This window comes from Sivoneniella epilithica UHCC 1019 (assembly GCF_040830845.1).
Taxonomy (GTDB): domain Bacteria; phylum Cyanobacteriota; class Cyanobacteriia; order Leptolyngbyales; family Leptolyngbyaceae; genus ULC077BIN1.
In genome coordinates, this window is record NZ_JBFPDP010000014.1 from 1 (window position 1) to 115,343 (window position 115,343).

Here is a 115,343-nt window from a genome sequence, read left to right on the forward strand (position 1 = left end):
GGCAATTTACGACTCAAGATGCCCGCATCAAACTCAAGCGTCTCTATCCATCAATTCTTTCTTGACAGACTACTAGGCCTGCGGCTGAATCTAACTGATCGAGTTTCCGTGCAGCGACTTTCCAAAGTGACTGGGGACAGGCGCGACGAGCAATTTTAGTATCTTGCCCATTAAAAATATCTTCGGTGCCAATGTTGCCGAATGATTGAATCATCCTCACTGTGCAATATGCAGCTATCCCCTGATGGTCTTCTCTATTGTCCTCCTATTTTTAGGAATATCCTCTTAACTTTTAGTTTTTCGCTTCTCTCTCGTAGGGTGCGTTGCTGTCCAGCAAATACACCATTAAATACCCGCAAGGTATCCTAGAAGATTAGCGATCACTTCACCCTAAATCTACTGCGTCCTCACTGGTTCCAGGTATCACAGAAGGCACCTGGAAAGTATTTATCGCAAATGGGAAGTACAAAGCCGTACTGAGGCGATCGCCCAGGCACTAGACAAACTAGGAGTTCTCAATTCACTATCGCTGAGTTGATGGTTCAGTGTACGATCGCAGCGCCCATCATGCTTGCAAATCTGACTTGGATACGCGATCGCCTCGTTCAATCACTCGACCCATTTTCAGCAGGCTGATTGCCCTACTGCTGTTTATTAGTCTAATAGTTCCATTCCCGCTGACTCCCAATTTCCTTTGTTCTGCGGCACAGGCGGCGATCGCGCAGCCTGATCGCGTGCCGCTGACGCTAGAAATTCTGCAAGATCGGCTCAAAACTTTAGTGCAAAGCGATGGGTTGCCCACGGTTAATTTGCATGGATTAATCATTGATTTGAGTCCAGAGAATAGCGACTTTCGCAACCAGTTTTATCGATTGGTGCAAGCCCAAATTCAGCGTCCCGGTACGCCAGTGGGATTGGATTTGAGCAATTCTGTGATCAAAGGTGATTTTCAAGTCAGTCAGCTTGGGCTACGAGCGCCGCTATATGGACAGGCACTCGCTCCCATTTTCTCTGCAACCGAGCAAGGGCAACTTCAGCGCGATCGCCGCCGCCTATCTCAATTAGGCAAGCTTTCCAAATCCTTGCTGACCACGCCCAATCTTGATCCTCAAGCGACCTCACTGCAAATCACGGCTTTTCGCGGTGCCCTTAAAATGATGCAAGCTCGATTTATGGGCAATGCAGATTTCACCAACACCTTTTTTCTGAATCGAGTTGAAGCGCAAGGCACGCAATTTTTGCAAACCGCTGACTGGTCGCAAGCCCGGTTTAGTCAGTCTACTAATTTTGCGGGAGCTTCCTTTAGCCGCGATGCCCGTTTTCGCAGCAGCATCTTCTTCACCAAAGTGGATTTTGATCAAGTGCAGTTTCAAGGCGCTGTCAATTTTCAGAACAGTGAGTTTCAGGCAACTGCAAATTTCAATCGGGCAGTTTTTCAGCAAACGGCAAATTTCTCCCGGATTCAGTGGCAAGGAAACGCCGATTTTGCTCAGACACTTTGGCACGATCAGGTACTTTTCACACGCAGCACCTTTAGCCAAGCTCTATTTCTTGCTGATGCGGTATTTGACAAAACGGTGTTGTTTCGGGAAGTGCGATTTAATCAGCCTGTGAATTTGCGGGGGGCGACTTTGCTAGGGCGGATGGACTTTGGCTATGCCGGATTTGCCAAAGGCGCTCATTTAAACGTGCCGGGATTGAGGTTTGATTCTGATCAGGCAAAAATTGTCGGGAATCCGGGGCAGATTGGCAAATATATTTCCGTGCCAACGCTGCAAGGCAATGAGAATTTACTACGGGAGTTGGTGCGGAACTTTCGGCGGTTGGAGCAAATTTCAGATGCAAATCAGTTGGAATATACGCGAGAGCGGTTACGGTGGGGAGAACTGCGGCAGCAAGTCTATGGCGTTAATATCAATACGGCAAAGATCGCACAGTTAACGCGGCTGGGATTCTCTGCTGACCAAGCCACCGCGATCGCTCAACGGCGCACCCAACTTCCCTTCCGCAACCCAACAGAATTGCTGTCGCTGGGAGCAGTCGATCTGGCAACCTACATCAATGTGCGAGATCGCGTGGTTGCCAGAGATGTCATGTCGCCTAGCCAAGAAGCGCTGAGTCGGATCGGCACGGGGCTAGCGTGTATCAGTCTAGGATTGCTGTTGTTGCTCAGTCGCTATGGCACCAACACTTGGCTGATTTTTGGAGTGGGGCTGGTGGCGATCGCCTATTTTGGCGTGTTGTTTTGGCTGGTCGATCGCTGGCGACGCATCACCCCCAACCCAATCGTGCCCTCGCCTACCGAAGCAATTTGGGTGATGAGTACTTACAGCCTGCTGTCTTTAGCAGGATTTAGCGCCATTTTTCGTAACGCCGAATATCCAGGTTGGACGCTGCTGAGCTTAGGCGCGATCGCGGTTCCCTTTCCGGCGCTGCTGCTGCTCCGGCTCTATCAAAAAGGGCGATATCATTCCTTAATGACTGTCAGCTACTTTAGCGAAGAAGGTTCTCTGCGCCAGTTACGCATTCTCATTGGGCGACTTCCCATCGTGCCTCGCTTCGAGATGTTTCGTGAACGCTATGTTCCCATCTTGTGGGATCGCCGCTGGAGTTGGCTCAACTACTTTGACTTCAGCTTTAACAACTTGCTGAAATTTGGCTTTAACGACATTCGCCTGCGCGATGAACATCTGCCCGGACTGATTACGACCCTGGTTTGGTATCAGTGGGCGCTCGGAATTCTCTACATTGCCCTCCTGCTCTGGACGCTCTCTCGCACCATTCCCGGACTCAATCTGTTAATTTACTTTAAGTGATGAACAGGGAGAGTATTGCTATCCTCTCAACTGAAGAAATTGAGGGATCATATTAACGAGCAGTCTCCCTAGTAGCCTCTCGCAGCCGCTCCACATCGCGCATGGGGGGTGCACCAAAGAGCCGCTTGTACTCCCGATTGAAATGCGAGGTATCGTCATAACCCACACGGTAGGCAGCACTGGTCGCGTCAAGGTTTTGCCCCAGCATCAGACGGCGAGCCTCTTGGAGCCGCAGTTGCTTTTGGAACTGCAACGGACTCATGGTAGTGACCGACTTGAAGTGGTGATGGAAGCCCGAAACACTCATTCCCATCTCTCGTGCGATGGTTTCCATCCGAAGTGGTTCGTTAAAGTCTTTACGCAGGCGATCGACAGCTTTGGCAATGTGGTGGGTGTAGCCACCGAGCACAGCAATCTGACGCAGCCGATTTCCTTGCGTTCCCATCAGCAGTCGATAAATGATTTCACGCTTAATCAAGGGGGCAAGCACAGGCGCTTCAGCCGGGGATTCGATTAGCCTGACGAGTCGCACGACAGCGTCTAATAGAGCTACATCTAATGGACTGACGTCGATCGCTTTTACATTGGCACCTTGTTGTGCTGAGGGGTAGCCTGCCTCAACCATGGCTGAGCCAACTAGGGTAGGGTCGAGATCGAGACGAAGACCCAAGTACGGTTTTTCCTGGGTTGCTTCTAAAATGCGGCTAGCAATCGGCAGTGCGACTGTCCCTAGCAAATAATGCATTGGGTCGTACTGATAGCGATCGCTGCCTAAAAGGACTTCTTTGCTGCCTTGAGCAATCACACAAAAGGCAGGAATAGAAACATTATGCATGCATTCCGAAGGAGAAGAAAGACGGTTGAAGTGCAATCCTTTCAGTGGCTCGATCGCTCCATCCTGACGAATCGCTTGGGTAATTCGCTCCGTTAGTTCCTCTCGGCTGGCTTCCGCTCGGTCTGCCTCGCGCTTAGTCTGAAGGTCATTCATCAACGCTCTACCGAATTTTTCACTTGTTCTTGCAGCGTTCATTTCTGATGCCCGTTCAAATAGATTTATGGACGCATCAACGTCTAGAAAGGATTTGGCAGCTAAGCCTATATAAGAATCTAGCGTGGCTTGCGTCGAAATCAGTGCAAGTTTACAGGATTGTACAACCATTCTAGACAATCATCCTATTGCTTGCCTTTCAGGGTTCCTAGAATGAGGTTAAAGCAATGAAACAGGGATTCCGGCTTCCCGCAAGCGTCTGGATTTTTATTCAAGAGAAAACTCATGAAGGGGGGCTTGATGCATCTGAAATGGTTTGTCATTCAGCGAAGAAACTGCGGCAGGAGAATGCTGATTTTGGTGGTCGCCCTAGCAATGTCCCTGAGTGGCTCAGCTTGCCGCGCCGATGACAGGATGCCTGACAGTGCCCCATCGAAGCAGCCGATTAAACGATCAACCCAACAAGCAAACAGTATGAAGATCAACATCAAAATTGGAGACAAAGCCGTTACAGCCACGTTAATCGACAACCCCACCACACGAGATTTTGTCTCCCTGCTGCCATTAACGCTGACGATGAACGATTTGTTTGGCAGAGAAAAGTTTGCTCACCTGCCAAGAGCGCTTTCGGAGGAGGGAGGGCGAACCAAAACCTATGACGTTGGAGACATCATTTACTGGTCTCCCAGTTCTGATGTGGCTATTTATTATCGCCATGATGGACAGGCTATCCCCGACCCCGGCATCATCACGATCGGCAAGATCGATGCTGCCCTAGAGACACTCAACGAAGCATTGAATGTTCCTGGTTCTGTCAACATGACGATAGAGCGAATTCACTAGAAAGGTCAAAGGAAATAGAAATGAAACTGCTTACGACCACGATCGCATCATCTTTTTTGCTGGCTTTGGGGTTCTTTCCTCTGGCACAAGCACAAGCCCCATCGGGTAATAACCCACAACCTGTAGAGGTGAGGCGAAACGGTTCGCAGCCTTCCACCAGAGGATCTGCCGAAAACTTTACAGGTTCCGTCCGCATTGACCCCCTATTCTCAGCAGAAAGCCCAGCCCGCGCAGGTGGTGCCAGTGTCACCTTTGAGCCTAGGGCACGCACTGCGTGGCATATGCATCCGTTGGGGCAAACCCTAATTGTGACGGCTGGATCTGGCTATGTCCAGCAATGGGGCGAACCAATTCAAGCAATCAAACCCGGTGATGTCGTCCGCATTCCACCCGGTGTAAAACACTGGCACGGTGCTACAGCCACTACAGCTATGACGCACATCGCCCTTCAGGAACAACTCGACGGCAAGGTTGTGGACTGGATGGAACAGGTCAGCGACGAGCAGTATCAGACACCAAACGTAACCCAGTAGGAGCATTTATTGATACACATATGGAGAACTTCATGACACACCGCATTCTCATACCAACCCTCTTGATGAGTGCGATCGGTGCGATGGCAGCAGTTGCACTTGACGAAACGCGCGCCTCTAAGATCTCCCAGGCACCCGCCCAGAGATCTACTGTGGTTGAGGGGGCGGACAACTTCTATAAGAGCGACAAGGTGACCATGCAGAAGGTCACGTTCAAGAACCAATACAACATGCAAGTTGCCGGGGCTCTCTTCATTCCCAAAACCTTGAATCAGACCGCCAAGAATGCCGCAATCATCGTCGGGCACCCAATGGGTGCAGTTAAAGAACAAAGCTCGAATCTGTACGCCCAAAAACTGGCTGAACAGGGATTCGTCACCTTGTCCCTCGATTTGTCCTTTTGGGGCGAGAGTGAGGGACGAACCCGCAACGCTGTTTTGCCGGATATGTATGCCGAGGATTTCAGTGCTGCGATCGATTTTCTAGGCACCCGACCATTCATTGACAGAAACCGGATTGGCGTTCTTGGGATTTGCGGCAGCGGCAGCTTTGTCATCAGTGCCGCCAAGATCGACCCGCGGATGAAAGCCATTGCGACGGTCAGCATGTATGACATGGGTGCGGCATACCGTAATGGGCTGAAGCATTCAACAACCCTCGAACAGAGGCAGAAAGCGATCGCGGAGGCGGCTGAGCAGCGCTATGTGGAGTTCACTGGCGGCGAGACCAAATACACAGGCGGCACAGTGCATGAGCTTAACGAGACCACCCACCCCATTCAGCGCGAGTTTTACGACTTCTACCGCACTCCCAGAGGCGAATACACCCCCACAAGTTCGTCGCCGCAACTGACAACGCACCCGACACTGACCAGCATCGTCAAGTTCGGAAACTTCTACCCATTCAACGACATTGAGACAATTTCACCTCGTCCCATGCTTTTCATCACGGGGGCAGAGGCGCACTCCAGAGAGTTCAGTGAAGATGCTTACAAGCGCGCAGCCGAGCCAAAAGAACTCTACATCGTTCCGAACGCGGGACACGTCGATTTGTACGATCGGGTGAACCTGATCCCGTTCGACAAGCTCACGTCCTTTTTCAATCAGCATCTCAGTCAGTAAGCGAGCAACACAAGGAGTAAAAAATGACAACGAATGAGAACGGCTTCACAGGAAAGGTTGCGTTTGTGACCGGAGCAGCGAGTGGCATCGGCAGAGCGACGGCGCTGGCGTTTGCCCGTGAGGGTGCCAGCGTGGTGGTTGCTGATGTTTCGGAACCGAGCAATCAAGAAACGGCACGCCTGATCGAGGAACTGGGCGGACAGGCGATCGCTGTTAATTGCGACGTGACACAAACCGAAGACGTGAAGGCGGCGCTGGACAAAACCATTGAGGCGTTCGGGCGGCTGGACTTTGCCTTCAACAATGCGGGCATCGAGCCGAAGCAGGCAGCCCCGGTTGCGGAGTACGACGAGGAGGAGTGGAACCGGATTATCGACATTGACCTGCGCGGCGTTTTCCTGTGCATGAAGCACGAGATCCCGCTGATCCTCAAGCAGGGACGCGGCGCGATCGTCAACACATCTTCCGGTGCGGGAGTCATCGGCATTAAGGGCAGCCCCGCATACACCGCCGCAAAACATGGCGTGATTGGACTGACCAAGGCAGCGGCGCTCGACTATGCGTCGCAGAACATCCGTGTCAACGCTGTCTGTCCCGGCTACATCGACACCCCCATGATGGGTCGCTTCACGGGTGGCACAGACAAAGGGCGCGCGAAGGTGATTTCAGAGGAGCCAGTCGGACGGATGGGTACGCCTGAAGAAATCGCGGCAGCCGTCCTCTGGCTTTGCTCGGACGCGACCGCCTTCGTCATTGGGCATGCCCTGGTCATCGATGGCGGTCAAACGGTGCAGTAATGAAGCATTGTCCGCCATCACCATCAACAAATGACTCATATCGCCACTAGCAGGCACTCGACGGCAAACCCGTGGAATGGCTGGAACAGCCGCATGAGACACTTCCAGTGCAAGGGGCGCGATATCCCGAAAAGCTGGAGCAAATGACGGGTCGCTAACGGCAAAAATGTGTTCTCTATCCGAACTCCCCACCCCGAACCTCGAACTCCATCAAGCCTCAATGAACGTCCCGATCGCCTGAGCCGTGATGTCGGGTTTTTCCAAATGAGGCACATGTCCACAGTTGGGCACCCACACAAGCTGGCTGTGGGGCAAGGCAGCGGTAAACTTTTCGACATCGGCGATTCCCAGAATGCGATCGCGATCGCCCCAAATAATCAGCGTGGGTTGGGTGATTTGGGCGATTTTGTTAGCCAGAAAGTTGTAGCCATTGCTTTTAGTGAAGGCAATTAGGGCTTGTTGCCAGCCGGAAAGCTGGAGATGTAGCGCGGCGCACAGTTCAGCATCGGCAGTGACAAAGCTGGGGTCAGTATAGGCTTGCAAGCTCACCCGACGACGAACGCCGGGACGACGCAAAAATTCGGTGGCGAGATATCCGAGGGGCGGAATCATAAATTTGCCCATTTCTGGACCGGCGGCAAAACCAGCGCTGTCGATTAAGATCAGTTGCTTGACGGCTTCAGGATAGGTTAGGGCAAAGTCGATCGCGGCGGCTCCGCCCATGGAAGCACCCACCAGCACCATCGGCTGATTAATCAGGGTTTTCCAGGTGCAGTAAAGATGGGTTTTAATGGCAGCAGGCGTGAAAGGTACATCGGCTGGGCGATCGGTGAAGCCAAACCCCAATAGATCTAAATTCCAAGTTGCATGATTGATCGCCAGAAGGGGCTGCAATCGCCGAAATTCAAATACAGAGCTATCAAAGCCATGTAGCAGCAAAATTGGCGGGTTGCCTACGCCTTGCTGTACAAATGCTGTGGCGATCGCGTCTGCTTTAAGCGGCGTCAAAATCGCTTGTCGCTGAATTTGCTTTGCCAACTCAATCGAGATGGGTTCAGTCAGTTGAACAACGGTGGCAGGTAGGAAATTTGGATACATTTCTTTAGTTTACAGGGCAACCGTTTACAGCTAGCCTTTAGCATGGCAGGCTAGAACTCACTCTTTTGCTGATTTTCTGATGACTCCTGACCAAGAGCAAGCCGTTTTAGACCTCCGCACTCGCAACGTCGCCCCAAAGCAAATTGCCCGTCAGCTTGGGCTGCGCCCAGCAGAAGTGAGCGCTCTCATTAGAGCATATGCCGAACAAGCGGCGACGACTCGGCTGGCAACTGGCGAGCTATACCCACTTTTTCAGTGCTTAATCAATCAAAATTGCTTAATTGAGTTGCTGCCGGAACGCCAAACGGAAAGCGCGATCGCCCCTTCAGCCGAATTAGAAGACGATGCTGATGCTGGATTAGCCGTGATTATTTTATCTCGCAAGGCGGGGTTTAATCGGCTCGAAGTTTGCACCTATTTAGTCGATTTGTGGTGTTTAGGCGTGAAAGATGTATCGGGTCCACGCCTATTGGATTCCAGCACCTACAAGGACTTTATGGAATTTGCTTATAAGCCTTTTCCGGCGGGAACCGAAGAAATCTCTTTGGAACTGGCTCAAGCGATCGTCTTTGGCGGTATTGAATATGCCAAAACTCTAGGCTTTCAAGCCCATCCAGATTTTGAACAGGTGCGATCGCAGTTAGGAAAGCCAGTGGAGACCTGGAGCGGCACACCCGTTTTAACCTTTGGGCGGCACGGCAAGCCCTGCTATATTAATGGTCCCTATGATGACCCGATCAAAACCCTGAGAACTCTGCGGGAAACGGTTGGCGAAGGAAATTTTGACTTTATCTTGGGCGATGGCAGCTAGCGATCGCAAACTTGCCTGAACCCAATTCATTCCTTAGCTTAAAGCTCAGGTTGCCTTGAACCCATTGCCATTTGAACGACAAATGACACGCCTCCCACTTGGTGATAGCGATCTGCCCAAGCTCGGATTACTTCATCAAGTTCTTCAATTGCCTGATCAATGCGATCGGTAGGAATATCTAACTCCTCCAAAATCCGCATCACTTGGGGATGACGATTTGCCCAGTCATTCATCAAGCGAAAATATTGAGCGGTATCTTCGACCATGATGAACGTGCGCTCCTCATCCGCCGCAGGAGAATAAGAAACGCGGGTGAGCGCATAAAAGGGCATCCCCCAAGGCGAGTCAATTCGAGTGACAGTGCCAGAATACAGAAGACGACGTTTAATATGCTCTGCCAGTGCTTCGCTGATGGGCATCCGCCGATCGCTCGGCAAATCTTCTTGCGATCGCCCATGTAAAAACTCAATCAGATCCAAAAATTGAAACGAGTTAATAATCTGAGCATCTGGCAAACTGCGATCGCCTAGTTTTTGTTCAAGCTGCCGCTTTTCTTCAGACGTTAAACTAGACCCTGCAATTCGCGATCGTCCCGGCTGCCACGGAAACTGCTCTATCCACACATAGGGAAACTGAATCAAGTAGCGAGGCTCCTGAGACCCAAGCATTTTGAGCAGTTTCCCTTCTGTTAAAGCTTCTCGAACTTCCTCGACGATCGCCTTAACGCGCTTCGGCTCAATGTGATGCAAGTGCCCCGTCATGCGGAGATTGTGTTCTTGCTCCAAATAAGTCATGTAAATGGCACACTTTGCCGCTGTTGCCGCCGCGTCTAAAAACGCTCCGTGTCGGTGCCCACCAGTCCGCATCGCGCTAAACGCTAAATAAAGCATGATTTGATCCATCGCACTTGGACTAAGGCGCTTGATCAAATCGATATCGTTGGTCATGTTTAAACTGCTATTCCTCTAAACCGTAATGCTACGAGTATTTTGGGTACAATACTCATGCTCCATAATAAGTCCACTTTTTATAGATAAGCGGTTTTTTATGAGCCAATAATGCTGTCACAACTCGCCCTACGAACTGCTATAGCTTAACCATGCTTAACAGACGCTTCAAAGCATCATTGTTGACAGTTAACATAAGTATTCCCTGAATTTACTTGTATGAAGCGGATGGCGCTTCAAAAATATCAGACTTCGCAGCTTTAACCAAATTCAGTTGCCTCCAATTCTCTCCTGTCTCTAAAGTTAGTTTGAGTGAAATTACGTAGCTTAACCGATGCAAAATGGTAAGTCAGCGCTGCGCGATCGCTTAAGCCTTACAATAGTGCGTATTCAAATATAATAAACTTTTGCAAAGCCCACTTTAGATTTTCAAAACAACCTTTACGAAGCAACACAAGCCAACTATCCCTTAACTTAGGAGAGCAGTTAGCCATTAATCTCAGTAAAAAACCTGATTTCTCTCATGCCTCGATTTATCATACTGAGAAGACAATATTTTTCAGAATCTAGTGGGGCAATCTCAGCTAAACGCTTTTGTACGTTCCCTAATTCCTATTGCAAGGTTTGCATCCCGTGAATTACCTCGATTCAGAACATCCAAAAGTTCTTGTAGTAGATGATCATCCCTCTAGCAGGATGACAGCAGTTGCACTGTTATCGGTTGAAGGCTACGACGTGATCGAAGCAGATAGCGGTCCAAGCGCTCTGGAAATAGTCAATTCTGGCAATCCAGATTTGATTTTACTAGATGTGATGATGCCAGGGATGGACGGGTTTGAAGTGTGTCGTCGCCTCAAACAAGATGAACATACTCGGCTGACCCCCATTATATTCATCACAGCATTGGACGATCGCCGCTCTCGGTTGCGCGGGATCGAAGCAGGGGGCGATGACTTTCTCACCAAACCCTTCGATCAGCTAGAGCTATCAGCACGGGTTAAATCACTAATCCGGCAAAAGCGGCTGAATGAAGACTTAGACCATGCCGAGAAAGTCTTATTTTCGATCGCACGCACCATCGAAAGCCGCGACCCCAACACAGGTGACCATTGTGAGCGCTTAGTCGCTCGTGGTAAAGAATTTGGCGAATTTTTGGGGCTGGCTCGTGGGGAAGTTCGCGATTTAATGTGGGGTGGCTATTTGCACGACATTGGCAAAGTGGGCATTCCAGATGCAGTTTTATTAAAACCAGGAAAACTTACCCCCGATGAATGGGAGATTATGCAGCAACATGTTTCCATCGGTGAGCAGATTTGCCAACCCTTGCGAACCATGCGTGGAGTGGTGCCCATTATTCGGTATCACCACGAACGCTGGGATGGTTCGGGTTATCCTGATGGATTAGCGGGTGAGCAAATTCCACTCTTGGCGCAGATCTTTCAACTCATTGATATTTATGATGCCCTTACCAGTGAGCGTCCTTACAAACGCGCCTTTACTCATACTGAAGCCCTGAATATTTTGGATGAAGAAACGGCAAAGGGCTGGCGTAATCCAGAATTAATGTCGAAGTTTAAGGCATTTATTCTATCAACCCTGCAAGAAGATACCATTCCGGCGAGTGCAATGATTCAACCTGCGTCTTCTGCTGCGTAAGTTTTATATGAAAGCCTTAGTTACTGGAGCCAGCGGATTTACAGGATCGCATTTGGTTAAAGCGCTCAATCAGCGAGGTGATTGCGTGGTTGGCTTTGTCCGCCAGTCTAGCAATTTACACCGCTTGGCAGACTGTCAGGTCGATTTGGTCTATGGGGAAATTAGCGATCGCGCTGCCATCCAAGCTGCCATGATCGGGATAGATGTAGTGTTTCATCTGGCTGCCTATGTAGAGCTAGGCATTGTCAACGAAGCAGAGATGCAGCGAGTAAACGTAGAAGGCACTCGTGCGATCGTGGAAGCCGCCCAAGCGACAGGAGCCAAACTGGTCTATTGCAGCACCATTGGCATTTTTGGCGATACCAACGGGCAAACGGTCGATGAAACTTTTGTGCGTCAACAGCAAGGGTTTTCCTCTGCCTACGATCGCACCAAGTATGAAGCCCAACAACTGGTTGATCATGCTGCCGCCCAAGGATTACAGACCGTTAGCGTCTTACCCTCTGGCATTTTTGGCGTAGACGATCCTCATTTCGGTCCCGTGCTTCAGTCTTTTTTGAAAGGACGCTTAAAACTGTGGGCAGGTGGGCAACGAGTCACCGGAATTGTGCAAGTAGATGATTTAGCGATCGCTCTGCTGTTAGCCGCCGAAAGAGGGGAATCAGGCGCACATTACATTATTTCTGCCGGTGACCTAACAACCCGCGAAATGTTTGAGATCCTAGGGCGCGAAGTAGGAATTGCGGCTCCTGCGGATGCTCCAGAATGGCTTGTTCGCTTGTTAGGCAATCTGCTTGATCCCGTAGGACGCTTGCTATCTTGGCAACCGCCCCTCAGCCGAGAGCGGGTTCACTATATCTACGATCGCTGTGTGCGAGTGGATGCCACAAAAGCACGAGAAGAACTCGGTTGGCAGCCGCGCTCCGTTGAACAAACCCTCAAAGAATTAGTCCTAGCTAGACGCTAACCTTCACCTATCAAGCTTTTGCCAAATCTAGTCGCGACTTCGACAGTGAAGTCTTCTCAATGAGTGGTCATACTTTATCGTTTATAATACCGTGCCAGAGCAGTTCGCTGCGACTCAAACCTACCCTTAAGCAAAGCGAACCCCTAGTCTTCTTTTTAGCTCGTAGCTTACAGTGGAGAAGCGCGGCACCCTAAAAACCTAGTACCGTTCGGTTGGAGCTTAGTTAAGCCCAAAACCTGACACCTAAAACCTGACATCTAATTTTTAAGAGGGGAGTGAACGATGAAAATTGGGTCTGAAGCTCACAAAGATCTGTTTTGCCAAAGCTTTATGAATAGCCATTTGCAGTATGAACCCGAAACACTGGCTTGGCCCGAACTCGACAGTGCCATGATTGAACGGCTCCAACGAATTCCCTTTTGGGATGAGGCGTTATATACCGAACGGAAAGCAGGTGTAATGTTGAAAGCTTATGCTGAAACGGTGGAAGACCCAGAGATTCGAGCGGCGATCGCGCTTCAAGCGGCAGAAGAAGCCCGTCATGGTCGGGTGATTGGCTATATGATTAATCACTACGGCATTCAAGTCGCTGAAAGAGCCGAAAAGCCGTTACCTGAAGACTTAGAGCCTGCTTTTATTAAATTTGGCTATGGCGAATGCTTTGATTCATTTTTTGCCTTTGGCTTGTTTGGTATTGCCCGTCAGGGTGGCTTTATTCCCGATGCGCTGTTCAATATTTTCAACACTCTCGTAGACGAAGAAGCTCGCCATATGGTGTTTTTCGTCAACTGGATTGCCCACAAGCAAATTGTTGAAGGTCGGGGAGCGCTGCGTCCATTTTCCTCAGTACAGCAATATACAGGGGCAGCATTTCGGCGATTGGATAACTTTATGAGTATGGGTAAAAAGGGCAAAAAGAAATCGACGAACCAAAAAGGGTTTACCGCAGCAGGAGCCAAAGCGGTGAAAGTCGATTTGACCCTAGAAGCCTTTTTGGAAATGTGCATTGCGGAAAATGCCAAGCGGATGCAGGCGTATCCTGAAGAACTGCTGCGCCCCGATTTCCTGCCTGCGATCGCGTCCCTTGCTTTTAATACAGTAAAACTCTTACCAAAACGGAAAGTTAGCCAGCCCGTGGGTGAAGTGGGAGCAAGAGGCTAGAAAAGCTTTGAATACTCTCATTCAAACTATTTTGGTGCCTCAAGGGGCAGAATATCGAGCAGTTTGTCGAGGGTTGCGGGGCGTTGTGGAGCCGCCGACCGTGTTGCCCACGCCTGCTGGAGCCGCGATCTCGCCTTACTTGCGATCGCTACAAACCGCAGATTATTTTTACAAAGGACAGCGAGTTTTATTGATGGGCTTATGCGGTGGATTAACTGCCAAATGGGCGATCGGTGATGCTGTGCTGTATGGCGATAGTTTTTCCCCCGCACTCCAAACTCCGAACTCCAAACTCTATGCGTGCGATCGTAACTTAACTGCCGAACTCCAGAGCCGACTGAACGTGCCGATTGTGCAAAGCGTGACGAGCGATCGCGTCATCTCCACGATTCACGACAAACAGCAGCTTGCGACTCAGTTCAACGCCGATGTAGTGGATATGGAAAGTGCCGCTGCGTTGGAAATCTTGAACGCGATCGGGGTTTCTGCTGCTATCCTGCGTGTCGTTAGTGATGACTGCCATCACAATATTCCCAATCTCAGCCATGCCTTTAATGCCGAGGGTTCCTTACAGCCTGTGGCTTTGGCGATCGCCCTGCTCCGCCAACCGATCGCAGCCACTCACTTAATCCGTGGTTCCCTACACGGGCTAAAAAATTTGCAAGCATTGACCCAACGGCTATTTACCTTTTAGGTAGGGGGTATTAATCGGACTCGCCAGCGGGATAAGTTCGTCCTTTCCAGGCTCCGCCTTGTCCGCGCCAGTGACGGATTGCCGAATCGATTGTCATTAAGTTATAGAGCAGGGCGATCGCGGGTAAACAGATCGCCCACACAGGAGACAATTGATACAGCCGCACGGTGGGCAAGTATGCGATCGTCATCAGCACCCAGCCTAATAAACCCGCCGCGCTCAGCATCCAGTTTTGGGTTAACGCTCCACTGAAAGCGGCGATCGGGGAAACCAAATAGACCAACATCATACCAAACACGGTGCCCACCAGCAACAGCGGCGAGTAGCCCAACTGGGTGTAGGCAGTGCGCGCCACCATATCCCAAATCGTTGCCAGGGTATCGTAAGGGCGGAGGCTGCGCGTACTTTGCGTCAATCCCAGCCAGATTTTGCCAGACGGGGCAGACGTGCTAAACGATGAGCGATCGCGTTCCTTTGCTGCCCTAGTTCCTTGCCCTTTCACCTGTTGCGCCAAGGAGCAATCATCAATTAAAGCTTGCCGCAAACTTTGCAGTCCGCCAATCCCGGTCAGTGCTTGCCGCCGCATTAGAATACAACCCCCAGCCGCAGCCGCAGTTGCACGATTAGGATCATTCACCCAAGGAAAGGGATACAGCTTTTGGAAGAAGAAGACAAACGTAGGAATCAGCAATTTTTCCCAAAAGCTTTGACAGCGGAGCAGCACCATCAGCGAAACGAGATCTAAGTCATTGTGCTGGGCTTTGGTCACCAGTTGCAGCAAATTTGCGCGATCGTGTTCAATATCGGCATCGGTCAACAAAAAATAGTCTGGCAACGGATCGAACGTTTGAGCCTGTTGAACGCCTTGCTCCATCGCCCACAGTTTGCCCGTCCAGCCAGCGGGTAGCGGTTTGGCACTCATGACCGTTAGCCGATCAGATTGATTCAGTTCCGCCGCGATCGCCACCGCAATCGCACCCGTCCCATCCGTACTTTGGTCATCGACTAAAACAATGTGAAACTGCCCCGGATAGTCTTGCAGCAACAGCGATCGCAGGGTCATCGGCAGCATATCCGCTTCATTTCGAGCCGGAATTATGGCGCAGACGAAAGGAAATAAATTTTGAGTTTTAAGTTTTAAGTTTTGAATTTTAGAATTTAACTCAACATTCAAAACTGAGAACTCGGAACTATTATCTAGCCGCTGATCACACCGCCAAAACTGTCCCCAAAACGCCAGCAGTCCCGCCCAAATTAGCGTAGACAGTAGCGCCATCATCAAACCTACTTCACCCATCCGCACGATTGCCAAACTCAACGTTACAAGGGCACAATACATCAACGGTGGGGAGGAGTGGAAATCAATGCAAACGCAGGATCAAGTTTCGCAGTCAAATATATCGCTAGAAAAACTGCATCAGGCAATCGATCGCAGCCAAAACTATCTGCTGTCGCTCCAAACCGCAGAAGGCTACTGGTGGGCAGCGCTAGAATCGAACGTGACGATGGCATCGGAAACGGTGCTGCTGCATAAAATTTGGGGCACCGATGCGACTCGTCCGTTGCACAAAGTTGAAAACTATCTGCGGCAACAACAGCGCGATCATGGCGGTTGGGAGCTTTTTTATGGCGATCGCGGCGAACTCAGCACCAGTGTTGAAGCGTATATGGCACTGCGGTTATTGGGCGTACCTGCCTCTGATCCAGCATTGCAACGGGCGCGCAAATTTATCTGCGATCGCGGCGGCATTAGCAAAACCCGTATTTTCACCAAGTTTCATCTGGCGTTGATCGGCTGCTATGACTGGAGCGGCTTGCCCTCTCTTCCCCCTTGGCTAATGCTGTTGCCCGACAGTTTCCCGATTTATGAAATGTCGAGTTGGGCGCGGGGCAGCACTGTTCCCCTGCTGATTGTGTTTAATCAAAAGCCCTTGTATGCAGTCAATCCCGCGATTAACTTGGATGAACTCTATGCCGAAGGTCGCAATCATGCCAAGTTTGAACTGCCCAGCAAAGGCGACTGGAGCGATGTCTTTTTGTGGCTCGATCAAGCCTTTAAGTTAGGAGAAACGCTGAATCTCGTGCCGTTTCGCCAAGAAGGAATTGCCGCAGCAGAAAAATGGGTACTGGAGCGCCAAGAACCTACAGGCGATTGGGGCGGCATTATTCCCGCCATGTTGAACTCGCTGCTGGCATTGAAGGCGCTGGGATACGATGCCAACGATCCGGCGGTGGTGCGGGGGATGCAGTCCGTCGATCGCTTTGCCATTGAAACAGAGGATTGTTATTGGATGCAGCCCTGCGTTTCGCCCGTGTGGGATACAGCGCTGGTCATCCGCGCCTTGGTCGATTCTGGCATTGCGCCCAATCATCCAGCGTTGGTCAAAGGTGCCCAATGGTTGCTGGATCACCAAATTTTGGAGTATGGCGACTGGGCGGTTAAAAATAAGGCTGGAAAGCCGGGAGCTTGGGCGTTTGAGTTTATTAATCGGTTTTATCCCGATGTGGATGATTCGGCAGTAGTCGTGATGGCGCTGAATGCGGTTCAGATGCCGAATGAACCGAGCAAACAACAGGCGATCGCCCGATGCGTGAATTGGATTGCCACCATGCAATGTCACGGCGGTGGTTGGGCAGCCTTTGACCTAAACAACGATGCCGACTGGCTGAACCAAGTGCCCTATGGCGATCTGAAAGCCATGATCGACCCTAATACCGCCGATGTGACGGCGCGGGTGCTGGAAATGGTGGGACGATTGGACAGCACCTCGCAGCGCTCGGTATCTTTGCCGCAAACTGCCATCGATCGCGCGATCGCCTATCTGCAACAAGAACAAGAACCCGAGGGCGGCTGGTTTGGGCGCTGGGGAGTCAACTACATCTATGGTACAAGCGGTGTTTTGTCAGCGCTCTCTTTATTAGCGACCAATCGCTGTCAGCAGGAAATCGATCGCGGTGCAAACTGGCTAGTTACCTGCCAAAACCAAGATGGAGGCTGGGGCGAAACTTGCTTTAGCTACAACGATCGCTCCTTAATGGGACAAGGTGATAGCACCGCCTCTCAAACTGCATGGGCGCTGACGGGATTGTTAGCCGCAGGCGACGCGACTGGTGCTTATGCAATGGCGGAGATCGAACGAGGCGTGCAATATTTGCTAGATACCCAACGCTCCAATGGCACCTGGGATGAAGATTACTTCACTGGAACGGGCTTTCCTGGGCACTTTTACCTCAAATACCACTTGTATTTACAGCACTTCCCCCTAACGGCGATCAGTCGCTATCGGGTGTTGCTTAATTCGTGATTTTTGCAGGAAAGGTTTTGGATAAATCTAAGATCAAATCAGGAAAGTGAGGCAGGGCGATCGCGTCATTGGGCAAAAACACTCTTTTAACTTGATAACCAAAATCTCCTTGCAATTTTTGATAAGGTTCGCTGTAAGTTTCTAAAACGTTTTCCAGCAGGTTAAAGATCCAGTAATCTTGAATGTTGTGTTCTGCATAAAGACTCAGCTTTGTTTCCTGGTCGTAGGTTAGAGAAGAGTCGGAAATTTCAATTAATAGCCATAGATCTTCCGAGTTTGGATGTGACTCTAAATAGTCATCAGAGCGATTCTTGACGATCGTCAAGTCGGGTTCTGGTTCACTATTAGTGAGAATGATTGGAGACTGGCATCGCACAGGGGCTTGATCAGCCAGCAATCTGGGAAACTCTCGAATCAACTTTGTTAAACAAACCTCGTGTGCGGTTCCTTTGGCTGCCATGTATACTAATTCTCCTCGAATCAATTCGATGCGATCGCTGGCTGTCAAAAAACCAAGCTCACCTAAGCGATGATATTCCTCTAGCGTGAAGCGTTTGATAGTAGGAGCTTGGGCGTGTTTACCTGTGGAAAGATTCATAGGAGTTTGAGTGAATTCATCTTATGTCTGGGATTATAACGATTCGCATTGTTCAACGCGATCGCGTGATCCAGATAAGCAGTACTATGAGGAGTGCAAAATTAGGGACTCTAACTCAGAAGCTATGCCTAAAGCCTGCGTAATCGGTCTAGGAAAATCAGGAATAGCCGCAGCCCGATTGCTCAAACGTGAAGGTTGGCAAGTAGTCGTCAATGATTCTGGCAACTCAGAAGTGCTGCAACAGCAACAACAGCAGTTAGAGCTTGAAGGAATTGGGGTCAACTTAGGCAATTTTTTTGATCCTGAAGCGCTAGCGCCTGGGTTGGTCGTCGTCAGTCCAGGGGTGCCTTGGGATGTACCAGGGCTATTGCGCTGCCGTGAGTTGGGCATTGAAACCATTGGCGAAATGGAATTAGCATGGCGTAATTTAAAAGATATTCCTTGGGTTGGCATTACGGGCACCAATGGCAAAACGACGACCACTGCATTAACGGCGGCTATTTTTGCAGCGGCTGGGCGATATGCTCCAGCATTTGGCAACATTGGCTATGCGGCGTGTGAAGTGGCTCTGGCGGCTAAAAAACCGGATTGGGCGATCGCGGAACTCAGCAGCTATCAAATTGAAGCGTCTTCCTCCATTGCTCCTCAAATTGGCATCTGGACGACCTTTACCCCCGATCACCTCAGTCGGCACAAAACCCTAGAGCAGTATTACACCATCAAGGCGCAACTATTGCAGCGATCGCAATTTCAAATCTTCAACGCCGATGATCCCTACCTTCGCAGCGTTGGCAAATTGATGGCAGAACCGATGCGATCAGATACCTGCTGGACGAGTGTGCAAGGTTTGGCAAATATCCCTGGTGATCCTAATTTGAGCGTCTACATTGAAGACGGGTGGGTGAGAACTCAAGCCGAATTAATTTTCCCAGCTAGTTTATTCAAAATGCCTGGAAGCCATAATCAGCAAAACCTATTGATGGCAGTAGCTGCCGCCCGATTAGCAGGAATTGACAAAAAGGCGATCGCCGAAGCCGTAGCAAGTTTTCCAGGAGTGCCCCACCGATTAGAATACATTTGCACTTGGCAAGGCATTGACTTTATCAACGACAGCAAAGCCACCAATTATGATGCGGCTCAAGTTGGGCTAGCTGCTGTCAAAAGTCCGGCAATCTTGATCGCAGGCGGCGAAGCCAAACAAGGAGACGACCACGCTTGGATTGCCACCATTCAACAAAAAGCAGCAGCCGTTCTGCTGATTGGCAACGCTGCCCCCACCTTTGCGAATCGATTGAACGAGGTAAACTATTCTAATCACGAAATCGTTGAAACCATGGAGCAGGCGATCGCGCGATCGCGGGAATTGGCTCCTCAGTTAGGTGCTGCCGTCGTGCTGCTCTCCCCCGCCTGTGCCAGCTTTGACCACTATCAAAACTTCGAGCAACGCGGCGATCATTTCCGCCAACTGTGTCAAGAAAACGAGTAGGAGTTACAAATTACGAGTTACAAGTTACGAATTAACGCAATGTGCGACTTTCCTAATAGCCCTCACCCTAAATCCCTCTCCCAGAGCGAGAGAGGGACTTTGAAACACTCTTGCGCCCCTTCTCCCAAGGCAGGAGAAGGGGCGGGGGGATGAGGGCTGGACTTTAGTTGCACATCAGGTGAATTAAATAAAAATTATCTTTGCCCTTCGCCATTCATCATTTGCCCTTCGTCATTCGCCCTTCGTCATTCGTCATTCAATTTGGCTTGCGCGTGCTTTCCTCAATCTCTGACAAGGTTTGCAGCAATAAGCGTTTTGCTTCAAGTTTCCAACCGTAGCGCTGAAGGGCGATCGCCAAGGCACCTCCAACCACCGTGACAATCAGGTCTAAGGGTTGCAGCATGGAGATGCCAAACAGCAAGCCCAAACCAGCAATACCCCAAAAAGGAAGAGCTACGGTTTGCCGCTGATCAACAATGATTTGACTAATGGGATCAGTGGGAATCTCGGCTACTAAGGTTTCTTTGATCTGCTGTTGCTCCCTCGCACTGACGGACAGACCAATTTTTTGGCGCAGTTTCTCTACTTTCCGGGCATCAGTACTATATTGCGTCAGTTCATCTTCAGCCATCATAATCAAGCGCTCATACTGTCCCACAGGTCATCCTCTTACCCTTACATCGCTGTTCCTAGCGTGATTCTGATTATCCCATTGAAGATCCCTTAAACAATACTTCGGATAATTTTTGTGAAAATGCTGAAAACCCTTGCCATGCCATCAATTTTGACCCTTACCTAAATCCTTCTTCCAGAGCGGGATTTAGGTGAGGCTATTGGGAAAGTTGCACATCCCGTAAAACCATTAGTTAGGACTATTAAACATCTTTCTTTCTGACGATAAGAACATTAGCTGTTCTCGTTAGAGTAAAGCAAGAAAATATGAAATTGATATAGCGAGTGGGATTCTGGGTCAAAATTCGATCGCAACTTGAATGCGTCCCTGTTTAGCGGCATCGGCTAAGCGATCGTAATCTTGCTCAGTTTGCTCGGCATAGGCAAAGGCAAATTTTACCAGTGCATCATCCAGTGCGGCGTTTTCGCCCATATAGCCTGCCAGCATCGCCGCATCGCCCGATTTCGCATGAGCCAGAGCCAGTGCCCAACCACAGATGTGGCAGTAGTCTGGCAGTCGCGCGACTTGAAACTTGCCCGGTTCAAGCTTAACGCCCCCTTTCATATCCCGCAGTTGACGGATGTAGTAGTGAATTCCATCTAGTTCACCCCAGCCCAGAAAAATATCGGGCGCACCCTGGATCAATCGCTGCCCCGTCACGATCCGGTGTCCTTGATGGTCATCCGGTAATCGATAGCTACAGAGGATCTCCGTATAGGGCGCTAATACTGAAGGCTGGGCTTCCTTAATTTGCAAGAATAGGGGGTCGCTCGCATCGGTTCCTTGCAAATAAGCGACCCAACAGCGAGTGCCAACACTGCCTACACCCACTACCTTACGGGCAACATCTAGGATGCGATATCGCGATGCCAAAAAACGGCGATCTGAGCTTAGAGAAGCAAGATAATTCTGGATTAGCTGCCTAATGGTTTCAACACTTGCTTCTTCGCCGCGAATCGTCTCTGCTCGAACGACCAGAGGAGAGGCTTCGACAATGTGTTGTTGATTGTCAATCAAATCCGTCATTTTTTCTAGCACTTGAAGATGGGTGCGTTGACGGGCTTTTGTCAGGATTTGGGTAGCTTTTTTGTGAGCTTCGGTGGGCAAGGCTTGGAGTAAATCGGCTTCGGTGATGTTGGCATACCACAGGTCGAGATAGCCCATTCCAGCGTACTCATGTAAGTGTTGACGATAGGATTGCACCACCGCTCGGACAGCGGCTTCGCAAACAACGCGATCGCCCCCCAAAAATCGCCCCGCCACCACAGCGCTAGCCACCAATCGTTTCAGATCCCATTCCCAAGCGCCAACATAGGTTTCATCAAAATCATTGATCGCAAACACCAAACTCCGCTCGGCGGAAGCAAACACGCCAAAATTAGACACATGCATATCGCCGCAAGCCTGCACGGTTAAGCCTGTGGTTGAGGCAGGGGCAATATCTTGAATCATCACGGCTGCCGAACCCCGCAGAAACGCAAACGGCGAGGTCAACATGCGGGCATAGCGGATAGGCACCAACTCTGCTACGCGAGTCTCGGCTTGAGCTTCCAGAATCGCGATCGGATCTTCGCGGTTTGGGGGCGGTTGATAGGCAGCATGATCAGAGCGTTTGACGGTTTGGCGCAGCGCTTTTCCAGCAGCGATGCGATCGACAATGGCAAGAGGCTTAGTCTGACGATTCAAGGAACGATCGTTCAATTGATTGTTCATAGATTAAAAAAGTATTTGATTCAATGATAATTTCGGATGGCATTACCAAGAACCCATGCGATCGAGAAACGGTGAAAATTCTGGGGCTGACCAGCGCAGGGGAAGGCTACCTTCAACCCGATAGCCGCGATCGAGATGAAAGCGGAGCAATCGCTCTGCTCCTTCATAAACAGAAACTTCAGCCCCTTCCCAAATGACTTCGGCAGTGCCCGTCAAGTAGAGTAAGTTGCCTCGATCGAAATTTATAAACAGCAATCCTGCACGGGGATTAAATTCCAGATTGCCAAAAGTGTTGAAGTGATGATTGCCGGAAAAATCAGGAATCGTTAGTGTGCGTGCTGCTTCGTAGCTACCATCAGGATCGTCATCGATCCTTACGAAACCCGGTTTGCCGCCGCGATGGGAAACATCAATACCACTGGCAGATGCCGCCGACTCAGCTTGATAAGCAGTCGCAATAAAGCAAGTGTCAGACGCTGCGATTATCGTTCGCTCTGGTTCCTCCAAGCATTCTACCAAATGGACAGATTTAGGTTCTGCTGGATTAAACGCAGTCAATTCGCATTGGCGGGCTTGGATATACTGGGGACAGTTGCCAAAGCATTGCTTTACCTGTAGCTCAAAGCCATCACTCCCTGTCGCAATCACACTTCCGTTTATCCGGTTTCGGCGGCGAGTCTGCAATTCGATGCCCAATAAACCAATGTCGATTCCATTGGCGATCGTGGTTGCTAATGGATCACCAAACAGAGGTTTCGCAGCAACGTGCAAAGTGCGATCGCTAGGAGTGGAGAGAAAGCCGGGATTCCCCATCAAGATGGAAGCCCAGGGATATCCTGCTGCATCGACTGTACCCACAATCACATAAGGCAATTGGGCAAAGAATTGTCGATGTTGATCGAGAAGAAACTCTCGAATCACTCGTCGTCCTTGTTTATCTATCTGTTCGTGTACTCCCAGGCGAGCTTGAATTGCCAATTCGCCTGCATGAAAGGGAGATTCGGTGCGAGTCCAGCCTGGGATTGTCATAATGCGTTCTCTCCATTTAATGTCTACAGTTCTTTCATGGAAACATAGCCTGGCAGGTGTTTCACTTGATCGACCCAGTTTTGCACATGAGGATAGGCACTCAGGCTGGTTTTCCCTTCGTGGGCAAACTCGATCGCCGGAAAGCAAGCAATGTCTGCAATCGTAGGCGCATTTCCCACTAGCCAGTGGTGGCTAGAAAGATAGTAATTGAGAACTTCTAAAGATTTCTCGCTTTGAGAAATGGCTTGGTCAATCTCAATGTTGAGGCGAGTCACAAAGTTGATTCCTTGTCCTCCCAAAAGATGATGTACTCTCGCTGCTGCCAACCCAAGCGCTAACTCTTTAGCAGCGAAAGATAACCAGGAAGTAATTTGTGCGTTTGCCTTCGCCGTGAGTGGCAACCACTGCTCGTTCTCAAACTTACGAGCCAAGTAGACTAAAATTGCCTGGGAGTCCCAAATGGAGAAATCACTGTCCACCAAGACAGGAACTTGACCCAGAGGATGCATTGCCAAAAAATCATCAGATTTCTGGCGATCTCTCACTAGGTCTACGTTTTCATAGTCGTATTCTTGATTGAGCAACGCTAGTAATAGCCGAACTTTGTAGCCGTTCAAGGATAAAGGATGGGAGTAGAGCTTCATGAAATTCTCCTTGTATTTTTTGTACCGTTCGTTCGGTCTAAAAAACTGTACCGTTCGTTCGGTATAATGTCAATAGGTCGTTTCAAAATTACTTTTCATGCCCAAAGACACTTACATTCCTTGCTTACTACAACTGTTTCGCCAATATGGCTACGACGGAGCGACGCTGGCGAGGATTTCTGAAGCGACGGGCTTAGGCAAGGCAAGTCTGTATCACCATTTCCCTAAGGGCAAGGATGAGATGGTACAGGCAGTGATGGATTATCTGGAGCAATGGCTGACAGAGAATGTCTTACCGAGTTTGCAAGGAAAGGGGACTGCCCTAGAAAAGCTCCATCGGATGTGCGATCGCCTGAGTGAACTCTATGAGGCGGGTCAACAGCCCTGCATATCAGCGACATTGCTTCTAGGGTCAGCACGAGATCTCTTCCACGATCGCGTTCAGGCTAGATATTGTGCTTGGATTACGGCGGTGGCACAAGTTTTAGTAGATGCAGGTCTCGATCGCACCACGGCTCAGCAGCGCGGAGAGGATATGGTCATTGCACTACAGGGCAGTTTAATTGTGTCGCAAGGATTGAATAATCCTAAAGTTTTTCAACGATCGCTTCAACAACTTCCCCAACAACTCTGCCGAGATTTGGATGCATGAGATTGCGATCGCCGATGGAAAGAGGTTCAGCTTGAGGTTGGAAGGCGCGATTAATCAATTGATTTTCCATAGCTCATGAGTTAGTTAGGTTACTTCGGCTATTGGTGGGGCGTAATCGTAAAGCTGCCGTTTGCGTTTGAAGTTGAAGAACCATCATAGGTTTGTCTGTAAAACAGTATCCTTCGCTAAGGTTCTAGGTCGTCACATAGCCCAAGGGTATGTTACCTTCTGCTCATAAGCGAAACAGCCAGTAGGGTCAATCGCTACTTAGGGTGCATCAAAAGCCTTTTCCCATTTCGCTAGAAAAGTCAGTTGAGTTATTTAGAATCGCTAGGTAGTTCTTGAATGGTAGCGAGGTTATCTAACTCCTTTTACAGTTGCCTTAACAAGGAAAGTCAATGGAAGCTTTTGGTCATCTCTATATCCCCATGCCTAAAGGAACGCTTTTTCGAGATAATTTTTACGTAATTGATGAGAAACTTTACACTTCTCACTACGCTGGACTTGGCATATCAAGCCCTGTAATTGCAGGATATGAAACCTTACAACAAGTTAATAGTAGAGATACAACTCAAATTCTAAAGGTATTACAAGCTCCCTCAGCACTTGCAAAAATTTTCTGCAACGTATGGGAACGCTTTGATAGGCAATTCAAGGATCCCAAAAAGATTGAGGATGTCTGGCCCTTAACTGTCGCCAATAGTCCTCAAGATTTTTCATCGGGGGAAACTACTAAAAGGATTGTGCTTAGAAGTGAAGAGAATAGCAGACAAAATAGACGCATTATTCAAGAAGCACAGTCTTCTTTTCGAATTATTAGGGCTGCATTTAGTGAAGACTTAACCCATTTATTAGCTTACTTAAACCTTCTCAAACGAAGTGATGGATTTTATCTAGAGATCGACTTACCTACACCTAATTCACTTCAAGAAGCCTGTGAGAGAGAATTATCTGAAATTCGTAATTTTGAAAGAGACTGGAACATTTTGAGCGAACTAGAAAGTCATTACGACTTTCAAGCACGTAGTAAGTATTTAAGTGATCGTCGAGCAAATTTTGCGCGAGCTACTGTTGATAGTCTTTGTGCAATTCGTGCAGTAGAAATGTTTTTCCAAGAGAGGCAAAATGAAGATGATCGAAGAAAGTTTAAACTAAAACTTTTTCAAGGTGCTCCAACATTTAGAGGTACGATTACTGACCAGGAAATTGCTTATGTAAACACTGTACCTTGGCAACCTGGAATGATGGGTGATCTCCATGTTCATAGATTGAAAGAGTCACCTCAGCCTTACTGGAATAAAATACGAAAGAAATTTGATCAAGAGTTAGAATCAATGCGCCCTATAGAATTCAATCTCTCTGATGCTATTGCACTATTAGAAGATGCAGCTATTGAGGCTATTTATAAATCGCAAATACGAAATAATAGAGACGTAACAGATGTTAATAATTTGAGAGATTTAATTCAGTCTGTTCGGATGGTAAAAGTTGGACATCAAGAAGAAATTGAGAAAGCTTTTGATAGGTTGAAGAGATTACGTGAGATTGCGAGAGAGATATTTAGAGATATCTTTTATGGATTAGATCAAAACATATCAAGAACAACAGTGTTCGCCTTAGATCCATCAGCTATTAAAGCAAGTATTAGAGATAAGCCTATTGATCCAGTTTCTAGTAGACTAGAGGAAATCCACGTTAGTATTCAAGCCATGCAGGATCAGCCGAAGTACAGCTTTCCCAACGCTCAAAAAGTCCAAATTTTTGAGCAAGTTAAAACATACATTGAGCAAGTTGAGACTTACATTGAGGATGACCGAGCTAAGGATACAGATCTCAAACAGGCTTTAGATGACTTGAAACAGGTGATTGCAGATTTACAGCAAAAACATCCTCAAGCAACGGAAGAGCAAGCTGCCACTATCATTGAAACGGAGTTTGAAGAGATCAAGCAGAACCAACCTCAACGCTGGGAAAATCTTCTGAGTCTCAAACGTCTTTGGAACGGTGTGAAACAAGGTTCTCTTAACGTTGGTGAGCATTTTGTTGAGGAAACATCCTGGGGTAAAGGAGTTCTCGGCTTTCTTGAGGGCGTGATGGATGAAGTGGAGTAGTCAAAATGGAACTTTCTGTATCTAAAAAGAGTTGGGCTATAGGGACAGTTCAGGAGCGTCAATATTGGGAGGAGAAGTTTGAGATTGCGAAAAGCTTTATGAAATTAAGATCCTCCATTCCTACTGTTTTGATCGAAATTGCTGCTCAACATCCTCTTGTAAATGGAGAAAAACCAAACGAAGAATTTGCTCACCGATTGCTCCTAGCCAAGGCTCTTTATGAGAAGGAGTGTATTTCAGGAAAATATGTAGAGATTTATGTTCCAGGTAGTAGACACGTCCACGAAGGGATTCCAGATAAAATTTCTTTGAGCGAAGCAGGTTGTATTTTTTTAGAGCAGCAAGGAATTTCTAGGGAATTTATTCATGGTAATAATTTAAACATTAAGTATAAAGGCGATAGAGGAGTTTATAATTCTGCAGATGAGTGTTTTGTCGCCTCTTCCTACTTTAAGGATGCTAACTTTGGATGCTTGTTTAGTGTTCTCTCCCCAGTTCAAGTTTTTAGAAAGACCATTCATTATGTTGAGTTTGGAGTGATCCCACTCAACTATACTGCTCCAACATTAAACACTTTCCACGACTATATTGATGAGATATTTGAAGCCGTGCCATATGCACTATTTGTTGATCCTGATATGCAAAGTGAAAACTCTGAGCGGGCTAGCGAGTTGAGGCGTTTAAGAATACCAAAAGATTTGTGATAGCTAATTAAAATTTGTTCTCTCACAGCATATCTTTAGATTCTCAACCAGCAACCTAACAACACGCTGCAACGGACGGCCGGGAGATATGGGTGGGGTTAAAAAGGCTAGCTGCCGCTGTTGAGCTTTGCCGGATGTATGGACTAAATAGAAGTGATTATTTCCTCAAACTCAGGCAGTGTCCCAAGTTTGCGAATTCCTACTTTTACATCCATGCCCAAGTAGTCCTGAGCATCCCCAAACCAAGAGCCGAGTAGGGGAATGACCTGTCCTGGATGACGGGCGATCGCCACCCGAATTAGATCGAAGCCTGCCGTAATTCGATTGGTCGGATCATACGTTCGCCAGCCAGCCCCCGGCAGATACACTTGTAGCCACGCATGGGTTGCCCCAGAACCCGTCATGCCAATCTCTCCACCATCCAATGCTGCATCGTAGAGATAGCCGCTGACAAAGCGACAGGCAAAGCCCAGCCGACGCAATGCTTCAATCATCAACCAGGCATAATCTCGACAAGTGCCCGACTGCAAGCGCAGAGTCTCGCTGGGAGATTGGGTGCCCTCTGCCTCTCGTGCTTGATAAGACAACGTGTTCCAGATCGTGTCCATCATCCGTTGCAGCACATCCAGCGTCTCGTCTTGGTCACCCGCTACAAAGCTTTTTGCCCACGCCGCAAGGCGACCATCCGGATCTTCGGCATGGGGGCGCATAAACACCGCGAGATCGATCCATTCATCGGGCGTATATTGTACGGGAACTTTTATCGCCCGGTCATCTAGGGAAAAGTCCGCGATCGCCTGAATACCAAAATGTTCTCCCCGAACTCGACAAGTGACGCTCAATTCTTTCGCAGGGTCGTTTAGGTGAATCACTGCCACACTATTAGAGAGCGTATCCATCACCCAGCGGACTTTAGATAGGATATTAGTTTCCAAAGAATAGCTCAAAATGCGTCCGCCAAACCCTGCACTGGGAAGGAAGATCGCGCGATGTTCACCAAATGTTACTGGATTCCGATATCGATAAGTAGTGATATGTTCAAGGTCATAAATGACTGTCATTTTTGGATCATTTCATTCCTACAGGGCTGAGTTTTCCGCTTCCCGAAAGATTACGGGTGCATTCTGCAATCGTTTATAGGTTTTGTAGCGATCGTAGAGTTCACGGTTCGTGAAAAAGAATAGCGAAACCGCTTCCCACAGAAAAACCCAGCCACTGATTGCCAGCCCTTCCAGCAAAATGGATGGCAAATCTGCTTCCGAAACTCGACCCGAAAGAACTTTTGCAACCCACAAACATAAGAGACCTACCAGGACAAACCAAACCATCCGAGTGTTAGTCTTCTTGATGTCTTTGCTAAGAAAATAGCGCTTTGAGATAAAGCTATTTTTAATGCCATTCCGAGATTCCTCCTCTAGGGGTTCATCTCGCCTTCCTGCGGGTAGGGTGAAACAGAGTTCGACATTATACTTAGCAGTAATTTCGTTAGAATTTGTTTCCAAATAGAGTTGCAGATCGGGATCGAGATCTCGACGTTTAAAGGGAGCCGCATCCCATTCGTTGAAAATATCGCTGTGCTGATCGATCGCAACCTCAATCATGTGCAGATTAGTCGCTTCATCAATTTTGTAAGTTTCGTTAAAGATGCGATCGCTTTTCTTCATGGTTTTGCCTAGATGATTTCTAAGAAATATCGCTAGGTTGGGGCAGATTTTGCCGAAGTTCTTGAGCTAAGCTAACTTTTTTGCTAAACCTGCCCTGACAGGAATTGGGGCTACGCAGCCATTACCTTCCGAATCGCTAGAGCCGAGGCTAACAAAGAGATGCCGCTCATCAATAGGCTAATTCCTACATACAAGCCAATCAGCCAAATTGCACTGAAGGGAAACCGATTCAGCACCATGATGCCCAGAATCAACGTAATGATTCCATTAAGCGCCACCAACCACGACATACTGTGACCCGCTTTGTTCGTAAACGCCATGATGATGGTGTAAACCCCTTCAACGACGAACAGAATGCCAAAGGCAAAGGTCAATGCCAGTATGGCGGCTCCTAGGTTAAACAGAATATAGACCCCAGCAATGGCGTAGAAAATTCCCACGATTAAATTCAGCCAAAATCCTCGCACTGGTTTTGACATAAACGATTGGACAATCATCACAATGCCGCTAATCAGCGCAATCCAACCAATAAAGGAGGTGAAAAATGCTGAGGCAAACGCTGGAAGTATGATTGACACAATGCCAAGAATGATCAAAGCAATGCTGAGGGCAATGACCCAACTTGTCGATTTCTTGATATCTATATCAGATTGAAAATCAGTAGTCATCGTATGAACCTCGCTTGGTGAAATGAGCTTGTTGATATGAATCTACCATCTGCACACAAAAAAATTAGTTGCAATCAATAAAGGGGCTGTGATGCGAATAAGTTTAGTCCCAGTTGTTCAGACAAAAATTGAGTCACAAGTTGACCTTTAACGCTGTTGCCAGCTTCATCAAGCGGGGGTGCAAAGGTTCCCAGTCCGCCCTTTCCTGGAGATACGGTGACCATGCCGCCACTGACCCCACTTTTGCCGGGTAATCCAGTTTCATAGAGCCAGTCGCCCGAATTCTCGTAAAGTCCGGCGGTGACCATGACAGCTAAGACATGCTGGCAGTGAACCGGATCAATAATGCGCTCTTGGGTCAGCGGATTCACGCCGCCGTTTGCCAAGGTTGCCGCCATAACTGCTAGATCTTTTGCAGTGACGTTGAGCGAACATTGTTTGGTGTAGATGTCGGTTGCTTCAGTTGAGTCGAAAAAGATGCGATCGTAGGCTTGAAGCAATTTGGCAATGCCTTGGTTGCGTTGATTGGTGGCGGCTTCAGATTGATAAACGGCTTCGTTTAAAGTGAGAGGTCTGCCTGCAAATCGTGACAGTTCGGTTTGAATGAACTGCCACTTATCTGCTGCGGTGTTGCCCGGTGCCAAACTGGTCGCCGCGATCGCCCCTGCATTCACCATCGGGTTACTGGTTCCTTGATTGATTTTCGTGATGGCAATCACCGAATCAAACGCCCGTCCAGTACTGTTCACTCCCAGTTTGGCGCGGGCTTCATCCTCACCTATTACCTGACAAATCAAAGCAAACACAAAAGGTTTAGAGACGCTTTGAATCGAGAACTGATAATCGGTGTCTCCAGCCGCATGAATCGAGCCATCTACCCCAACCACACAAACACCAAACAACTCACGGGACACCTGAGCCAGCGCCGGAATATAGTCTGCGACTTTCCCTTGATCAACCGAATGGAAGCGATCGCGTGCCTGCGCTACCAAGGTGGTTACGCGATCGCTAGAGGGTAAGTGCCCTGTTGATATCGGTGAGGATTGGGTTGTTTGATCAAGCATGAGCCGCAAGTCCGTTTAATAACGCAACGTTAAAGCAATGTGTTGATGATCCGCTAATGCGTCATCATCGACGATCGCAACCTCCCCTCCCATTGCCAACACGGCTTCAATAATTTCATCCACCGCATCATCCATCACATCTGAGCCGCCCACTTCTTCTACCAACTCAAACTTGCCGCTTTCATTTAAGATCGCTGGCACATGGTAATTTTTCTCAACCAAAAGCAGCTTGCCGCGACCTGCCTGCGCCATCTGCCACGCTTCTTCGATCGTCGAGACAACCAGTTGAGCGCTGATGGCATCATCCAACGCTTGCAGTGCAGCCACCCGTTGTTCCACCCTCACCGTCTGCACAATCTCCCACATTTGAGGAGACAGTTCAGAAACTGTTGCTTTATCAAAATTGCTGCTGATGGTGCCTGCGATCGCAGAAGTATGTTGCGAAACCTCCTGAAAAAAGGAGACTTGGCGAACCACCCCGCCGACAATTAACGGTAGCGCCTCATCTTGGGCATATTCGGTGAAAGCACTGTCTACCTGCTGAAAAAATCGGCGATGGCGATCATCTAAATAGCTAGAATCAGAGTCAAACGGCAGCGCAGTAGTGCCCCCAGGTCCGGTCATTTCCATGGGAAAATTCTTGTCTTCAACTTCCTCCAGCGTCTCTCCCGTTCCAGCCAGCAGGCGAGTAGATGCCTGACTTAACAGCAAGACCCAATAACGCTGCGCCCGATGCATTCCATAGACCAAATCGCGGGTCGCAAACGTTTGATCAATCACCACTCGTGCGGGGATGGGAAACGGCAGGTAATAAAGTTTGGCGAAGTCGTGGCTAACATACAAAGCCAACCCATCTAGGGTATGGGGGTAATCAATTTCGCTTACGAGCGTTTCGAGTTGCTGGAGTAGCGGACTCAACTCGCGGTCAGAAAATTCTTCGGCAAGCCGAGCCGTTGCTTCATCTACCAAGTTTTTGACCCGAATCGGATCTTGTTTGTTCTCAGGAAACGTTCGATGGGTAGGCAACAGAATGGAAAGGGCAGGAACTTGGGTTAAAGATTGCAATTGCTTCAGATCTTGACGAGTGATCATGAGGGTTTCCTATCGAGATGATGTTAAGTGGCTGTAGTAGTTTTCCCACAATGAGGTTCATTCACCGTTTAGCGATCGCGCTTTCAGTTTGGCTGCTGAACCTCATTTGATCAACCGCATTATTTGATCAACCGCATTATTTGATCAACCGCATTATTTGATCAACCGCATTATTTGATCATTAGGTTGATTAAGGGCAGCTTAAACCCGCTTTCATTGTGGCTTCAGCCGTTTGAACTGCTTTTACTTGCGGAGTCACTGATGTCACCGCTTGTTTGAGTGTTGCGGTATTTGGGACACTGGTAATTGCTTTATCCAAGTCCTGTTGCGCCCTATCTAAATCCTCAACTTTTGAGTCTTTAACGCCAGCAGCCGTGGTTTTAACAGTGGCAAACGTTGTTTTGACTTGATCACGCGCCGCTCTCAAATCACCAACGGTGGAACTAGGACTCATGCTTGCGAGGGTGGCAACTGCGGTATTAAATCGTGCCAAATCGGTACAGAGTTGAGCTTTTTGGTCTTGGGTAGTGGCGGCGGGTGGAGTGGATGGACTGCCGCAGCTTACGAGGAGAAACAAGGGCAATGCAGCCAGAAAAATTTTGGGCACACGGTTAGAAATCATCGGAAACCTCACTTCTAAAACAAAAGGGATAAACAGCGGATCTGTTAAAAGTAACGGTGTGAATCATAATCTATGGTTATATGAAACTCATAGGAAGTTTGTGGGTGTAACGAAATGTAGATTGGCTGGCAACCCCAAGGAGTCGGTGCGATCGCGGACACTGACTGAATGACACTAACGGATTAGTTTGGGCTGAAACTAGACTTTTCCTATAACTTTCATATATTTCTTTTGTAAGTTTTATATTAATATTTTGGGTTGCAGTTTAGTAGACCGTAGGGGATTTTCATGATCAAGCAACAGTATTTTTCAGATAGTGAATGGGCAACTCTGTTGCAAACTCCTAAGCAAGCTATTTTGACGGTGATTCTTGCAGACAAAACCGATGTGGTTTCCCTTTTAAAAGAAATGCAGGCAGCCGTTCAAATTTTGGCAACCGAACTGCAACGGCAGGATATTTCTAGTGATCTAGTCAAGTCGGTGATTGCTTCCCTAAATGAGGTTGTTGCTCAAGAGTCGCTTCAAGGTGAGCAGTTGTTATTAAAGCAACAATTTGAGTTGATCGGAACTATTCAAAATTTTAGTAGTACGTCTGATGGGCAAAAACAAGCGATCGCTCATTTCAATCAGGTGAGTTCTATTTTGATGTCTAAAGTTCCCGTAACGCAGGCAGAGGAATTTAAGCAATGGATTTTGGCGATCGCCACTCAGGTTGCCAAAGCGGTTAAAGAAGAGGGACGGTTTGGGATTGGCGGCGAACGGGTCAGCCGTCCAGAATCTGGGGCATTGTCATCAATTGATAAAGCGTTGCACTTTAAGCCCTAGTAGTGTTCAAAACTATTGGAGGAGTTAAATATCCTTAGTTGCCGCTTAATTGTTATTGAACTCTAAAGAAAGGAGTCAACGAATGCTAGGTTTTTTGATTGCTATCGTTGTGACCGCAATAAGTTTGTTGATTATCTCTAAGTTGCCCTTTGGTGTTGAGATTGATCATCCCATTAAGGCGCTGATTGCAGGCGCAATTATTGGTGCATTTGATGGACTGTATAATTTGATTCCTACGTGGTTGCGGGCAGTTCCGGCGATTCTGAGTTTGGGTCTAATTCCGCTGATCGGTAATATTCTGATTTTTGGGTTTGCGGCTTGGTTAGTTGAAGGGTTTCGGTTGAAGTGGGGGGTTGGTAGTGCGATTCTGGGGGCGATCGCGCTCACACTGGTTAACTTCACTCTATTCTTCGTATTGAATAAAACTGGCTTAGTCACCCTTTAAACCTATTCACTCGTTTGCGGCAGTTCAACCGGGTTAGATGTGCCAGAACCTTTCTCCACCATGATTTGTTGAGGAATCCCAATTTGAATCTGGTGGCGATCAAAGTCAATTTTGAGCCGACGACGCAATTCTCTAGCGATCGCCCACTGCATTGCTGGAACCGTTTTAATCCAGATGCGAATCACAATTCCAGTATGGGAAATTTGATCCACTCCAAATAGTTCATGAGTATCCAAGATCATAGATTGCCACTGTGAATCTTGTGCCATGCGATCGACCGTTTCCCGAACCACCGCAAGAGCATGATCAACATTAGTATGGTAGGCGACCTCAATCCGAAAATCGGCGCGTGCCCAAGTGCGTGATCGGTTTTCCACCTCAGCAATTAAGCTATTCGGCAGGGTGATCAAACCGCCTTCGTCACTGCGGATTTGGGTAACCCTCAAATTTAGATTTTCCACTATCCCAGAGATGCTGCCGACTCGGATGTTATCGCCAATCCGAAACTGATCTTCTAGTAAAATTAGAAATCCATTTACCAAATCTTTGAGCAAGCTTTGCGCCGCAAATGAAATCGCCAAGGCACCTAACGCCCCCAGCGTTAGGATCGATCCGGGTAATAAATTTAGCCATTGAAGCACCCCAAGAATCGCCACCGAGTAGAGTAACGCCACTTTTAGATCTTTAATCACGTTGGCGATCGTGGAAATTCGCTGAAGCGTTGCGGCAGGTAAGGATTGCTCTTGCTCTCGACCTTGAATGAAGCGATCTACGAGCAGATTGGTTAGCCGATTCGTTAACCCAGTCAAGAACCAGGTCATGAGCAATACAATCGGGGTAGCAATGACCTTTTTGGCAAACTGGCGCGTCTGAGGAAAGGTATGGAAACTGTAGGCAAGCCCAATCACCCAGACAAAGGCGATCGCCCAAAATAGCAACCATCGCATAAACCGAACCGTTTCTAGTCGTCGTTGCAAGCTGAAATGCTGACGCAGCGCCTGAAGCCATCGCAACTTTGGCTCTAAGTCCGATAGTTCAACATCCAATACCTCTACATCTAATGCCTCTACAAGCGCGAGTTCTTGAGTGCGAATCAATACAGATTCTGCTGCCTGTCGTTGTTCCAGCCGTTGTTTGCGTTGTTCAAAAAGCGCCCAAGCTGCCCCCAATATCAGCGTTAACAGTACATTTGTGCCTAAGACTTTGACCACGGTAGCAATTTGTTGCTGCAACGCTTCGGGTTTGCGTAATTCAAGTGCTTGCCGAAGTTCACTTTCTAAAGTTTCTTGCCATCGCGATGCCAATCGGGTCTTATTGACTGAAGCATATTGAGCATCCGCATCCGTTACGGTGAGCAATACTTTCGGTTCAGCTAGGGTGGCATCGTTGACAAACAGAACAGGCTGCCTGTTGACGGTCTCAATCACGACCTCCAGCGTTTTGGGATCGAGCACGGTTCCATCCGGCAATCCATTTCCAGTCACCAGTTGTTCCAAATTGGCTTCTATTTGCCTAGCACGGACTTCGACCGGAATCTGATCGCCAGGTTCGGTGCGATTCGCCACCGCCGGAGACGCAATCTTAAACAGTTCTTGCCCATCAAGCCGCACCCCAGTCGATTCTAATGAGCCTCGCCGCTCAACACCATTAGGAAGCGGCGGGGCTGCATTCGGCGCTGTGAGAGAGGGCAACTGTGCTAAAGCAATTGGGGGGGCGATCGCGAAGTTCATCATCTCGCCGATTAGCACCATTAGTATTGTGATGCACACAACAAGTTGGCGTAACAAATTGACTCTAGTACGGACGTTACGCAAAATGGATGTGATTGTCATAGTCATTCAAGCAGGGGTCTATCCCGTTAAATATTGCGATTATGGTGCAAAACTATTTAGAGTCAGCGATCGCAGGATTGGACACTGGGGCAACAGAATGACTCCAGGATGAATTCAAAAGTGGTCAATCAAAACATTTTCTTTTTCATATTGCTTTCTTCATATTGCTTTCATATAACTTCCCAGTTTAATCTTAGGCTGTTGCTCCAATTGACTGCTAAGGATTGTCTAGCCTTGACTTACTCCAGTAGGGCAGTGATGGCTCAATTTATACTTTAATATTGCCTAATCAATCTAATTTTTTATTAAGAGTGGCGATCATGAAAGGATTAGCTGGAAAGACCGCCCTGATCACGGGGGCAAGTTCAGGAATCGGGCAGGCGATCGCCATTCGGCTTGCCCAAGAAGGCTGCAACATTGTGATCAACTATCGCAAAGGAGCAGAGGAAGCCAAAGAAACCGAGCGCCTAGCCATGCAGAAAGCCCCTCGCTCAGAGGATGGCAGCGGCGTAAAAACACTGCTGATTCAAGGCGATGTTTCCAAGGAAGAAGACATCCTCAATATGGTTAATAAAACAATTGAGATGTTTGGTAGCCTCGATATTTTGGTGAATAATGCGGGGATTCAAAAAGAATGTCCTTCCCATGAAGTGACTGCCCAAGCGTTTGATCAGGTTTTATCGGTCAATCTACGGGGCGCGTTTCTGTGCGCTAGAGAACTGATCAAGCATTGCTTGGATCGCGATCGCCCTGGCATCATTATCAACGTTTCCAGTGTTCACGAGATCATTCCGCGCCCGTTGTATGCCAGCTATACCATTAGCAAGGGCGGTATGGAAAATCTGACAAAAACATTAGCGTTGGAATATGCAGCACGCGGCATTCGGGTGAACGCGATCGCCCCTGGTGCCACCATCACGCCGATCAATCAAGATTGGATCGACAATCCAGAAAAGAAAGCCGTTGTTGAAAGCCATATTCCTCTGGCACGAGCCGGCACCGTTGAAGAAGTGGCAGCAGGGGTAGCATTCCTCGCCTCGGATGAAGCCGCTTATATCACCGGACAAACCTTGTTCATTGATGGCGGGTTGACTCTCTATGCCGATTTTCGAGAAGCATGGTCTGCCTAGGATGTTTAGATTAGCGTAAATTCCTATTGGAGTGACGATGATGGAAGCTGAAGTGATTCGTAAAGTCCGGCAAAACTCAGGTTGGTTTATTGCCCTAGGTGTTGTGATGCTGCTGTTGGGACTTGCCGCGATCGTGGAACCCTTTATGGCAACAGTCGCTGTGGCGCGTGTTTTTTCCTGGATTTTCTTATTTGCAGGAATCATTCGCATTGTCTACGCGATTCAATCTCGACAAGATCGCGGCTTCTTGTTAAAGCTACTGATTGGAATTCTCTATGTGATTACTGGAATTTTGCTGCTGAGCAATGTTTTTGGGGCTGCGCTGACGCTCACTGTTGCTTTTGGGATTGCCATTGTGGGTCAGGGCATTCTGGAGGTGATTGCAGCATTCAAGGCGCGTCCAGAGGCAAACTGGGTTTGGACGTTGGTCAGCGGTTTGTTGGCGATCGTGTTGGGAATTTTGATTTTTTATCAATGGCCCTTTAGCGCAGCCTGGATACTGGGAGTGTTCGTTGGGATAAATTTGATGTTTACAGGCGTTTGGATGATTGTGATCCCTTGGGCGGTTCGGCACAATTATCGAGCAGATATGTAATACGATATTGACTAAATTGAGCTTTTAAAGATCAAAAGTCATCAGGAGATAGGGATGAGCGCAGAAGAGCAACGGTTGAAGCAAATCCGCACTGGCGAAGCCGATTGGTATAAATGGGGACCCTATTTAAGTGAACGGCAGTGGGGCACGGTGCGCGAAGACTATAGTTCTGATGGCAATGCCTGGGGTTATTTTCCCCATGATCATGCGCGATCGCGGACTTATCGCTGGGGCGAAGATGGGTTGGGCGGCATCACCGATAGCCATAATCTGCTCTGCTTTGCACTGGCGCTTTGGAACGGCAACGACCCGATTCTCAAAGAGCGGTTGTTTGGGTTGACCAACAGCGAAGGCAACCACGGCGAAGATGTGAAAGAGTACTACTTCTACCTGGATAGTACGCCGACTCATTCGTACATGAAGTATCTCTACAAATATCCCCAGGCAGAGTTTCCTTACAATGATCTCGTTGAGACGAACCGAAATCGCGATCGTTATCAACTGGAGTATGAACTACTCGATACGGGCATTTTTGAGGGCGATCGCTACTTTGATGTGTTTGTTGAATATGCCAAAGGCGATGTCGAGGATATTCTCATTCAAATTAGCATTGCCAATCGAGGACCAGAAGCGGCTCCAATTCATGTGCTGCCGACTCTGTGGTTTCGCAATACCTGGACTTGGGCGGTTGGCGGTGCCAAGCCAGTGTTCACTAAGATCGAGGGCACGGGCAACAGTGTGATCCATGCCCAGATTACGGATACCTTGCTCGATAAATATGTTAAAGACTATTACTTCTACTGTGATGGAGTCGCTCCTCTACTGTTCACGGAGAATGAAACGAACAATCAGCGGTTGTTTAATACTGCCAATGCCAGTCCCTATGTTAAAGACGGCATCAACAACGCGGTTGTGCAGGGTCAACAGAATGCTGTGAATCCGAGCGATGTGGGCACCAAAGTTTCGCCCCATTACGAAGTCACGGTTGGAGCCGGAGAAACGAAGGTTTTGCGCTTCCGTTTGACTAATCAAGCTCCGGCTCAAGTGGGGCAGCCATTTGGCACTTTTGATCAGCAGTTTGCGGCTCGTGTTCAAGAAGCCGATGAGTTCTATGCCACGGTGATTCCGCCAGCAGTTCAAGCCGATCGCGATCGCGCCAATGTGATGCGGCAAGCTTTGGCAGGGATGATGTGGACAAAGCAGTACTTCTACTACGACGTGGATCAATGGCTGCGAGAGCGCAATATTACACCTTGGACTTCTCCATCTAATCGTAAACATGTGCGGAACAACGATTGGTTTCACATGTATAACGACGATATTGTTTCCATGCCGGATAAGTGGGAATATCCCTGGTATGCCGCATGGGATCTCGCTTTCCACGTCATCCCCATTAGTTTGATCGATCCCGACTTTGCGAAAGATCAATTGATGTTGATGTTGCGGGAAGATTATCTACATCCCAATGGTCAAATTCCAGCGTATGAGTGGAACTTTGGTGATGTAAATCCGCCTGTTCATGCCTTTGCCACCTGGGAAATCTATACCCGCGATCGCGAACGCAACAATGGCGAGGGCGATCTAGAATTCCTTAAATATGCCTTTTCCAAATTGCTGATTAACTTCACCTGGTGGGTCAACCGCAAAGATGAAGGCGGCAACAATTTGTTTCAAGGTGGCTTTTTGGGTCTGGATAACATCAGTGTGTTCGATCGCAGTTCCCCCTTACCCACCGGGGGGCATCTAGAACAAGCCGACGGGACGTCTTGGATGGTGTTCTTCAGTCAGCGAATGTTCCAGATTGCGATCGAGTTAGCACTCCATGATTCCATCTATGAAGACCTTGCCATCAAGTTCTTTGAACATACAATGTGGATTTCGGGAGCCATGGATCGGATTGGTGACCACTGCGATGAACTGTGGGATGAGGCAGACGGCTTTTTCTACGATGTGTTGCGCTTGCCCGATGGCAACTCAACGCGCTTAAAGGTGCGATCGCTGGTAGGTTTATTGCCGCTGATGGCGGTTGCTGTTTTCCCCAGTGAAGCCTTTGAAAAGCTGCCCCGCTTCAAAGCACGGGCACGAGAGTTTATCATGCGTCATCCTGAGCTAACTCAAAATGTGCATCTGCCCTCTAAACCTGGCGAACAAAATCGGCTGATGCTATCGGTCTTGAACGAAGACAAACTGCGACGGGTTCTCTCTAGAATGCTGGATGAGTCTGAATTCCTCAGCGATTGCGGCATTCGTTCCCTTTCCCGCTATCACCTGGATAATCCCTATCGCTTCTACCATGGAGGACAAGAGTTTAAAGTCGGCTATGTTGCTGGTGACTCCACCTCTGGCATGTTTGGCGGGAATTCCAACTGGCGTGGTCCTATCTGGATGCCTGTTAACCTATTGCTCATTCGATCGCTGCTGCAACTCTATAGCTATTACGGCGATGCGTTTACTATTGAATACCCCACCGGATCAGGCAATCAGGTAACGCTGTTTACCGTGGCTCAGTGTATTAGTGAACGAATTGCGGGGATTTTCCTCAAGGATGAATCGGGTCGTCGCCCTGTCTATGGCACGGCTGCGGAGAAGTTCCAAACCGATCCTCACTGGCGTGATTTGATTCTGTTCTACGAATATTTCAATGGAGATAGCGGAGCCGGAATTGGCGCTAGTCATCAAACGGGATGGACGGGCTGCATTGCCCGAATTATCCAGGCATTAGGCTACTTTACCCCCGAAACCGTAATGAACACGGTCGCACCGGGCGAACTGGCAAAATATCCGGTTGAAGGGCTGGCAGAGTAAGTGACCCAGGCGATCGCACGGTTCATCATTGGTGTCAGTAGGGGCACCTCTTGTGGTTGAGGGCACCCACAAGAGGTGCCCCTACCAGTGATTTTTAAGTGATTCAATCATTCCAAAAATGTGTTCGCCCAAACATTGCCGGGGCACTAACATACTTAGAGGTTCCGAGTATGCCAACATCGACTTATCCCACACTTTATCAAGTCAACACCCGTGTTTGGATACAGTTGCTCTCTAAACAACTGAACCGTCCAGCAACCCTAGACGATATTCCCGATGCCGCCCTCGATGAAATCGCCAGTTTAGGGTTTGATTGGGTTTATTTCCTAGGAGTGTGGCAGATGGGAGAGGCAGGGCGCACCATCTCTCTATCCAATCGGGTGTGGCTAGAAGACTATCGGCAACTGCTGGTTGACTTGTGCGATGACGATGTGTGCGGCTCTTGTTTTTCCATCCAGGATTACGTTGTCAGCGATCGCATGGGGGGCAACGGGGCAATGGAACGGCTGCGCGATCGCCTGCATCAGCGCGGACTCAAACTGATGCTAGATTTTGTGCCAAATCATATGGCTCCTGATCATGACTGGGTACAAACTCATCCTGATTTTTTTGTCCAGGGAACCGAGGAATTGCTGGCGAAAGAACCGCAAAACTACTGCCGGATGCCCCTACCGACTGGTGAGACTATTTTTGCCTATGGACGCGATCCCTACTTTTCCGGTTGGTCTGACACGCTACAACTGAACTACGGAAATCCCGCGCTTCAAGCTGCCATGCTGGGCGAGTTGCTCACCATTGCCGGATTGTGCGACGGTGTGCGCTGCGATATGGCGATGCTGATGCTGCCAGAGATTTTTGAGGCAGTTTGGGGCATGGCAACCGAACCTTTCTGGCAACCTGCGATTCAAAAAGTGCAACACCAGCATCCCAGCTTTGTGTTCATGGCAGAAGTCTACTGGGATCTGGAGCGATCGCTGCAACAGTGCGGGTTCGACTACACCTATGACAAGCGGCTTTACGATCGCCTGCTCGAACAACACGCTCAGCCCGTGCGCGAACACTTCTGGGCAGACTTAGACTATCAGACCCAATCTGCTCGGTTTCTGGAAAACCACGACGAAGCCCGCGCCGCCGGAACCTTTCCAACCGAGGTACATCGTGCCGCCGCCATTCTCACCTTTCTCAGCCCCGGTTTGCGCTTTTTTCACCACGGGCAGCTTGAAGGCTGGAAGCATAAAATTTCAGTGCATCTCCAGCGCGGACCCACCGAACCGATTGACCCAGAACTCCACACCTTTTATCGCAAACTGTTAGCCTGTCTGCGGCTGCCAGCTTTGAGATCGGGCACCTGGCAACTGCTCACCTGCACTCCTGCCTGGAATGATAACCAAACCTCAAATGATTTTATTGGTTTCACCTGGGAAGGGGCTGAAAACCAACGATTGTTGATCCTCGTCAACTATGCGCCTCATCCGAGCCAGTGTTACATCACGTTGCCCTATCCTGATTTAGCCGACAAAATCTACTCTCTCAAAGATTTAATGAGTCCCATTGTTTATCAGCGTCCCGGCGATCGCCTGATTTCAGGTCTATATTTCGATCTGCCGAGATGGGGATACCACGTCTTTGATATCCAGCAATCTGTTTAAGTAATCTCTGAAAAATGGGGTAATGATCTTATGAATTCATCGGTTCAAAATGTGTTCACAGCCCGTGCCCGATTAGGTGAGGGACCTGTTTGGGATGTGGCTATTCAGCAACTTTTTTGGGTGGATATCCACAATCATCGCGTTCACCAGTTCGACCCTGCCACTGGGGATGATCGCTACTTTGATGTCGGTAATTTGGTGAGCGCGATCGCCCTAGCTGGACACGATCGCTTGCTGTTGGCGCTACGCGATCGTCTGGCATTTCTCAACACCGCCACAGGCGAAGTGACCACCATCCACTCCATTGAGTTTCCCTATGAAAATACTCGCTTCAATGATGGCAAATGTGATGCTCAAGGGCGCTTTTGGATTGGTTCTATTAGCGAGGAGCAAGGGCAAGCAGAACTCTATCGCTATGATCCAGACGGTTCCCTGCATACGATGGAAACGGGGCTAACTATTTCCAATGGATTAGGCTGGAGTCCCGATGGCGCAACGTTTTATTTAACCGACTCTGCCCAACGTAAAATTTATGCCTATGACTTTGAGGCAGAAACAGGAAGCATTCACGATCGCCGGGTATTGATTGACCTGAGTGATGAAATTGCCGAACCCGATGGGCTGGCGATCGACGGGCAAGGAAATATTTGGTCTGCCCTTTGGAATGGCTGGTGCATTGCTTGCTTTAATCCCAACGGTCAGGAAATTTCGCGAGTCAAAGTATCGGTTCAACGCCCAACCTGTGTTACTTTCGGAGGCACTCATCTGACGGATTTGTATATCACCTCGGCATCCGTGGGGTTGAGCCAGAAAGAAATTCAACAGGGTTTCTTTGCCGGAGATCTATTTTGTTTACCTACCCCAGCGATCGGGTTGCCAACCCACCATTTTTTGGGTTAATGGGTTGTGTAAGGACTCAATCTATTGAAATGCGACAATCTGATAAGGTATTTCTACACACAGATTATCTGACTGTTTCGCTTCAATAGATCGTGAAAATTAAGCGTTCTCTAACTTCTGGGTTGATCAATCAAGGCGATCGCCCTCCATCGCATTCAACACTAGGGCACAGCATCGGAGCCACACTTTTTCTGCTGTTGGTGCTAGCTGTATTCCCTGCCTACACGCAATCTCCGCCGACTTCTCTCTCAAGCCCTGCTCCACCGCTGCGAATTGCTACCCGCTTGATTCGCCCCGATGTCTTTAAAGAAAATGAGAAAATCGTTGGATTTAGTGTAGATATTGGACGGAATATTTTAGAACAATTGCAGCGCAAGGCAGATCTAAAAACCTATTCAGATATACCTGAAATTCTGAATGCGGTTCGGTTGGGGCAGGCTGATTTAGGCATTGCCGCGATCGCCATCACCAAACAACGAGAACAGGAATTCGATTTCTCCTATCCAGTTCTCTCCAGTGAGTTGCAAATTATGGTGCTGGCTGAGGGTGAACAATCTAGAAACGCAGAACGAGGAGTTTTGCAAAGACTGCTTGATCCAAGTCTTCTCCGGTTATTTGGTATTGTTGCCCTATTGATGCTGATTCCAGTACATATCCTCTGGTATTTTGAACGCAACAATCCAGAATTGATTGATAATCCATCTTACATACCCGGCATCTTCCAAGCGCTTTGGTGGACACTCTTGGCTCTAGTCGGGCAGGCGGAGGACATGCCGAAAGGAACTGTAGCAAGAATCGTAGCGTTATTTTGGGTGTTTGTTGGCATTATCTTCATCACCTATTTCACAGCGATCATTACTGCCGAATTAACGGTTCAAGAACTTCAAAGTAATATTCAAGGATTAGTCGATTTACAAGACCGTCCAGTTGCCGTGATTGCAGACCCCGAAGCGATCGATTATTTGCAGAGACAAAACCTTCAACAAGTGATTGAGTTCTCTCAGCCTGAATCTGCTTATGAAGCACTGCTGGCTAAAAAAGTGGATGCCGTCGTTGCGCCCGGCCCATTACTGCTTTACCACGCTGCCCATGAAGGGCAAGGCAAAGTTCAGATTGTAGGAATACCCTTTCGAGAACAGTTTTATTCGATCGTCATGCCGAAAAATAGCCCTTACCGTAAACCGATCAATCAAGCCATTTTGACCCTCAAGGAAAACGGCACCTATGGGAAGATTTACCGAAAGTGGTTTGGGGTTAGGTCTCAAGGTTAGAGTAGGATGTCTTGAGCGCAGCGTAACGCATCATTTTTAGATAGAACAAAGCGATCGCATGAGTTTAGATCCGCAAATGGAATCAGTCCTATAAGTTTCTTATTTTTATAGAGTAGCTTGATACAAGATCTGTTGTTTTGGTGTGTGGGATGAACTGGAAGTCTTTATTTCATCACCACCGAAGAGAGTCAATTAAGTATTGGTGCCCTTGCCTCTACTGGAAGGGCTTGCGAACAATCTATGGATCAAGAGTTCCAATATCTGAAAGTATTACAGGGCGCGCAGCGGTATGAAGTAGACAATCAGGGATTACAGATCTTTTATAAAACCGCTCAAGAGTCGGGGATTTTACGCTTTACCTCTCAAACCGTCAGAGGCTTATGGTAAAAGGCATTAAAAACATTTTACCTCTCAAACTGTCAGGCGCTTATGGTAAGAGATATTAGAAACATCAATCAGTTTGATTCAAAAAGTAGTAATTTCGGTACAAAAAATGAACCCTAAAATTTCGTTTAATCTACTCACTGGCTGCATCGTGACTCTCGTTGTTGGCTCAGTGGGAGTGGCGATCGCAAATCCTATACTAGCGCAGAACTCCGCAGCAAAACCCTCAGTCCTCGTTGCCCAATCCGGCGCAATTCAAGGCAGTTGGCGCTTAGCAAATATGACTCAGCCCGGCTCTCCTATGCCGATGTTGCCCTCAACTGAACAGACCGTAGAATTTTCAGCAGGTCGGATTACGGGTTCAGGAGGATGTAATCGTTTTAATGGAACTTACAGAACAGCCCAGGGAAATCAACTGAGCATCGGCACCCTTGCCACCACCTTTATGGCTTGTGAAGCGGGCGTTATGACGCAGGAATCTACATTCCTCACAGCCTTACAAGCAGCACAACGCTATCAAGTCAATCGCGACGGATTGCAAATTAACTATAGAACACCTCAAGGCACCGCCGTCCTCCGGTTTACTTCCCAAGCGACCCCCACGCCAACCCCCATTCCTACTCCTACTCCCACGCCTCCCCCCAGAGGACGCACCTATCAGAACAGAGGCATTGCATCAGGCTCCATCTTTACCCAAGGGCGGCAGACGAACGCAACCTTAACCCGTATGGGAAATAATTTTACGTTTAGGCTGGAAACGCCTTCCCTGCTTGGATTAAAAATGGAATATGGTGGCACTGAAACTCGGACACAAACCCTTCGTAATGGCTTTATCTTGACTGGCAGAGTCCGAAACCTTGCCTCTTCCGCCACCTTGAATAATGCATTGCCCGCAATTGGTAGTTGCCGGATTGAGGTTCTCGACTCGCGCGTCGTCTCCAGCTATTGTGATATGGCTATCAAGTCTACAACGACTCGATTTCAGGGTGTCAGATAGTTTTAGGAGAGTAAGAACCAGCCTGATAGCGGCGATCGCGTAGTTTTTAGCATTTGATTGGGGATGTAGATCATTTCTTGTATCGGTTCTACACACCCAATCAACAGACATATCAATGAGCTTAACCTAGAAAATAGTAATCTCAGGACATCAAATGAACTATAAAATTTCGTTCAACTCACTCACTAGTTGCATCGTGACTCTCATCATTGGTTCTATTGGAGTAACCACCACAAGCTCTGTAATGGCACAGGATTCATTAGAAAAAATGCCTCGGCAAATCGCTCAATCTTCAGCGCTAACTGGCAGTTGGCGATTGGCAAACATGACCGAGCCGCCGTTTCCAACTCCGATGTTACCCTCAACAGACATCACCGCAGACTTTTCGGGCGATCGCGTCACGGGTTCGGGTGGCTGCAACCGTTTTAATGGTGGGTTCAAAACTAAAGGCAATCAGTTGACTATCGATCCTCTTGCCAGCACTCGCAAAGCCTGTGAAGAGGGGGTGATGACTCAGGAAGCTAGGTTCCTGAAGGCATTACAAACCGCACAGCGCTATGAAGTGAATGATCAGGGACTACAGATCTTTTACAAAACCGAGCAGGGAATAGGCGTTTTGCGCTTTGTCTCTCAAACTGTCCGAGGATTATGGTAGAGGTACTATTAAAGTAGATAAAGGTTGAATGATATGTCTAGGCGTTTTTCTGTCATTGGGCTTCTCACCTTACCCTTTAGTTTTAGTGTCTTAGTTCAAGCACAACCCGCAGCAACGCAGACTAAAGCGCCTGCTACGGCTGAACAGAAAGATGCCCCTTTACCCCCTTTGCCAACTAACTGTAGACCGCTGCCGCTAGTGGGCGGAGAGGGCAGTACAGTCACAAAAACCGCCTCTGTGCCAGGGCTGAGAGTGCCGATACCGGGTCCACTTCCTAGTGTTGGGGTGCGGAATAATTGGAATACTGATTGGTTTGTTCCGAGCGGTCAAGCTTTCAGAACTTATCGGGTCGTTTTCATGCCTCATACCGACGCAGAATACAGTGTCAATATGACGTTGAAATATCCTGATGAATCGATTGATCAGTTTTATAGAGAGCGAGGGCGGCGATTTACCGCAAATAAGGTCGTAGTGGTTGACACGTCGCCTCGAAGCGATCTGCAACCCTTTCAAGTGAATACTAATATTGGTGGACTTCAATCCGTGGGTGCTAGATATACGGTAGCAGTGGCGGGTTGTCTTTAACGCATAGCCCTCACCCTAAATCCCTCTCCCAGAGTAGGAGAGGGACTTTAATCCGAATATACTTTTGTTGTGAGGATGGGTCTTGTGAACCAATCAATTTCGGCTGAATCGGCTACGGTCTACACGGGTGACACAATTCAGGGTACGGCAGTTATTAGCTATCTCAATGTCAATGATCTTGAACCGGGCAAGAAATATCGCTTTTTCTTCCAGGGTGTGCAGATGGGCACGGGTCAACATTGGTATGTGCCGATTGTGGTGGCGAAGGGCGATCGCGAGGGGAAGCGCATTTCATTAACCGCTGGTGTGCATGGCGATGAATTGAGTCCGGTGAACGCTGTACAGCGGATTATGGCGAATCTCGATCCCGCGAAAATGGCAGGGACGGCGATCGCGGTTTACGATCTCTCCCGCCCCGCAAAAGAGTATACCCAGCGGATGTGGCCCACGGCTCAAAGTGGCGGCAGCTTGATTGACTTAAATCGCGTGTGGCCCGGTGATGAAATGGGCACCAATGCACCCACTCGTCATGCTGGTATCCTGTGGAATCGGCTATTCAAGCACAATGTTGATGTGGCGCTCGATTATCACACAGGAGCAACAGGCGGCGATTTTACAATGTTTATTTTTGCTGACCTTCGCCAGCCGGAGATTCGGCAGATCGCGGAGCTATTTCCAATTGAGCAAATCAAGAACGATCCCGGCGAGAACGGAACGTTGGAAATGGCGTTCGTTAAAGCAAATGTCCCAGTGATGACGATTGAGATCGGCGGTGCGCGCAGCTATGATATGCAGAAAATCGCCATGGCAGTCGAAGGTAGTATGAATGTGTTCAAGCACTATAAGGTGATTGACGGAACGATAGATCGCACATCAAAGGAAGCTGGAACCTTCTTTGGTGATACGTTTGAAACGATTCGTTCGACATCTGGCGGTTACATCGAGTTGTTAGTTGACCTGAAAGACAAGGTAACATCGGGTCAAAAAGTCGCGATCCAGCGCAATTCCTTTGGCGATATCGTGGCTGAATATACGGCAACTGTGACAGGTGAAGTGGCGACGATCGCACGAGATGCATTGAGCGAACCCGGTTCACGAGTAATGCAGATTTTGTACGACAGTGCAGACTTGAAACCCGACCCTGAGACCTCTCATGAGCCTGGAGATGACTATTAAGATATTGATGTTGAGATATTCCGTCATTCAATCTATTTATTTTGAGTTATGGATGGCGCAGAAATCAATAGAGTGCGATCGCGCTTTGCGCTAGATTGAATCCACTAGATTGAATCTTGTTTTTAACTGAAACGTTCTGTAAGATGTGAGAAGTTGGAGAGAGTTAATCGAAAAAGATTCACCTTAAAATATTTCAAATACTGGAGGTAAAGGTTCAATGGTTGCTACTAGTAATTACTTTGCAGATAATCAAGCACAACTAAATGAGTCGCAGAAAAAGTTTACTGAACTCTGGAAGGAATCCCAAAAAGAGTTGGAGGAGTCGCAGAAGAAGCTAGCTGAAACTTGGACTCAAAGCCTTCCTCAAGGAATGACTCAGACAAATCCTACTGAAAGCTTTGAGAAAACGATGAATTTTCAGCGAGAACTGATCAACGCTGTGATCAACGCTCAACAGGTAACAGCCCGATTAACAATAGAAACTCAGAAGCAATTTTGGGATGACTATTTCAAAACAACGCAGAAAATGGCATCAAAGGTTACGGCTAGCTAAACAGTCGGCAAGATAATAAATCCAAAAGAGGATACTCTATATCAGCACCCTCTTTTTGTTACTGTCTTTATCTACGTCAATCTCTAAAATCAGTGATGTTTCTAGCCATGCGACATCATATCAATCGCAACCGTCACCGCTAGAATCAAGATATCATTTTGAGATGGCTCGATCTGCACACCATAGGTGTCGGTAATCCGAAACCACTTCTTCGATACCTCCGCAATCTTGCGATCGCCATCGCCAATCTCATATTCATAGTCCAGCAAATTGCCCTTTACCTCTAGATCGGGAGCGTCACCCACCTTTACTGTCCAGCGATCGCGCAGTGGTGCAATCAACGCCTTCTTAACGGTGGCTAAACTCTCGCCATCTTCCCCTTCAATCGTCATCGTGTCCCTAATGCGTAACAGTTTCTGCTGAAGTTTGCATACCTTATTCCCTTGCATATCTTCAAAGTAAAGAGTGTCGCGCACACGCAGCATTTTGCCATCTACTTTAAAGGTGCGCTCACCGCGCTCATTCTCAATCCAAAAATCATCGCCAATCGAGATTAAACTTTGCCGCATTCTATAACGGGTTGCTGTTCCACGAATGCCAAATACTTCACGTTCTTCACGCCGCTGATCACGCCGCTCTTTAGCTCGATCAAACATAACTTTAGTTCCTTTAAGTTCGGCAAGTTAAGCACTCTATAGTTAATTCACTACTTCACTGGATAAGAATCTGAAATGCCATTAGATTAGCGCTTTCTATTTTACCCTATCTATCTATTTTACCCTATCTAAAAAATATAATGGCTGTCAAGTTACTAAACTACTAACCTCAGTTTATATTTCAGTACGCTCCTGAAGCCATTCTGCGATCGCGGTTGGTAAATCTTTTTGTACCTTACTGCTCACATACATGCCAACATGCCCGACCGGAAAGGATCTCACCGTATAATCCGTTGTACCAATATACTGTTCCAACGCTAAAGAAGACGCAGGCGTGACTAAGTGATCTTTTTCTGCATATAGATTCAAAACAGGCGCACAGATATTTCTTAAATCAACTTGCCTATCTCCGATCATCACTTCACCCTTGATCAGCTTATTGCCTTGATAGAAATCCTTAAGAAACTGTCGGTAGGCTTCGCCCGTTTGATCTGGGCTGTCAAAGATCCACTTTTCCATCCGCAAAAAATTCAGCAGTTTATCTTCATTGTCCATGATTTCTGGAAAATCTAGATATTTCAAAACTCCTAGCTGCCAAGGCTTTAGCATCAAAAACTCAATATTGAGATAATCACCTGGAATATTACCCGATGCATCCACCATCAAATCGATATCGATCGCCTCTGCCCCAAGTGTGCAGCCTCCTTGCATATTCAACAGCGCATGGTTGCGTTGAAAATCGACCGGAGTTACCATCGTAATCAGGTTTTTCACTTTTTCGGGATAAATGGCGCTATAGCAAAGGCTAAAGGTGCCGCCCTGACAAATTCCGAGGAGGTTGATTTTGGCTAAACTGTGCTTCGTGCTAATGAAATCAACACAGTTATTGATATAGCCATTAATATAGTCGTCTAGACTAGTCCATCGGTCTGCACGAGTAGGGTAGCCCCAATCAATCAGGTAAACATCTAACCCTAACTTGAGTAAATTCGCAACGAGCGATCGCCCTGCCTGAAGATCAACCATGAAGGGACGATTGATCAACGCATAAACAATTAAAACAGGAGTATTTAAGGGTTGCTCTACTAACGGCTGAAAGCGATAGAGAACGATTTTGTCCTCGCGATAGACCGACTCCTTGGTGGTAACCCCAATTTTAATGTCATCTTCCCGCAAGTGGCTCAAATTTTCTATGCCATTGACCATCTTTTGGGCGATCGCAGCATACTTTTCAACCGCATCCTCAAACCGCATGGGCATCGTCAGAAATGGCAGCATAGTTTTCTAATGAGGGGGTAGTCCTTTTGACTCGGACAGGTAGGCTTGCGCTTGAACTTCGTGTTGAGTTAATGTCTTTTTCAGGGTTTTAACTTCTTTTCGCAACTCGTAGATATTCTTGTGGACTTCATCGACTTCGCTGCGGGTCGGCAGATTGAGGCTTTTCATCCACAGTTCCATCAGTTCTTGCTGACGAAGTTTATAGTAATTGGTCGCATTCAAGAGCCTGCCTCTGACCTTAAGGTTGTCTTCCAAACAGAATGCTTGCTCAAATACCCGGTCAGCAATACGACTCCACAATTGCTGGAACTGCTGCCAATCCTCAACTTTTTCGCCCTTTGCCGCTAGCGAGTTTAACTCTCGTATCAGTTCCGCCAAGGACTGCATGTGGATCTCAGCCATCACCAACTGATAGTCTGTGTTCGTTGGATAGAGTTTTGCCCAAGCATCAAATGCCTGCATCAACGTGTGATTAAACTCACGACTAGGACCCAACAGGGGCATTTGTGTTAACTGACCTAGAGTTTTCTCATATATCAAGTTCCAGTAGAGATGATTGAGTGTGATCCAGGGTTTGCTCGTGCTAATTGCCGTTTTGCTAAGTGAGTCAATTGATGCCTCCAGCGCCTTGCCCCATAGGTGGTTAAATGTTTGATTTAGGGCTTGTTGCCAATCCTCACCAGGTTCAAATTTCGGGAAAAAATCTTGCCAAGCATTTGCCATTTTTTGATCCTTTCAATACACCATAAAAAATGATAGATCAAATAAAATTGAACATAAATATTTAAATTTATCTATTAATTGTACGACGTTTAGAGTTGAGTTGCGATGATGCTCAACTTATAATTTGTGCCTATTGAGCATCACTAAAGCACTGACTACACGCTCACTATAAAGCCTTGAATCGCTGCATTTTTGGTAGCTTGGAATACACTTAAAACCTTGCTAATAGTTAAACTCTCATTATTCATAGATGAACTAAAGAAAGAGTAGGCAGTTTACTTATCACTTATCTAGTCTTCCTATAAGTTTCCTATGTTTATGCTTTAGATTAACGTTTAAGTTGCTGTATTGACTCTATAGGCTTTTCCGAATTATCACAGATGTCACTCAACTAAACCTAATTTAGCAATGAAAATGAAAGCTCAATGTAATCTTAGATGCTTTTGAATTCGTTCGGATTCACGTATAGTCAGCACTAACTCTGTCAAGGATTTTCATGAAAACCAAGATTGCGATCGCGTGTCAGGGAGGCGGCAGCCACGCTGCTTTTACCGCTGGTGCGTTGCAAGCCCTGTTTGAGAACAATGTTCAAGACAAGTACGAGATCGTCAGCTTAAGCGGAACTTCAGGCGGTGCGCTCGGCGCGGCTCTAGTCTGGTATGCCATGAAAAAAGGCGAGAATCCCGTTCGACGATTGCTTGAATTTTGGCAGGACAATACCGCCCAAACCACCCAAGAACGTTTGTTTAATAATTTCACCATCAAAACTCTGGAATATACCAGCAAAGGTATCTTGCCTCAGTTCAATACCAGTCCTGCATCCCCAAAGCTGAAGCAGTGGATGTCTTTTGCAACGATGGGTTTGCGGAGCCGATTTACCAACTTTCAGGAACTCCTAGAAGCTCACATTGATTTCCAAGAAACCGCCTCTTGGGGGGCGCAACCAGAGTCTCCAGTGCTGATTATGGGTGCGGTTAACATTCTCACCGGAAAGCTGTGGATGTTTGACTCTGCTCGTGAACCGATTAAGGTTGAACATATTCTGGCATCCTGTGCGATTCCCAATGTTTTTCCAGCGGTTGAAATTGGCGATGATGCTTATTGGGATGGGATATTTTCAGATAATCCCCCCATCACTGAATTGATCGACGCCGCATATGTGACTGCTGACAATATCCCTCAAGAGATTTGGGTGATCAAGTTGAATCCGACCCGCAGAGATTCAATTCCTGTAGCACCAGATGATATTTTGGATCGCCGTAATGAATTGGAAGGCAATGTTTCTCTATTCCAAAGCCTGCAAAGTATTGAACGGCTCAACGATTTGCTATTGAGAGGAGCCTATAAAGATGAGTTTCTTCAGGAAGTAGGGATTCACGAGCCAATCAAAATTCCCCGATCATTTATTGATAAACCAGACAAACCTTACTACATTCCCTTCATCGAAATGTCTCCTAACTTGCAGAAAAACCTCAACTATGAGAGCAAACTTGATCGCAGCCCTGACATTATCAATGAGTTGATTCAAGATGGTCAAGAACAAGCGAAAAAGTTTTTAGAAGATCGATTGAACGTATAGCTGTAACTTTCACATCAGATTAATACCAATAATTCCATAATCCATAACTAAAGAGGAGTGATTATGCAAGAAGCCTATATTATCGCAGCAGTCCGCACCCCTCTCGGTCGCTTTGGAGGAGTCCTGGCAGATATTTCTCCGGTTGATTTGGGTGCGATCGCCATGCGTGCTGCGCTGGAACGAGCCGGAATCCCTGGAGAATTGATCGACTTATACATTTTTGGCAATGTTCTCCGGGCAGGTCATGGGCAGCTATTACCCCGTCAGGCTGCATTGAAGGCGGGGATTCCAGAAACCGCTAATGGATATGCCGTGGATATGGTGTGTTCATCTGGGATGATGAGCGTGATCAGTGGTGCAACGGCGATCGCGGCGGGAGAAGCCGATATCGTGCTAGCAGGCGGCATGGAATCAATGTCTCAAAGCGGAATGCTGCTGTCTCATCGGATGAGATGGGGCTGTAAACTATTGCTGAATGCCCCAGAACAAATCATCGATCTTTTAGTCGCTGATGGTCTTTCCGATCCCACCACTAATGAAAAGATGGGAGATCAGGCAGAGCGATTAGCAGAAGCCTACGGAATTACCCGAAGCGACTTAGATGAAGTCGCTCTATATTCTCAGGAACGGGCAAGCGATGCGACTCAACAAGGGTTCTTAAACAAAGAAATTGTGCCGATTGAGATCCAGGGTAAGAAAGGAATGCAGTTAATCGAAAAGGATGAAGGCATCCGGTTTGATACCACTATTGATAAGCTGGCTGCGCTCAAAACTGCATTTAAGCCGGATGGAATATTCACGGCTGGCAATAGTAGCCAGATATCCGATGGAGCAGCGGCTCTAGTGTTGGCAAGCCCAAAGGCAGTTGCAGAACACGGGCTGAAGCCGATTGCTCGGATTATGAAAGGAGCATGGGCAGGTGGAGAAACCTGGCGTTATCCAGAAGTTCCGATCTACGCAGTCAAAAAACTGTTAGATAAGTTAAACATGAAAGTCGCTGATTTTGATCTGTTCGAGAATAATGAAGCTTTCGCGCTCAGCAGTGTTTTATTTAATCGCAACCTCGGTATTCCTTACGACAAACTGAATGTCTATGGAGGCGCGATCGCCTTGGGGCATCCAATTGGAGCTTCTGGGGCGCGAATTCTGGTGACATTGCTGAATGCGTTACAGGAAAGAAACGGACATCTAGGTCTGGCAGCGGTTTGTCATGGCACGGGTGGCGGCACGGCGATCGCGATCGAGCGGTTGCAGTAAAACAGACATTGATTTTGTCATATTCAATATCGATTACTTTATGAACCTTTTGGGATTAGAAAATAAAGTTGTTTTAGTGACGGGCGGCAATCGTGGAATTGGAGCCGCGATCGTCAGCCTGTTAAAAGAACTGGGAAATCAAGTTGCTTATACCTATCGTAGTGAGCGCACTGTACAGGATGAAACTCTAGCGATTCAAGCCGATGTCACTGATCCAAGCGCGATGGTAGCAGCCGTAGAAATCGTAGAACAGAAGCTCGGATCGATTTATGGCGTAGTCGCAAATGCTGGAATTACGCGCGATAACTTTTTTCCAAAGCTGGCGATCGAGGATTGGGATGCAGTCATCGACACGAACTTAAAGGGAATCTACAACACGCTAAAACCTGTGATTCCTGGGATGTATGAACGGCGAGAAGGCGCGATCGTCTGTATCAGTTCGATTTCGGGTGAACGCGGCAACATTGGACAGACGAGTTACGCCGCATCGAAGGCTGGGGCGATCGGGTTGACAAAATCATTGGCATTAGAAGGGGCACGATATGGTGTTCGGGCAAATGCTGTAGCACCGGGCTTTATTGAGACAGAGATGACAGGGGCAATTCCCGATAAAGTCAAAGAAAAGATCATTGCCGAGATTCCATTCCGACGCTTTGGCAAGCCTGAAGAAGTTGCCTGGGCAGTCGCATTTTTGCTATCTCCGATCGCAAGCAGCTTCGTCACGGGCACGGTTCTCCAAGTCAATGGTGGGCACAACACTTAGAAATCTTGCAAAAAAGAGCCACCCGAATTTTTTTGTTGATTTACAGATACCTGTAGGGACGAGGCATTCGGTAGTTCGTCTTCGATAAAGTCGTCAACGTATTACCCGAATGCCACGCCCTTACTTACGCAAGCTGCAAATTGATTTATGCCGCACTGACCATGAGTATCGGTTGTCCAACAGATTGCCCAATCAGTTGATCATAGGCATCCTCCACATCATGAAGCTGGGTCATCACATCGTTATCCAGTAGATTCAGGCGGCGCTCTTCCGCTTGTTGATTGATTTCATAGTCTTCCTTTTGACGCAGTAGCTCATCCAGTTCAGCCTTGCGAGATTGAATATCTTCATTCATCCGTTTGACTACTTCTTGTTGATAAGTGTCGAAACACTCTTTAACAGCTTGATAAACCTGGAATGATTGCTCCTGAGCGATTTGAGGCAGCAGCTTGATCAGTTCTTCCCGCATGGTTAGCACCACTTTCCGACGCGCCATTTCAGCCGAATAACTGCCCAATCCTAAACCCGCTAATGCCATACCGATAGGACCTAAGAAAATCCCTGTGACGGTATACACTAGGGTGGTCGCCAGCATCGCACCCCCAAAGTTCAGCAAAATCTGCTTCCAGTTAAACACGCCCGTTCCCGCCATGGCGATCGTACCCACATCGCCCGTGGTTAGCGCATACAGACCCACCGCCCATTTTGCCCAGCGGGGAGATTTATCTTCTGCGCTTAGGTTCGCGTTGGGCATGACCTTTTGCCCAGTCAGCTTTTCGGTCATGCGATCGGTGACTTGAGTATAGGTTTCGCCATACTGGGTGGCACTCTTGGCTAAACCGAGAAAGGCGACATCCATATCTTTTTGGGCGGTCAGGCTCCAAGCAGCGATTTTGTCGAGTAGATATTTCTCAAAGGCGATCCGCAGAGAGGCTTCAAACTCCTGGCGCTTGCCCTTTTGCAAAAAGTCAAAAAACTTTAGCTCTGGCTGATAGCGAACAAAATCAGCTTCAAAGGTGGTCGCCAGATCTGGCAGATAGGAGCGGAAAGAAGTCGCACTGGTGCTTGCCTGACGTTCCCCGACAATTCGGATTTCATCTTTAAACTGATCTCGAATGGTGACAAGTTGATCAAATTCGGGCTGAACCGATCGAATCTTTTGTCTCAGTTCTTGAATGTTTTCGCTTAATAGAGGAATCCGGCGATCGCAGGCTTCATGTACGGTTCGATAGGCTTGACGGGCGATTAACTTTGCTTGGCGCAATTCGGAAACTGCCCGTTCCTTGGTCAAAAAGTGGTTGAGTGCTTTGATGAATTCAGAGAAACCTGTGCCTTCGAGGGAACCATTCCGCAACCGTTGACGTAGGGCATTCAAAGAAGAGATTTCAAACACGCGATCGTCATAGCGATCTTCGCCTTCCACCTGGCAGTAGGGCGTTAGGTTGGTTCTAAACACTTGGCGCACCCGATCTTCTGCCTCGTGTAAAGCGGTTGTATCATCTGGATCAATCAACCGATTTTGAATTTCATCCCAATGATTGATCAGGAAGAAAACCGATAATCCCCGATCTTTGATGTAATTTTCGAGATAGCGCTGTTCGCCTAGGGTGAAAGGCTGCGTAGCGCTGAGGACAAACAAAATCGCATGACAGTTGTTGATGTAGCCCAAGGTCAACTGGTTGCGTTGTTCAGTATCATTTAGCCCCGGACTATCAATGATTTGTACGCCCTTTTCCAGCAAAGTCAGCGGGTACTGCACTTCTGCATACGCCACATTCGGAAAGGCAGATGTTCCTTCCTCTTGTAGTTTCTTTGCTTCTTCGGGCGGAATGGTGTACCGCTGTTTGAAGGTTTCAAAATCTAGCGGTTCTGGTTCTCGATCATCTTTAAAGTGAACGGTGACGCGCTTGTCTTGTCCATAGCCAAGGACGGTTAGCACAGCAGTACAGGGATTGACATCTGTGGGTAACACGTTCTCGCCGATCAGCGCATTCAAGAACGTACTTTTGCCCCGTTTCATGTCGCCCAGCACCAACAAGCGAAACACGCCCTCGCCCAGATTACGGCTGACCAATTCCAAATCATCTACAGTACTTTCTAGCCCTAACTTGCCGGAAGCAGTTTCTCCTACCTGCTCTGCTTGGGTTAAGGTGTCTGAGATCGCGCTCAAATATCCCGAAAACTCCTGACGCGCTTTGGCAACTTTGTCGAGGTCATGAATAAAACTTTCAGCTTTGTAAGCCATTGAAACTCCTTAAGGTGGAAATACGACATGCCAAAACAAGTGTCATGCAGTCTAAAAACTTGCACGATACCAGGGCAACTACCAGCCATTTCCAGGTGAATATTTCCGCAGTTCTTCAAGGTCAACCCTTGGAGCCAGAATGACCGGATCAGTTGCCATTCAAGACTTTCAACAGTTTGACCTCTACGCCATGCTTGTTTCTTATTATACAAAGCAAATTTGCGATCGACATCATCCATCTACACGATCCATTTATGCGCCCCGCCGTCCTCCACTGGGATGAAGTTGAAAATTTATCCGAAAATCTTCAGAGTGGTGATGAAGAAGATCAGTTAATCCGATCGCCAAACAATGCGAGGGCGCGATCGGGTTGGCGGACTGCAACTCGGCAATCAATCTGTTGATGCTGTAATTGCTGGACAACCGCTTCTCCCACGGTTCCAGTTGCTCCAGCAATTAAAATAGTAGATAACATGGCACTTAAAAACTATTTTCAATTTGACAAATTGGTTACAAAAAATGGTTGATGACTGTGGAGTTCCTCTTGCGAGACTAATTTTTCAATCCCCTTAGCATCCACTGAATCACTAGTGCAAAATCATATTTAACATTGGATTATTATAAGTTTTCTATTTTATGTAGTAGGTTAAAGCAAGATTATCTTTCCAGCGTAGTATTAGGATGATCTGTGAACCCCCATTCAGTTAACCTATGAAATGAGGATGCTGCCATGTCCAGTCAGGCTCCGACTTCGCGCCCTATTAAAGAACCCTCCTATTTAGACGCACTTATTCCACTTGTGGTGCTTATTTTCCTGATCGCAGGCTCCGTCCTGCTATTTGGGCTAGGCGCGATCGATGGTCCAACCCAAGTCGGCTTGATCCTTAGTACCATGGTTGCTGCGGTGATCATTCTGAAGAATGGGCACCCTTGGAGTGCGATCGCGGCTTCCGGCGGGAGAGCCGTTGCATCTATCGTCAGCGCAATTTTTATTTTATTAGCGGTGGGAGCGTTGATTGGCACCTGGAATATGTCTGGCACCATTCCAACCTTAGTGCATTACGGGATTCAACTCCTGCAACCGAGTTGGTTTTATCTCGCAACTGCGATGGTCTGTGCTGTTGTTTCTGTAGGCATTGGCAGTTCTTGGACGACGAGTGGAACGATTGGGGTTGGGCTGGTCGGCATTGCATCACTGGTTGGTGTTTCCCCTATCATCACTGCCGGGGCGGTCATTTCAGGTGCCTACTTTGGCGACAAGACCTCCCCTCTTTCTGAGACAACGCTTTTGAGTGCCCAATTAGCAGGGGCAGATATCTACACCCACATTCGCGCCCAGCTTTGGACATCGGTTCCGGCATTTATCATTGCCATGATCGTCTTTGCAATTTTGGGCTTCCAGGAAGACATTGTTGCGAATGTCGAGACTGCAACCGATCTGGCTAAGTTGGATCAACTCTTTTGGATTACCCCGCTGGCATTGATCCCCATGGTCTTTCTAGTCTTCCTGTCTGTTCGCAAAGTGCCAGCATCCCTAGCGATTATGAGTGCAGCACTAATAGGAGGCGTGATGGCGGTGATTTTGCAACCGCAGGCTGTTGTTCGCTTTGTGAACGATTCGACGCTGGCTACCCCATTGGTCTATATCAAAGGGGTTTGGGCGGCAATGGCAACGGGCTATCAAGAAAATTCCGGCATTGCTGATATCGATCGCCTCTTGTCACGCGGTGGCATGGACAGCATGTTGCTAACGCTGTGGATTATCATTGGTGCAGTCACTTTTGGCACCCTAATGGAAGAATTTGGGCTGCTTGCTAAACTGATTAATCCAGTACTTTATCGAGCAAAAACCACAGGGCTTTTGTATTTGACTATCGTATCAACAGCGATCGGGTTGAACATTGTTGCAGGGGATCAATATATTGCGCTGGTGTTGCCTGCCCGGATGTTTCGCCTTGAGTTTCAGAAGCGCGGTTTGCAACCCCAAAACCTGTCACGGGTCGCCGCCGATGCCGGAACTGTAACGTCGCCCTTAGTCCCATGGAACTCTTGCGGTGCCTTTATGTCTGCCACGCTGGGTATCTCGACCTTTCTGTATTTGCCCTATGCTGTCTTCAACATTGCCAGCCCCATTCTGTCGCTTGCTTACGGAATCACGGGCTTCAAAATCTCGCGGATGCCGCCCATAGAGCAATCAGAAGAGCAACCAGAAGCATCTCCCAACGCTTAAGAAAATTATATAGCAGGTGACAGGTGTCGGGTTCTAGGGATGAAGAGGTTTGGGCGTTGCTGAATGCAAGTATGATTTTTGACTGTAGGGGTGGTCTTGTGCCTACCCTGACGGATATGAAGGGCAATCCCTTGTGGTTGCCTCTACGAATTTCATATCTAGATTCAGCAGCACCAAGGTTTGTATTTCTAGATTTAGCCTAGTTTTTCCATTGCTCTACCTCGACGAGTGCCAAAAAGATGAGCATAAACATAGGACAATACACAGCCAAAGAGGAAGATTTGACACGTTAGATAAATCCACACCATCAAAATCATCACGCTCCCGATCGCGCCATAGGATAAAAAACGGCTGCCGATCGTAATCACGCTATTACTGACCAAGTATTGCAATCCCGTCAGCACCAAAGCCGTCACCAGAGCACTCAGCCAGACATCGCCCCAACCGACGTAAACCAACGGCAAAATCTTAAACAGAATACAGCCAGCGATCGCCAAGATCAAAAAAGATGAACTGAACTGAAGGGGTTTGGTTAAGTGTAGTTCGTCAATTTGGATCAAAGAGGTGCCTTGAAGGGCTGTAATCAATTGCAGGATAAAGTGGATAAAGATGTTGGAGAATAATGAAATCAACAATAATAGGGCATTGCCTAGCACTAATAAAACCGAAAAAAATTGATTAGCGATCGAGAACAGTAATCGCTGCCCAATTGAGCCAGTTTCGGTAGTTCGCTTGGGCGATCGCCAAATGAGATTGACTGCATTTCTGAGATTGGTAAAGAAAACGCTAGCCGTGACTAAGAGCAAGCTGAAACCAATTATTCCGGCTCCAGTACTGCTGGCACTAAGATTCATCAAGGTTCCCTCAACTAACTCATGCACCTCTGGAGGCAAATATCGCTCTACTGTTACCAGAATCGATTGATAGAGTTCTGTACTCGGTTCAACGAGTAAACCGATAATGCTTAAGAGGACTAGCAATAAGGGAAACAATGAGAACAAGGCATAGTACGCGAGGGCGGCAGCGATGTTAGGGCAATGATCTTGATTCCACTTTGACCCGCTTTGAATGAGCAGTTGGGCGGGCTTTGAGGGCAGGATAGTAGACCGGATATAGTGAATCATAAAACCTAAAATCTATCGGTTTCTGGTTATTGACATCAGCTTAAAAATTTCAGTCGTTATCGAGAACAACGCGCTTGTTGAAATGGTTGGATTGAAGATTTACTAAAATTGCCTGAGCTGCCGCTTCACCCGACAACAAGGCACCCTCAAAGAAACCAGACCAGCGCTCGGCGATTTCTGTGCCTGCCCAGTGAATGCGATCGACTGAAGCCGCTAACGCCTCGCCGAACCCTGTCCACACTCCCGGCGGCATGAAGGCAGCATAGGCACCGCCCGTCCAAGGATCAGATGTCCAATCAACCTCGTGGTAGGCGACTGGCGAGAGTGCCTTTTCGCCAAAGTAGATGGCGAGATCAGACAGCACTGCGGCTCGACGATCGCGTTCACTGAGAGATTGCCAACGCTTGTAGCGATCGCCCACAACAAACGTGGCGATTACCCCCGTGCCACTTTCTGGATCAGAACTATCGGCGCAGAGTTCGATCCAGGAACCATTGCCAATTCCAATGCCAGCTAACCCTTGTTCACGCCAGAATGGAGTGTGGTAGGAAATCATTACCTTCGCGCAGCATCCCATGGACATTCGCTGGGTTAGTTGTTGCCGTAACGGTGGCAGGGGAGGATCATAGCGAATTTTGCCGGAAAGATGGGGCGGCATCGCTACAATCGCAAACTGGGCTGCAAAGCGATTATGGGCAGTTTCAACTGCAACACCTGTCTCATGCTGATGAATGCAGAGGACGGGTTCATTGAGCCGAATGCGATCGCCCAACTCAGCCGCAATCTTCTCTGGAATTTGCCCCGCTCCGCCATGAATCAGGTCTGCCTCTGGATGTTCAGATTGGGGCGCGCAGTTTTGACCCCAAAGGACATGTAGCAGCGATACTTGATTTGGCTCCGCTGGTCCCAAAAAGCCAACGGCACGAGCCATGTAGGAGAAGTACCAGTGACCGAATTCCGTCTGAGTATTCTCCTCGATCCATCGGGCAAACGTATCACTATCCAGCCGTTTGTTTGGCTCATTCGACCGGGGATGTCCCGCAGGCAGGGCTGCCGACAGTGCTTGAAAACGATCCCAGGCTTCCGTTGCATCACGCCACTCTGCTTCAGAAACACCGGGTCTTTCCCCTTCATAAAAGCCCTGGAAAAACCCGTTAAACTCATAGCGATCGCCGTTGAACATCAACACCGTTCGTCCCTGAGTTGGTGAGGCAAACCGCCGCACTCCATATTCGTCAAGCAGTGCCCGAAAGCGATGATGAGTCGTTCCGACCCACTGCCCACCCCGATCAATCCATTGCCCGGATGCTAATTGTTGACTGTGCATTCGACCGCCAATGCGATCGCGTGCCTCAATCAGCAAAACACTGTGTCCGGCTCGATATAAATTACGAGCAGCAATCAGTCCAGAAAGCCCAGCACCAATTACAATGCAATCATAATCACAATCATCTATAGTCAGATTTGGTATCGACATTACTAGATCTCCAAAATTTACTTTAGGCTATCTATGACACAAGTTTGCAGTTTTCATATAGCAAACAAATATCAATCATTTTTAAGTTTTTCAATCAAGTTAGCGTGTTTAAGCTAAATAGTTTAAATCTTAATTTGTAGCTTATTTGACTTACTTAAGCAAATTAAAAAAGCTCTTTGCTAACTGATAAATCAACCTAATTTGAACTTTAAAGCTTACTCAATGCATGGCATAAAAATACAAAAATATATGAACAGTTGAGCCGATTTTATGTTTCTCTATTAGGAGAAGAAAGCTGTTTAGTACTTCTAAGGAACGTATGTCAAAGCAACATAAACAAAGCTCTGTTTCACGTAGATCTCTTTTGAAAAGTGGTGCAGGAGTCATTGGAGCCGGAACTCTAGCGGGTTGGGTTGGAGCAGGTGCAACGATTCCAGCACTCACGCAGCCGCTTGATGAGTCTGCCATGGCTGCTGAACTTGCTGGTAGTAAAGCTGATTTAACTCCAGATCAAGCGCTGCAAAAATTGGTGGAGGGGAACAATCGATTTGTTGCAAAAAAACAGCAGAATCCTCATCAAACTCTGGCAAGATTGACCGAAGTTGCCAAAGGTCAGCATCCCTTTGCTGCAATTCTCGGCTGTGCAGATTCACGAGTTCCCACAGAGGTGATTTTTGATCAAGGATTGGGTGATATTTTTGTGGTTCGTGTTGCTGGAAACATTGCAACGACAGAGGAAATTGCTAGTCATGAATTTGGAACATTGGTATTAGGTGCAAAAGTTCTGTTAGTGCTAGGACATGCCCGATGTGGTGCGGTCGATGCAGCCATCAAGGGAGGAGAGTTTCCGGGTTTAATTAGCAGCTTAGTCCATGCCATTAAACCCGCAGTGGATGATTCGCAAGGGAAACCCGGCGATCGCCTGGAAAATGCTATTAAGTCTAATGTGATGTTGCAGATGAGACGATTGAAAGTTTCTTCTGTAATCTCCAAGCTGGTTCAAGAAAATAAGTTGAAGCTCGTTGGTGGCTATTATGATTTGGACACAGGCAAAGTGAATCTCATTAGTTGAGATGTAACGGATTGGTCAGCACTAGCGATCGCGCCTCGCTCTCAACTAGTTTAAACATCAGAAAGACTCGCGATCTCATCAATTAAGGAGCGCGATCTTACTATTCAATAGATTGAAAAGTACCGCCTGATATTTCAGCGAACACATTAATCGTAATGATAGAAAAACGATGCTGACCTACAGAATTTTGGATTAGAACCTTTAAGATAATGAAGATCGGTATCCAAAAGAAAAATTGATTTATGTTTGCACAACTGCCTGAGCGACGGATGCATTGGGTTCGCTGGATATTAACAATTGGGTGGCTGCTGGTAATCGCCTCCCTGTTCTACGATCCGTGGACCGCCGCACTCACTGAGCCGGATCATCCCTGGAGTCCATTTCGGCTAACGGGCGAGTGTGTGCCAGTGCAGGGGCAATGTGTGGTTGAAACCCCTCAACCCTTGGGCGCTACCGTGTTTTGGGGCGCGATCGTGCCGTCTGGAATTTTGATTTTGCTCGTGTTTGGGCATGAACTTTGGCGGCGGATTTGCCCCTTATCGTTTCTATCCCAAATTCCTCGCGCTTTCGGCTGGCAGCGACAGTTTAAACGAGAAAATCAGAAAACTGGAACCGTGCGTTACGAGTTGGCAAAAGTTAAATCGGATTCGTGGCTGGGTAGAAATTATTCTTATGTGCAGTTTGGCTATTTATTTATAGGTTTATGCGGACGAATTTTATTTTTCAATGCCGATCGCCTGGTGTTAGGCAGTTGGCTACTGTTCACCATCGCGGCTGCGATCGCGGTTGGCTACTTTTATGGCGGTAAATCTTGGTGCCAATATTTCTGCCCCATGGCACCCGTGCAAACCATTTTTAGTGAACCACGGGGCTTGCTGGGCAGCAAGGCACACATGAGCGATCAACGAATTACGCAATCGATGTGCCGCACTGTTGAGCCAGATGGCACCGAAAAAAGCGCGTGTGTGGCGTGTCAAAGTCCTTGTTTTGATATCGACTCGGAGAGAACCTATTGGGATGAATTGAACCGACCTGAAGAATCACTGATTCGATATGGTTATGTCGGGTTAGTGATTGGCTATTTTGTTTATTACTATCTATATGCTGGTAACTGGAATTATTACTTTTCTGGAGTCTGGAATCGTGATCCCAACCAGCTTGCAGCCTTAATGAATCCTGGACTATATGTATTTGGGCAGGTGATTAATATCCCCAAATTATTTGCTGTGCCATTGGTGTTGGGTGGGTTTACCGCGATCGCCTATTGTGTTGGGCAATGGATCGAAAAGCGCGCAAAATCTCATAGTCAGCGGCATCATCCCAGTTTGAGTTCCGACATCATTCGCCATCGGATTTTTGCGATTTGCACCTTTGGAATTTTCAACTTTTTCTTCTTCTTTGCAGGTCGTCCTCTGCTCCAATTAACGCCCTTGTGGGTGCAGTTTGGCTTTGATGTTGGCATTGTGTTTTTAAGTACCCTGTGGCTCCAGCAAAGCTGGCGAAGAAGTCCAGATCTGTATTCGCGTGAGAATTTGGCAAGCCGATTCCGTAAACAGTTGGAGAAATTGCAGCTAGATGTTTCCCAGTTTTTAGACGGTCGTTCTTTAAATGATCTCCACGCCAACGAAGTGTATGTATTAGCAAAAGTGCTTCCGGGCTTTACCCGTGAGACACGACACGAAGTCTATAAAGGCGTGGTGCGTGAAGCCTTAGAAGAAGGCTATGTGAACTATTCCAGCAGCCTCGAAGTGTTGCAGCAAATGCGTCAAGAGTTGGATATTCCTGACGATGAACATCGCGAAGTATTGGAAGAATTGGGCGTTGAAGATCCAGAATTACTCGACCCAACCCGCCAACGAAGCTTGGAAAATCAGGTGCGGCTGAATGGTTACCAAAAATCTTTAGAACGGTTAATGCTGTTGCAAAATCAACAAGCTAGCAATGCCGCATTTAACCAACTCGTTGAGCAAAATTCAAGTCAAATGCGATCGCTACGGCAGCAATATTCCATTACCTCTGCGGATGAAGAATGGATTTTAAGTGGATTGTCTTCCGAAGTGGGAACTGCACGACGAATTGAATTTTTATTAGCACAATTACCACATTTGATTGCGGCTCATCGTGCCTTAAATCAACCAATATTGCGACCCTATCAGCCAGTGCTAACGCTGTTGCAGGAAAGCATTTATCATAAAAAAGAATTGATTGTGCGATCGCTGCTCGAACAACTGGTTCCTTTGCAAAACGACGAAATGGCGGTCAAACTAGCCCACTCGTTAAAGAAACTTTCATCATTGGTGTTAGTAGAATTATTGGAAGCTGGGCAGGTTGACGACCCCACTTCCTTCAAAAACCGCCTGCATCCCACTATTTTATTCAACCTAACCCAACCCGGCGAACAGGCAACTGAATGTTCATTGGATTCACTGCCAGCAGAGGTTTTGCCCTATCTGGAAGCATTGCTCGACGATCAAAATCCCCTGATTCAAACGGCTAGCCTTTACATCATTGCCCACCTTGATCCAGAATGCGGCAAAGCGTTTAGTCGCGATCGCGGCAATAAGACAAGTTCCCCACTTCTGCGAGAAACCGCTGAACTTCTCTTATCGTTGCCAGCACCCTATCCATCTTTGGCAGCATTTCCCATGCTCGAAAAAGTGGTCTATCTATTCAACAGCGATTTCTTCCATCGGGTGCAGTCTGAAACCTTAGTTGCCTTAGCTAATCGCGCTGAGGTGAGAACGTATACACCCAAGGAAGCCATCACTGAAGCAGGCGATACCTGCCGAGAATTGTTGCTGCTGATTGAAGGCGATGCCACCATCCACTACCAGCTTGGAGATAGAGTGCAAATTGAGCGGCTTCAGCCTGGGCAAATATTGGATGAGCTAGAGGTTTTGGCGCACAGCAAATCAGAAAATACCATCCTTGCAGCCAGCGACAAGACTCGAATTCTAGCCATTGCAGTCGATGCCTTTGATGATCTGCTCAACAAAGACTCTGATTTTGCCCGACGGGTTTTGGAACTCGAAAGTCGCCATCTCCAACGGCTCGTTAAATTGGGGCAAGCCACGCAGTTTACCTGAGTCAAAACACTTTGAAGAGCTTTTCACAAAATTTTTATTTTTAATAAAAAATACCTATTGTGGTGTGAAGAAAAGTGATATTGTTTGACTTGGATTTTCCAAGGTTAGAGGATCAAGTAGCGAGCCTTTCAATGCGCTTTAACTGCTGAAACGCTGGCAAAAACAGTCCCATATTGACTCTGCGATCGCCCACAGCACGGTTTACAGGGATGAAATGAATCATCATGAAAATTCTGTTGATAGAAGACGACCAACATACCACCGCCTTTCTGGTGGCAACGCTTTCTGCCCATCATTATGCAGTGGATTTAGTCGCCGATGGTTTGGTAGGACTTGATCTGGCAACTCAATGGAATTATGACCTGATCCTTTTAGATGTGCTGCTGCCAACGTTAAATGGAGTTGAAGTGTGTCGTCGCCTCCGCGCTCAGGGCTGCCAAACCCCCGTTTTAATGCTGACGGTGAAAGACTCCAACGAGGATATCATTGCTGGGCTAGATGCAGGCGCAGATGATTACGTCGCCAAGTCGTGTGATGCTTCCCAGTTGCTAGCGCGAGTGCGCGCCCTGATGCGGCGTGGTGTCAGTGTTTCATCATCTCCGATATTGACGTGGGGAAACTTGTGTTTTGATCCTGCTTCGGCGCAAGTGACTTACAATCACCAGCCGATCGCCCTGCGTCCCAAAGAATACACGCTACTAGAACTCTTTCTCCGCTATCCTCAGCGCATCTTTAGCCGCAGTATTATCATTGATCATCTGTGGTCAATGGAAGAAACGCCTGTGGAAGGATCGGTCACCAATTTGATCAAAGACTTGCGCCATCGGTTGAAGTTTGTTGGGATTGAAACTGACATGATTGAAACGGTGTATGGGTTGGGCTATCGGCTAAAAGCAGCCCCCGCACCAGAGAAAACACTGGCAAAGGGAGGCGGAGAGAAAGAGAGTCAAGGTAATGATGCGGCATCCGTTCCGGCAGGAAATTGGGACGAGGATTGGAACACGCGATCGCAGCGGGGAATCGCAGCCATTCAGCAGATTACAGAGCAATTTCAGCTATCGCTAGAGCAACGAATCGCCCTACTAGAAGCTTTAGCGCGATCGCTGCAATCAGGCACTATCAGTATGCAGCAACAGCAGTCCGCACACGCAGATCTCCACAAACTGGCAGGCGGTTTAGGCACCTTTGGCTATATCAAAGCATCCGCGATTGCCCAAACCATGGAACGTTTGCTGGAAAAAGATTTGAGCCAAGAACCGCGATTAGTGAATCAATTTACTCACTTGCTAGAGGAGTTAAAGCAAACACTGGTTAAACCACGATTGGGTAGGGAACAGGGAGCAGGGGTTCGGGAATAGGGAATAGGGAATAGGGAATAGGGAATTAGAATCTAAACCCTGGCAACCGGAACCTGAAGCCTGCTCTGAACCCCGAAACCTTCTGATATAAATGAGTAATCTTCTTAGCGCTAAGCGTTTTTTATGGCGATCGCCCTGCCGAAAACCATCCGCAATCTGATCACCAATGTCCCTTTGCGTGGCGTATTGGTCGTTCCGTTTGTGTTGCAAACCGTGGGAGCAGTGGCGCTGGTAGGATACTTGTCCTACCGCAGTGGTCGAGAGGCTGTGGCGGATCTAGGGCATCGCTTAGTCATCGAAACCAATGAGCGAGTCACGCAAGAACTCAAGACCTATCTACAAACGCCGATCTTGATTAATCGTTTGAACGTAGACGCTGTTAATCAAGAGCAGATTGATCTTCCGAATATTCCAGCCTTGGAAGCTGCATTGTTCAATCGATCGCAGCAATTTGATCAAGTATCAGCGATCTTATTTGCCAGTCCTCAAGGCACGTTTAGAGTTGTGGAACGGTTTCCAGGTTTGCATTTGGGCGTTGCCGATTCACTGCGCCCAGACCAAATCCGCATCTACCAACTAGATAGCCAAGGTAAACGGGGAAAACTCATCCATATTGACAATGGCTTGGATGTTCGCCGTGATCGCCCATGGTATCAACGAGCCGTTAAAACGGGCAAACTAGGCTGGAATCCGATTTCTCAGTATGGGGCTGCTCAAGAACTGACCTTAGATACTTCTCAGCCTGTTTATGATCGTGCTACAAAGCGCCTACTGGGAGTTTTTGCCGTCCATATTCGCCTAAATTATTTGAGTGAGTTTCTACATCGCTTAGATATTAGTCGCTTTGGTCGAGTCCTGATCACGGATCAAAGCGGTGCCATGATTGCCACCTCAACTGGAGAACAACCTTATCAAGTCATCGCTGGCGCAGGCTCTCGGAGACAGTTTAAGCAACTCAACATGGATCAAAGTCAAGATGGTTTGACGCGATCGCTGGGTGAATACTTGCGCGATTCCCGTAGGGATCGTTTCACGAATCGCCCAGGCACATTAGCTCTAAATCAACCTCAATATCTAGAATTTCGCTATAAGGATGAACTACAAGACGTAAAAATTACGCCCTTTCAAGATGACTTTGGGCTGAGTTGGCACATTGTGACGGTGATTCCCAAGTCCCATTTCATGGCAGCCATTCAGGACAATACTCGCACCACAATTTTGCTATGTTTGTTGACTCTCGGCGGAGCGATCGCCCTAGGACTGTTTGCCGCCAACCGGATCATAGACAGATTTGCCCAATTCAATCAGGTGAGCCGCGAACTAGCAGCAGGCAATCTCGATCAACGTTTGCCAACCGACAGCCCAATCTCTGAGCTAAACAGTTTGGCACAGACGTTTAACCAAATGGCAGACCAACTGCAACAGTCTTTTGAGCGTATCAAAACGGCTTTAGCAGAGTCAGAAGAAAAATTTACGATTATTTTTCGGTCTAGCCCCGATCTGATTACTCTGACAACCCTCGCAGAAGGTCGGTGTGTAGAAGCCAATGACAACTTTCTAAATTCAATGGGCTATTTGCCTGAAGAATTAATTGGTCAACGGATACAGGATCTCGGAATTTGGGTCGATCTGGACAAGCGCGCCTATTTCCTTGAAACCTTACAGCAGAATGGTTCTATTCACAATTTAGAAGTCCTAAGCTGCACTCAAACAGGACAAAGAAAAACACTGTTGCTCTCTGCTGAACTCATTGATATTAGCGGTGAAACCTATGTGCTGGGCATTGGCAGGGATATTAGCGATCGGGCGCAGCTAGAAGCCGAACGCAAACACGCAGAAGAGGCACTTAGACAAAGCGAAGCCCTAAATCGAGCGATTTTCAATGCGTTACCCGATCTGATTATTCGGATGGATCGAGATGGCACCTACTTAGATTTCAAGCCTACCGCTGATTTTCCGATCGCGTTTCCGAATTTAAAGGTAGGGGAAAATATTGGGAATATTTTGCCGCCAGAAGCAGCCCGACAGCGTTTAGCCGCCGCAACCGCCGCATTGCAAACCGGAGAAATTCAGGTGTATGAATTTCCACTCTGGGTACAAGAACAGCACCTTTGGCAAGAAGCCAGGGTCGTGCCGCTCAACACAGATGAGGTGCTGGTTGTGGTTCGAGATTTAACCCAACGTCACCAGTTTGAAGCAGCGTTGCAAATCAGCGAAGCTCGCTATCGTGGCATTGTTGATGATCAAACTGAACTGATCTGCCGATATCAACTAGATGGCACCCTCACCTTTGTGAATACAGCCTACTGTCGATATTTTGGGCTAGACCCGGAGACAGCAATTGGCAGCAGTTATCAGCCCGTTGTGTTTGAAGCAGACCGAGACAGAATCACTCAACTGGTCAATTCCATGAGTCAGGAAAACCCAACAGGGATGATCGAAAATCGGGTGATTGCCCAAGGAGAGGTTCGCTGGACTCAGTGGAATAACCGAGCCGTCTTTGACCAGCAGGGGCGTTTGATTGAATTCCAATCCGTTGGACGTGATATCAGCGATCGCAAACAGGCTGAAATAGCGCTGGAAGAAAGCAAAGCTCGGTTCCAGGAGATTACTCAAACCCTCAATCAGGTGTCCTATGTGGTATCGCTTACCACAGGACAGTATCTCTACATCAGTCCGTCCTATGAAAGGCTGTGGGGTTACTCCTGCGAAAGCCTCTATCAAGATCCAAAATCCTGGCTTAATCAGATTCATCCTGAAGATTTAGACTATGTTTTGTGGGGGTTCAATCAGTTACTCTCTGGTATCCAGGTGCGTTTGGAATACCGCATCACGTGCGCGAATGGTGATGTTCGCTGGATTAAATCAGAATCTTTAGTGGTGTACGACGAGGACAGAAACCCTTTACGCATGGTGGGGCTAGCAGATGATATTACCGATCGCAAACAGCTAGAAGAATCGCTGAAATTGAGTGAAGCTCGCTATCGTGCCATTGTCGAGGATCAAATAGAACTGATCTGCCGATATCAACCGAATGGCACCCTCACGTTTGCCAATGAAGCGTTTTGTCGATATTTTGGACTCAATCCAGAAAACGTGATTGGCAGCCGCTATGAGCCGATTATTTTTGAAGAAGATCGGGAAAAGGTAGCTCAACTGATCAACTCCATGAGCCAGGATAACCCAACGGTAACGACTGAAAACCGGGTGTTCTCTCATGGAGAGGTGCGGTGGACCCAGTGGAACAACCGGGCAATTTTCGAGCAGGGGCACTTTATTGAATTCCAAGCGGTGGGGCGCGATATTACCGATCACAGGCAAGCCGAAGCCGAAATTCAGCAGCTTAATCAACAACTCACAAACCGTCTTAACGAACTCCAAACTCTGTTTGAGGTGCTGCCGATTGGGGTGGCGATTGGAGAAGATCCGGAGTGCCGAGTCGCTCGGATCAATCCCTGCTTATCTCAAATCCTGCGGGTGCCGCTGGATGCCAATGCTTCTCCAGGTGCCCCTGTTGCCGAGCGTCCGGCTTATCGAGTCTATCGAGATGGGCAAGAACTCTCTGTGGAAGAGTTGCCTATGCAGTATGCATCTGCTCACAATATCGAGGTCAGAGATGAAGTGGTTGAGATTGTGCATCCTGATGGTGCTGTGATCCAACTGCTTTCTTATGCTTCTCCATTGCGAGATGAACAAGGTAAGGTGAGAGGCTCGATTGGCGGGTTTGTAGATATTAGCGATCGCAACCAGACTGAAGCAGCCCTCCGAGATAGTGAAGAGCGGTTCCGGAGAGCGTTTGATGATGCTCCCATTGGCATGTCGCTTATTTCACTAACTGGGCACTTTTTGAAAGTGAATGAATACTATTGCAATCTTGTTGGCTACACCGAAGAGGAGCTATTCAATCTAACTTTTCAGGATATTACCCATCCGGATGATCTAACGGAAGATGTTGCAGGTCTTCATCGGATGCTAGCGGGTGAGACTCGCTCTTTTCAAATGGAAAAACGCTATGTGACTAAGCTAGGCGCAGCCGTTCCCGTGTTGATGAGTACTGCCGCCATCCGCGATCGCAATGGTCAGGCGCTCTACTGTGTCGGACACATTCAAGACATTCGCGATCGCCTCAAAGTGGAACAAATGAAAGACGAATTTGTTTCCGTGGTTAGTCACGAACTCCGCACTCCCTTAACCTCAATTCGGGGGGCGCTCGGCATTTTAGAATCCGGTATTTTCCACGACCGCCCCGAAAAAGCTCAGCACATGCTAAAAATTGCGCTCAACAACAGCGATCGCCTAGTGCGCCTGGTCAACGATATTCTCGATTTAGAACGATTAGAGTCTGGCAAAGTTCAACTGGTCATGGAACACTGTCAGGTTGCTGATTTGATGCAACAAGCAGTAGACAGTGTCCAGGCGATCGCCGATCAGTCTGCCATCACCCTTGTCGTCACTTCCCTCTCTGCGACCCTATGGGTAGCCCCCGATGCCATCATTCAAGCTCTTACCAACCTTCTCAGCAACGCCATCAAGTTTTCAGATTCCGGCGATACAGTTTGGCTCAAAGCTGAATTAAGGGAGAGGGAAGAGGGAACAGGGAACAGGGAACAGGCAGAAATAGAACGGCAGAAGTCAGAAGTAATTCCGAACTCCGAACTCAAAACTCAAAACTCAAAACTCAAAACTCAAAACTCCCCTCCCTCCTCCATCCTTTTCTCCATCACCGATCAAGGGCGCGGCATTCCACCAGGCAAACTTGAACTCATTTTTGAGCAGTTTCAACAGGTTGATGTGTCTGATTCTCGCGAGAAAGGAGGAACTGGATTAGGGTTGGCAATTTGTAGAAACATCGTGCTGCACCATGGTGGACAGATCTGGGTAGAAAGCACTCTCGGCAAAGGCAGCACCTTTTACTTCACGTTACCCCTACTTGTTTAGGCTCCAAGTTTCAAGTTTCAAATAAATTCCTCTTAACAACTCAAAACTAAAAACTCAAAATTAAAAACTCTTCCCTCACCCCTCGCCTTTTACCTATGACTAAGCGAATTCTAATTGTGGATGATGATAATGATATTCGGGATGTGGTGCGGGTGTCGTTGGAAGAATTTGCGGGTTGGCTGACGATCGCCGCTGCATCGGGTATGGAAGGGTTACAAATCGCCAAGACTGAAAATTTAGATGCGATTCTGCTGGATCTGTCCATGCCGGATATGAATGGATTTCAGATGTGTGAGCAGCTTCAGAGCGATCCTCGCACTCGATCCATTCCAGTGATTGTGTTAACGGCGAAAGTATTGTCGAGCGAGCGATCGCAATTTTCAGGGCTAGAGGTTGCAGGCATCATCACCAAACCTTTTAATCCGCTGACTATTTGGAGCCAAGTCGCAGAAATATTGGATTGGATATAAACCTGTCGTTCCTATTAGTTTCATATTTTCTTGGTTTACTGTGAGGGACGAGTTCAACAACTTCTCACTTGTTTCTGTCATGTTTAACAATGACTCATCCAAAATTAACTACGTTGAAATCGCAATCAATGTTTTAAGTGAAGCCTTGCAAAAGCTTCATGAGCATGACTATCCTTCAGCACAGGTCATGGTGGCGGTTGCCAGACAAGTGTTGGAAGATTTGCAATTGGATTTTGATCAGCATTCTCAGGTTGAAGAAAAGCTTAAGCAACTTCTCAATCAATCACTGAAATAAGGATTGCCCCTTTTTTGGCAAAAGGGTGTTGCTCATGCCTACTAAATCAATTCTGTTGATTGAACACGAAGCCAGTATTCGAGAGGTTTTACATACCTGTTTAATCGAGTTTGGCGGTTGGAGAGTGACCCTATCAAACTCAATTCAAGAGGGAGTGGATTTATGTACAACGATCTGTCCTAATGCGATTTTATTAGATACTTCAACGTCTGAAACGGATGCTTTGATATTTCTTGAACAGTTAAAGCAATACTCAATCACTCAATCGATTCCAATTTTGTTGATTACTGCTAGAGCCAATTGGTTTACACTAAGGCAGCTTCACCAAATGGGATTTGCCGGAGCGATCGCGAAACCGTTCAATCCTTCGACTATATCTACTCAAGTTTCCAGCTTGCTTGGATGGAATGATGGAGACTGAATCACTAGCCTATCAAGTTCTCAGGAACCGAATAGGTAGATAGAAAAGAATTTCAAGTAAAAAACAACCCAGGAGAAACTCCATGTCTACTTTAACTGTTTGGAAATTTGCCAGTGTTGATGGTGCAGAGAATGCTTTGAAGAAGTTAGGGGATTTGCAAAAACAGCAGATTGTTCAAGTTTTAGATGCTGCGATCGTATCGTGGCCTACAGGACGGAAAAGCCCTAAAACCAACCAGGCATTCAATACGGTTGGAGCGGGTGCCCTCGGCGGTGCATTTTGGGGCATGTTGTTTGGTCTCATCTTTTTCGTGCCGCTGTTTGGTCTTCTCATCGGTGCTGCCACGGGTGCACTTACCGGCAAGTTTACCGACTATGGCATTAATGACGGGTTCATCAAAGATGTTCAAACCAAAGTAACCGAGGGAACATCCGCCCTATTTTTGCTGACCGGACAGGTCACAGTAGACAAAGTGTCAGCGGCATTTGAAGACGCAGAAAAAGGCGAATTGATTCAATCCAATCTATCTGCTGAGCAAGAAGCAAAGTTGCGCGACGACTTCGGTTCAGAGGTGTAATTGATGAAGCCCCTTTTAACGACTACAACCGTACTTTACCTGGCGACAGCAGCAATGATGCTGCCTCAGCCCACGTACGCACAAACCTTGCCTGCTGCCCCTAAAGGCTGTGTTTATCTGAGAGAAGTTTCGACCGGAAGAACGGCGATCCGTAAGGTGATTCAGACGAATAACTCAAATGCCAACACTGATTTTGTAGTGCCAACAGGCACAAGCTTTAGCAGCTATATCGGCAAACTCATTCCTGAAAATAATGCGCGTTACGGCGTAGAGGTGAATCTCAAATATAACGACAACACCACTTCAAGAGCAGTGGAGCGCACGATTCAACAAGCGAGGCGTTTTTACCTCTACAATCAACCTTTCCGAACCCCAACGGCTAAGCAGCCTTTCCAGATCAACACCCGCATTACGGGCGATCGCAATAATGCTTATCAAGTGTTTGTCTTAGCCTGCCAATAGGGCGATCGCGACTGTTTACGACTAGTTTGCGACTGTGTGGATCTGCTGTACCTGATTGATCTAAAGCTCATGATTGATCTGAAGCTCATCGGTGCCATCCGAGGGCTTCAGATATTGACCTTATTGTTTCATAAAGCCTATGTCATCCACTACATCGCCTGAATCAACTGATACAGCATCCACTAAAGAGACCCTGTCCGTTGGCGCACTGACTGCACTCGTCGTCGGATCGATGGTAGGTGCAGGCATTTTCACCATTCCCTCTGCGTTTGGTCGGGCAACAGGAGTCGTCGGTGGGCTAATTGCCTGGGTCATTGCCGGGGTCGGCATGTTGATGTTGGCATTTGTTTTTCAAACCCTGGCACAACGCAAGCCCGATCTCGATTCCGGCATTTTTGCCTACGCCAAGAAGGGGTTTGGCAACTATATTGGGTTCTTAGCAGCGCTGGCTTTCTGGGCGAGTAGCTGTGTGGGAAATACCTCTTACTTTGTCTTAATCAAATCGACGTTGGGTGAATTTTTTCCCATCTTTGGGGATGGCAACACGGTTCCGGCGGTTTTTGTCGCCTCCATCATTCTGTGGATTTTTCACTTTATGATTCTGCAAGGCGTGAAGCAGGCAACGGGGCTGAACACTATTGTCACGATCGCCAAGATTGTACCCATCCTAATTTTTATCTTTGTTCTTCTATTTGCATTCAAAGCCGATATCTTTGCGGCAAATTTTTGGGGTGGTCAAGGCTATGATGCCGAGTCCCTCTTTACTCAAGTTCGCAACACGATGCTGGTCACCGTGTTTGTGTTTATCGGCATTGAAGGCGCAAGTGTTTACTCTCGTTTTGCTGAGAAACGCTCTGATGTCGGTTTAGCTACAGTGTTGGGGTTTCTAGGGGTGCTGTGTCTGCTCATTCTAGTGACCGTTTTGCCTTACGGAATTGTGCCACGGGCAGAACTAGGCGCAATCCGCAATCCGTCAATGGCAGGTTTATTTGAATCGATTGTGGGTCGCTGGGGCAACATTTTTATCAGTGTTGGACTGCTCATTTCGGTACTGGGTGCCTTCTTAGCATGGACTCTATTTGCTGCTGAAGTACCATTCATGGCTGCCAAAAGTAAACTGATGCCGAACTTTTTGAACCGGGAAAACAGCAATGGGGTGCCATCAACCTCACTCTGGATGACCAATCTTACCGTTCAAGCATTTTTGATTGCAACCCTGTTTAGCCAACAGGCATTTATCCTTGCCCTAGAGTTAGCGAGTTCTCTGGCTCTAATTCCCTATCTGCTGGTTGCCGCGTTTGCGTTGAAACTGGCTTTGACACGAGAAACCTATGAGCAGGATTCTCGCAGCCGTAATCGGGATTTGGTGATTGGTGCGATCGCCACTGCTTATTCTATCTTGATGCTTTATGCAGGCGGTTTAGAGAAACTGCTGTTGTCGGCGCTAATCTTAACGCCAGGAACGATTTTGTTTTTCATGGCTCGTCAGGAGCAGAACCGAAAAATATTCAAGCCCTGGGAATTATTTATTTTCTCTGTCGCTGTGATTGCGGCGCTTTCAGCCCTTTTTGCACTTTCGACGGGTCGGATTGTTATTTAATCAATTTCTTGTTGTAAATTTTCTGTTGATGTGACCTCTTGTGTAAGTAAGGGCTTGGCATACCCTGCGGGAAGCGAGCTACGGGCAATCACCTTGCGACTCCATCGGAGACCGACTGCCGAATGCTAAGCCCCTACAGTCATCTGATTACAACTCAAAATTCAAAACTCAAAGCTCAAAACTTCTATAGCCTTAACCAACGGAGTACCCATGACTGACATGACCAATACCCCTACCATTCCCTATGGTGTTCACTCGGAAGTTGGCACCCTGCGAAAAGTGATGGTGTGTGCGCCGGGTCTAGCCCATGCCCGATTAACCCCCTCAAACTGCGATGATTTGCTGTTTGATGATGTGATGTGGGTGGATAATGCCAAGCGAGATCATTTTGATTTCATGACCAAAATGCGCGATCGCGGGGTCGAAGTCGTTGAAATGCATAATCTGCTAGCGGAAACCCTAGATAACCCGGACGCTAAAAAATGGCTGCTCGATCAGCAAATTACCCCGAATGAAGTTGGGGTCGGGCTAATGGAAGATATTCGAGGCTTTTTAGAAAGCTTGCCGTCTCGGAAACTGGCTGAGTTTATGATTGGGGGGCTTTCGGTTAACGATATCCCTGAAGGACATGGCAGCGAACTACTGAAGTTATCCCGTGAGGAGTTTGGCATGACTGGATACCTGCTGCCTCCCTTGCCCAACACGTTGTATACCCGCGACACGACCTGTTGGATCTATGGCGGCGTGACACTGAACCCGTTATATTGGCCCGCTCGTCACGAAGAAACTTTGCTAACCACGGCGATCTATAAATTTCATCCCAGCTTTGGAGAGGCAAACGTCAAGGTTTGGTGGGGTGATCCAACCCAACACTTTGGGTCTGCCACTCTTGAAGGCGGCGACGTTATGCCCATTGGTAACGGCACGGTGCTGATTGGCATGAGTGAACGCACTTCGCGTCAGGCAATTACACAACTGGCAGTAGCCCTATTTGCCAAAGGGGGCGCAGAGCGGGTGATTGTTGCAGGAATGCCAAAACTTCGGTCGGCAATGCACTTGGATACGGTCTTTACCTTCTGCGATCGCGATGTTGTCACTCTGTTTCCTCAAATCATGGATCAAGTGGTGACATTCTCTTTGCGTCCTAGTGACAAAGCACCCGGCTACGAGTTGACCAAAGAGACTGCACCCTTCACCGATGTCGTAGCATCCGCTTTAAATTTCAAAAAACTGCGGGTAGTCGAGACGGCTGGCAATCTTTATGCAATGGAACGGCAACAGTGGGATAGCGGCAACAACATGGTGGCGCTGTCGCCCGGTGTGGTCTTCGCCTACGATCGCAATACTTTAACGAATACGGCGCTTCGGAAAGAAGGCGTGGAAGTGATCACGATTGTTGGGGCTGAACTGGGTCGCGGACGGGGTGGCGGACACTGCATGACTTGCCCGATTACTAGGGATGCTGTTGATTTTTAGTTTCGCCCTCACCTCCAACCCCTCTCCCGATGGGAGAGGGGAGCCAGCCAGTTTTGTTCCCTCTCCTTTGGGAGAGGGCTAGGGTGAGGGTCTTCAGATGGGTATAGAATAATCTCATATTTATATCTGGCATTGCTGAATTGGGGGATAAAATTTGTAGGGGCAATCCCTTGTGGTTGCCCTCTATCCTCGGCAGGGTAGGCACAAGACCTACCCCTACAATCAGAAATCATACTTGCATTCAGCAACGCCTTATATCTCACTGCTATTCATCGATCGCAGCTTAAGCTCAGGAGAGTAAATCATGTCCTTAGGTCCAGTTGAGATGCTGTGCATCAAGTTTCCGAGCCACTCCATCAAAGATGAAATTGCAGCGGCATTGAAAGCGCTTGTTGAGAATCAAACAATTCGCATTATCGACATCCTCTTTATTCGCAAGAGTGCCAGCGGTGAAGTGACGATGACCGAAATTGATGACATGGAGGATGTGGATCATAGCCTGCTTGATCCGGTGATTGCCGATATTTCTGGGCTAATCGCTGAAGTCGATGTTCAAGCGATCGCGCAATCATTGGATAATAATTCGTTTGCCGCCCTAATGCTGTTTGAAAACATTTGGGCAACGGCTTTCCGGGATGCTGTTTTGAAGGCGGAGGGTCAACTTTTGCTCAGCGAACGAGTTCCCAACAGCGCGATCGAAGAGGCGATCGCGGCTCAGGCAACCCCGTAAGTCTGCGAGTTCAACGGCATACCCATTTATTTGGATATTTTCTCCAAGGAGGCTCAAATGGTAGGAAGAAGAGGGCGGGGCGGTCGAGGGGGGCGCGGCGGTCCAGGTTTGTTGAATACGGTGGCAAGAACAGCCGTGATCAGTAGCACTGCAACAGCGGCAAGTAATGCAACCAGCGGCGCAATGAATCAGAAAGCAATGCAGGCGCAGCAAGAACAGGCAGCCGCAATGCAGGCTCAAGCTGAAATGGAGCAGCTAAAAGCTCAACTTGCCAATGTGCAAGCTACGCAAGTTCAAGCACCGCCACCCGTAGCAGCACCCGCTGCCCAACCGGATCTGTTGTCACAACTAACGCAACTGTCGCAGCTTAAAGATGCAGGTGCATTAACAGAGGAAGAGTTTCAGCTTGCGAAAGCCAAGCTACTGGGTTGACGGTGCAGTGAGGTTGCCGAGAAACATCTGAAATGGTAGGGGCATGATCTGCTCATTGGATTATGTGCCAAATCCTAAGAGCCGTTCAATTGAATGCTCCCTACGGGTTAATCGGTGACATTCGTGTCAGAAATCTATACTACCCAAGCTGCGATCTCAGCTTGCAACAGTAACTACATTCAATTAGGAGTAATCACGATGACTACTGAGAGTAAGCGAGGCGCTTTAGTTATCATTGGCGGCGCAGAAGATCGAGAAGGGGATTGTATAGTCTTGCGGGAGTTTATTCGGGCAGCAGGCGGTGTGAAAGCCCATATTGCGGTCATGACTGCTGCCACTGGTTTTCCGAAAGAAGTTGGGGAAGAATATACCCATATTTTTGATCGATTAGGGGCAGAATCCGTGGAAGTGGTTCATACGGAATGCCGCGCCGACTCTGAAGAGCCAGATGCGATTCATGCGATTGAACATGCTACAGGCATTTTCTTCACGGGTGGAGATCAATCAAAAATTGTCGATTTCATTAAAGGAACATCATTAGATAAAGCCATTCACAAGCGGCACGAAAAAGGAGCCGTGATTGGTGGCACTAGCGCAGGTGCGGCGATGATGCCTGATGAAATGATTGTCGGTGGGGCTTCAGTCTCAAATCCTAGTGTTGACGCGGTTGAAATGGGTCCTGGAATGGGCTTTTTACCCGGCATTGTTGTAGATCAGCACTTTGCTCAACGGGGTCGCCTCGGTCGTCTCTTGGCGGCATTGGTGCTAAAACCTGCGGTGCTGGGCTTAGGCATTGATGAAGATACCGCCATTATTGTTAATGGCGACGAGTTTCAGGTGGTTGGCAGCGGAGCCATCACAGTAGTAGATGAATCAAATGCAACCTACAACAACCTGGATGGATTGCTCAAAGATGAAGCGATCGCCCTTTGTGACGTGAAGTTACACATTTTGCCCCACGGCTATCGGTTCAATCTCAAAACGCATCAACCGCTGCTGTAAGAGATGCAAGGATGTGAGGGGTGTTATGGCGCGATTGGCGAGTAGAAAAATGGGGCGGTTAATCGATCAGTGGCGCAGATCGATCAGTGCGATCGCGGTATTCAGCGGTAGTTTGTTATGGACAACTGCTGCCTGGACAATGGAAGATATCGCCTCAACATCAACAGGGGGCATTGCCGCTAGTGCAGTCGAAGCAGGGGAACAGGTTACCTCTGTTTCCCAACTAACTGATGTTAACCCCACGGATTGGGCGTTTCAGGCGCTGCAATCCCTAGTCGAGCGCTATGGATGTATTGTGGGTTATCCAGATAAAACCTTTCGCGGCAACCGCGCCCTCACTCGCTATGAATTTGCCGCCGGACTCAATGCCTGCCTCGACAAAATTCAAGAGTTAATCGCTGTTGCCACTGCTGATTTTGGCAAAAAAGAAGACTTAGAAATCGTCGGGCGATTGCAAGAAGAGTTTGCGGCGGAACTGTCAGGCTTCCGGGGTCGGGTAGATGGCTTAGAAGTTCGTACTACCACCTTAGAGAAACAGCAGTTTTCCACTACTGCCAAGTTGGGTGGCGAAGTGCTTGCCTATGTGGGAGATGCTTTTGGGAAAGCAGCCAGCGATTTCAACGAACCCACTCTGAACTATCGAGTGCGGCTTGATTTTGACGCGAGCTTCTCTGGACGCGATCGCCTCCGAATTCGACTACAAGCGGCAAATATGCGGTTGTTCAACGCAGGTAACCCCAACATCAATAACACCACAGGGGGGTTTGGCGCGCCTCAGCGATTTGCGTCTGCCTTTCCTAATGCCTTTTCGGACGAAACCCGCATTTTGCCTTCTCCTGGTTCCGAAGGGGCAAACGACTCCTCCATTGGCATTAACACGCTCAGCTATCGATTTCCAATGAGTAAAAAGCTGACTGTTTTTATTGCGGCTGGAGCCACTGATCCAACGGGCTTAGGGGCTGATCCAATCGTCCCCTTTAGCGACTGGGCAACCACGTCGATTTCTAACTTCTCTAACTCAAATCCCGTCTATTACCCCAATGGCAATCTTGCTGGAGCCGGATTTGCCTATCAAATTTCAGACTGGCTAACGCTGTCGGGCGGGTATGCAGGGCAAAATGTCAACGGCACGGGTGGACCCAATATTCCTCTGCCCTCTTCTGGAATTTTTAGTGGAGGGTATTCTGCTTTTGGGCAAGCAACATTTTATTTCAGTAAGCTGACTATCGGCTTGGTTTATCTCAACACTTATGCTCCCCAATTTGGAATTGATACTTTCGCCGGAAGCAACGCCGCAAAAGTGAGTACGGGCGGCAGCTTTGGCATTGCTGAAGACGATCGCGTCTCTTCCAATAAATATGGGGCATCCCTGAATTACAACCTCAGCAACAGGTTCCAGATGGGCGGCTGGGTGGGATATTCCAAAGCACGAGTGTTGGGTGTGCAGACCTCCGGAAGTGCCACAGGACGCAAGGGAGATGTAGATGTACTCAATTATGCCGTAATGCTGGCGTTTCCAGATTTGTTGAAAGCCGGAAATTTAGGCGGCATTGTGTTTGGGATGCAGCCGCAAGTGACGGGCACTAGTAACAGCCGCGTGGCAGCCGCGATCGGGTTGCCCGATGGTCGTCGCAGCGATCGCGATACGGGCTTTCACATTGAAGCCTTCTACACCGTTCGGCTGAATGATACTATTGCTATCACGCCAGGACTCTTCTGGCTAACCGCGCCTAATCACGATCGACGTAATCCTGATGCTTTCGTAGGAGTTGTTCGCACGAGCTTTAGCTTTTAACTCAAAACTCTCTTCTGATGGCTAGGGATTGCTACCCAATAAGAGACTGCAATTTATTTATGGATATCCAAGTTATAGATATCAATGGCAACCTTAAAGGAGACACTCACATCAAAATTTAGGCATAAAGCTTTTTGGGCAATCACACTGACCCTGTTCATGGTTGCCTACAATGTCAGCGTCATGCCTGCCATTATGTCTCCCCTAGCACGTGACCTTAATGCCAGCGTGGGTTCCATTCAGGGCATCCTAGTCGTGTTTTCCCTAACCACTGCATCTTTTGCACCCACCACAGAAAACCTATGTGGCTTTTATGGACGGACTCGCGTATTTGGCATCGGCTTGATTCTGTATGGCATCGGGATTGCGCTCACCTCCCTCAGCCCCACAATTGGTATTCTCGCCATCAGTTTTTCACTGTTGACTGGGCTTGCTGCCACACCGCTGATTAGTACTCCATGGGCGATCGCAGAGTCGATGTATGGTGGCGAAGCGGAAGAGCAAACCACCTTAGTGCTGGTTTTGGCATCAGTGCTAGGGAGCTTATCTGGGGGAATCCTGGGCGGATTTATTGCCTACCATTTGGGCTGGCGTTGGGCATTTGCACCCTCAGTCAGCGTGTTGATTTTCATCTTTCGACTCCAGCGATCGCTGCCAAACCAGATCATTCCCAGTCCCCAACCCATTGATTGGTTCGGAGGATTACTCTCATTTTTGGGACTCAGTTCTATTTTTGTCGGCATCGGCTTAGCCGGAGAATTTGGCTGGTGGGCACCAAAACGTGAGTTTGCGATCGGAAACATGATCATCCCGCCGTTTGCAATCTCGATCGTGCCCACACTAGTTGCGGTAGGCGTAATTCTTTTAGGATTCTTTGGCTTCTGGCAAAGACGGCAGGCACAGCGAGTTGGGGCTTCTTTATTTCGAGTTGGGTTACTGCGTCGGCGAGGATTTGTATTTGGGATGTTTGCCGCCATGGTTCACACGCTGATCGTAACCGGTGTGCAGTTCAACCTCTTTCAGTTTGTGCCCCTAGCCTTGTCGCTCAACCCTTTCAGAACTGCGCTAGCAATTATGCCCTACAACTTGACCATGCCAATCGTACTGGTTGCTGTGGTGAAATATCTCAGTCTGGGCAGCCGAATCGCACCCAAATATATCGTTTGTAGCGGTATTGCCTTGCTAGCGGTTGGCATTGGGGTTCTTTACAGTAGCCTGCATCCCCAAATCAGCCCACTTGAACTAATGCCGGGGTTAATCATCATGGGCATAGGTTCAGGGTTATTTCTATCCTATATTAGTGTCCTCACGTTCTCATCAGCTTCCGTCGTAGACAAACCACAATGCCCTGGAATTTATAATCCAATTCAAAATTTGGGGAGTTCTTTAGGGCGAGGAATCCTGGGTACGGCACTGATATTTTTTACCTCTCAAAGCATTGTCGATCGCGTTTTGCAAAAGCTAGGTAAAACCTTATCAACGGTTCAACGTCTTGAAGTCATTTCCAAGTTGCAAGAGACTCTGCAAACGTTTTCTCAAGCAGAAATTGGAACAGTACTTGCAAACAAAGTGCCGCCCTCTGTTTATCCATCTCTACAATCAATTAATCTTAATGCCGCAACGTTAGGAATCAGAAATTCGCTATTAATTGCACTTATGCTCACAATAGTTTGCTTTATATTGACTACAGGCTTACCTAAATATCCTTCCTGCCGCTCTTCTTAGAAAGGTAACTAAATAAACTCTATATTCTTGATAGAAAATTAATGTGTTTTTATTCACTATTTGCTGTAACCTACTACCATTATTCGTCAAAATTTGACTACTCACTTTTACTTTACAAACCGAGGTATTTTATGATTTCTAACCGCATTGTTGTGCGAGTTTTTATGACATTGCTAGGGGCTAGCATTCCATTAAATACTCAATCAGTAGTTAATGCTGCCGAAACGTGTCAGGCATTCCGACCGCTTAGTGGTTCAGGGTATGAAGTAAGGAAGTCGGTTTCTTCTACAGGAGTCACTCCAGGCGTTAGAAACAACTGGGACACCGATTTTGTTGTTCCTCCTGGCACCCGTTTCACTCGATACATTGCCACGATCACCTCAGAAACACCCGAAAATTACAACATCATCATCAACTTTAGGTTTGCCGATAATACCGCCCGACAGGTTTTTAGGCGAGATGGTGCCCGATTGGTTGGGGGAGTTCCGTTTCAAATTATCGGTGAGCCTCCATCTGCTTCGCGCCAACCGATTCAAATCAATACGAACATTAGTGGACGGCAAGGCGCTACCTACCGGGTGGGCGTTTCAGGTTGCACCAAACAATAAGCTTGAATGGGTTCAACTTGCAGTCTGAACAGGAAAGGATGCAAAAGTTGATGAGCCAGAGAAGGCATAGGATAGTTTGGAAAGTGCGATTAAAAGCATTCCCGATACTGCTGCGCTTCAGCAAATGACTATATTAGCTAGAAATGAAGTTGTAGCAGTAGACGGATCTCAAGCTTAACGGTAAGCAGGTTAGGGGTAACCATCATTACGGTGACTCACCAGTAAAACCTGAAGCTAAACCTAGAAAATTTACTACTGATCTCCTAGAGTCTTTTTTGAGGAGGGAAACTCTAGGGGTACATTTAATTATGGCTACTTATTACCGAGGAACGAGGCATGAAGCGGTTTGATTTTGGTCTTGCTTTACTACCACTAGTTTTAGCGACAGGCTGCGTGATTGGGACTGTCAGGGGAAAACAAGCTGAACTTTGTAGCAATTTGGCAACATTAAACCGGGCGATCGCGGCTCTCAATCAAATAGCCAGTATTTCCACGTCTCCAGTAGACGCTTTGAGGCAGGCGGAAGAACGAGTGAGTCAAGCTTACAGAGAGTTTAGGAATACTGCAAAAGACGACGCGCAAGAAGCAAAAGACGCTGATTTAGAAAAAGCCTATAAAAATTTAGAAAAAGCCTACGAAGACTTAGATAAAAAAGTAAAAGATCTTCCTGATAAATCGACAATGGCTCAGGCACGCGCTGTAATTTCCGAAAACTTAACTACAACAGAATCAGCATTAGTTCAAGTTAAATCAAGCTTAAGGTGCCAATAGTTGAGGTGAAAAGTAGCACCTAAATTATCTTAAGTCATTCAGATAAAGCTCTAAAAAACAATAACTAATCTTTGATTGAACAGTCAGTAAACTTAAAAATAAACTTCTAAAGTCATTCAGAAGAGTTATCTAAACTATTCATGGGTCGATTCCGACGACTGCCCAGAAGATGGGCATAAACATAGGATAAAACACAGCCGAAGAGAAAGATTTGACAGGTTAGAAAAATCCATAGCATGAGAATCATGACGCTGCCGATTACGCCATAGGATAGGAAATGGCTACCGATTGTAATGACGCTATTGCTAACGAGTTGCTGCAATCCCACCAGTAAAAAAGTAATGAGTAAAGCGCTTAACCATACATCTCCCCACCCTACATAAACAGATGGCAAAATTTTGAGTAAAATACAGGTGGCGATCGCCAAAATTAAAACCGATGAGCCAAGTTGCAATCCTTTCGCCAATTGCAGTTCATTCACCTGGAACAAAGTGAATCTATCTTGAAAATTTGCAATCAATTCGAGGATGGTTTTAATCGCAATATTTGAGACTAGTGAGGCGAGCAATAATAGGGCTGTTGCCAACACTAATAGAAATGAAAAAAGTTTATTAGCAACAAAGAAAAGTGCCATCTTCAGCGGTGATCCGGCATCGGAAACTCGACTGGGCGATCGCCAAATTCTGTTCACCGAACTTCTCAGAATTCCAAAAACTGCACTCGCTGCCCACAGAAGTAAGACAAAACCAATGAGTCCGGCTCCAACGCTATTTTCATTCAGGGAAACGATGGTTCCTTTAATTAAATCGTGGACTTCTGGAGGCAAATATCGCACGATCGCATTTTGAATCGATTGGACTGCTTCAGTATTAGGTCCGAGCAGCGAACCCATTACGCTTAAGATGACTAGCAGCAGAGGAAACAGGGAAAACAAAGCAAAATAGGAGAGGGATGCTGCCATGCCGGGGCAGTTATCTTGATCCCACTTTAATCCTGTCTTGAGCAGGAGTTGAGCGGGTTTGGAGGGCAGGATGGTAGACCGAATGTATCCTGGAATGGCTCGAATATGGCGAATCATAGAACTGATTTCCGCTTTAAAGCAACGTTATAGCAGCAAACTTGAAGTCATTATGTCACTCAAGAAAACGAATTTTTGCTGATCCGCCGAGAAACTAGAGAACCTAAGCTTTTTCTGATGGTTCAACTCCAGTTACCTTAATTTCATCGGGAGCAACCCCATCAACCGAAATTTCTTCTAAGAGTGGTCGTGTTTTTTCTGGGATAGACTGCATCCAAAGGGCAATCATGCCCGCGATCGGGATTGATAGAAATACTCCCAATAATCCAGCCACTCGCTCACCAATAAATAGCGCCAAAAACAGAATGACCGGATTTAATTCCAGCGCATCTCCCATGACTTTAGGGCGAATATAGTTATCTTGAATTTGAATCAGGACAATCGAAACGGCTAGTACTCTTAAGGCGATCGCGCTCCCCTGAGAGGCAAAGACTAGAAAGGTGACAACGATCACCCCAAGAGTTGCTCCAATTCCCGGAATCGCATCAATGAGTCCAATAATGACCGCCAAAATTAGAGCATAGTTTACCCCCAAAAACGGATAAATCAGCAGCGTTGTCGTGGAGAGAAACAACATCAATAGCAGTTGTCCGCGAATGAATCCGAGGAAGCTCTGCCGAAAAACTGTGGCAAAGCGATCGCGAGAAGTATCAGGAAGCCGCTTGAGAAATGAGCGCCATAGCTTTTCTCCATCAATCAGCATATATAAACTGATGACCGCCCCAAAAATCCCTACAAAAACGCTAGAAAATACATTCCGCACAATGCCAAGTCCATTCGTCAAACCCGCTTGGAGTGTAGTTACTACATTGCTGAGGTTTAATTGGTTGAGAAACTCTTGGAATGGTAGAAAATCTTGCTGTTTGAAACCATTTTTAAGGTCGCCTAATAAGCTTTGTCCTTGACTCAAAACTTGCAGCCCAACGCCAGTCACTAAACCCATCAGTAGGACGATCGCGCCAATGAATACGAGGGTAATCGCCCATCCTTTGGGAATGTAGCGCGATAGCCACATCACTGGATAGTTTAAGAGAACCGCAAAAATACCTGCGACAGTAAATAGGGCGATCGTTCCATAAAAATAATTGATCAGTATTACCGTAATCCACCCGCTGATAAACAGCAGAACATAGCGCACAAGGCTAGAGTTATTCAGGGTTTGCCACAGTGAAGACGAAGGCGGAGACAGAATGGGAGGGCGCATGGTGAATGACAATAGACATTACAAACAAGCAGAAAGTAGAAGTGTTGAGAAAACGTGTTGAGAAGGGAGAAGTGTTCAGATTGTACTATGCCTCTCGTTTAATGCACTTTTGCTAGGCTTTGTTTCATGCAACAAAGCCGATAGAAATAACAGATCTGTGCCGATCGGACGCTGCAATACTCTTCACTGTGATGATATGCTGCACTCGTAGAATTTGAATGGGGAAAACCAATGAGTTTGTACACTCCTGAAGAAACCACAGCCGTGATTAAAGCGGTAACGTTGGCAGGCATGGCAGTCTCGATCGCCGATATAGGAATCGTTTCAACCGCCCTTGAAGCGGGAGCTTTAGCTCAACAGGTGGTAGGTGCTGCTAAAAACTATCCCAACAACAGCATTGTCCAGTCGGTGTTTTCAGCAGAAGCCGTTAAAAATAACTCACCAAAAGCGCCTGAAGGCATGACTCCTGATAATTTGATTGATACGGCAATGAGCGCGATTAACGAAGCCGTCGCGATCGTCACTGCAAAGGCAACTCCAGCAGAAGTAGAAGAGTACAAACAATTCATCTACACTGCCGCTGAGCATGTGGCAAAGGCAGCCGGCGAAGGACTGTTTGGGACAGGCTCAACCAAAGTGAGTGATAATGAAGCTGCCAGCTTGACAAAACTAAAAGCAGCTTTGAGCGTTTAAGACAACCAGCAAAAAGCAGCTACTTGTAAATTTCCCGTTGATTTATAGATACCTGTAGGGGCGTGGCATACCCTGCGGGAAGCGAGCTACGGGCGATCGCTTGACGACTCAGTTAAAGAAAGACTGCCTGCCGACTGCTACGCCCTTACGCAAAGTTGCTTTTTCGACATTGCTGAATGCAGACATGATTTTCATTTGTAGGGGTAGCGCCTTGTGCCGACCCTTTCTGGGATAAGGGCAACCACAAGGGATTGCCCCTACGAGTTTCATATCTAGTTCAGCAACGCCGCTTTTTCATTAAAGCTCAAATAGCACTTCATCCCTAGATAGGTTGGGACTGTAATACGGATCGTTGTGATTTAACTGCTCAAAGTAAGGTTGCCACTTATCGTTTAGGGTTTGCCATTCTTTGGGTTGCAATCCTGCTTGTCGAGTTGCAGATTCATAATGCACCAGTTGCGCGTAGGGAGTCACCACTTGCCGATAGCCTGCTTGATGAGCTTTCAGGCATAAATCTACATCGTTGTAATTGAGTGGAAACGCTTCATCCATGCCGCCCAACTCTTGATATAAACTGCGACGCATCATTAAACAGGCTGCGGTGACAGCCAAGTAGTTACGATTGACCAGGTTAGATAGAAAATAACCAGGATTGTCGCCTGCAACTTGGTGAAAGGCGTGTCCTGGATTGCCGCCCAACACCATAACGCCGATGTGCTGCAAAGTGCCGTCTGAATAAAACAACTTCGCGCCAACGGCTCCTATCTCTGGCTGCTGGGCAAATTCCAGCATGGATTCGATCCAGTCTGGCGTAAGAATTTCTACGTCATCGTTAAGCAGCAGCACGAATTCGCCTTGGGCTTGGGCAACTCCTAAATTGATCCGCTGAGCGAAGTTGAAGGAATTGGCACAGCGCACGAGGCGGAGATTATCGCCTGCGATCGCCTGCACTACTTGATCGGACAAATCATAGCCATCCACCACAATTATTTCAATGTTGCGATAGGAACTGCGATCGCGAATGCTCTGAATACAAGCCTCCAATAAGCATTGATTTGCTCCTGCCAATATTTTTCCCGCACTGGGAATCACAATGCTGACCAAGGGATTTCCTTGAATTTCGCGCCGAATTCGATAAAATCCCTCACGCGGTCCTGCCTCCACTCGCCCTGGATAGTCACTCCGAATCAGCATATCTTCCAATGCTCGTCGCGCTGCCTCATATGCCCAGGGCTTTGCATCGGAGCTAGAGGTAACCGATGCTGGAATTACTCGCCAGTGATAGAGAATCTTGGAAATGTGATAAATCTGCTGAGTCTGTTCCACTAAACGCAACACCAGGTCATAATCCTGAGAGCCATCGTATCCCACCCGAAATCCCCCGATCGCCCACACTAAACTCTTGCGGTATACCCCTAAATGGCAGGTATACATACAGGAGTGAAAATAATCAGGCGACCAGTCTGGCTTAAAGAATGGGTCATGGCGATCGCCGTCTGGACTGACTTTGTCCTCGTCGCTATAAATAAAGTCGGCTTCGGGATGTTGATTAATCAACTTGGCGTTTTCAAACAAGGCATCGATCGCCAACTCATCATCATGATCCAACAAGGCAATATAGTCACCCGTTGCCAGTTCCAAGGCGGCGTTGCTAGTCGCGACAATATTGCTGTTTTCGGCTCGAAAAACAACTTTGATGCGAGGATCAAGCTTGCTGTAGTGAATGAGCAAGGGCTGAATGTGGGCGGCGCTGGAGGCATCATCGGCAATGCACAACTCCCAATCCGGATAAATCTGATTTCGCACCGACTCGATCGCTTTGATTAGCCAAATTTCCTCAACGTTATACACAGGCATAATCACCGAAAAAATGGGGCGATGCTGCCACTGTGCCATTTCGCAATCGGCATTTGCCAGATCGGTTGGAGTCAGTTTTTGACGCGCCATCCACTGCTGATAGTTGAGCCGTTTGCGAAAACGAGCGATCGTGCGATCGGACACAAAGCGAAAAAATCCACGAGTCCCCCGCTCTTGCCAGACTTGATGCAGCTTACCGAACTTTCTCACAATGGTGGACGGCACCGTTCTAAATCCTATCTATCAAAAACTTGCTCACAAATTCGATGCAGCTAAGAGAGCAATGAGTCACCCACATCCACCGTCATTCCTAGCCACTGTTTTAGTTTTAGCCAACGCTTCCTCACTTTCCAAGTTTTGCTGCTTTGCACAGTCGAAACAACAGTGTTCAAGCGACTTTGAGTTGTGTGCAGTCGGCTGTGGGTCTGATGCACATTCTCTCTGAGTTCAACAAGCTCTCTAAATAAAATATCAATGTGATCAGCGTAAAGTTGAGGATGATTTTTAAAGATTTGAGCATAACTTTTAACCCAATGTTCTTGGGTCATCTGCTCACTTCTAGAGTGTGCCACTTCTCGGTGATAATAAAGCACTTCGGGAATGCGAAACACGTCTCTACCTAATTCCAGAATGGAGAGCCAAAAGTCGTAATCTTCCCAGCCATACTCCATATTTTCGTTGTAGCCACCCACTTTTTCCCAATCGGCTTTGCGATAAAGGCTGGAGTTGAAGATCATATTCCCTAACAAAATGTCAGGAAATTGGTAGGGAGGCAAATCAAAACTGCCAGTTTTTGCACCAAACAGTTTGGCTTGGGTATAGACAATGCCGATTTCTGGCTGGGATGCCAAAATGGGAACGGCTTTTTCCAGATAGGTTGCAGCAATGCGATCATCGGCATCAACAGGCAAAATATAGTGTCCTTCTGCCTGTTGAATTCCCACGTTCCGCGCCGCAGAGGGACCCCGATTTTCGGTATGAATTACAGAAACGTTCGGCTTCTGATAGTGATTGAGCAGCCGAACCGTTTCTATATCGGTTGAACCATCGTTGATGATGATAATTTCAACGGGCGTGAAAGTCTGGGCAATTACGCTTTCTACTGCTTCTTCAATAAATTGACCCTGGTTGAAACAGGGCATAATCACCGAAACAATAGGGGGCGAATTGCTCATACGGTGCTGACAAGAACTTGCTTTTTGGTCATTTGATCATAAATCCAGCGGAAGGTTTTTTCCATACCCACTTCTAATCGAATGTCGGGCTGCCAGCCTAATAGGTCTTGAATCAGGGTGTTATCACTGTTACGACCATTGACCCCTTTCGGTGCAGCGAGATTATAGCGGCGTTTTAGCTTGATTTGGGCGATGTCTTCCACAATATCAACCAGTTGATTAATGGTGACCAATTGGCTACTGCCTAAGTTGAGCGGCTCGGCGATCGCGCTTGCCATAATATCCAGCGTTCCTTTCACACAGTCGTCGATGTACATGAAACTGCGCGTCTGGTTGCCATCACCCCAAATTTCAATGTCGTTTGTTCCAGCCAGTTTCGCTTGAATCACCTTGCGGCAAATCGCAGCAGGAGCTTTCTCGCGACCGCCGTCATAGGTGCCGTCAGGCCCATAGACATTGTGATAACGGACAATCCGGGTGATCAGTCCAAAGTCTTCAGTGTAGTGACGGCACATGCGCTCACTAAACAGCTTTTCCCATCCATATCCATCTTCGGGCATGGCGGGATAGGCATCTGACTCTTTTAATGCCACTACATCGGGCGTTGTTTGACGATAGGCAGGATAAATACAAGCGGAAGATGAGAAGAAAAATCGCTTAACTCCAAATTTTTGGGCTGCCATCAGCAGATGTGTGTTGATCAAAACAGTCAACATACAGAGGGCTTTGTTGTTCTCGATAAAGCCCATGCCGCCCATGTCAGCCGCTAAGTTATACACTTCGCTTGCCCCATAAAGCGCCCGTTCACAAGCAACTTTTTCGGATAGGTCAAGCTGCAAATTATCTGCTTCGGCAGACACTTGATACCACTCGTCTAAGGGTTTTATATCAACGGCTCGAACTGGGCGATCGCCCTGCTTTAGTAAAGCTTGAACCAAATGTCCACCAATAAAACCACCCGCACCACAGACTACAATCATGTTGGGCACTCCTCACTACACTCACAATTTCAATGAATTTGATTAAACAGTTGTTGAACCGACTCCAAGCGCCAGGTATTCACAGACCTGAGAAAACTGGCTGCGGTCTAAAACCCGCCAACAATCCAACAGTAGCTTAAGCTTAGCTGAACTATTGTTGGATACAAAATCCTCTGGTACAAGCGTTTGAAACTCTTTAGAAGACGTGGTGATGACGACGGCATCAACTCGCTGAACGCAATCCTTCGCAGAATCAGCATACTCTGGCTGATCTCCTAGGATTTGTTGGACGTTCTCTAAGGCTAATGGATCGTAGAGAACCACTGAAAATCCTTGAGACAGTAACTCTTTTGCCAAAGCTAACCCTTGCGATTGCTCAATCACATTTGTGTCGGGCTTATAGGAAAGTCCTAAAATACCAACTTTGGAGGTGGATGTTAGTTTGGGCAACAAATGGTTGGCTAGGCGAGTGGCTTGGTTGCGGTTGATCTCGTCGGTTGCTACGGCGATCGCAGGATTTGCACCTACCGAATGAGCGATCACGCCAAAAGCAACATTATCACGCGGGAAGCAAGGACCGCCATATCCGGTTGCACCTTTCAGATATTTTTTGCCGATGCGGGAATCTTGACCGATCGCATTGGTGACCACATCCACATCTGCGCCAGGAATCCGTTCACAAATTTCGCTGAGCATATTGGCATAGGAAATCTTGGTTGTGACAAACGTATTAACCGAGATTTTCGCAAGTTCCGCATTCACCAAATTCATGTGAGAAACGGGTGGGTTGCCATTACTCATCTGCAAATAAATCTCTTCTAGCATCGCGCCAGACTTAGGATCAGATTCACCGATCAAAATAAAATCGGGGTTTAGCATGTCATGGATGACATTTCCCAACGCAATAAACTCAGGGCTATAGCAAAGCCCAAATCCTTCACCACAGGTTTTACCAGAAGCCGTTTCTAAAGCCGCTTTGATTTCACTACCTGTTGCCCCTGGCATCACAGTACTGGTAATCACAACCAGATGAAAGGTGTTTTTATGACGAATGCTTTTGCCAATCGGGTCAAGCACTGCGTGGATATATTTTAGTGAGAAACCACCGTCGGCTTCGCTGGGAGTTGGAACAATGATAAACGTTACGTCTGATTGGGCGATCGCATCCGCATAATCAGCAGTCGCCCGAATATGCTCCCGATTTCGATAGAGCATTTCATCCAAACCTGGCTCCTGCACTGGAGCTTTTCCTGCATTAACCTGGTCAATTGCGACTGGATTTACATCTACACCAATCACAGTAAAACCCTTTTCAGCAAGACAAGCGACCATCGGCACACCCAACTTACCCAGACCCACTACGGAAACAATACGGTTCTCCGCCACTTACCCACACTCCTCACTGCAACTTACTCAAAAGATGAAGGTTTGCTTCGCCTTAATCCTTTTAATCTGGAGACGATTCTAGCAGGAATTCCCAGTAGTTTTGGGGGAACCGTACTCAATTGATCTCCAGAACGTAGAAGACTCAGCAGCGTTCTGTACACTAATCTAAATTTTGGACGTGCCAAAGACAGCATATCTAGCCTGCGATCGAGACGTTTCCAATTCAACAAAGGTTTCTGCAATCCTTGAGGGGTTATTTGCCAGTCTGCCAAATCTAGCATGAAGTAGGTATGGTGTTCGCCGCCTAGTAGCTGCAAATTATGCTGAGCTTCCTCTCCTAAAAATACCCCTTTTTTGCCGTTGGGATGATGATTGTAATCGTGATTTTGATGCACTGCCACAATGGACAGGGTTGCGTCTATTAAAGGAATGTTGAGATTCAAGGCTTTGTAAAGCATCCAATTATCCCAACACAACCGCCCAATCGCAAAAGGGGGAACATCTGTATAGGTATTCGGCGTAAAAACAAAGTAATCCATTGCCTGGGAGCCTTCTAATCGACCTAGCGTCATGGCACGCTGGCGTAACTGCTCTGCCCAGCCAAAATCAGGAGCGATCGCCTCATCAAAATCTAAATTCCAGCGTTGTCCCGTTAGCATAAATCGCTGAAACGGGATCTGCTGAATGGTCTCCATAAAATCATTCAACAAGATAATATCTGCATTGACATAGGCAAAAAGCGATCCAGTGCCCACCCGTTGAGCAATCTCAAACAAAGAACTCAATAAGGGGGTTCCTTGTTCATTACGCTCCACATCTGAAACATGTTTAACCCCAAATTCTTGGGCAACTTCGGCAGTTCCCTCATCATTCCCCAGCAGAATAATTTCAGGTTTTGGCTCCAGCAACGTCCAGCTAGTAATAGCATTCCGTTGAATTTTATCAAACTCTCCACGAAAACCTTTGGGAATCGCAAACAACGTCAGCATTCAATTTGCCGTTCACTACACAACACCACTCACACATTAGCCAGACTAAAGCAAAATGAAACCCCTATATGTTCAGATTATGCCCTAGTTGCCGAAAAGCTCCTAATCGTAACTGGATTAATTTACTTCTCTATTCGCCCGTGAGTAGATTAGATCCGCAAGAATTGCAAAACGGGCAGAAGAAAATAGAAGATAGACTGGGCTAGCGATCGCCAAAATTGAAAAGCGGAGAAAGTTGAATGAAATTTCAAGTGCTTTTTATCTTTGACCCAGAGTATCAAGGCTATGTGGCGGAAGTGCCTGCATTGCCAGGTTGTTTGAGCCAAGGCAAAACATTGGATGAAGCCATTGCAAATATCCGTGATGCCATCAAAGGCTACTTAATTATGTCCAAGAGAAACACGGTAAACCGATTCAGTCTGTTGATCTGGATATTTTCCTCGGTGAGGTTGCCGTTTGATGGATCGCTTATCTAAACATTTCGGGGAAGAAAGCCGCCAAAATTTTTGAGAATTTTGGGTATGTGCTGGATCATCAAACAGGGAGCCACATGATCCTTTAGTATGAATAGTATGAAACTAAGCCAACGCTCTCGGTTCCTAATCATCGTGAGCTAGCGCCTAGATTACTTCGTGTCTTAATTTGTCAAGCAGAATTGACTGTGGATGAGTTTTTAGCGGAGAAATAGGGTTGAGGAATGGTTAGTGGATTCACTGAGACGCGATCGCATCTCTAAGCACTGGTGTGAAACAGGATGACATCCCCTTCTTTAACGACGTATTCTTTTCCTTCACTGCGAACCAGCCCTTTTTCCTTTGCCGCAGGCTTAGAACCCGCAGCGATCAGGTCATCGTAGGCGACGGTTTCAGCCCGGATGAAGCAGCGTTCAAAATCGGTGTGGATCACGCCAGCGGCTTGAGGTGCAACCATGCCAGCAGTAATTGTCCAGGCGCGGGCTTCCTTTGGTCCCACGGTGAAGTAGGTGCGGAGTCCTAGCAAATCGTAGGTGGCACGAATCAGGGATTTTAGTCCGCCTTCCTGAACACCCAAGGATTCCAGAAAATCAGCGCGTTCGTCTTCTGGCAGTTCTACCAATTCCGATTCCACTTGGGCAGAGACAATTACCACTTGAGCATTTTCTTGGGCGGCGAGTGCTTTCACCTGGTCTACCCAAGGGTTACCCGTTGCCAAGTCATCTTCTGAGACATTGGCAGCATAGATTACGGGTTTTTGGGTCAGCAATCCTAATGCTTTGACAGCGATCGCTTCTTCTTCCGTGAGGCTAACCTGACGCGCGGGTTTGCCTTCGTTGAGTACGGGCATTAGCTTTTCTAGGGCATCCACTTCAATCTGGAGTTCTTTGTTGCCACGGGCTTGTTTTTTGGCGCGATCGAGTCTTTTTTCAATTTGCCCTAAATCTGCCAGCGCTAGTTCTAAGTTAATGATTTCAATATCGCGGATTGGGTCGATGGAGCCGGAAACGTGAATAATGTCATCGTCTTCAAAGCAGCGCACCACATGGGCGATCGCATCCACTTCGCGAATATTGGCTAGGAACTGATTACCCAATCCTTCCCCTTTACTGGCACCCTTGACCAATCCAGCAATATCGACAAATTCGACCCGCGTCGGAATAATCTCGGCAGAGGCAGCGATTTTTGCCAAGATGGGCAGGCGTTCATCGGGTACGGCAACAATACCCACATTGGGTTCGATCGTGCAGAATGGAAAATTGGCAGCTTGCGCCTTGGCATTGGCAACCAGGGCGTTAAATAGAGTGGATTTTCCAACGTTTGGCAACCCAACAATCCCGGCTTGAAGCATAACTCACCTAAGCGATCGCGCTAGTAGAACAGCCTTCAATTGTATCGGTTTGTGACAGATGTTGGAGAACAGAAAAAACACAACACCCGTTTCAAACTGAAACCTGACGGGCGATTATCTGAAAACGCAATACTTCTTTGCCTTGGAACTCAAAACTCAAAATATCTCCTACGGAGACACTCAAAACTCAAAACTCAAAACTCAAAACTCAAAACCGTTTGCCTCAAGATAAAAAACTTTGCACAGTGCAGAATCCGTCTGCTCTACCGCCCCATTTGTCCGCAAGTAGTCCCTTATCCAACCGCAGGCATACTCTAGCGGCTTGAGATGCAGGATTTGCTCTAAATTCCAAAAGATGATGGTTTGGTCATCTCCGGCTGAGGCAAGGATGGGGCGACGCGGATGAAAGCAACTGAAATTAGGGCAGTAGTTGCATCTTTGAACACCCGTTGTAGAGTGCCATCCAAGTGCCAGAGTTTGAGGGTTTTATCTTCACTCACCGAGGCGAGAGTGCTGCCATCCGGGCTGAGGTCAATTCTCCCAGCAGCGACATCGTGAGCGTTGATTGTCCGAAGTGGTGTACCGTCGAGGTGCCAGAGTTTGAGAGTTTTGTCATTTCCGGCAGCAGCAATAATCGCGCCATCTTTGCTGAATAAAAGCTTGAGCGTGATGTTGGTTAATCCATGAATGGTGCGTTGGAAGGCGTTCTCAGTTTTCCACAAAAGGGTGGTATTGTCGGCTCCAGCGGAGGCGATCGCGCGACTATCCGGGCTGAAAGCCACATCCCAAACAGCGGCATCATGTCCTTGAAGCGGCGTCAGTAATGCTCCATCGGGTTTCCATAGCTTGACGGTTTTGTCTCGGCTGCCGGAGGCAAATATTTTACCGTTGGCGCTAAACTCTAAGCTCCAAATGCCCGTATCGTGCCCTTGAATTGTCTTCAGCAGTGTGCCTTCTGGGTTTCACAGTTTGATGGTGCCATCGGAACTGCCGGAAACCAGGGTGCGACCATCGGGTGAAGGCGATCGCATGGACGGGCGTTGCATGTCCCTCTAATACTTGGCGGCGAGTTCCATCGGGGTGCCACAGCGTAATCGTCGTGTCGGTATTTCCGGCAGCAATGGTTTGACCGTCGGGGCTATAGGCAACCACTCGAATGACGGATTGCTTTCCTGGAAGGGTCATCAACAATATTCCTTGGCGATTCCACAGTTCCACCGAGCGATCGTTTCCCCCGGAGATCAAGGTCGCTCCATCGGGACTAAAGTCGATGCTCCACACTCCCGCAGTATGGGTTTGAATGCTCCTGATCAGGGTGCCATCTCGCCGCCACAGTTTGATGGTTTTGTCATCTCCGGCGGTGGCAAACAGCAAACCATCGGGGCTAAATTTGACTGAGCGAATCAGGGCGGTATGTCCCCTCAACGTCTGAAGCAGTCTGCCATCGGGTTGCCACAGTTTGATCGTGCCATCCACTCCGGCGGTGGCGATCTGCTGACCATCGGGGCTAAAGTCAACCGCCAAAACAGCCGCCCTATGTCCCCTCACCCTGTTTGGCTACAGTCGCGCAGAAACGATTGGACGCACCTCGGCAGAGTTACAAATTTGGGCAAATCCAGCCGATCGCGATCGACTGATTCAGGCATTGCAGCACCAGCAATCAGTCCAACTGGATGCTCCTTTTTGCATTCGCTCTGGCGAAACTCGATATGGCATGTCTTCCTTTGAGAAGATTGAGCTTCAGGGGAAACCCTGTCTCCTCAGCATGATTTACGACATCACAGAGCGGCGGCAGGCAGAGGCAGAGCAGGCGCAGCAAATGAAGCTAGCGGCACTGAGAGCCGCGATCGGCACGGCATTAACCCAAGGCGACTCTCTGCAAGATATGCTCAACCGTTGTGCGATCGCCCTCCATGAACATCTAGAGGCTGCGTTTGCCCGAATTTGGACATTGGACGACTCTGAACCGGTGCTAATCTTGCAGGCAAGCGCTGGGATGTATACCCACATTGACGGCAGCCATAGCCACATTCCCGTCGGACAGTTCAAAATTGGCTGGATCGCCCAACATCAACAGCCGCATCTGACCAATCAGGTCACGATCGATCCCCGTGTGGGCGATCAGGAATGGGCAAAACGAGAGGGCATGGTTGCTTTTGCGGGATATCCCTTAATCATCAAAAATCGATTGCTGGGTGTGATGGCAATTTTTGCCCGGTATGCCCTGCCTGAGAGAACCCTAACAGAAATGGCATCGGTTGCCAGCGAGATCGCCGTGGGAATCGATCGCAAGCTGGCAGAAATCGAACTCCGCCGCACTGCCGAACGAGAACGGGCAGCGGCACGGGTGCTGCAACGAATGCGAGCAACCCTAGAACTGGAAACCATTTTCTTCACAACCACGGAAGAATTGCGGCAAGCGATTAGCTGCGATCGCGCCTTGATCTATCAATTCAATGCCGATTGGAGTGGACAATTTGTTGCAGAATCGGTAGGCGATCTCTGGAATGCCATCCTTCCGGTTCGGGTCGAAAATGTGCAGTTAAACCAGGGAACGGTCGATCAGGGTAACTGCATTGTCAAACAGTTTAATGATACCGAAGTCATCATTCGAGATACTTACTTGCAGGAAAATCAAGGAGGACTATATCGCCAAAAATCAAACTACTGCTGTGTCACCGATATCTATCAACAAGGGTTCGATCCATGCTATCTGGAATTATTAGAATCGCTACAAGCCCGCGCCTACATCATCGTGCCCATCTTCTGCGGCAACCAGTTATGGGGATTGCTTGCCACCTATCAAAATGCGGCACCCCGGCAATGGCAGGTCGCCGAAATTCAAATAGTGTCTCAAATTGGCAATCAGCTTGGGGTTGCCGTGCAGCAGGCAGAGCTATTCGCGCAAACGCAACACCAGGCAACCGCATTGAAACACGCCAAAGAAACGGCTGATGCGGCAAATCGGGCAAAAAGCGAATTTTTGGCAAACATGAGCCACGAACTTCGCACTCCCCTCAATGCCATTTTGGGCTTTACCCAGTTGATGCAGCGAGATCCTTCTCTCAGCACAGACCATCATCGCTCCGTCGAAATTGTCAACCAGAGCGGTGAGCATCTGTTGGGGTTGATCAATGATGTTTTAGAGATGTCCAAGATTGAAGCGGGACGAGTGACCCTGCACGAAACGGACTGTGACCTGCACACTCTGTTGCAGAGTTTGGAAGACATGTTGCAACTGAAGGCGCAATCGAAAGGGTTGCAACTCCAGTTTGATTGGGATGCCACAATCCCGGAATCTATCAAAACTGATGAAAACAAACTGCGCCAGGTCTTGATTAATCTATTAGGGAATGCAATTAAGTTTACGGACATGGGCAGGGTCACGCTCAGGGTGAAAAGGGTGCAGGGCAAAGGTGCGGAGAATCTCACCGACTCTGCCTTCTCCCTACTCTTTGAAGTAGAAGATACGGGATCTGGAATTGCCGCAGAGGAACTAGGCGATTTGTTTCAAGCCTTTAAGCAAACTCAATCGGGACAAAAATCTCAAGAAGGAACGGGTTTAGGATTACGAATTAGCCAGCGATTTGTGCAGTTGATGGGGGGCGAGATTACGGTGCAGACTGAACTGGGTAGAGGCAGTTGTTTTGCTTTCCAGATTCAAGTAGCGCGATCGCACTCCGCCTCCATCACACCAACTACCCCCTCCTTGCCGCCTGACCCTTCCATCAAGAGTGCGCCCCAACCGAGTAATCACCGCATTCTGATTGCTGAAGATAGTTCGGTTAATCGGTTGTTATTGAACAAACTTTTGAGTGAGATAGGCTTTGAGATCCAGGAAGCAGAAAACGGACAGGTGGCGATCGATCTCTGGGAACAGTGGCAGCCCCATCTGATCTTTATGGATATGCATATGCCGATCGTCGATGGTTATGAAGCCACCCGGCGCATTCGTGCGAGGGAAAAGGAAATAGGGAAAAGGGAACAAGCAAGAGAGATTCCTAGCTCTCAACCTCTAACCCCGACTAAAATTATTGCTCTCACAGCTAGCGCTTTTAACGAACAACGACAAGACAGTTTTGCCGCAGGCTGTGATGATTTTGTTAGTAAACCCTTCCGCCGCGAAAAATTGCTGAATACCCTATGTCAACATTTGGGGTTACAGAACTTGGATACCGCGATCGCGGCAGAAACAGTTTTCACCTCAATGCCTCCCGATCCCTCTTTCAGCTTGGATATTTCTACCATCATGCCAGCCGAATGGGTTGCCCAGCTTTGCCTTGCTGCAACTCAAGGCAGCGATTCTCTCAGTCTTAAATTGATTGCCCAAATTCCTCCTGAACATCGTTCTTTGATTCAAACCTTTACCAATTTGATTGAGAACTACCAGTTCGATCGCGTACTGACGCTGATTCAGCCAACCCTTTCCAAAAAATCTTAGAACAGCCGGATGGACACTGAAAACCACACGATTCACCACTCTCAGGCAGAGATGCCGTTGGTCAATGCCCTACAACAATGCAGCGATCGCCTCAACGCTCCCTTTTATACACCCGGACATAAGCGCGGACAAAGTATTCCAGCATCCTTGAAGGATCTACTAGGAAAACAAGTTTTTCGAGCAGATTTGCCAGAACTGCCAGAACTAGACAATTTATTTGCGCCCGAAGGCGTGATTTTGGCAGCACAGGAACTTGCAGCGGCTGCATTTGGCGGCGATCGCACTTGGTTTTTGGCGAATGGTTCCACCAGTGCAGTGATTGCAGCAATTTTAGCGACCTGCAATCCAGGAGACATCCTGATTTTGCCGCGCAATGTGCATCAATCTGTCATTTCCGGGCTGATTTTATCGGGGGCGATCCCGGTGTTCATCCAACCCGACTATGATGCAGCGCTGGATATCGCTCATTGCATTACTCCCGCAGCGGTGAAGCTTGCCTTAGCCAGCCATCCCAGCGCAAAAGCCGTGCTGATGGTGTCGCCCACTTACTACGGTGCCTGTGGAGAGGTGAGCGCGATCGCCCAGCTTGCTCACAATCACGGCATTCCCCTGATTGTCGATGAAGCCCATGGTGCCCACTTTGCGTTTCATCCAGATTTACCCATGTCTGCATTGCAGGCGGATGCCGATGTTGCGGTGCAGTCTACTCACAAAACGCTCTCTGCCCTGACCCAAGCCGCAATGGTGCATGTTCAAGGCAGTTTAATCGATCGCGATCGCCTCTCCAAATCTCTTGCCTTGGTGCAATCCACTAGCCCTAGCTATTTACTGTTAGCGTCTCTCGATGCGGCTCGGTGGCAAATGGCAACCCAGGGAGAAGCGCTCATGAGCCACACCTTACACCTGGCAGAAAAAGCACGATCTCAGATTAGCCAGATTCCCAACCTTGCAACCTTGAGCCATCACCACGCCACCACCCCTGGATTTGTTGATTTTGACTCCACCCGCCTCACCGTTACGGTTTCTGGTTTGGGCATCCATGGTTTCACCGCAGACGAAATTCTCAACACCCAATTGAGCGTGACTGCCGAGCTTCCCTCCCTGCAACATCTCACCTTCATCATCAGCCTCGGCAACACAGCCGCAGACATTGAGCAGCTAATCAGCGCCTTTGAACAGCTAGCAAAACAGGAATGCAGAATTCAAAATTCAAAATTCAAAATTCAAAATTTCTATTCCCTTTTCCCTCTTCCCTCTTCCCTCTCTTCCCTTTCTCCCCGTGAGGCGTTTTTTGCTGCTACAGAAACCGTGGCGATCGCCCGTGCTATCAATCGTATTAGCGCTGAACTCGTGTGCCCCTATCCACCGGGCATCCCCACGCTGATTCCGGGAGAATTGGTAACTGAAGCGGCGATCGCGTCCTTGCAAAAAATCTTGGCATCTGGCGGCATAATTAGCGGCTGCGCCGATCCGAGTTTAGGTACTCTAAAAGTCGTCAAAGCTTAGTCTTTTGCACCACTATCCCAATCCTCCATGGGGATAACGGTTTGATCGTAGTTTTGGGGTCGTGCTTGTTCCGCTTCCTGTTCCTGTAGATGATAAGTGGCATGAATTTTAGGACCAAACATAATTTCATCGCGATCTCTGAGATTGTAGGCTTGCACTTTTCGCCCGTTCACTAACAACCCATTAGAACTCGGTTTTCCCTTGGGAGCGCCATCCACGATCCGATACTGATACTCTCCGTCATCGCCAGGAAGTTGCACCAACGTTGCATGACGACGCGAAACAAACTGAGAGGCTAAACGAATATCGCAGTTTGGATCTCTGCCGATCGAATAAATTGGCGCATCAAGAATATGTTCTTTACGTCCCTGATCGTCTTCAACAATCAATACATGCTTAGCGTCTAGAAACATTATTTAGCAGGCAACTTAACGAAAGTATTTTATTATTCACAGCCAAAGGGCGATCGCCCGGATTTTTACTCGAATCGGCAAAACATCCTCGTTCATAGAAGGGGAAGTGTAAGGTGTAAGGGGTTGGCTTAGCCAGCTTGATGTAGCCTACTTCCTCTCTGCACCCTTTTCTCATGCTTTCCTCCTCATGGTCTTATGTTACTCCAGGAATTCCAGATGAGATGTTTGAGCGTCTGCCCGGTATTCCTATGACTCCCCGCGAGATTCGGCTCTTGCTTTTGTCTTATTTGCGATTAGAGGCAACGTCGGTACTGTGGGATATTGGCGCGGGTACTGGCACTATTTCAGTCGAAGCGGGATTACTCTGTTCCCAAGGACATGTCATTGCGATCGAGCGCGATGAAGACGTGGCTAGCTTGATTCGGCGCAATTGCGATCGCTTCGGAGCGACCAACGTTGAAGTTATTGAAGGAATTGCTCCAGACTGCCTCAAAAATTTAGGGCGATCGCCCCAGCGGGTGTGCATTGGCGGGGGGCGATCGCTCAAAGCAATTTTGACGGAAGTCTGGCAGCACTTGCCATCCACGGGACGGGTCGTTGCCATTGCCGCCAGCTTAGAAGGGCTGTATCAGGTTTCAGAAAGTTTTGCCGAACTCCAAGTTCGCAATGTGGAAGTTGTGCAGCTAGCCGTAAACCGATTGGAGAAACGCGGGATCAGCCAAGTTTTTACAGCAACAGACCCGATCTTTGTGCTGAGTGGGGAAAAACTATAACCAAAATCCAAAAAATCGTTAATTTAAGGGTATTGGGTTGATTTTTAGAGCAACCTTCACTTTAGGTAAAACTAAATCGGTTAAAGTGTTGCAAAGGCTTTTTTAACTTTTACTTAATCTTTGCTAAAACCTGTGTCTGGGTCTTCTTCGCCTCCAACAATTTCTATGCCATGGTCTCGTATTGTGAGTGGCGCGATCGCCATTGTGATTGCGCTTGGAATGGTGTTGCTGGGAGGTTGGTATTTTACCCTAGGATTTGGCATCATCATCTACTTAGGGCAGCTTGAATATTTTCAGCTTGCTCGTGCAAAAGGGTTTGCTCCGGCGGCTAAAACAACACTGGTCGTCAGTCAAGCACTGCTGGTGATTTCCAATCTTTCGCCTGCCTATGCCGATGCGGTGTTTCCAGTGGCAGGCACATTTATCTGCTTCTACCTGCTGTTTCAGCCCAAATTTGCCACGATCGCTGATATTTCCGCTTCGATCATGGGCTTATTCTATGGCGGCTATTTGCCCAGCTATTGGGTGCGGTTGCGATCACTGGGGCAAATTCAGGCAAGCAACCTGCCTCTAGACGGCTTTTGGATTCAGGATTGGACAGACCTCCATGCCTTGCCCCAAGGGTTAACCTGCACCTTACTTGCCTTCATTTGTATTTGGGCAGCCGACATTGGCGCTTATATTTTCGGCAAAGCCTTTGGGCGCACTCGTTTATCCGACATTAGCCCCAAAAAAACAGTTGAAGGTGCAGTGTTTGGCGTGGCTGGGAGTGTGGCAGTGGCGATCGCGGGTTCCTGGTATCTGGGCTGGTCAGGCTGGCCCATCACCGGAGCAGCCCTCGGTTTATTAATTGGCATCGCTAGCTTATTAGGCGACCTGACCGAATCTATGATGAAACGAGATGCTGGAGTTAAAGACTCCGGACAACTCATTCCAGGACATGGCGGCATTCTCGATCGCGCCGATAGCTATGTTTTCACCGCGCCCCTCGTTTTCTACTTCGTCACTCTGCTTTTGCCCCTCTTGCCCTGATCCCTGTTTATGTCTCTCATCACCGTTTTGCCAGAAGGACTCTACTGCGAACAGGGTGGCTTTTTTATTGATCCCTGGAAGTCAGTAGATACGGCGTTGATTACCCATGCTCACTCGGATCATGCTCGGTCGGGTTCCAATCAGTATTTTGCGACTCAAATGTCGGAGGGCATTTTGAAGAAGCGGTTAGGAGCGCAAACAAATCTGCAAGGGGTGGAGTATGGCGATCGCGTTAAGCTCGGCAACACTTGGGTATCCTTCCATGCCGCCGGACATGTTCTCGGTTCTGCCCAAATTCGGGTAGAGTGCGGTGATGAAGTCTGGGTGATATCTGGGGACTACAAGCGCTGTGCCGATCCAACTTGTGCGGAGTTTGAAGTGGTTCCCTGCGATACGTTCATTACTGAAGCAACGTTTGGATTGCCGATTTATCGCTGGAATACGGGGGAGGAAACCTGTCGCCAAGTGTATGAGTGGTGGATGGGCGATCGCGATCGCCCATCGCTCTTGTTTTGCTACGCCTTTGGCAAAGCTCAGCGAGTCTTGGCAGAACTGCGAAAATTCACCGATCGGCCCGTCTATGTGCATGGAGCGGTTCATGTGTTGACTGAAATCTATCGTCAAGTGGGCGTGGAAATGGTGCCAACCTTGCCCGTTTCAGACATGCCGCGCGACTACAAATTCAAGGGCGATCTCGTCTTGGCTCCGCCTTCTGCTCATCGATCAACCTGGATGAAACGCTTTCAACAGCCCCAAACTGCTTTTGCTTCTGGTTGGATGGCGGTTCGGGGTGCCCGTCGTCGTCGGGGCTATGAACGCGGGTTTGTTTTGTCCGATCATGCAGACTGGAATGGGCTGGTGAATACAACGTTGCAGACGGGCGCAAAAAATGTCTACGTTACCCACGGGCAAAGCGATGTCTTGTCTCGCTATCTGTCAGAAGTTCATCACTTAAATGCCCTTCCGCTAAAAACGCTGTTTGAAGGCGAGGCGGATATTTAATCGGCGTTGCTGAATTTGGGAAGGAAAATTGTAGGGACAATCCCTTGTGATTGCCCTTATCCCAGAAAGGGTAGGCACAAGGCGCTACCCCTACAAACGAAAATCGGCGTTGCTGAATCTAGATATGAAATTCGTAGGGGCAATCCCTTGTGGTTGCCCTTATCCCAGAAAGGGTAGGCACAAGGCGCTACCCCTACCCCTACCCATGAAAATCATGTCTGCATTCAGCAATGCCCGAAAATCATACTTGCATTCAGCAACACCATTTAATTAAACACCTTAAGATAGAGATTGCCGCTATGCGATCGCCAATTTCCATGTCTTCACCTTCCACCCTTTCTCCATCTACTCAAGTATCGGTTCCTTTACTCGGTCAGTCATTAACAGAGCTAACCGCCTGGGTGCAAACACAGGGACAGCCGAGTTACCGAGGCAAGCAACTCCACCAGTGGATTTATGAAAAAGGGGCGCGATCGCTGGCAGATATCACCGTTTTCCCGAAACAATGGAGATCGGAGATGCAAGCGGTGGCAATTGGGCGATCGCAGGTTCATTTCCGCTCTGTTGCCCCCGATGGCACCGTCAAGTTTCTATTACGCCTCACCGATGGACAGATCATCGAAACCGTCGGTATTCCCACCTTCGACTGGAAAGGCAAACAGGCAGACGGAGACAGTCCAGATCTCGATCGCCTCACCGTTTGCGTCTCCTCTCAAGTGGGATGCCCCATGGGATGCGACTTTTGCGCTACTGGAAAAGGGGGATTGATTCGCAATCTAGCAACCCACGAAATTGTCGATCAGGTCTTAACCGTTCAAGAAGACTTTGGGCAGCGAGTTAGCAATATTGTGTTTATGGGCATGGGTGAACCGATGCTTAATACGGATAATGTAGTCGCGGCGATTCATAGCCTCAATCAAGATGTTGGCATTGGGCAACGGCTGATGACTGTTTCCACCGTCGGCATTCCCGGTCATGTCAGGCGATTTGCCGAGCATCAACTGCAAGTCACTTTAGCCGTTAGCCTCCATGCCTCTAATCAACCGCAGCGAGAAACTCTAATTCCCAGTGCCCATCACTATCCCCTCAAAGAACTGCTGGCAGAGTGCCGGGATTATGTGCGGCTCACGGGTCGGCGGATTAGTTTTGAATATATCTTGCTAGCAGACCTGAACGATCGCCCCGAACACGCCCAGGAATTAGCTGCTCATCTGCGCGGGTTTCAAAGCCACGTCAATCTCATCCCCTACAATCCCATTCAAGAAGTGGATTACAAACGCCCCACCCCGCAACGAGTTCAAGCATTTGTAGAGGAACTCAAAAAACGCCACATTGCCGTCAGCGTCCGCTATTCCCGTGGACTTGAAGCCGATGCCGCCTGCGGACAACTCCGCGCTTCAGCCTCTACGAATCCCGTCCAATAGCCGACACTTTTGGCAACCAGTCCAATTCCCAGTTTGAGGTGCAGTTACTTCTTACGGAATCGCCGCAATCCAACCCCACAAATCCCCGATAGAAGCAATCCCAACCGTTATATAACGTTCCTGCCATTGCTGGCTGCGCCAAAAAAGCCGTCAAACTTGATACAAAAAACCCTACGCGGGTCAAATTTTTGATCAACCGAAACGCCATGGTGAATGCTCCTGAAATTTTTGAATTGAGTCGCTCTATAGGCAGAGGTTAGCCGCCATAGACAAGGAATTTTCTAAGTAACTCAACGGGAACTAAGGACACAAAATACGGCTGATCGCTCTGTCAGTAATAACACTGATTTACTAGTAAGATCAAGTAGCAATTTTATATTTTTTGGGGGGTTGCCATCATAAAAACTCGGTTATTGCTCTACTGTCTTTCTCTCGTTTTGAGTAGAGGATATTTACGCATTTCCTTGAAAGAAGTTACAAACTTTAGAAATCTGATTGCCGATTCTAGCTAAGGCATTCAACCCGGCAGAAAAATTAGGAGGAATTTGCGCAGAACGGGCACCTTAATTCAGAGAAGACTATAGACGAAGTTGCTGGCAGTTAAACAGGTTTGGGATCTACCTATGCATGAGATCGATTTTAATCAGCTTGATCACCAACTTGCTGAACTGGCGGAACAGGCAAAGCAAGCGGGTTCTTCTTTAGAGCGACAGCGATCGCTCCATCGGCTCATTCACTTACTATCCCAACCTCGCGTTTTATACCCACCCCAACTCAACCGCCACCCACCAGAGGCGCATCGAGATCTCTATAACGAAACGTGCCAGCGGGTATGGTTGTATGTCTGCCGGAATATTGAACGATACGATCCGCAGAAAGCCAGTGTGAGAAAGTGGGTCAATTACTTGTTAGATAAGCGATTTATTGATGTGGTGAAAGAGCGCAATGGCAAGCGAACTACTTATTTATCTGATTTATCTGAGTTAGAAAGACGGCTTGAAGAACGCAGACGAGATCAACAGATGATTGAAGAGGAAGCCTCGGAAGTTCAATCACTGCGAGATTTTTTAGAGCAAGATCTGCTGTTTCGCAAGCATATTAAAGGACATCCAGAGGCAAGTTTTCAGGCGATCGCGCTCCGCATTCTGGCTGGAAAAACCTGGGAAGAAATCTCGAAGGAGTTTGGGATTCCAGTTTCTTCCCTTAGCAGTTTCTATCAACGCTGCCTCAAGAAATTTTTGCCCTTTTTACAACAACGCTTGAGTCACTAAACTACCTTCCACCCGTTCCCCGTCTACATTCTCTTACCATAGGACTCCTTCATATGTACCCCACCGACTCCATCTTTTCTATTCCGCTTGCTTGGGAAGCTCACGACCTCGCAAAACAGAACCATCAAAAAACATCAACCCATCAGGCTAAACAGGTTTACCTCCGCACGCTGGCAATGTATGCCGTGAAATATTACCTGGATTGTATGAGCATTGAGGCTGAGTATGAAGATAGAATCAGCAGCCATGCCCTGTTTGAACTGAGCCATGCAGCCGAAGTGTATCTTCCTGGATTGGGCAGTTTGGAATGTCTGCCTATCCTGTCAGAAGCTTCTGTAGTAGAAGTTCCGCCTGAAGTGTGGAGCGATCGCATCGCCTATATCGCCGTCCAGTTGGATGAATCTTTGCAAACAGCCAAGATTATAGGATATGTAAAAACCGTTGCCACTGAACACGTTCCTCTCCAACAATTCCAGCAGAATTCTCTAGAAGATTTATTGATCTACCTTGATCAACTGCGACATCCTCAAATTCAGCAAGCAAGCCAACAGATTCCAACGCAACTGAGTCAGTGGTTTCAAAATATATTTCAACAAGACTGGCAAAACTTAAATACCCTACTCACTCCCGCAAAACTTGCCTATCGAAATCATCGCCTTAGTTCTGCCATGGGATTAAAAGTATTTGATTTGCACCGGGCAGACGAACAAGTTGAAGTATCTTTGGGGTTAACGCCCCTCGACACTTCTGAACTCGATGTTTGGGTTGGAGTCTATCCTACGGGCACACAAACCCATCTCCCGGCTGATTTGCAGTTAGTCATCCTCAATGAAATGGGTGATCCTGTGATACAAGCTCAAGCAATGAGTACAGAAAATATCCAACTTCAATTTAGCGGCGAACCAGGGGAACACTTTAGTGTTCGTTTAATGTTAGGAGATATTAGCGTTACGGAACCGTTTGTGATTTGAAAAAGCTGCTCAATTTATCAGGGGTTGAACAATGGGCAGAGTGATTATGCTCAAATTTGAGGGAGACCTCACCATACAAGGGTTTCAAGTCACGCTAGAAATCCGTTCGGAACTAAACCAGATTGAGGTAGAAGAACGGGGGCAGTTAGCGCCAAATACTGCTTTGATGGATGCCCTCCAAGACTGGCAGGAGAAGTACCGCAATATTGGTGCGCCTACCCGAATTAAGCCCAAGCGGATTCTGTATGATGGCAGCATTCAGAAACGCCGAGCAGACTGCAACAAGGCGGCGGCAAACCTGCGCGATCGCTTTACAAATTGGCTAAAATCAGATTCATTTCGCTCTGTTGATCTGCAACTGCGAGAAGAGCTACATCGAGATGAAGAAGTGCGCTTATTGCTGCGTAGTGCTGATCAGACATTACAAAAATTGCCTTGGCACGAGTGGGATTTTGTTCAACGATATCCGAATACTGAAGTAGTTCTCACGTCTCTCAATCAGAGATCTCGCAAGCAGTCAGCGGCTCAACCCACGCAAAAAAACCGAGTGCTAGCGATTTTAGGACATAGCCACGGGATTGATGTTACAGCGGATCGTCAATTGCTGGAAGGGTTATCAAACTCAGACGTGACGTTTTTAGTTGAACCTCAGCGGCAACAGTTGGGCGATCGCCTGTGGGAGCAGCCCTGGGATGTCATCTTCTTTGCTGGACATAGTGAAACCGAAGGCGAAACAGGGCGGATTTACCTCAACCCCACGGATAGCCTGACCATTGAAGAACTATGGTTTGCCCTCCGAAAAGCGGTCGATCGCGGCTTAAAACTGGCAATTTTCAACTCCTGTGATGGTTTAGGATTAGTCCAGCAATTGAATGATTTAGCCATTCCTCATTTGATTGTGATGCGCGAATTAGTCCCCGATCGCGTTGCTCAAGAGTTTCTGAAATATCTGCTGACTGCTCTTTCGGATGCTAAACCCGTGCATTTAGCCATGAGAGAAGCACGAGAACGCCTGGAAACCTTGGAAGATGAGTTTCCTTGCGCCACTTGGCTCCCCGTGATTCATCAAAATGTCGATTACACGCCTGTTACTCTGCTCAAACCTGCCAAATTTCTTCCAGTTAAACAGGTATTACTCGTCAGTTTGGCTGTAACGCTGCTGGTGATGGGAATTCGTTGGATAGGATTTCTCCAATCAGCCGAATTGCAAGCCTATGATCATTTGATGCGATCGCGCCCTGTTGAACAACCCGACCCTCGCTTGCTTCTAGTCAGCATTGATGAAGAAGACATTCGGCAGTATAAGCATCCAATTTCTGACAGTATCTTAGCAACTGTAATAGAGAAGTTACAGCAAGAAAAACCAATTGCGATTGGCGTTAATATTACCCGCGATATGCCTGTAGAAAAGGGGTACGCAAGGTTCGTTAATTTATTACGACAAAATCAATCGCTAATTACAACGTGCGGTTTTGAGAATCCATTTAGTCGGGATAAATCCAGTATCAATCCACCCCCAAATGCACCTAGCAAACAGGTTGGCTTTAATAACGTAATCACTGATTGGCAGTGGAATAACCAGAATAATGCTATCCGCCGTCAACTTCTATCTCGTACTGAAAACCCAGTATCTTCTTTCTCTAAATGTGATGCTGAATATTCATTCGGCTTACTACTTGCAGCCAATTACTTGAAGTCTAGGAGACTGAGTATACAAGTTAATGAGCGTCAGGAATGGGAGCTAGGTAAGGTTGCATCAAAAGATTGAGTTCTCACAGCGGTAGCTATCAAAATTTAGATGCACGAGGATATCAGGTATTGATTAATTACCGCAACACTCCTCAAGTTGCTCAGTCTATTTCTCTAAGGGATGTTTTGAATAGCAAATATCACCCTACTTGGATTGAAAACCACGTTGTTTTAATTGGAGTAACAGCATCTAGCGTTGATTCTGACCAGGATACACCGCTTGGTAAACTGCCAAAATTGCACGTTCAAGCGCAGATGTTAAGCAGTATTTTGAGTGCAAGTGAGGGGGAGCGTCCTCAAATTAGTTGGTTGCCAATTTGGGTAGATACTTTGTGGATTGGTTGCTGGTCATTAGTTGGAACTGGGCTGGTGCTGTATTGGCGATCGCGCCTTATCTGGCTTTGGTCAGCATCGGTAATAACGTGGGGGATAGTGTATGGAATTTGTTGGGCACTCTTGATTGTAGGACTCTGGCTTCCACTCATTCCAGCGGCGATCGCCTTATTCATCACTGAAGCATTCACCGTTTACTGGATTTCTAGACCCAAGACAAAAGAAACCTCTTTTTAGTAAAGACTTGATTGAATTATGAAAATGCATCTACTCAGAACGCAAAACTGGGCAACTGCCTTTGTTATTCTTTGCATGATTTCTATTCCTATCAGTAGCCAAGCAAGTCCCAGCAAAAATCTTCCCACTCCACCTAGAACAGGTACTCCCACAGGCAATCCAACCCCCAATGGTGGCTCTCGTCCAGAAGCATCGGGGGGATGTCGCCAGATGAAGCATCCTGTAACTGCGTTAGTTAAAACCGGACAAGATTTCACCTTATCTGAGAAACCAACGCTATGGTTCTATATTCCTTACACAACGGCAGAGGTTCACGCAATCGAATTTTCCTTACATAATGCTCAACAGACAAAGACTCTGTATCGAACCACTATTCAAGCACCTGCAACACCGGGAATTATTGCTGTCCCGACTCAACCCAACACTTCATTAAAAATTGGAGAAAAATATTACTGGAAATTAATCCTAGACTGTCAAGCTAAAAAGGAAGCCGATATACCTGATTTAAGTTTAGATGGTTGGGTACAACGGCTGGAGATGCCTGCAAACTTTGCGAAACAGCTTCAATTTACCCCTGCTAAAGCCCGAACTCAACAATATTTAGACGCTGGTGGTTGGTACGATGCTCTAACTCATCTTGCTAAACTTCGATCTCAAAACTCGCAGGATGCAAATTTGCAACAACAGTGGAGCCAGCTTCTAAAATCGGCAGGTTGGGATAATTTAACTGATCAACCGTTGATTGAGCCATAAACGCTTAAAGCCAATTACCCACTAGCACAAACGCAGCCCAGTAATAGGGAGTTTTGGAGTTTGGCTCACCAAAAATAGATTGTTGTGCCCGATGAAGTGCCTCCGCTCTGCTGACATCGGGCTTTGATAGTTCCGTATAAAAACTTTCCATGAGTTTAGCAGTAGACTTATCTGCGACTTTCCATAGGCTTGAAACTGTGCTACGCGCTCCGGTTCGGACTGCAATTCCTGCCAATCCTAACGTTGCGCGGCGATCGCCTTTTGCTGTCTGACAGGCACTCATGACTAATAAATCAAATGGCTTCAGCGTTGTTTGAGTGTTAACTTTGAGTAAATCATTCCAGGCATAGCTTTTAATCAATCGATCAAAGGTCAGAATGTAAGTTGCTTCAGGGTCAGCGCTAAAGGCTCCATGGGTTGCTAAATGAGCAATTGTAAATGCGCCTGTGTCGATTTTCTCTCGTAATCCGGTTTCTGTGAACTCTGCATTGAGTAATTGTTTGACTTTGGCAGGAAACAAAGTACGGATGCTTTCTAATTCCTGATTAACATTTGCGAGCGCATTAAATGGACGATTTTCAACCGTTCGCGCTTCACTGATACCAGCCGCCAAGATGCGTAGTTTATCTCGTTGTAGAGGTTTCAACTCAAATATACGTAGCCCTGGTGTAACTGCCGTTGCATATTTCTTCTGAACTAAATACTCTTTTCGCTTGGCATCATAAAGAGCGGCGATCGGAATATTCCGTAACGCTCCATCTAATGTAAACACTAGGGTTCTAATATCGGAATTTTGTTCTAACTCTGATTCAAACGGAGCAATCAACCATTCGTAAACCTGGCTAGCATCTCGAAGCACCTCTTCAGGGCTATTTTGTCTTAGGATGTAGGCACGTAAATTTTCTAAAACACCTTCTGCTTGCTCTTGCTTAATCAGAGTTGAGTGATAGTTGAGAGGTTGTCCTGATCGTTGAAGAATTGCGACAACTCGATCTGGCAGAATGATGGAGTGCAACAGTGCAGTGTGGGAATCAAGTTCTGAATCTAGTGCAACTTGAGGACTAACTAGACAGCGCAAGAAGTCTTCTAGTTCTGCCAGTTGCAGTGCATCAATATATTCTACAGATTGTTTTAAGCGGTCTGGGGTGGGATCGCTCAGCAATAAATCAACTAATTCTCGATAGACAGGCTCTACTTGATCTCGAAAGGAAAACTGTACGTCTGCATTAGCTGGCATTAAGTTGTGACGCACGGAATCTAAGGCTTGAATTGCTAGGGTGTAATGGGCGATCGCATCCTTGACCTTTCCTTGCTGTTTCAAAATTCGCCCAGTTTGCCACTCCCATTGATACATCAAATCAGCGGATGTTAATTGCTTTGCCCGTTTCAAAGCTATCTCAGTCCAAAGCAGTGCTTCATCCCACTGCTCAGATTGTTCATAGAGCCAGCCTAAATTACCTGCCGCAGAAGAACTTGCGCGAATATTCTTTAATGCCTGGGCTTGTTGCCAAGCTTGCTCGAAAAGTTGCTTTGCCGTATTGCAATTATCTGCTGGAGGAATAAATGTTGGCGTTGAGGAAGCAACTTGCCACGCTGGGTTGTTTCCAGCTAATTTATTTTGCTTGAACTGCATCCCTAAGCTGCGCGCAAAGTTGATCCGCGTGAAGATCCCTTCATAGGTTGCGGGTAAACGCTCAATTAAAGGAGAGAGATTTGTGATCAACGATGTAATTTGGGAGCGTGTTTGAGCCTTCCACTGAATCGCCTCAACTGGATTATTTTGATACAACCATTGGTCTAGATTGACAAGCAGAGCCAGGTGATTACTCTGTGCCTGGATGGTTGTGAATGAATTAGACGCATTATTGGCTGCTTCTTGATAACAGTCGATCGCCTGTTCGTAGTAAGCGATCGCAGTCTTAGATCCCGTTCGATTCGCTAAGCAATTAGTCGCAAAAGCAGCCCCTTGAATGTTTCCAATTTTGTCAGTACGATCGCGATCGCGGTTGCCTAAATCCCGCAGTGTATTTCCCAAACTCACCAGAACATCAGCTTTGGCATCTTGGGGCGCGATCTTCCAGCTTTGCTCTAGGATTGCTTGCGACGCTTCTAAATTACCAATCAAACGCAACACATTTCCCAAACTGCGAAGCCCTGTTGCTTGGACACTGGCAAGTAATGGATCAGATAGATCCGGCTGAAAAACTTGCTTGTCATCAAAAATTGGATCACACAAGCGATCGCTATCTGCATCACTGGATTTCAACGCTTGCACCAGGGTTTTACAAGCGCGACGTTGCAACCCTAAAGCCGAGAGTGCCTGGGCTTGATTGATCAAACTACCACTTGTGCCCACAGTATCTTGCTGCTTTTGATAGGCGGCGGTTGCCTGTTCCCAATGGCTTAGCGCTTGCTCAAACTGTCCTATTTCGTAGAATTGCTTGCCCTGTTGCACCAAATTTTTAGGCGAAACAGACTGAGCTACTAAGGGCGTAGCAATCAGACATAGCATCAAAATTGAAATGGCTAAAAAACTGAACTTTAACCAACGACGGCTCAACTGAAAGAATCTTAAAAAATGCACCATGATTACCCAAGTTAGCGTGAAGTTTGCCCGTCACACTGAAACAAAGCTTGAAATGAAAGATTGCTGGAAGCGCCATCGGCAACTAACGAGATCGTGCCATCTGCCTCTCTTACCCAGCCTGTCGCCTCAATGATCACCGCTGGAACCGCGACCTGTTTTTGAGGAGCAGAGGGCGTTGAGGATACACTGAGCGATCGCCCATCTTCCCATAAGGCGCTGCTGCTGAGTGCCTCACTGGGATTCGGCGGCAATCCCCCACGCCCTGCATAGAAAAATCGATTGGCTGGGCGATCGCGGTTGGCAACCCCAGGCGAAGCCGCACAACCCAAAGCTAGAGATGGGGAGTCCAATCTATTTGGGAGCGGCGTGTTGGGTTGCGGATTGCGCGTATCCAAGGTAACGACCCCATCAATCCCAAGCTCTGAAGTCGCAATGAAATCACTCTCCGATGTTTCCACTTTGTTGAACTGACGAAACCCAAGAATCGCGATCGCTTTGGCAAAAATGTTGCCGCCCCGCCCCGTCACTGCACTGGCTAACACATCGCTGTCTTCGGACAACACCGCCACAATTGCACCGCCCACAGCAAAGGTGATGTTGCCGCCATTTCCTGTGCCAAAGGCATTGGTGCGAATATCGCTATCTCGTCGCAGGATGACGGAACCCTCGGTTTTAATCCGAATATTGCCACCTTCCCCCAACTGAGTGGTCGCAGTCAACCTCGCCCCATCACTCATAAAAATGGAGCCTGCATTAATCTCCAAATCCCCTGATTTACCAGAGCCGGAACCAAGAACCGTGACAGTTCCACGATCTTGAACCATCAATTTTCCAGTGTTAATCTGAATGCCTTTTGCATCTCCCGCACCACGCGAGTCAAAGTACAATCCGCTGGCAAATTGACCATCCGGTGACGTACCACTAATCTCCACCACATCCGTTGCATTCACCAAAATTTCTCCACCTCGCCCTGCACTAAACGTTGCTGCCGAAACCCTGCCACCATCTCGAATCGTCAAGCGTCGAGTGCCTATGCTCAATGCGCCAGCATCCCCAGAACTCAGTGTGTCAAATAGAATGCCACTAGGCAGTCCGACTGTTGATGTGCCAGTTAACTCGATAAACTCAGACGCGATCGCGCTAAGAGTTCCTGCCCGTCCCTGCCCCAACGTATAGGCAGAGATCTGCCCCCCATTTTGTACAGATAATTGCTTTGTCAAAATCGTTAAGTCGCCAGCACTACCATTACCAAACGT

The 115,343-nt window shown here is 47.8% G+C and carries 105 protein-coding genes (1 of these 105 running past the window's edge); 67 read left to right on the forward strand and 38 right to left on the reverse strand.

The genetic code is table 11. The annotated features are described in order from the left end of the window. Window positions 1-43: 43 nt before the first annotated feature. Window positions 44-214: a hypothetical protein gene (locus AB3R30_RS10695; RefSeq protein WP_458649166.1), complete on the reverse strand. Its 171-nt coding sequence runs from the start codon at window positions 212-214 to the stop codon at window positions 44-46. Window positions 215-545: 331 nt separating this feature from the next. Here AB3R30_RS10695 and AB3R30_RS10700 point away from each other — a divergent pair, with 331 nt between their 5' ends. Further along, window positions 546-2,816 (forward strand): pentapeptide repeat-containing protein, encoded by a 2,271-nt coding sequence (locus AB3R30_RS10700; RefSeq protein WP_458649167.1) that lies wholly within the window; start codon window positions 546-548, stop codon window positions 2,814-2,816. A 52-nt stretch (window positions 2,817-2,868) separates the two neighbouring features. On the opposite strand, the gene AB3R30_RS10705 is transcribed toward AB3R30_RS10700, so the two are convergent. Further along, window positions 2,869-3,804 (reverse strand): AraC family transcriptional regulator, encoded by a 936-nt coding sequence (locus tag AB3R30_RS10705; protein ID WP_458649168.1) that lies wholly within the window; start codon window positions 3,802-3,804, stop codon window positions 2,869-2,871. Window positions 3,805-4,031: 227 nt separating this feature from the next. Here AB3R30_RS10705 and AB3R30_RS10710 point away from each other — a divergent pair, with 227 nt between their 5' ends. From AB3R30_RS10710 to AB3R30_RS10730, 5 genes are read left to right on the forward strand one after another with little or no spacing between them, the layout of a single operon-like run. Continuing rightward, window positions 4,032-4,214 (forward strand): hypothetical protein, encoded by a 183-nt coding sequence (locus AB3R30_RS10710; RefSeq protein WP_458649169.1) that lies wholly within the window; start codon window positions 4,032-4,034, stop codon window positions 4,212-4,214. Between the two features lie 4 nt (window positions 4,215-4,218). Beyond that, window positions 4,219-4,647, forward strand: a complete 429-nt coding sequence (locus tag AB3R30_RS10715; protein WP_458649170.1) for a cyclophilin-like fold protein — start codon at window positions 4,219-4,221, stop codon at window positions 4,645-4,647. 20 nt (window positions 4,648-4,667) lie between these two features. Beyond that, window positions 4,668-5,180 carry a (R)-mandelonitrile lyase gene (locus AB3R30_RS10720; RefSeq protein ID WP_458649171.1) on the forward strand — a complete coding sequence of 171 codons (513 nt, stop codon included), beginning with the start codon at window positions 4,668-4,670 and terminating at the stop codon, window positions 5,178-5,180. 32 nt (window positions 5,181-5,212) lie between these two features. Next, a complete protein-coding gene (locus AB3R30_RS10725; RefSeq protein ID WP_458649172.1) occupies window positions 5,213-6,301 on the forward strand; it encodes an alpha/beta hydrolase in 1,089 nt (362 codons plus the stop codon). Window positions 6,302-6,324: 23 nt separating this feature from the next. Then, the gene (locus tag AB3R30_RS10730) at window positions 6,325-7,098 is read left to right on the forward strand and encodes an SDR family oxidoreductase (RefSeq protein ID WP_458649173.1); all 774 of its coding nucleotides are present in this window, start codon (window positions 6,325-6,327) and stop codon (window positions 7,096-7,098) included. Between the two features lie 210 nt (window positions 7,099-7,308). On the opposite strand, the gene AB3R30_RS10735 is transcribed toward AB3R30_RS10730, so the two are convergent. Further along, entirely contained in the window at window positions 7,309-8,196 is an 888-nt protein-coding gene (locus tag AB3R30_RS10735; protein WP_458649174.1) for an alpha/beta fold hydrolase, read from the reverse strand. Between the two features lie 79 nt (window positions 8,197-8,275). Between AB3R30_RS10735 and AB3R30_RS10740 the strand changes: the two genes are divergently transcribed. Then, the gene (locus tag AB3R30_RS10740; protein WP_458649175.1) at window positions 8,276-9,007 is read left to right on the forward strand and encodes a hypothetical protein; all 732 of its coding nucleotides are present in this window, start codon (window positions 8,276-8,278) and stop codon (window positions 9,005-9,007) included. 38 nt (window positions 9,008-9,045) lie between these two features. On the opposite strand, the gene hetR is transcribed toward AB3R30_RS10740, so the two are convergent. Beyond that, complete coding sequence (gene hetR / locus AB3R30_RS10745; RefSeq protein WP_458649176.1) at window positions 9,046-9,954, reverse strand: heterocyst differentiation master regulator HetR; 909 nt, start codon at window positions 9,952-9,954, stop codon at window positions 9,046-9,048. 633 nt (window positions 9,955-10,587) lie between these two features. Here hetR and AB3R30_RS10750 point away from each other — a divergent pair. The 4 genes from AB3R30_RS10750 to AB3R30_RS10765 all read left to right on the forward strand — a co-directional run bounded on the left by AB3R30_RS10750 (window position 10,588) and on the right by AB3R30_RS10765 (window position 14,432). Continuing rightward, a complete protein-coding gene (locus tag AB3R30_RS10750) occupies window positions 10,588-11,610 on the forward strand; it encodes an HD domain-containing phosphohydrolase (protein WP_458649177.1) in 1,023 nt (340 codons plus the stop codon). A gap of 7 nt (window positions 11,611-11,617) precedes the next feature. Continuing rightward, complete coding sequence (locus tag AB3R30_RS10755) at window positions 11,618-12,577, forward strand: NAD-dependent epimerase/dehydratase family protein (protein WP_458649178.1); 960 nt, start codon at window positions 11,618-11,620, stop codon at window positions 12,575-12,577. Window positions 12,578-12,859: 282 nt separating this feature from the next. After that, window positions 12,860-13,738, forward strand: a complete 879-nt coding sequence (locus AB3R30_RS10760; protein ID WP_458649179.1) for a ferritin-like domain-containing protein — start codon at window positions 12,860-12,862, stop codon at window positions 13,736-13,738. A 7-nt stretch (window positions 13,739-13,745) separates the two neighbouring features. After that, window positions 13,746-14,432, forward strand: a complete 687-nt coding sequence (locus AB3R30_RS10765) for a 5'-methylthioadenosine/S-adenosylhomocysteine nucleosidase family protein (RefSeq protein WP_458649180.1) — start codon at window positions 13,746-13,748, stop codon at window positions 14,430-14,432. A gap of 10 nt (window positions 14,433-14,442) precedes the next feature. Here the strand turns inward: AB3R30_RS10765 and AB3R30_RS10770 are convergent, their stop codons facing one another. Further along, window positions 14,443-15,771, reverse strand: coding sequence for a glycosyltransferase (locus tag AB3R30_RS10770; RefSeq protein WP_458649181.1), 1,329 nt, complete (start codon window positions 15,769-15,771; stop codon window positions 14,443-14,445). A 25-nt stretch (window positions 15,772-15,796) separates the two neighbouring features. On the opposite strand from AB3R30_RS10770, the gene shc reads away from it, so the two are divergent. Continuing rightward, window positions 15,797-17,737, forward strand: a complete 1,941-nt coding sequence (shc, locus tag AB3R30_RS10775; RefSeq protein WP_458649182.1) for a squalene--hopene cyclase — start codon at window positions 15,797-15,799, stop codon at window positions 17,735-17,737. On the opposite strand, the gene AB3R30_RS10780 is transcribed toward shc, so the two are convergent. Beyond that, window positions 17,727-18,335, reverse strand: coding sequence for a Uma2 family endonuclease (locus AB3R30_RS10780; protein ID WP_458649183.1), 609 nt, complete (start codon window positions 18,333-18,335; stop codon window positions 17,727-17,729). The two genes, shc and AB3R30_RS10780, sit on opposite strands and share 11 nt — an antisense overlap. A gap of 10 nt (window positions 18,336-18,345) precedes the next feature. Here AB3R30_RS10780 and murD point away from each other — a divergent pair, with 10 nt between their 5' ends. Next, the gene (gene murD, locus AB3R30_RS10785) at window positions 18,346-19,821 is read left to right on the forward strand and encodes a UDP-N-acetylmuramoyl-L-alanine--D-glutamate ligase (protein WP_458649184.1); all 1,476 of its coding nucleotides are present in this window, start codon (window positions 18,346-18,348) and stop codon (window positions 19,819-19,821) included. Between the two features lie 256 nt (window positions 19,822-20,077). On the opposite strand, the gene AB3R30_RS10790 is transcribed toward murD, so the two are convergent. The 4 genes from AB3R30_RS10790 to AB3R30_RS10805 form a co-directional block, all read right to left on the reverse strand. Continuing rightward, window positions 20,078-20,479, reverse strand: coding sequence for a hypothetical protein (locus tag AB3R30_RS10790; RefSeq protein ID WP_458649185.1), 402 nt, complete (start codon window positions 20,477-20,479; stop codon window positions 20,078-20,080). Window positions 20,480-20,791: 312 nt separating this feature from the next. After that, window positions 20,792-22,207: a DUF2252 domain-containing protein gene (locus AB3R30_RS10795; protein WP_458649186.1), complete on the reverse strand. Its 1,416-nt coding sequence runs from the start codon at window positions 22,205-22,207 to the stop codon at window positions 20,792-20,794. 42 nt (window positions 22,208-22,249) lie between these two features. Beyond that, on the reverse strand, window positions 22,250-23,236 hold the full coding sequence (locus AB3R30_RS10800; protein WP_458649187.1) for a flavin-nucleotide-binding protein: 987 nt from the start codon (window positions 23,234-23,236) through the stop codon (window positions 22,250-22,252). 23 nt (window positions 23,237-23,259) lie between these two features. After that, entirely contained in the window at window positions 23,260-23,880 is a 621-nt protein-coding gene (locus AB3R30_RS10805) for a glutathione S-transferase family protein (RefSeq protein WP_458649188.1), read from the reverse strand. 97 nt (window positions 23,881-23,977) lie between these two features. On the opposite strand from AB3R30_RS10805, the gene AB3R30_RS10810 reads away from it, so the two are divergent. From AB3R30_RS10810 to AB3R30_RS10820, 3 genes are all read left to right on the forward strand, one after another. After that, window positions 23,978-24,532: a TetR/AcrR family transcriptional regulator gene (locus tag AB3R30_RS10810; RefSeq protein WP_458649189.1), complete on the forward strand. Its 555-nt coding sequence runs from the start codon at window positions 23,978-23,980 to the stop codon at window positions 24,530-24,532. Between the two features lie 398 nt (window positions 24,533-24,930). Then, entirely contained in the window at window positions 24,931-26,643 is a 1,713-nt protein-coding gene (locus AB3R30_RS10815) for a hypothetical protein (RefSeq protein ID WP_458649190.1), read from the forward strand. A gap of 5 nt (window positions 26,644-26,648) precedes the next feature. After that, on the forward strand, window positions 26,649-27,347 hold the full coding sequence (locus AB3R30_RS10820; protein ID WP_458649191.1) for a hypothetical protein: 699 nt from the start codon (window positions 26,649-26,651) through the stop codon (window positions 27,345-27,347). A gap of 143 nt (window positions 27,348-27,490) precedes the next feature. Here the strand turns inward: AB3R30_RS10820 and AB3R30_RS10825 are convergent, their stop codons facing one another. The 6 genes from AB3R30_RS10825 to AB3R30_RS10850 form a co-directional block, all read right to left on the reverse strand. Next, window positions 27,491-28,408, reverse strand: coding sequence for a transglutaminase family protein (locus AB3R30_RS10825; RefSeq protein WP_458649192.1), 918 nt, complete (start codon window positions 28,406-28,408; stop codon window positions 27,491-27,493). An 18-nt stretch (window positions 28,409-28,426) separates the two neighbouring features. Continuing rightward, window positions 28,427-29,011: a hypothetical protein gene (locus AB3R30_RS10830; RefSeq protein WP_458649193.1), complete on the reverse strand. Its 585-nt coding sequence runs from the start codon at window positions 29,009-29,011 to the stop codon at window positions 28,427-28,429. A 110-nt stretch (window positions 29,012-29,121) separates the two neighbouring features. Beyond that, window positions 29,122-29,679, reverse strand: coding sequence for an HdeD family acid-resistance protein (locus AB3R30_RS10835; RefSeq protein WP_458649194.1), 558 nt, complete (start codon window positions 29,677-29,679; stop codon window positions 29,122-29,124). A gap of 74 nt (window positions 29,680-29,753) precedes the next feature. Further along, window positions 29,754-30,743, reverse strand: a complete 990-nt coding sequence (gene glsA / locus AB3R30_RS10840; protein WP_458649195.1) for a glutaminase A — start codon at window positions 30,741-30,743, stop codon at window positions 29,754-29,756. A gap of 15 nt (window positions 30,744-30,758) precedes the next feature. Continuing rightward, window positions 30,759-31,835 carry an AOC03_06830 family ribosome hibernation factor gene (locus tag AB3R30_RS10845; protein ID WP_458649196.1) on the reverse strand — a complete coding sequence of 359 codons (1,077 nt, stop codon included), beginning with the start codon at window positions 31,833-31,835 and terminating at the stop codon, window positions 30,759-30,761. 190 nt (window positions 31,836-32,025) lie between these two features. Further along, on the reverse strand, window positions 32,026-32,457 hold the full coding sequence (locus AB3R30_RS10850; protein WP_458649197.1) for a hypothetical protein: 432 nt from the start codon (window positions 32,455-32,457) through the stop codon (window positions 32,026-32,028). A gap of 288 nt (window positions 32,458-32,745) precedes the next feature. On the opposite strand from AB3R30_RS10850, the gene AB3R30_RS10855 reads away from it, so the two are divergent. Then, window positions 32,746-33,282, forward strand: a complete 537-nt coding sequence (locus AB3R30_RS10855; protein WP_458649198.1) for a hypothetical protein — start codon at window positions 32,746-32,748, stop codon at window positions 33,280-33,282. Between the two features lie 82 nt (window positions 33,283-33,364). Then, window positions 33,365-33,727 carry a phage holin family protein gene (locus AB3R30_RS10860; RefSeq protein ID WP_458649199.1) on the forward strand — a complete coding sequence of 121 codons (363 nt, stop codon included), beginning with the start codon at window positions 33,365-33,367 and terminating at the stop codon, window positions 33,725-33,727. A gap of 2 nt (window positions 33,728-33,729) precedes the next feature. Here the strand turns inward: AB3R30_RS10860 and AB3R30_RS10865 are convergent, their stop codons facing one another. After that, a complete protein-coding gene (locus tag AB3R30_RS10865; protein WP_458649200.1) occupies window positions 33,730-35,478 on the reverse strand; it encodes a mechanosensitive ion channel family protein in 1,749 nt (582 codons plus the stop codon). 37 nt (window positions 35,479-35,515) lie between these two features. Between AB3R30_RS10865 and AB3R30_RS10870 the strand changes: the two genes are divergently transcribed. From AB3R30_RS10870 to AB3R30_RS10930, 13 genes are all read left to right on the forward strand, one after another. Continuing rightward, entirely contained in the window at window positions 35,516-35,671 is a 156-nt protein-coding gene (locus AB3R30_RS10870) for a hypothetical protein (RefSeq protein ID WP_458649201.1), read from the forward strand. Between the two features lie 208 nt (window positions 35,672-35,879). Next, the gene (locus AB3R30_RS10875; protein ID WP_458649202.1) at window positions 35,880-36,689 is read left to right on the forward strand and encodes a glucose 1-dehydrogenase; all 810 of its coding nucleotides are present in this window, start codon (window positions 35,880-35,882) and stop codon (window positions 36,687-36,689) included. Between the two features lie 37 nt (window positions 36,690-36,726). Further along, window positions 36,727-37,284, forward strand: coding sequence for an HdeD family acid-resistance protein (locus AB3R30_RS10880; RefSeq protein ID WP_458649203.1), 558 nt, complete (start codon window positions 36,727-36,729; stop codon window positions 37,282-37,284). A gap of 54 nt (window positions 37,285-37,338) precedes the next feature. After that, entirely contained in the window at window positions 37,339-40,089 is a 2,751-nt protein-coding gene (locus AB3R30_RS10885) for an MGH1-like glycoside hydrolase domain-containing protein (RefSeq protein WP_458649204.1), read from the forward strand. A 170-nt stretch (window positions 40,090-40,259) separates the two neighbouring features. Further along, window positions 40,260-41,738 carry an alpha-amylase family glycosyl hydrolase gene (locus AB3R30_RS10890; protein WP_458649205.1) on the forward strand — a complete coding sequence of 493 codons (1,479 nt, stop codon included), beginning with the start codon at window positions 40,260-40,262 and terminating at the stop codon, window positions 41,736-41,738. A 30-nt stretch (window positions 41,739-41,768) separates the two neighbouring features. After that, window positions 41,769-42,638: an SMP-30/gluconolactonase/LRE family protein gene (locus AB3R30_RS10895; RefSeq protein ID WP_458649206.1), complete on the forward strand. Its 870-nt coding sequence runs from the start codon at window positions 41,769-41,771 to the stop codon at window positions 42,636-42,638. Between the two features lie 92 nt (window positions 42,639-42,730). After that, entirely contained in the window at window positions 42,731-43,909 is a 1,179-nt protein-coding gene (locus AB3R30_RS10900) for a transporter substrate-binding domain-containing protein (protein ID WP_458649207.1), read from the forward strand. A 171-nt stretch (window positions 43,910-44,080) separates the two neighbouring features. Then, complete coding sequence (locus AB3R30_RS10905) at window positions 44,081-44,296, forward strand: META domain-containing protein (protein WP_458649272.1); 216 nt, start codon at window positions 44,081-44,083, stop codon at window positions 44,294-44,296. Between the two features lie 106 nt (window positions 44,297-44,402). Further along, on the forward strand, window positions 44,403-45,290 hold the full coding sequence (locus tag AB3R30_RS10910) for an META domain-containing protein (protein ID WP_458649208.1): 888 nt from the start codon (window positions 44,403-44,405) through the stop codon (window positions 45,288-45,290). A 244-nt stretch (window positions 45,291-45,534) separates the two neighbouring features. Further along, window positions 45,535-45,945, forward strand: a complete 411-nt coding sequence (locus tag AB3R30_RS10915) for an META domain-containing protein (RefSeq protein ID WP_458649209.1) — start codon at window positions 45,535-45,537, stop codon at window positions 45,943-45,945. A 33-nt stretch (window positions 45,946-45,978) separates the two neighbouring features. Beyond that, entirely contained in the window at window positions 45,979-46,530 is a 552-nt protein-coding gene (locus tag AB3R30_RS10920) for a hypothetical protein (RefSeq protein WP_458649210.1), read from the forward strand. An 84-nt stretch (window positions 46,531-46,614) separates the two neighbouring features. Continuing rightward, window positions 46,615-47,706: a M14 family metallopeptidase gene (locus tag AB3R30_RS10925; protein ID WP_458649211.1), complete on the forward strand. Its 1,092-nt coding sequence runs from the start codon at window positions 46,615-46,617 to the stop codon at window positions 47,704-47,706. A gap of 217 nt (window positions 47,707-47,923) precedes the next feature. Next, the gene (locus AB3R30_RS10930; RefSeq protein WP_458649212.1) at window positions 47,924-48,259 is read left to right on the forward strand and encodes a hypothetical protein; all 336 of its coding nucleotides are present in this window, start codon (window positions 47,924-47,926) and stop codon (window positions 48,257-48,259) included. 101 nt (window positions 48,260-48,360) lie between these two features. On the opposite strand, the gene AB3R30_RS10935 is transcribed toward AB3R30_RS10930, so the two are convergent. The 3 genes from AB3R30_RS10935 to phaE all read right to left on the reverse strand — a co-directional run bounded on the left by AB3R30_RS10935 (window position 48,361) and on the right by phaE (window position 50,916). Then, the gene (locus AB3R30_RS10935; RefSeq protein ID WP_458649213.1) at window positions 48,361-48,915 is read right to left on the reverse strand and encodes an LURP-one-related/scramblase family protein; all 555 of its coding nucleotides are present in this window, start codon (window positions 48,913-48,915) and stop codon (window positions 48,361-48,363) included. 174 nt (window positions 48,916-49,089) lie between these two features. Next, window positions 49,090-50,193, reverse strand: a complete 1,104-nt coding sequence (gene phaC, locus AB3R30_RS10940; RefSeq protein ID WP_458649214.1) for a class III poly(R)-hydroxyalkanoic acid synthase subunit PhaC — start codon at window positions 50,191-50,193, stop codon at window positions 49,090-49,092. 6 nt (window positions 50,194-50,199) lie between these two features. Beyond that, window positions 50,200-50,916 carry a class III poly(R)-hydroxyalkanoic acid synthase subunit PhaE gene (phaE, locus tag AB3R30_RS10945; protein ID WP_458649215.1) on the reverse strand — a complete coding sequence of 239 codons (717 nt, stop codon included), beginning with the start codon at window positions 50,914-50,916 and terminating at the stop codon, window positions 50,200-50,202. A 496-nt stretch (window positions 50,917-51,412) separates the two neighbouring features. Here phaE and AB3R30_RS10950 point away from each other — a divergent pair, with 496 nt between their 5' ends. The 3 genes from AB3R30_RS10950 (at window position 51,413) to AB3R30_RS10960 (ending at window position 54,515) form a co-directional block, all read left to right on the forward strand. Next, window positions 51,413-52,495, forward strand: coding sequence for a patatin-like phospholipase family protein (locus AB3R30_RS10950; RefSeq protein WP_458649216.1), 1,083 nt, complete (start codon window positions 51,413-51,415; stop codon window positions 52,493-52,495). Window positions 52,496-52,558: 63 nt separating this feature from the next. Then, complete coding sequence (locus AB3R30_RS10955; RefSeq protein WP_458649217.1) at window positions 52,559-53,752, forward strand: thiolase family protein; 1,194 nt, start codon at window positions 52,559-52,561, stop codon at window positions 53,750-53,752. Then, entirely contained in the window at window positions 53,706-54,515 is an 810-nt protein-coding gene (locus AB3R30_RS10960; protein ID WP_458649218.1) for a beta-ketoacyl-ACP reductase, read from the forward strand. The genes AB3R30_RS10955 and AB3R30_RS10960 overlap by 47 nt, the downstream gene beginning before the upstream one ends. Window positions 54,516-54,660: 145 nt before the next feature. Here the strand turns inward: AB3R30_RS10960 and AB3R30_RS10965 are convergent, their stop codons facing one another. Next, a complete protein-coding gene (locus AB3R30_RS10965) occupies window positions 54,661-56,760 on the reverse strand; it encodes a dynamin family protein (RefSeq protein WP_458649219.1) in 2,100 nt (699 codons plus the stop codon). Between the two features lie 139 nt (window positions 56,761-56,899). Here AB3R30_RS10965 and AB3R30_RS10970 point away from each other — a divergent pair, with 139 nt between their 5' ends. Continuing rightward, window positions 56,900-57,043: a hypothetical protein gene (locus AB3R30_RS10970; RefSeq protein WP_458649220.1), complete on the forward strand. Its 144-nt coding sequence runs from the start codon at window positions 56,900-56,902 to the stop codon at window positions 57,041-57,043. 45 nt (window positions 57,044-57,088) lie between these two features. Here the strand turns inward: AB3R30_RS10970 and AB3R30_RS10975 are convergent, their stop codons facing one another. Continuing rightward, a complete protein-coding gene (locus AB3R30_RS10975; RefSeq protein ID WP_458649221.1) occupies window positions 57,089-57,235 on the reverse strand; it encodes a hypothetical protein in 147 nt (48 codons plus the stop codon). Between the two features lie 255 nt (window positions 57,236-57,490). Between AB3R30_RS10975 and nhaC the strand changes: the two genes are divergently transcribed. Further along, the gene (gene nhaC, locus AB3R30_RS10980) at window positions 57,491-58,990 is read left to right on the forward strand and encodes a Na+/H+ antiporter NhaC (protein ID WP_458649222.1); all 1,500 of its coding nucleotides are present in this window, start codon (window positions 57,491-57,493) and stop codon (window positions 58,988-58,990) included. 194 nt (window positions 58,991-59,184) lie between these two features. On the opposite strand, the gene AB3R30_RS10985 is transcribed toward nhaC, so the two are convergent. Both AB3R30_RS10985 and AB3R30_RS10990 read right to left on the reverse strand, forming a co-directional pair. After that, the gene (locus AB3R30_RS10985) at window positions 59,185-60,114 is read right to left on the reverse strand and encodes a YihY/virulence factor BrkB family protein (RefSeq protein WP_458649223.1); all 930 of its coding nucleotides are present in this window, start codon (window positions 60,112-60,114) and stop codon (window positions 59,185-59,187) included. Between the two features lie 49 nt (window positions 60,115-60,163). Continuing rightward, entirely contained in the window at window positions 60,164-61,591 is a 1,428-nt protein-coding gene (locus AB3R30_RS10990) for a flavin monoamine oxidase family protein (protein ID WP_458649224.1), read from the reverse strand. Window positions 61,592-61,955: 364 nt separating this feature from the next. Here AB3R30_RS10990 and AB3R30_RS10995 point away from each other — a divergent pair, with 364 nt between their 5' ends. From AB3R30_RS10995 to AB3R30_RS11080, 18 genes are all read left to right on the forward strand, one after another. After that, on the forward strand, window positions 61,956-62,663 hold the full coding sequence (locus AB3R30_RS10995) for a carbonic anhydrase (protein WP_458649225.1): 708 nt from the start codon (window positions 61,956-61,958) through the stop codon (window positions 62,661-62,663). 242 nt (window positions 62,664-62,905) lie between these two features. Next, window positions 62,906-65,749 carry a cyclic nucleotide-binding domain-containing protein gene (locus AB3R30_RS11000; RefSeq protein ID WP_458649226.1) on the forward strand — a complete coding sequence of 948 codons (2,844 nt, stop codon included), beginning with the start codon at window positions 62,906-62,908 and terminating at the stop codon, window positions 65,747-65,749. 224 nt (window positions 65,750-65,973) lie between these two features. Next, window positions 65,974-67,107 carry a response regulator gene (locus tag AB3R30_RS11005; RefSeq protein WP_458649227.1) on the forward strand — a complete coding sequence of 378 codons (1,134 nt, stop codon included), beginning with the start codon at window positions 65,974-65,976 and terminating at the stop codon, window positions 67,105-67,107. 123 nt (window positions 67,108-67,230) lie between these two features. Next, entirely contained in the window at window positions 67,231-72,045 is a 4,815-nt protein-coding gene (locus AB3R30_RS11010; RefSeq protein WP_458649228.1) for a PAS domain S-box protein, read from the forward strand. A gap of 95 nt (window positions 72,046-72,140) precedes the next feature. After that, window positions 72,141-72,515, forward strand: coding sequence for a response regulator (locus AB3R30_RS11015; protein WP_458649229.1), 375 nt, complete (start codon window positions 72,141-72,143; stop codon window positions 72,513-72,515). 79 nt (window positions 72,516-72,594) lie between these two features. After that, window positions 72,595-72,810 carry a hypothetical protein gene (locus AB3R30_RS11020; RefSeq protein ID WP_458649230.1) on the forward strand — a complete coding sequence of 72 codons (216 nt, stop codon included), beginning with the start codon at window positions 72,595-72,597 and terminating at the stop codon, window positions 72,808-72,810. 34 nt (window positions 72,811-72,844) lie between these two features. Then, window positions 72,845-73,231: a response regulator gene (locus AB3R30_RS11025; protein ID WP_458649231.1), complete on the forward strand. Its 387-nt coding sequence runs from the start codon at window positions 72,845-72,847 to the stop codon at window positions 73,229-73,231. 82 nt (window positions 73,232-73,313) lie between these two features. Continuing rightward, window positions 73,314-73,808 (forward strand): DUF1269 domain-containing protein, encoded by a 495-nt coding sequence (locus tag AB3R30_RS11030; RefSeq protein WP_458649232.1) that lies wholly within the window; start codon window positions 73,314-73,316, stop codon window positions 73,806-73,808. Between the two features lie 3 nt (window positions 73,809-73,811). Beyond that, on the forward strand, window positions 73,812-74,270 hold the full coding sequence (locus AB3R30_RS11035; protein WP_458649233.1) for a hypothetical protein: 459 nt from the start codon (window positions 73,812-73,814) through the stop codon (window positions 74,268-74,270). 139 nt (window positions 74,271-74,409) lie between these two features. Then, window positions 74,410-75,870, forward strand: a complete 1,461-nt coding sequence (locus AB3R30_RS11040) for a basic amino acid/polyamine antiporter (protein ID WP_458649234.1) — start codon at window positions 74,410-74,412, stop codon at window positions 75,868-75,870. A gap of 210 nt (window positions 75,871-76,080) precedes the next feature. Further along, window positions 76,081-77,346, forward strand: a complete 1,266-nt coding sequence (gene arcA / locus AB3R30_RS11045; protein WP_458649235.1) for an arginine deiminase — start codon at window positions 76,081-76,083, stop codon at window positions 77,344-77,346. A gap of 304 nt (window positions 77,347-77,650) precedes the next feature. Next, window positions 77,651-78,076, forward strand: a complete 426-nt coding sequence (locus AB3R30_RS11050) for a DUF6325 family protein (protein WP_458649236.1) — start codon at window positions 77,651-77,653, stop codon at window positions 78,074-78,076. A gap of 57 nt (window positions 78,077-78,133) precedes the next feature. Continuing rightward, the gene (locus AB3R30_RS11055; RefSeq protein WP_458649237.1) at window positions 78,134-78,508 is read left to right on the forward strand and encodes an SHOCT domain-containing protein; all 375 of its coding nucleotides are present in this window, start codon (window positions 78,134-78,136) and stop codon (window positions 78,506-78,508) included. A 198-nt stretch (window positions 78,509-78,706) separates the two neighbouring features. Further along, entirely contained in the window at window positions 78,707-79,510 is an 804-nt protein-coding gene (locus AB3R30_RS11060; protein ID WP_458649238.1) for a cyanophycinase, read from the forward strand. 25 nt (window positions 79,511-79,535) lie between these two features. Further along, window positions 79,536-81,305 (forward strand): iron uptake porin, encoded by a 1,770-nt coding sequence (locus AB3R30_RS11065; protein ID WP_458649239.1) that lies wholly within the window; start codon window positions 79,536-79,538, stop codon window positions 81,303-81,305. Window positions 81,306-81,389: 84 nt separating this feature from the next. Further along, window positions 81,390-83,030: an MFS transporter gene (locus AB3R30_RS11070; RefSeq protein ID WP_458649240.1), complete on the forward strand. Its 1,641-nt coding sequence runs from the start codon at window positions 81,390-81,392 to the stop codon at window positions 83,028-83,030. A gap of 131 nt (window positions 83,031-83,161) precedes the next feature. Then, the gene (locus tag AB3R30_RS11075) at window positions 83,162-83,638 is read left to right on the forward strand and encodes a hypothetical protein (protein WP_458649241.1); all 477 of its coding nucleotides are present in this window, start codon (window positions 83,162-83,164) and stop codon (window positions 83,636-83,638) included. A 336-nt stretch (window positions 83,639-83,974) separates the two neighbouring features. Next, window positions 83,975-84,409 carry a hypothetical protein gene (locus AB3R30_RS11080; protein WP_458649242.1) on the forward strand — a complete coding sequence of 145 codons (435 nt, stop codon included), beginning with the start codon at window positions 83,975-83,977 and terminating at the stop codon, window positions 84,407-84,409. A 112-nt stretch (window positions 84,410-84,521) separates the two neighbouring features. On the opposite strand, the gene AB3R30_RS11085 is transcribed toward AB3R30_RS11080, so the two are convergent. Together AB3R30_RS11085 and AB3R30_RS11090 are read right to left on the reverse strand one after the other, a co-directional pair. Beyond that, complete coding sequence (locus tag AB3R30_RS11085) at window positions 84,522-85,487, reverse strand: YihY/virulence factor BrkB family protein (protein ID WP_458649243.1); 966 nt, start codon at window positions 85,485-85,487, stop codon at window positions 84,522-84,524. A gap of 103 nt (window positions 85,488-85,590) precedes the next feature. Beyond that, window positions 85,591-86,691: an AI-2E family transporter gene (locus AB3R30_RS11090; RefSeq protein WP_458649244.1), complete on the reverse strand. Its 1,101-nt coding sequence runs from the start codon at window positions 86,689-86,691 to the stop codon at window positions 85,591-85,593. A gap of 231 nt (window positions 86,692-86,922) precedes the next feature. Here AB3R30_RS11090 and AB3R30_RS11095 point away from each other — a divergent pair, with 231 nt between their 5' ends. Continuing rightward, window positions 86,923-87,384, forward strand: a complete 462-nt coding sequence (locus AB3R30_RS11095) for a hypothetical protein (RefSeq protein ID WP_458649245.1) — start codon at window positions 86,923-86,925, stop codon at window positions 87,382-87,384. A 297-nt stretch (window positions 87,385-87,681) separates the two neighbouring features. On the opposite strand, the gene AB3R30_RS11100 is transcribed toward AB3R30_RS11095, so the two are convergent. From AB3R30_RS11100 to AB3R30_RS11120, 5 genes are read right to left on the reverse strand one after another with little or no spacing between them, the layout of a single operon-like run. Next, a complete protein-coding gene (locus AB3R30_RS11100) occupies window positions 87,682-89,466 on the reverse strand; it encodes a glycosyltransferase family 2 protein (protein WP_458649246.1) in 1,785 nt (594 codons plus the stop codon). A gap of 47 nt (window positions 89,467-89,513) precedes the next feature. Beyond that, window positions 89,514-90,416: a glycosyltransferase family 2 protein gene (locus AB3R30_RS11105; RefSeq protein WP_458649247.1), complete on the reverse strand. Its 903-nt coding sequence runs from the start codon at window positions 90,414-90,416 to the stop codon at window positions 89,514-89,516. Further along, window positions 90,413-91,396, reverse strand: a complete 984-nt coding sequence (locus AB3R30_RS11110) for an NAD-dependent epimerase/dehydratase family protein (RefSeq protein WP_458649248.1) — start codon at window positions 91,394-91,396, stop codon at window positions 90,413-90,415. Before AB3R30_RS11110 ends, AB3R30_RS11105 begins: the two co-directional genes overlap by 4 nt. Window positions 91,397-91,438: 42 nt before the next feature. After that, window positions 91,439-92,782, reverse strand: a complete 1,344-nt coding sequence (locus tag AB3R30_RS11115) for a UDP-glucose dehydrogenase family protein (protein WP_458649249.1) — start codon at window positions 92,780-92,782, stop codon at window positions 91,439-91,441. Window positions 92,783-92,805: 23 nt separating this feature from the next. Beyond that, a complete protein-coding gene (locus tag AB3R30_RS11120) occupies window positions 92,806-93,771 on the reverse strand; it encodes a hypothetical protein (RefSeq protein ID WP_458649250.1) in 966 nt (321 codons plus the stop codon). Between the two features lie 239 nt (window positions 93,772-94,010). Between AB3R30_RS11120 and AB3R30_RS11125 the strand changes: the two genes are divergently transcribed. After that, on the forward strand, window positions 94,011-94,247 hold the full coding sequence (locus AB3R30_RS11125; protein WP_458649251.1) for a type II toxin-antitoxin system HicB family antitoxin: 237 nt from the start codon (window positions 94,011-94,013) through the stop codon (window positions 94,245-94,247). Window positions 94,248-94,503: 256 nt separating this feature from the next. On the opposite strand, the gene ychF is transcribed toward AB3R30_RS11125, so the two are convergent. The 3 genes from ychF to AB3R30_RS11140 all read right to left on the reverse strand — a co-directional run bounded on the left by ychF (window position 94,504) and on the right by AB3R30_RS11140 (window position 97,143). Continuing rightward, on the reverse strand, window positions 94,504-95,595 hold the full coding sequence (gene ychF / locus AB3R30_RS11130; protein ID WP_458649252.1) for a redox-regulated ATPase YchF: 1,092 nt from the start codon (window positions 95,593-95,595) through the stop codon (window positions 94,504-94,506). Window positions 95,596-95,936: 341 nt separating this feature from the next. Beyond that, entirely contained in the window at window positions 95,937-96,542 is a 606-nt protein-coding gene (locus AB3R30_RS11135; RefSeq protein WP_458649273.1) for a WD40 repeat domain-containing protein, read from the reverse strand. Beyond that, a complete protein-coding gene (locus AB3R30_RS11140) occupies window positions 96,490-97,143 on the reverse strand; it encodes a WD40 repeat domain-containing protein (protein ID WP_458649253.1) in 654 nt (217 codons plus the stop codon). The genes AB3R30_RS11135 and AB3R30_RS11140 overlap by 53 nt, the downstream gene beginning before the upstream one ends. A 55-nt stretch (window positions 97,144-97,198) precedes the next feature. Between AB3R30_RS11140 and AB3R30_RS11145 the strand changes: the two genes are divergently transcribed. Both AB3R30_RS11145 and AB3R30_RS11150 read left to right on the forward strand, forming a co-directional pair. After that, a complete protein-coding gene (locus tag AB3R30_RS11145; RefSeq protein ID WP_458649274.1) occupies window positions 97,199-100,036 on the forward strand; it encodes a GAF domain-containing protein in 2,838 nt (945 codons plus the stop codon). Window positions 100,037-100,045: 9 nt separating this feature from the next. Further along, window positions 100,046-101,542 carry an aminotransferase class I/II-fold pyridoxal phosphate-dependent enzyme gene (locus AB3R30_RS11150; protein ID WP_458649254.1) on the forward strand — a complete coding sequence of 499 codons (1,497 nt, stop codon included), beginning with the start codon at window positions 100,046-100,048 and terminating at the stop codon, window positions 101,540-101,542. Here the strand turns inward: AB3R30_RS11150 and AB3R30_RS11155 are convergent. Beyond that, on the reverse strand, window positions 101,539-101,955 hold the full coding sequence (locus AB3R30_RS11155) for an FHA domain-containing protein (protein WP_458649255.1): 417 nt from the start codon (window positions 101,953-101,955) through the stop codon (window positions 101,539-101,541). The genes AB3R30_RS11150 and AB3R30_RS11155 overlap by 4 nt on opposite strands. Before the next feature lie 173 nt (window positions 101,956-102,128). Between AB3R30_RS11155 and cbiT the strand changes: the two genes are divergently transcribed. The 4 genes from cbiT (at window position 102,129) to rlmN (ending at window position 106,186) form a co-directional block, all read left to right on the forward strand. Beyond that, complete coding sequence (gene cbiT, locus AB3R30_RS11160; RefSeq protein WP_458649256.1) at window positions 102,129-102,728, forward strand: precorrin-6Y C5,15-methyltransferase subunit CbiT; 600 nt, start codon at window positions 102,129-102,131, stop codon at window positions 102,726-102,728. Between the two features lie 165 nt (window positions 102,729-102,893). Further along, complete coding sequence (locus AB3R30_RS11165) at window positions 102,894-103,760, forward strand: phosphatidate cytidylyltransferase (RefSeq protein ID WP_458649257.1); 867 nt, start codon at window positions 102,894-102,896, stop codon at window positions 103,758-103,760. A 9-nt stretch (window positions 103,761-103,769) separates the two neighbouring features. Next, entirely contained in the window at window positions 103,770-104,762 is a 993-nt protein-coding gene (locus AB3R30_RS11170) for a ligase-associated DNA damage response exonuclease (RefSeq protein ID WP_458649258.1), read from the forward strand. Window positions 104,763-104,992: 230 nt separating this feature from the next. Beyond that, window positions 104,993-106,186 carry a dual-specificity RNA methyltransferase RlmN gene (gene rlmN / locus AB3R30_RS11175; RefSeq protein WP_458649259.1) on the forward strand — a complete coding sequence of 398 codons (1,194 nt, stop codon included), beginning with the start codon at window positions 104,993-104,995 and terminating at the stop codon, window positions 106,184-106,186. On the opposite strand, the gene AB3R30_RS11180 is transcribed toward rlmN, so the two are convergent. Further along, window positions 106,167-106,394, reverse strand: coding sequence for a hypothetical protein (locus tag AB3R30_RS11180; protein ID WP_458649260.1), 228 nt, complete (start codon window positions 106,392-106,394; stop codon window positions 106,167-106,169). The genes rlmN and AB3R30_RS11180 overlap by 20 nt on opposite strands. A 415-nt stretch (window positions 106,395-106,809) precedes the next feature. Here AB3R30_RS11180 and AB3R30_RS11185 point away from each other — a divergent pair, with 415 nt between their 5' ends. From AB3R30_RS11185 to AB3R30_RS11205, 5 genes are read left to right on the forward strand one after another with little or no spacing between them, the layout of a single operon-like run. Further along, window positions 106,810-107,457 (forward strand): sigma-70 family RNA polymerase sigma factor, encoded by a 648-nt coding sequence (locus tag AB3R30_RS11185; protein ID WP_458649261.1) that lies wholly within the window; start codon window positions 106,810-106,812, stop codon window positions 107,455-107,457. Between the two features lie 53 nt (window positions 107,458-107,510). Beyond that, window positions 107,511-108,428 (forward strand): DUF1822 family protein, encoded by a 918-nt coding sequence (locus AB3R30_RS11190; protein ID WP_458649262.1) that lies wholly within the window; start codon window positions 107,511-107,513, stop codon window positions 108,426-108,428. A gap of 46 nt (window positions 108,429-108,474) precedes the next feature. Beyond that, window positions 108,475-110,196: a CHASE2 domain-containing protein gene (locus AB3R30_RS11195; RefSeq protein WP_458649263.1), complete on the forward strand. Its 1,722-nt coding sequence runs from the start codon at window positions 108,475-108,477 to the stop codon at window positions 110,194-110,196. Then, window positions 110,193-110,747: a CHASE2 domain-containing protein gene (locus AB3R30_RS11200; protein ID WP_458649264.1), complete on the forward strand. Its 555-nt coding sequence runs from the start codon at window positions 110,193-110,195 to the stop codon at window positions 110,745-110,747. Before AB3R30_RS11195 ends, AB3R30_RS11200 begins: the two co-directional genes overlap by 4 nt. 18 nt (window positions 110,748-110,765) lie before the next feature. After that, window positions 110,766-111,500, forward strand: coding sequence for a DUF928 domain-containing protein (locus AB3R30_RS11205; RefSeq protein WP_458649265.1), 735 nt, complete (start codon window positions 110,766-110,768; stop codon window positions 111,498-111,500). A gap of 4 nt (window positions 111,501-111,504) precedes the next feature. Here the strand turns inward: AB3R30_RS11205 and AB3R30_RS11210 are convergent, their stop codons facing one another. Together AB3R30_RS11210 and AB3R30_RS11215 are read right to left on the reverse strand one after the other, a co-directional pair. Continuing rightward, entirely contained in the window at window positions 111,505-114,087 is a 2,583-nt protein-coding gene (locus tag AB3R30_RS11210; protein WP_458649266.1) for a CHAT domain-containing protein, read from the reverse strand. 11 nt (window positions 114,088-114,098) lie between these two features. Further along, window positions 114,099-115,343, reverse strand: the final stretch of a protein-coding gene (locus tag AB3R30_RS11215; protein ID WP_458649267.1) for a two-partner secretion domain-containing protein. Its footprint extends 2,853 nt past the window's final position; only the last 1,245 of its 4,098 coding nucleotides appear in the window; its start codon lies off the right edge, out of view; the stop codon is at window positions 114,099-114,101.

Coding starts and splice junctions, on each gene's coding strand:
- AB3R30_RS10695 (WP_458649166.1), bottom strand. CDS start 214: ATGATTCAATCATTCGGCAACATTGGCACCGAAGATATTTTTAATGGG.
- AB3R30_RS10705 (WP_458649168.1), bottom strand. CDS start 3,804: ATGAATGACCTTCAGACTAAGCGCGAGGCAGACCGAGCGGAAGCCAGC.
- AB3R30_RS10710 (WP_458649169.1), top strand. CDS start 4,032: ATGAAACAGGGATTCCGGCTTCCCGCAAGCGTCTGGATTTTTATTCAA.
- AB3R30_RS10715 (WP_458649170.1), top strand. CDS start 4,219: ATGCCTGACAGTGCCCCATCGAAGCAGCCGATTAAACGATCAACCCAA.
- AB3R30_RS10720 (WP_458649171.1), top strand. CDS start 4,668: ATGAAACTGCTTACGACCACGATCGCATCATCTTTTTTGCTGGCTTTG.
- AB3R30_RS10725 (WP_458649172.1), top strand. CDS start 5,213: ATGACACACCGCATTCTCATACCAACCCTCTTGATGAGTGCGATCGGT.
- AB3R30_RS10730 (WP_458649173.1), top strand. CDS start 6,325: ATGACAACGAATGAGAACGGCTTCACAGGAAAGGTTGCGTTTGTGACC.
- AB3R30_RS10735 (WP_458649174.1), bottom strand. CDS start 8,196: ATGTATCCAAATTTCCTACCTGCCACCGTTGTTCAACTGACTGAACCC.
- AB3R30_RS10740 (WP_458649175.1), top strand. CDS start 8,276: ATGACTCCTGACCAAGAGCAAGCCGTTTTAGACCTCCGCACTCGCAAC.
- hetR (WP_458649176.1), bottom strand. CDS start 9,954: ATGACCAACGATATCGATTTGATCAAGCGCCTTAGTCCAAGTGCGATG.
- AB3R30_RS10755 (WP_458649178.1), top strand. CDS start 11,618: ATGAAAGCCTTAGTTACTGGAGCCAGCGGATTTACAGGATCGCATTTG.
- AB3R30_RS10760 (WP_458649179.1), top strand. CDS start 12,860: ATGAAAATTGGGTCTGAAGCTCACAAAGATCTGTTTTGCCAAAGCTTT.
- AB3R30_RS10770 (WP_458649181.1), bottom strand. CDS start 15,771: ATGTATTGTGCCCTTGTAACGTTGAGTTTGGCAATCGTGCGGATGGGT.
- shc (WP_458649182.1), top strand. CDS start 15,797: ATGCAAACGCAGGATCAAGTTTCGCAGTCAAATATATCGCTAGAAAAA.
- AB3R30_RS10780 (WP_458649183.1), bottom strand. CDS start 18,335: ATGAATCTTTCCACAGGTAAACACGCCCAAGCTCCTACTATCAAACGC.
- AB3R30_RS10795 (WP_458649186.1), bottom strand. CDS start 22,207: ATGAACAATCAATTGAACGATCGTTCCTTGAATCGTCAGACTAAGCCT.
- AB3R30_RS10800 (WP_458649187.1), bottom strand. CDS start 23,236: ATGACAATCCCAGGCTGGACTCGCACCGAATCTCCCTTTCATGCAGGC.
- AB3R30_RS10805 (WP_458649188.1), bottom strand. CDS start 23,880: ATGAAGCTCTACTCCCATCCTTTATCCTTGAACGGCTACAAAGTTCGG.
- AB3R30_RS10810 (WP_458649189.1), top strand. CDS start 23,978: ATGCCCAAAGACACTTACATTCCTTGCTTACTACAACTGTTTCGCCAA.
- AB3R30_RS10815 (WP_458649190.1), top strand. CDS start 24,931: ATGGAAGCTTTTGGTCATCTCTATATCCCCATGCCTAAAGGAACGCTT.
- AB3R30_RS10820 (WP_458649191.1), top strand. CDS start 26,649: ATGGAACTTTCTGTATCTAAAAAGAGTTGGGCTATAGGGACAGTTCAG.
- AB3R30_RS10825 (WP_458649192.1), bottom strand. CDS start 28,408: ATGACAGTCATTTATGACCTTGAACATATCACTACTTATCGATATCGG.
- AB3R30_RS10830 (WP_458649193.1), bottom strand. CDS start 29,011: ATGAAGAAAAGCGATCGCATCTTTAACGAAACTTACAAAATTGATGAA.
- AB3R30_RS10835 (WP_458649194.1), bottom strand. CDS start 29,679: ATGACTACTGATTTTCAATCTGATATAGATATCAAGAAATCGACAAGT.
- glsA (WP_458649195.1), bottom strand. CDS start 30,743: ATGCTTGATCAAACAACCCAATCCTCACCGATATCAACAGGGCACTTA.
- AB3R30_RS10845 (WP_458649196.1), bottom strand. CDS start 31,835: ATGATCACTCGTCAAGATCTGAAGCAATTGCAATCTTTAACCCAAGTT.
- AB3R30_RS10850 (WP_458649197.1), bottom strand. CDS start 32,457: ATGATTTCTAACCGTGTGCCCAAAATTTTTCTGGCTGCATTGCCCTTG.
- AB3R30_RS10855 (WP_458649198.1), top strand. CDS start 32,746: ATGATCAAGCAACAGTATTTTTCAGATAGTGAATGGGCAACTCTGTTG.
- AB3R30_RS10860 (WP_458649199.1), top strand. CDS start 33,365: ATGCTAGGTTTTTTGATTGCTATCGTTGTGACCGCAATAAGTTTGTTG.
- AB3R30_RS10865 (WP_458649200.1), bottom strand. CDS start 35,478: ATGGTGCTAATCGGCGAGATGATGAACTTCGCGATCGCCCCCCCAATT.
- AB3R30_RS10875 (WP_458649202.1), top strand. CDS start 35,880: ATGAAAGGATTAGCTGGAAAGACCGCCCTGATCACGGGGGCAAGTTCA.
- AB3R30_RS10880 (WP_458649203.1), top strand. CDS start 36,727: ATGATGGAAGCTGAAGTGATTCGTAAAGTCCGGCAAAACTCAGGTTGG.
- AB3R30_RS10885 (WP_458649204.1), top strand. CDS start 37,339: ATGAGCGCAGAAGAGCAACGGTTGAAGCAAATCCGCACTGGCGAAGCC.
- AB3R30_RS10890 (WP_458649205.1), top strand. CDS start 40,260: ATGCCAACATCGACTTATCCCACACTTTATCAAGTCAACACCCGTGTT.
- AB3R30_RS10895 (WP_458649206.1), top strand. CDS start 41,769: ATGAATTCATCGGTTCAAAATGTGTTCACAGCCCGTGCCCGATTAGGT.
- AB3R30_RS10910 (WP_458649208.1), top strand. CDS start 44,403: ATGAACCCTAAAATTTCGTTTAATCTACTCACTGGCTGCATCGTGACT.
- AB3R30_RS10915 (WP_458649209.1), top strand. CDS start 45,535: ATGGCACAGGATTCATTAGAAAAAATGCCTCGGCAAATCGCTCAATCT.
- AB3R30_RS10920 (WP_458649210.1), top strand. CDS start 45,979: ATGTCTAGGCGTTTTTCTGTCATTGGGCTTCTCACCTTACCCTTTAGT.
- AB3R30_RS10930 (WP_458649212.1), top strand. CDS start 47,924: ATGGTTGCTACTAGTAATTACTTTGCAGATAATCAAGCACAACTAAAT.
- AB3R30_RS10935 (WP_458649213.1), bottom strand. CDS start 48,915: ATGTTTGATCGAGCTAAAGAGCGGCGTGATCAGCGGCGTGAAGAACGT.
- phaC (WP_458649214.1), bottom strand. CDS start 50,193: ATGCTGCCATTTCTGACGATGCCCATGCGGTTTGAGGATGCGGTTGAA.
- phaE (WP_458649215.1), bottom strand. CDS start 50,916: ATGGCAAATGCTTGGCAAGATTTTTTCCCGAAATTTGAACCTGGTGAG.
- AB3R30_RS10950 (WP_458649216.1), top strand. CDS start 51,413: ATGAAAACCAAGATTGCGATCGCGTGTCAGGGAGGCGGCAGCCACGCT.
- AB3R30_RS10955 (WP_458649217.1), top strand. CDS start 52,559: ATGCAAGAAGCCTATATTATCGCAGCAGTCCGCACCCCTCTCGGTCGC.
- AB3R30_RS10960 (WP_458649218.1), top strand. CDS start 53,706: ATGGCACGGGTGGCGGCACGGCGATCGCGATCGAGCGGTTGCAGTAAA.
- AB3R30_RS10965 (WP_458649219.1), bottom strand. CDS start 56,760: ATGGCTTACAAAGCTGAAAGTTTTATTCATGACCTCGACAAAGTTGCC.
- AB3R30_RS10970 (WP_458649220.1), top strand. CDS start 56,900: ATGACCGGATCAGTTGCCATTCAAGACTTTCAACAGTTTGACCTCTAC.
- AB3R30_RS10975 (WP_458649221.1), bottom strand. CDS start 57,235: ATGTTATCTACTATTTTAATTGCTGGAGCAACTGGAACCGTGGGAGAA.
- nhaC (WP_458649222.1), top strand. CDS start 57,491: ATGTCCAGTCAGGCTCCGACTTCGCGCCCTATTAAAGAACCCTCCTAT.
- AB3R30_RS10985 (WP_458649223.1), bottom strand. CDS start 60,114: ATGATTCACTATATCCGGTCTACTATCCTGCCCTCAAAGCCCGCCCAA.
- AB3R30_RS10990 (WP_458649224.1), bottom strand. CDS start 61,591: ATGTCGATACCAAATCTGACTATAGATGATTGTGATTATGATTGCATT.
- AB3R30_RS11000 (WP_458649226.1), top strand. CDS start 62,906: ATGTTTGCACAACTGCCTGAGCGACGGATGCATTGGGTTCGCTGGATA.
- AB3R30_RS11005 (WP_458649227.1), top strand. CDS start 65,974: ATGAAAATTCTGTTGATAGAAGACGACCAACATACCACCGCCTTTCTG.
- AB3R30_RS11010 (WP_458649228.1), top strand. CDS start 67,231: ATGGCGATCGCCCTGCCGAAAACCATCCGCAATCTGATCACCAATGTC.
- AB3R30_RS11015 (WP_458649229.1), top strand. CDS start 72,141: ATGACTAAGCGAATTCTAATTGTGGATGATGATAATGATATTCGGGAT.
- AB3R30_RS11020 (WP_458649230.1), top strand. CDS start 72,595: ATGTTTAACAATGACTCATCCAAAATTAACTACGTTGAAATCGCAATC.
- AB3R30_RS11025 (WP_458649231.1), top strand. CDS start 72,845: ATGCCTACTAAATCAATTCTGTTGATTGAACACGAAGCCAGTATTCGA.
- AB3R30_RS11030 (WP_458649232.1), top strand. CDS start 73,314: ATGTCTACTTTAACTGTTTGGAAATTTGCCAGTGTTGATGGTGCAGAG.
- AB3R30_RS11035 (WP_458649233.1), top strand. CDS start 73,812: ATGAAGCCCCTTTTAACGACTACAACCGTACTTTACCTGGCGACAGCA.
- AB3R30_RS11040 (WP_458649234.1), top strand. CDS start 74,410: ATGTCATCCACTACATCGCCTGAATCAACTGATACAGCATCCACTAAA.
- arcA (WP_458649235.1), top strand. CDS start 76,081: ATGACTGACATGACCAATACCCCTACCATTCCCTATGGTGTTCACTCG.
- AB3R30_RS11050 (WP_458649236.1), top strand. CDS start 77,651: ATGTCCTTAGGTCCAGTTGAGATGCTGTGCATCAAGTTTCCGAGCCAC.
- AB3R30_RS11055 (WP_458649237.1), top strand. CDS start 78,134: ATGGTAGGAAGAAGAGGGCGGGGCGGTCGAGGGGGGCGCGGCGGTCCA.
- AB3R30_RS11060 (WP_458649238.1), top strand. CDS start 78,707: ATGACTACTGAGAGTAAGCGAGGCGCTTTAGTTATCATTGGCGGCGCA.
- AB3R30_RS11065 (WP_458649239.1), top strand. CDS start 79,536: ATGGCGCGATTGGCGAGTAGAAAAATGGGGCGGTTAATCGATCAGTGG.
- AB3R30_RS11070 (WP_458649240.1), top strand. CDS start 81,390: ATGGCAACCTTAAAGGAGACACTCACATCAAAATTTAGGCATAAAGCT.
- AB3R30_RS11075 (WP_458649241.1), top strand. CDS start 83,162: ATGATTTCTAACCGCATTGTTGTGCGAGTTTTTATGACATTGCTAGGG.
- AB3R30_RS11080 (WP_458649242.1), top strand. CDS start 83,975: ATGAAGCGGTTTGATTTTGGTCTTGCTTTACTACCACTAGTTTTAGCG.
- AB3R30_RS11085 (WP_458649243.1), bottom strand. CDS start 85,487: ATGATTCGCCATATTCGAGCCATTCCAGGATACATTCGGTCTACCATC.
- AB3R30_RS11090 (WP_458649244.1), bottom strand. CDS start 86,691: ATGCGCCCTCCCATTCTGTCTCCGCCTTCGTCTTCACTGTGGCAAACC.
- AB3R30_RS11095 (WP_458649245.1), top strand. CDS start 86,923: ATGAGTTTGTACACTCCTGAAGAAACCACAGCCGTGATTAAAGCGGTA.
- AB3R30_RS11105 (WP_458649247.1), bottom strand. CDS start 90,416: ATGAGCAATTCGCCCCCTATTGTTTCGGTGATTATGCCCTGTTTCAAC.
- AB3R30_RS11110 (WP_458649248.1), bottom strand. CDS start 91,396: ATGATTGTAGTCTGTGGTGCGGGTGGTTTTATTGGTGGACATTTGGTT.
- AB3R30_RS11120 (WP_458649250.1), bottom strand. CDS start 93,771: ATGCTGACGTTGTTTGCGATTCCCAAAGGTTTTCGTGGAGAGTTTGAT.
- AB3R30_RS11125 (WP_458649251.1), top strand. CDS start 94,011: ATGAAATTTCAAGTGCTTTTTATCTTTGACCCAGAGTATCAAGGCTAT.
- ychF (WP_458649252.1), bottom strand. CDS start 95,595: ATGCTTCAAGCCGGGATTGTTGGGTTGCCAAACGTTGGAAAATCCACT.
- AB3R30_RS11150 (WP_458649254.1), top strand. CDS start 100,046: ATGGACACTGAAAACCACACGATTCACCACTCTCAGGCAGAGATGCCG.
- AB3R30_RS11155 (WP_458649255.1), bottom strand. CDS start 101,955: ATGTTTCTAGACGCTAAGCATGTATTGATTGTTGAAGACGATCAGGGA.
- cbiT (WP_458649256.1), top strand. CDS start 102,129: ATGCTTTCCTCCTCATGGTCTTATGTTACTCCAGGAATTCCAGATGAG.
- AB3R30_RS11165 (WP_458649257.1), top strand. CDS start 102,894: ATGCCATGGTCTCGTATTGTGAGTGGCGCGATCGCCATTGTGATTGCG.
- AB3R30_RS11170 (WP_458649258.1), top strand. CDS start 103,770: ATGTCTCTCATCACCGTTTTGCCAGAAGGACTCTACTGCGAACAGGGT.
- rlmN (WP_458649259.1), top strand. CDS start 104,993: ATGCCCGAAAATCATACTTGCATTCAGCAACACCATTTAATTAAACAC.
- AB3R30_RS11180 (WP_458649260.1), bottom strand. CDS start 106,394: ATGGCGTTTCGGTTGATCAAAAATTTGACCCGCGTAGGGTTTTTTGTA.
- AB3R30_RS11185 (WP_458649261.1), top strand. CDS start 106,810: ATGCATGAGATCGATTTTAATCAGCTTGATCACCAACTTGCTGAACTG.
- AB3R30_RS11190 (WP_458649262.1), top strand. CDS start 107,511: ATGTACCCCACCGACTCCATCTTTTCTATTCCGCTTGCTTGGGAAGCT.
- AB3R30_RS11195 (WP_458649263.1), top strand. CDS start 108,475: ATGCTCAAATTTGAGGGAGACCTCACCATACAAGGGTTTCAAGTCACG.
- AB3R30_RS11205 (WP_458649265.1), top strand. CDS start 110,766: ATGAAAATGCATCTACTCAGAACGCAAAACTGGGCAACTGCCTTTGTT.
- AB3R30_RS11210 (WP_458649266.1), bottom strand. CDS start 114,087: ATGGTGCATTTTTTAAGATTCTTTCAGTTGAGCCGTCGTTGGTTAAAG.